The sequence below is a fragment of the Nocardia sp. NPDC051981 genome, assembly GCF_040680715.1.
Taxonomy (GTDB): Bacteria; Actinomycetota; Actinomycetes; order Mycobacteriales; family Mycobacteriaceae; genus Nocardia.
The window spans coordinates 228889-343154 of sequence record NZ_JBFAXK010000002.1 but is presented as its reverse complement, the minus strand read 5'-3'; the positions used below and the strand labels follow the sequence as shown (position 1 = coordinate 343154).

Here is a 114266-nt window from a genome sequence, read left to right as displayed (position 1 = left end):
ATTGCCGGACGCGGTCCGCCCGCTGCTGGCCGGGTTCCTCGCGCACCTGCGCACCGGCGATGCGATCGCGCTGGCCCAGGAGTATGTCGAGACCTTCGACATGCGCCGCCGGGCCAGCCTGCACCTGACCTTCTACGCCAACGGGGACACCCGCAAGCGCGGGATGGCGCTGTTGCGTTTCAAGCACGCCTACCGGCACGCCGGGGTCGAGCTCGGCGACGAGGAACTGCCCGACCACCTGCCCGTGCTGCTCGAATTCGCCGCCACCGTCGATCCCGTCGGCGGCGAACGACTGCTGGGCGAACACGTCCCGGTGCTGGAACTGCTGCGGTTGTCGCTTTCCGACAGCGGATCTCCTTACGCCGGGGTGCTGGCGTCGGTGGCGGCGACCCTGCCACCGGTCACCACCGCCGACCGCCGGCGTATCGCCGAACTCGCCGCCCAGGGCCCACCCGAGGAAGAAGTCGGATTGGAGCCCTTCGCCATGGACCCGCTCGCCTTCACCGGATCGGAGGCCCGCCGATGAGCTCCGCGCTCTGGCTGATGCTGCCCTACATCGCGTTCACGTCGTTCGTGCTCGGGCACCTGTGGCGCTATCGCACCGACCAATTCGGCTGGACCACACGGTCTTCGCAGGTCTACGAGTCGCGGCTGCTGCGCCTGGGCAGCCCGCTGTTCCACTTCGGCATGCTCGGGGTGATCGGTGGGCACGTGCTCGGCGTGCTCATCCCGCAGTCCTGGACCGACGCCGTCGGCATCTCCGAGGAGACCTATCACGTGGTCGCCGTCTCCGCGGGATCCGTTGCGGGCGTGGCGGTCATCGCCGGGATCGGCATCCTGCTCTACCGCCGGGTCACCGTCCCCGCGGTCCGTCAGGCCACCACCACCAATGACAAGGTGATGTACATCCTGCTGGCCGCCGCCCTGATCACCGGTCTGCTCAATACCGTCGGCAGCAACCTGCTCTGGGGCACCTACAACTACCGCGAGACCGTCTCCCCCTGGTTCCGCAGCCTGTTCACCCTGCACCCGCACCCCGACCTCATGGTCGGCACCCCCTGGACCTTCCAGGCGCACGGCCTGATCGTGTTGTCCCTCATCGCCTTCTGGCCCTACACCCGCCTGGTCCACATGTTCTCCGCGCCCATCGGTTACCTGGTCCGCCCGTACGTGGTGTACCGCGCCAAGCCGAACAAGTCCGCGGACAAGACCCGCTACGCCCGCGCCTGGGATACCCCCGCCATTCCCCGGCGCTGAGACACCGGGCGTGCATCGATTTATCGATGGCGCCCTGCCCCGGCCGGTGTTATGGTTCGGCGCGGCCGAGCCGAACGGTTGGGCTCGAATTGTCTTCGGGGGAAACGATGTTCAATTGGTATGTGGGCCTGCTCGCGCTCAGTGGCGTGATCATGCTGGCGCTGGCGGTGGTGCGACAGGGGCAGAGCAGCGCCTCACGCGCGATCAACGGTATTTTCGGCGCGGTCTATCTCGGCTACGCCTTCTATCTCGCCTTCCTTTTCGACGGCGGCTCCTACCTCATCTTCTTCCAGGCGTTCATTCTGCCGGTCGTGATGCTGGTCAATTTCTTCCGCAATCGCACACCGAAGCCGAAACTCACCGAAACACAGAAGGCCTGGCGCGAATACCAGCGCTCCGCCGGGCAGCAGTAGGCTCGCCGGGCGACAATTGCGCGGTGTTCTCCAAGAAGACCGAGCCCGAGCGGGTTACGCCACCGGCCACGCCCTGCCCCGACTGCGGGGAACGCCGCGTGACCCTGAGCGGCAATATGGATACATATCTGATCCAGCGCAATGGCGGGCGGGCCCTGACGGACCTGCTCGCCCTGCTGCCTGGGTTGCGGACGGGTGTTCTTCTACGCCGAGCGGCTCGACAAAGTACGGGCCGCGATGAAATCGACGACGTCCTGAGTGCGCGAGTCGGGCTGCTCCCGTGCCGCGCGCGTCAGGCGGTCCAGAGCGTCGTCGAGGCGGGAGCTCGGGCCCTGCTCGGCGAGCAGCACGGCGATGGCCTCCCAGGTGGCGACGGTCGGATTCGGCTGCGCCAGCAATTCTTCGAGATAGCTGTCCGGGTCGAGCAGGCGCAGCACGCGGCGGGCGTGGGCGTGGACGCGCCGGGGCAGCTCTGCGCGAATCAGGTCGATATCGCCGGGCTGGACGTGACCCGGCTGGTCGGGGTCGAGGCGTACCGACCACAGCTGGTCCGGGTCCTCGGGCAGGCCCTCGCCCGGGAGCAGGCCGGGCCCCGCCGCGGTCTCGATCGCGAGAGGTGCGAGGCCCAGGCGTTCGTTGCGCCAGTTGCGGAATTCCCACCACGCGGTCGGGGTCGCCCAGGCGCCCAGCCCGAATCGGAGCAGCTGCTGTCCCCCGGTGAACGTCCGGAAGGTCCGCGTCCGCGCCACGGTGGCCGTACCGCCGGGCATCCCCCGCACCCAGGTCGGCTCGGCCCCCTCAAACCCATACGGCTGCAGCAATTTTCCCGTATCACGCATCAAGCGGCGCAGCGCCGACTCCGGTTTGACCATCCCCGCAGACTAGCCGCGCGAACCGACAGGATCCCGCACCTCGCGATCCGCCCAGCATGCCGCGCGTCGCCCGGACACGCCGCGCAGCAACACCGAACACGCCGCGCAGGCACACCGGGTGTGCCTGCGCGGTCAGATCGTCCGGACGAGCGACGTTACCGTCAGTGGCCGGACCAGATGTCGTTCACCGTGGCCGCGTAACCGTCGTTGTTGGTCAGGGGCTGCAGGCCGAGGGCGGTGTCGATGGTGCGGAGCAAGCCGTACTGGTCGGTGCGCTGGGAGCTGGTGTAGCCGGGCTTCACGGAGTTCTGCGAGCCGAGCACGATGGTCGGGACCCGGTTCGGGAACAGCGGGCCGAACGCCTTGGTGGCGCCCTCGTCCCAGGTCAGGATGAGCAGCGAGCGCTGCTGCTTCCAGGCCGGGGAGTTGAGGATCGCGGGCAGGGTGGCGCCCAGCCAGCTGTCACCGGAGGCGACGCCGCAGCCCTCCATGTTGTGGCATTCGTTGGCGGCGAACCACACGAAGTTCGGGGTGGTGGCGGCGGATTGCAGGTCGGTCGTCATCTGCGTGAGCGGCTGCAGGTGCGCCGCGCAGTAGGACTGGTTGGACTTCATGTTCTGGAAGTACAAGAACGGCAGGTCATCCGGGTAGTACTGATCGTGCGAGGACTGGTCGCAATTGCCGTTGGCGTCCTCGGCGTAGCCCTTCCAGGTCTTGTGCGCGGCGTCCACGCTGTTGCCGATGTGACGCGCATCGAGGGTCGTCGTGCCCACGCTGTTGTCGACCAGCCCGTACAGTCCGCCCGCCGCCAGCGCGACATAGTTCGGATCGCTCGGATGCGTCGTGGCGTAGGACTGGCTCAGCGTCGCGCCCTGCGACCGCAGGCCGTTGATGTAGGGGGCCTGAGGATTGCCGATGATGCCGGTGAGGCCGTCGTAATCCTGGTTCTCCAGGTAGACCACGAAGACGTGGTCGTAACCAGGCACCGTCGAGGCGGGTGCGGTCAGCTTCGGCGCGGGCAGTGCGGCGCCGATGGTGAACGACAGGTTGTCGGCGTAGCCGTCGTTGGTGTCGCCGTAGGTCCAACTGAAGTTCAGCTGGATCTTCACCGCGCGCGTGCCCTTCGGCAAGGTGCCCGTCGTATCACGCTGCAGCAGACCGGTTTTCAGGCCACGATCGATGCTGCTCACGTCGTCGCACTCGGCGGAGCCGAGCTCGGACCCCGATGCGTTGAGGAACGTCGCCGTCATGTTGACCCGATCGTCCTGGGCACCGAAACCGCCCAGCCAGCCATTGAGATCGAAGCTCACGCCACCCTGGTCAATGGCCGCACCCGCGGCCGAGACGCTGATGGTCTGATCCATCTCGGCATTACCGGTGCCGCCGCCGGCGAAGAACTTCGAACCGCGGTTCGACGGACCCGGCGAGGACGCGTCCGGCCATCCGGACTGTCCGTAGCACACCGCATTCGGCTCACCCTTGCCGATGTTCCAGCCCGGCAGCGTCATGCCGTCCAGCCCCTTCGGTGCGCACTGCGCCACTGCCTCGGCATCGCCATCCACGATCAGGTTCGGGCTCGTGACCGCGGCGTGTGCCACGGTCGGTATGACGGCCGCGCCCCCGAGCACGGCCAGTGCGGCCGCCGCCGCAATAGCGAATGGTTTGCTGTAGTAGTTCCCAACGCCGTTGTGGCGCATACATGTTCCTTTGCGGGTCGTTACCGAAGTGCGCCCCGAATAGAACAGGTTCTAGGTTTCTGATCACCGCTCCGCCCATGGCCGGGTGGTGAACACCACCCGGCTTTTGGACGGACGACCAGCAATGAGGAAGGTTGTGTCGCAAGGAACGTCGGTCAGCAAGTACAGCTATCGACAAGCAACAGGACGAGCGTGGACTAGACCTTCGCGCGGGTGTCCCGCTTCGAGCGGGCGAAGTTGCGCATGATGGGCAGGTCGACCCAGTGGTAGAGCAGTGCGGCGAGGGCGGTGGACACGATCAGGCACAGCAGCGAGAAGCCGGCCCAGCCGAGAATGCCGAACTCCCTGCCGCCGATCAGGTATCGGGTGACCACGACCATGACCGGGAACTGGATGAGGTAGAAGGCGAAGGAGACATTGCCGAGCCACACCATGCGCGGGTGGGAGTTGAGGCCGCGGATGCCGGCCAGGTCCCGGGCTGCCATGGTGGCCACCACCGCCGTCATCGGGGGCAGCAGCAGCACCGACATCTTGTAGTTCACCGGCACCACCCAGGTCGCCGCGTAGGCGACGGTCAGCGCGACCAGCGGCCAGGCGAGATTGGTGTTGCGCCAACGACCTTCGAGCACCATGCGGGCCGCCAGCACACCGAGGAAGAACTCCGGCAGGCGCGACAGCGGGAAGGTGTAGCTGAGCCAGTACGACGGAGACACCGGGATGTCGGGCTGCTGGAACCAGGCCGGGGAGGCGTGCAGTTCGTAGTGCGGCGACGCGTTGCCCGGAACCAGCCGCGGCGCAAAGGCATTCGCGATGCCCTTCGGACCGTCCACCCACAGGAAGTACGAGGTGTGCAGCAGGGCGATGCCCAGCATCAGCAGGCCCGCGGCCAGCAGCAGACGGCGGGTCGGGATCCGCATGACCAGCGGCAGCAGCAGCGGAAAGCTCAGGTAGAAAAGCACTTCCGCGGCCAGCGACCAGGACGGGACGTTCAGCCCGCCGACCGTGGTCCACTTCGGCACCCAGGTGTGCACCAGCAGCAGGTTCGGCACCCACACCACCGCACGGTGCAGGGGTACGCTCGCCGCCACGATGAAGGCGGCGGCCGCCAACAGGTGCGTCGGATAGATCTTGAGCACCCGCCGCCGGTAGAAGGCGCGCACCGACATGCCCGGCCGGAACGACCAGTAGATGATGAAGCCGGACAGCACGAAGAAGAACGTGACGCCCGCGGCCCCGAGCTGCATCGGGATCCACTCGTGGATGTGGCGGAACAGCGCCGACTTCTGGAACGGGTAGACCGGCAGGAACACCAAGGCGTGCAAGACGAATACCGCGAATGCCGCCCACCACCGCGCGCCGGTCAGCGAGGGCAGCGCGGGCCGCTCCCGCCGGGCGCGCTCGGCGACGGACTCGGTGAGACCCTTCGTCCGGACCGGCTCGGCGGCCCGGACCGGTTCGGCGGCCCGCGTGGCCTCGGCGGGCTGGAGGAGCTGGGTGGTGTACTGCTCCACGGCGAGCGCGGCTGAGGCCTCGCGCGGGGCGACTTCGGGTGGGCGGGTCATCGTGCGTACCTCTCGTACAGTGCGTTCGCTACCACGGCGTCGCCCTGCGGAGCGGGGTGGAACGGCAGCCCGGCGATATTGACTTTCGGGTCGAACACTCCGTTGACCCACTGCTGCGGCGTACACAGCCCGTGCCCGGCGGTGAGCGCGCGGGCGTCGAGGTATTCCAGGTTCAGCTGGGTGGCGGCTTCACGCCCGGCCTGGTCGAGGCGATTGAGGTACTCGACGACGGTGCGGCCGCGCGGCTGGGTGGCCGGGATGCCCGCGATGTCGTAGCAGATCGAATCCTGGTCGGGCCGGAACAGTTCCGGGTAGCCGACGATCACGATGTGCGAGTTGGGAGCGTAGTACCGGATGTAGGTGATGATCTTGCCGATGCGGGCGGCGTACTCGGTGCCGGTCACGTTCTGCGGGTCGGTCATCCGGCCGGCGGCCACCGCGTCGGGACCGCAGCCGCCGAGGACGTCGTAGAAGCAGTGCTCGATCGAATTCCACGGGGACTGCTTCGCGCCGCCCCAGAAGTCGTTGAGCCCGAACTGCAATGTCACCAGTTTGGTGTTCGGCCCGAACGCGCCCGCCTTGTCGGCATTGGCCGCCTGGACCTTCAGGGTGTACCCGTCCCCGGTGTCGAACGACGCGCCCGGACACGACTGGTTCCACATCTGATCGGTGCCCTGCACGCCCATCAGCGCGCCCAGCTGCACCGGCCACGCGGTGTCGCCGTGATCGCACTTCTTCTCCTGGGACAGCGGGTTCCAGCCGTTGGCCGTGAACGAGTCGCCCAGGATGACGAGTTCCTTACCCTGCGGAACCGAATCCGCTTGCGCCCCCGATGTTCCCGTCATGGCCGCGGCGAACGCGACCACCGCGGCACACAGCCACCGACCGTTGATTCCCGACACGTGTGTACTCCGGTTTCGTCAGTAGCCTGCGCGGGGCTCGAACCCGGGGGCATCCAGGGTCGGCGGCGCGGGCTTGGGCGCCTGCTGGGTCTGCGGCGCGGGCTTGGGCGCAACCGGTTGTGCCGCAGGCGCTTCGGGCGCTGCGGGGGCCGCCGGCTGCGGGGCGGGCGCTTCGGTCGCGACCTCCGGGGCCGCGGCGGGCGCGGGGGCCGCGCTCGGCGCCGGGGCGGCGCTGCTCGCGGGAGCGGCCGAACTGCTCACGACGGCAGCGGTGGTGCTCGCCGGGGCGGGCGTGTCGGCGGCCTTGTCGCTTCCACACGCCGCCAGCGCGCCGATCAGCACGACCCCGCCGATGGCGGCCACCGCGGTGCGTGCGCCTGGGATACGGAACTTCATGAAACCCTCGAATCGCAAATTGAACGGTGAACTTTTCACTTTTGCGCGGAGTGTACAAGAGGCCCCGAGAGCCGGGGTGCGGCATTCAGCGAACCGCAAAAACCCTGGGCAATCGGGAAACCCGACGAGGAGGCTATCGGTGGTCAACGGTCCGATCGACGGAATCTCGATGGCATCAGTGCCCGTATCGGTCGTAGATGGCATTGGCGACCACGGCGTCACCCTGGCTCGACGGATGGAAGAACAGGCCGTCGAGATCGGTCCGTGGATCGAACACGCCATTCAGCCAGGGCTGCGACGAGCAGAGCCCATGACCGGTGGTGAGCGCGCGGGAATCCAGGAACTCGATGCCCAGCAGCTGGGCGGCTTCCCGCTGCGCCTGGTCGATGCGGTCGAAGTACTCCACCACCGCGCGACCGCGCGACTGGATGAACGGCGCGATGCCGCCGATGCTGAGACAGACCGTGCTGCTGCCCGGGGTGAACAACTCCGGATAGCCGACGAACACGATGCGGGCGTTCGGTGCGTAGTACTTGATGTAGGTCACCGCATTGCTCATGCGCTTGGCCATCAACGCCCCGGACACACCGTTGTAGTCGGGCATCCGGCCCTGGTCGATCGACTCCGGATCGCAGCCGTCGACGAGGTTGAATACGCAGCCCTGCAACGACTTCCAGAGCGTCTGGTCGTTCTTGCCCCACTTGTCGTTGAGCCCGAACTGCAGCGTGACGACCTTGGTATTCGGCCCGAAAGCGCCTGCCTTGTCCGCTTTCTGGGCCTCCTGGGCCAGGCTCCACCCCGGGCCGCTGTCGATCGACGCGCCCGGGCAGGAGGGATCGGCCATCTCGTCGGTCCCGTACACGCCCATGAGCCGGCCCAGCTGCACCGGCCAGGCCGTCCGGCCGTGGCGCAGGCAGCTGTTGTCCTGGTCGAAGAAGTCCCAGGCATTCGCGGAGAACGAATCACCCAGCACCACCAGCTCTTTGCCCGCGGGGGCGGCATCCGGCGAGGCCGGATCCGCGTTCGCCGCGGCCACGGTGGATACCGAGGCCGCGAGCGCTACCGCGGCGGCACACAGCCGCCGCCCGCCATTACCCAGCACGAACCTGTCCAGCCTTCTCAGTAACCCGCACGCGGCTCGAATCCGGGCGCGTCCAGGGTCGGCGGCGCGGGCTTCTGCTGCTGCTGTGTCTGCGGCGCAGGTTTGGGCGCGGCCGGCTGCGGCGCGACCGGTTGCGGCGCGACGACCTCCGGCGCGACAGGCTGCGGCGCGGCCGGTTCCGTGGCCGCCGGTTGCGGCGCCGGCGCCTCGGTGGTCGGCGCGGGGGCGACGGTCGTCGGTGCGGGAGCGGCCGTGGAGCTCGCCGATGTGGCGGCGGTGCTGGTGGCACCGCCCGGCGAGCTGTCGGACGACTTGTCGCTGCCGCACCCGGCAACGCCCGCGATCAGCAGCCCCCCGCCGATCACGGCCGCGGCGACACGGACGGCAAACACCCCCACCGGTGTTGAAGACTTCATGGGTACCTCGAATTCAGGATCTGAAGTGACGTCTATTCACTTCAGCGGGGAGTGTACAAAACGCGTCCACCCCGCCCACCCCGATTCGGGAAACTGCCCCCAAGTTTCGGGGCATCGAATCCGATAATCCCTGGTCAAGCCCATCTCACCCAGTGAAACAGGTTCCAACTGACGGTCACATCGGACCACCTCGCCAGGCCGTCCAGGTTCGCGTATCCAAGCACAGATTCCAGACGGAGGGGCCGCTATCGGCTTCCCCGGCCGAGCGTCCGGCATCACCCGCGCAACCCCACCCGATTTGAAGCAATACCACTTCATACCGAATCTTCACGAACTACAGTGTTCGCAAATACCAGCTACCGGCAACCAGGACAGCACGACACCGTCGAAAGCCTTTGACAACCGAGGCTGTTCGCGGATCTCGACAGTTGCGGCTAGCGGCAGCAGTTCGGGTCGAGGACGACGCACAGGGCGGCGAGGGAGTCGCGCTGGGCGCGGTGGTAGGTGTTCATGCCGCGGCGTTCGGACTCGATCAGGCCGGCCTTCTTCAGCTGGCCGAGGTGGTGGCTGACGGTGGATTCGGCGAGGGTGACGGCTGCGGCCAGGTCGCCGGTGTTCTCCTCGCCGAGGGGGCTGGCGAGGAGGAGGGACAGGAGTTTCACGCGGGCCGGGTCGGCAATGGCCTTGAGGCGCAGGGCGATTTCCAGGGCGGCGGCGTCGCCGACGGGACCGGCGGCGACGGGGGCGCAGCAGACCGGGGCGGACATGTCGATCACGGGTAGCGCCTTGGGCATGCGAACCAGGTTACCCACCTTCTTGACATATGTCGAAATAGTGCGCAGACTCGGTCACACCAGTTCTTCGACATATGTCTCACAAGTGGAGGTAGGGCCTCATGTCTCGTGTTCAGCTCGCTCTCAACGTCGACAACATCGACCAGGCGGTGGCGTTCTACTCGACTCTGTTCCGGGCCGAGCCCGCCAAGCGCAAGGCCGGTTACGCCAATTTCGCCATCGCCGAGCCGCCGCTCAAGCTGGTACTGATCGAGAATCCGGGGCACGGTGGCAGCCTCAACCACCTCGGGGTCGAGGTCGAGTCCAGTGACCAGGTGCACGCCGAGATCGCTCGACTCTCCGAGGCCGGGATGTTCACCGAGGAGCAGATCGCGACCACCTGTTGCTTCGCCACCCAGGACAAGGTGTGGGTCACCGCGCCCGACGCCGAGCGCTGGGAGGTCTACACGGTGCTGGCCGATAGCGAAACCTTCGGCACCGCACCGGTACCGGCCTCGGGAACGGTCGCGGACGACGCGCAGGCCATGGCGGTCTGCTGCGGCACCACGGAGGAAGCCGCCGCCGAAGGGGCCTGCTGCGGCAGCGCGGCCAAGGCGGAGGCCGTGGCCTCCGGGGCATCCTGCTGCGGCTGAGCCCGCACCGGGTCGTTCACCAGGTATTCGCTTGCTCACTGATTCGATATCCATCAATATCGACGGATGTCGAATCGAGTGCTTCCACTGGCCGTGACCTCACCCGCGTGTGAGGTCACGCCCCTGATCCGCGAACCGTTGACAGCACAGGCCGCGACGGAACTGGCGGCAGTGTTCAAGGCGTTGTCGGACCCGGTCCGTTTGCGGCTGCTGTCGGTGATCGCCAGCCACACCGGGCAGGAAGCCTGCGTGTGCGATATCTCCGACGGTTTCGACGTCTCCCAGCCGACCATCTCCCATCACCTGCGGGTATTGCGCGAGGCAGGGCTGCTCTCGAGCGAGCGGCGCGGGTCGTGGGTGTACTACCGGGTCGAACCCGCTGCACTGCATCAGCTTTCGGCATTACTGGACATCGCGCTCCCCGAGGCGGCGGTCCGATGAACACGCTGAGACGACGACTGCTGGCCGAGTTCGTCGGCACCGGTCTGCTGGTGTGCGTGGTGGTCGGCTCCGGGATCGCGGCCCAGCAACTATCCGCACACGATGGTGGTCTCCAACTACTGGAGAACTCAACCGCCACGGTGTTCGGGCTGGGCATCCTGATCCTGATGCTCGGCCCGGTTTCCGGGGCGCATTTCAATCCCGTTGTCTCGGCGGCGGATTGGTGGGCCGGACGCCGCCGAGGCACCGGGCTGAGCGCCACCGACCTGGTGGCCTACACCGGTGCGCAGATCCTCGGCGGGATCGCGGGGGCGATGCTGGCCAACACCATGTTCGACCAGCCCGCCGTCCAGATCGCCACCCATCACCGCGTCACCCCGGGCCACCTGGTCGGCGAGGTGGTCGCCACGGCCGGACTGATCGCGGTCATCTTCGCGCTCGCCCGCACCGGCCGCGCGGCACTCTCGGCCGCAGCCGTCGCCGCCTACATCGGCTCGGCCTACTGGTTCACCAGCTCCACCAGCTTCGCCAACCCGGCCGTCACCGTCGGGCGCGTCTTCTCCGACACCTTCGCCGGAATCGCCCCCGCGTCGGTGCCCGCATTCGTCGCCGCCCAAATTCTGGGTGCCGCACTCGGTTTCGGCCTGATCGGACTGCTCTACCCCGATCCCGTACCGGCGGACGACATCGTCACGCCCCGCAACGTCCAGACCTCCTGAAAGGCCCGACCAGCCGATGACCGCCACACCCAGCGTGCTGTTCGTCTGCGTCCACAATGCCGGACGCTCCCAGATGGCCCAGGGCTTCCTCACCCACCTGGCCGGCGACGCGATCGAGGTCCGGTCGGCCGGGACCGCGCCCGCCGAGACCATCAACCCCGCCGCGGTCGAGGCGATGGCCGAACTCGGCATCGACATCACCGCTCAGACACCGAAGATCCTCACGCCCGACACCGTGCAGACCTCCACCGTCGTCATCACCATGGGCTGCGGGGATACCTGCCCGTACTTCCCCGGCGTCGACTACCGCGACTGGCAGCTCGACGACCCCGCGGGCAAGGGTGTCGCCGCCGTACGGCCCATTCGTGATGAAATCCGGACGCGTGTAGAACAACTCATCGGCGAACTGCTGCCGGCCGGTCGGACGGACACCGCCGTCCAGTCCTGAACCGGCCCCGACCACCACCTCTGGACCAGGAGCACCCACATGACGGCCGCCCCCTACCAACCTGTGGAATCACCCGCCGTGTGGCACGGCGGATCTCGGCGATCCCGCCGAGTGGGCGGCAGTGCTCACCGATGCCCAGCGCCGGGAGATCGCCGATGCCGCGCGCGCCGCCATTGCCGCGGGCCTGACCGCCGCGACCGTGCGACGCGAGGACTTCCCGCTCCCGGGGCTGGCCGAACCGCTGCGGGAATGGAGCGCCACCCTCGCCCACGGGCGCGCGTTCGTGCTCATCCGGCGCTTCCCGCAGGATCTGCTCACACCGGCCGAAACCGAGCTCGCCTATGTGGGTCTCGGGCTGCATCTGGGCACCCCGGTCAGCCAGAACGCCGCGGGCGATCGGCTCGGCCATGTTCGAGACGAGCGCATCGCCCGCGACAGCCCAGCGGTGCGGCTCTACACCACCAGCCAGCGTCAGGACTTCCACACCGACGGCTCCGACCTGGTCGGGCTGCTCTGCCTCAATGCCGCGAAATCCGGTGGGGAGAGCCGCATCGCCAGCTCCCTGGCGGTCTACAACCACATCCTCGACGAGCGACCGGACCTCATCGAGGTCCTGCGGCAGCCCTTCCACTGGGACCGCAACGACGAGCAATCACCCGGCGAGACACCGTATTTCACGCTGCCCGCGATCCACGACATCAACGGCACGCCGCGGATCTTCTACGTCGGCTGGTACATCCGCGACGCCCAGCGTCACCCGGACGTCCCGCCCCTGACCGACCCGCAGCTCGAAGCCATGCGAATGCTCGAGGACACCGCCAACGACCCGCGCTTCTACCTCCCGATGGAGTTCGCGCCCGGCGACGTGCAGATCCTCAGCAACGCCAAGATCCTGCACTGCCGGGAGGCGTACACCGACGACGAGGACCTCGACCGGCGGCGGCACCTGCTGCGCCTCTGGCTCACCGCACACACCTTCGCCACCGTCGAGGATCTCCTGCGCGACGGCATCCCGCCGCGCCGCGACTGACCCGAAACCACCAGCACGCCTCGCGAATTCACCGCCCGCCCGCTATTGCCGCGAGGTCCACAGATTCCACCCGGACGAGGCCGCCCGGCGGCGAGCGAGCATATCCAGATGCGGAACGAGCGCGGCGAAATAGCGTTTCGCCTCACACCGCCCATCACACGACTCGTGCGATTCCAGCCCGCGCCGCGCGACCTCCAGATTCTGGACGGGATAGTCGGGGACCTCATGTGAGATTGGTTGAGGCACTGCTCATCTCCTGTTCCGACGATGACGACCGGGCTGGCGATCACACGGCACCGGCACCTCGACGTAGCCGCCGCCGATCCGTCGTAGCCGGATCGACCTCGCACGTTGACGGGCGGTGCTGGCCTCGTCCAGCGCACTGGCCACCGTGGCCACCACGCTGAATACGGTCATAAGAGACAAAAGCCAAGGTTCCCAAGACATTACGGCTCCAGACATTGGCCGAATGGGCAGAAAAGGCCGAAATTCGATGGCCTGCCTCGAGTAGACTCCTAGCGAGCCGAATTCGGAATACCGAAACGCCCGAATGTGGCTGAAATATAAAGGAATTCAGATACGGCGATGCCCGTGACGGAGACGTCTGTGGCGGAGCCTTCCATATTTCGGCGCGTCCGATAGTGAGGGTAACGAGATGGTGACCGGATCGACGATGGCGCGGCGGGCACTGGGCCGGGAACTCAAGCGTTTACGGGAAGCGAAGCGGATGCGGCAGTCCGAGGCCGCGCGGGCCATAGGGGTGTCGCCGCAGACCATCGGGCGCATGGAGGACGGGCTGCCCACCAAGGTCTCCGACCTCTATATCAACGTCCTGTGCAATACCTACGAAGCAACCGCCGGACAACGCGCGATGCTCTTGGAGCTCGCACTCGAGGTGCGGACCACGCACAAGTCGGGCGGCGGGTGGTGGCGGGCGTATGCCGATGAGATGCGCGAAGGTTTCGACCACTACATGGGGCTCGAGGAAGCGGCGCGCAGGATTTCCGTCTGGAAGGTCACCATCATCCCCGGACTGCTCCAGACACCTGAATATCGGCGCGCGCTCGCCTGGACCGAAACACCGGGAGTCCAAACAGGACCGGTCGAGAAGCGCGTCGCAATGGTCGTCCGTCGACAGGCCCGGCTCGACGACCCCGACTTCGTCGTCGATGTCGTGCTGTCGGAAATGACGCTCCGCGATCGCATCGGAGGGGCCGGAGTCATGGCCGCCCAACTCCGGCACCTCGCCGAGGTCGGAGAGTTCCCGAACGTCTCGGTCCGGGTGGTTCCCTTCGACACCTCGGGGCATCTCGGTTCTGTGACGGGATCGTTTGTGCTGCTGGAGTTTCCGAAGATGTCGGCGACTGGATTGATCGAACCCCCCGTGGTGTTCGTGGAAGAATACGCAGGAGACCTCTATCTGGAGCGAGAAGCCGAAGTGAAGCCCTACCGCAACGCCTTCGCCGAGATCAGCCGGGTAGCGTTGGATCACGACACGTCTCGGCAGTTCATCCTGTCGATAGCGAAGGAGTACGGCGAGTGAGCATCGACCTGTCCCGCGCCCAGTGGTTCAAATCGACCCGAAGCACCTCGCAGGGCGAATGCGTGGAGGCGGCCCACCTCGACGAAGGACGGGTCGCCGTTCGGGACTCCAAGAATCCTGGCCCCGCGCTGGTTTTCGGACCGGTTGAGTGGGACGTTTTCACTCGGGCTGTGCAGGGCGGGCAGTTCGATCCTATGAGCTGAACCGCCCTGGGCTGGAACGTGTTTCGGGGCCCAGGGCGGGTTCTCGGCTCAGCCCGCGAGCTTCGCCAAGTTCGGGAAGTTGCTCAGCTCCCAGCCGCCGTCCACCACCATGTCGATGCCGGTGATGTAGGAGGCGTCGTCGGAGGCGAGGAACAGGCTGGGTGCGGCGATCTGTTCCGGGGTGGCGGGCGCGCCCATCGGGATCCGGTCCAGGAACATCTGTTTGGCGGGCTCGTAGCCCATGACGGCCGCGACCAGCGGGGTGTCCACCAGGCCGGGGAGGATGGCGTTCACTCGGATGCGGAACTGGGCCAGCTCCAGGGCCGCGTTCTTGGTGAACATGACCACGCCCGCCTTGCCCGTGGAGTAGGGGCTGCCACCGGGCATGGGCACGCGGGCGTCGAGCGATGAGATATTCACGATCGCGCCGCCACCGGTCGACTTCATCAGGCGTGCCTCATGTTTGGTGCACAGGAAGACGCTCTTCTGAATCAGGTCGATGGTGAAATCCCAGTCGGCCTCGGTGAGGTCGGTGACCGCGCCGATACGGGACGCGCCCGCCACATTGAAGGCCGCGTCGAGACGACCGAAACGGGATGCGGCGGTGGCGATCCCGGCCTCCACCTGAGCCTCGTCGGTGACGTCGGTGGCCACGGGGACGAAGGCGTCGCCGAGTTCGGCGGCCTTCTTCCCGAGACCCGCCTCGTCGATGTCGAGGCCGACGACGTTCGCGCCCTCGGCGATCAGCGCGGCGGCGATGGCCGCGCCGATACCGGAGGCCGCACCGGTGACGACCGCGGCGCGGCCGTCGAATCGACGGGCGTTCATCGGGCACCTGCCCGCAGGAATTCGCCGGTGCGTTCCTTGCCCAGGGTGTCGGCCTTCTCCCCCAGCCCGAAGACGAACTCGCCGTTCACCAGCACCGCGGTGACGGTGTCGTCATTGCGGTTGACCATGCGGGAGAGGTTGTCGAACTCCGGAATCGGGCTCTCGGCATAGGCTTCCAGGCTGTCGTCCAGCTTCGCCGGATCGATGATCAGCACATCGGCCCGATCGCCCTCGCGCAGGTGACCGGCATCCAGGTCGTACCAGTCGGCCAGCTCGCCGGACACCCGGTGCACGGCGTGCTCGACCGTCATGAACGGCCGGCCCGCCTGCTGCGCCTTGTGCACGCGCTCGAGCAGCCGCAGCCCGAAGTTGTAGAAGGCCATGTTCCGCAGATGCGCGCCGGCGTCCGAGAAGCCCAGCTGCACACTGGGATCCGCGGCCAGCACATCCAGCACCTCGGGCCGGTGATTGGAGATGGTGGTGCGCCAGCGCACCTTGGGCCCGTACTCCACCACCAGATCCAGGAAGGCGTCCACCGGGTGCACACCGCCGCGATCCACGCCAACCTGACCGAAGGTCTTGCCGATCACGCTCGCATCCGGGCACTCGGTGATCTCGGCGTCGAAGAAGTCGCGATGCCAGACCCGCGGACCCCACTTCTTGTCGTAGTCCTTGCGGAACCAGCGGCGGTAGTTCTCGTCGGCCAGCAGTTCCCGCCGCTCCTCCAGCTGGTTGGACAGGTGCAGAGCCGCCGCGCCGGAACCGAATTCCTCGAACACCGGCAGATCGATGCCGTCGGAGTACACCTCGAACGGCACCGGCAGATGCTGCCAGCGGAAGTCGCCGCCGAGCCCATTGATGATCCGGCCCAGCAGCGGAAAGACCTTCACCACACCGGGAATCGCCTTGATGTCGGCCGCCGACAGCAAGCTCACCTTCAGTTTGGGCCGGAAGAAGCCCAGGCTGCTGGCCGCCATGCCGAGCATGCTCTGCGGCTTGGCGACGTCGGGACCACCCTGCAACGCCCGCTTGCGGTCGCGCAGAATGCGATTCAGCCGCCGCCGCTCCTTGCCGGTGGCATAGGTCGACGGCAGCGTCCGCGACCGGCACACCTCGCCGTCCAGCTTGTCGAACAGCAGCTGCTGCGAGGACATGCCGACGAATCCGGCGTCCAGCGCCTCGGTCAGCTTGTGCTCCATGGCCGTCAGCTCGGACTCGGTCGGCTGCACATCCGGATCGGTGGCCCGCTGTAGGCCCAGCTGGGACGCCCGGATATCCGAATGACCGATGAAGGCAGCGACATTCGGGCCCAGCGGCAGCGACTCCAGCGCCGCCACATAGCCGTGCGCGCTGTTCCAGGTCTTCAGCGCGTCCACCGCCTCGACCACGTGCTTACGCGGAATCGCCTCCACCCGGCCGAACAGGTCACCCGCGTCCGAGCCGCCGACATGCACGGTGGACAGCGAGCACGACCCGAGCAGCAGCGTGGTGACGCCGTGCCGCAGCGACTCCGACAGCGTCGGATCCAGCAGCACCTCCACGTCGTAGTGGGTGTGAATATCGATCATGCCCGGCATGACCCAGCGGCCGGTCGCGTTGATCACTCGGCCGCACCCGGTCTCGTCCAGCGGGGCGGACGACACGGTCGCGACCCGGCCGTCCCGGATGCCGAGATTACGGATGGCCGAAGGTGCGCCGGTGCCGTCGAACCAGCGCCCGTTCTTGATGATGGTGTCGTACACAGGAATTCACTTTCCCAGGGAGAGATCGCGGCGCAGCACCTTGCCGGTTGCGTTGCGCGGCAACGGATCTGCGGTGACCAACCAGCGGGCGGGCACCTTGAAGTAGGCCAGCTGCCTGGCCACGTGATCGCGCAACTCGTCCTCGGACAGCTGCTCGGGGTCGTCGACCACGACGATGGCGGCGACCTCCTGGCCGAGATCCTCGTGCGGGACACCGATCACTGCGGACTCTCGCACCAGCGGGTGCTCGTCGAGGACGTTCTCGATCTCCTGCGGGTAGACGTTCTCGCCACCGCGCAGGATGAGATCCGAACGGCGGCCGGAGATGTAGAGCTTGCCCGCCCGCAGGGTGCCGTAATCGCCCGTGCGCAGCCAGCGGTTCTCGTCGATGGACGCCTTGGTGGCGGCCTCGTTGTTCCAATAGCCGAGCATCACGTACGGGCTGCGGATGCAGATCTCACCCTCTTCACCGTCGGGCACGGGGTTGCCGTCGGGGTCGCGGACCTCGAGGGAGACACCGACCACCGCGCGGCCCACGGTCTCGTTGTCGGCGGCCAGCTCCGGCGGGGTTGCCACCGTCGCGGCGGTGCCGGACTCGGTGCAGCCGTAGCTGGTGGTCAAGCCCTGCAGCGCGACCGGGAACCGCTCACGCAGCCGCTGCACCAGAATCGGCGAGGACGGCGCGGAGTTGAGCGAGAACGCGGTCAGCGAGGACAGGTCGTACTTCGAGATGTCCACGGCCAGAATGCGACTCGCCAACGTCGGCACGGCCGCCCAGTTGGTGACCTTCTCGGTCTCGACCAGCTTCAGCAGTGATTCGGCGTCGAACTCGCCCGAGGTCGGGAAGATGACGGCGTCACCGGTGGTCAGGCGCGGGATCGACAGGTTGTGCAGGCTCGCGATGTGGAACAGCGGCATCGTGGCCAGGTAACGGCGGCCCGCCGGGGAACCGTCCCAGGCCTGGCCGCGGAAACCGGCGGCCAGGGCGTCCATGAACCGGTGGTAGTCGGCCACGGCGACCATGTTCTGCTGGGTGTGGACCACACCCTTCGGGCGGCCGGTCGTGCCGGAGGTGTAGAGGATGATCGCCGGATCGTCCTCGCTCACCTCGGCACTCGGGTTACCGCCGGCGAACTCCTGAATGAGGGCGGGCAGGTCGGATTCCATGGTCAGCACCGGGATCTCGGTGCCGGTCTCCACGGCCAGCGCGGCGCGTTTGGCGTCGGCGATCACGACCTTGGGTGCGGAGTGATCGAGGCCGTAGGCGATCTCGCGCGGCACCCACCAGGCGTTGTAGCCGACCGGGATCGCGCCCAATCGCTGTGCGGCCCAGAACGTCAGCACCCACTCCGGAGTGTTGGCGGCCAGGATGCCGATGCGGTCCCCCTTGCCCACGCCGTACCGTTCGGCCAGCGCGGCGGCCAGTGCGCCGGCGGCCGCGTAGTGCTCGGCGAAGGTGTAGCGGGTGCGCGCGGACACCAGATAGTCGAGATCACCTAGCTCACGGGACGCTTCCAGCAACTCCAGCAGCGAACCACGGCGATGCTTGAACACCGGCAGCGGCACACCCAGCACCTGCTCGACCGTCATCTCGAACGGCCCGCCCGGCCCGGTCAGCTTCCCGGCCACCTGGGCGGCCAGAGCCTGCAGATCAACGGCATTGGTCATGAATCAAATCCTCGAATCCGATTGCGCGAATCTTCGCAGCTTGCCCGAGTGAAGCCCGTCACGCACGCCCCCTGACTGTGTCGAAGGTCGCTTTCAGGTAGGCGTCGGCACGATCGGAGCCGATCAGGCCGGGCGCCATCCGGTTCATGGCGTAGGCGAAGGTCACGCGATGGTCCAGGTCGTTGACCACCATCGCGCCGCCCAGTCCGGCCCACCAGCACACCCGGCCGTCCGGCACGTGCGGCGCGGTCTGCGGCTGCGGCAGGCCGTAACCGAGGCCGAAGCGCAGCGGCAGCATGATTGCCAGGTCCAAGCCGTCGGACTGCTGCTCGAAGATGAGGTCGATGGTCTTGTCCGACAGGTACTTCCGGCCGCTCAGCTCGCCGCCATTGCTGATCAGCGACTGCAGGCGCGCGATGGAGCGGGCATTGCCGTGGCCGCCCATACCACCCAGCTCCGCCTGCTGCCAGGCGGGCGTGCCGCACTCGGCGAAGTCCAGCAGCGGCTGGAACAGCGTCTTGAACATGACGCTGTCCTGCGGCAGCAGCGACTGGTCGAACTCCGGCAGCTCCGGCGGAACCAGCGTGGCGATGCGGCCGAGATCCGCGGCGGCGGTGCCGATGTGGAAGTCCGCGCCCAGCGGCTGCGCTAGCTCCTCGGCGAAGAACCGGCCCAGCGGACGGCCGGTGATTCGCTTGATCACCGAGCCCAGCAGGTGACCGTAGTTCAAGGCGTGATAGCCCGACGCGGTGCCCGGCTCCCACCAAGGCTCCTGTGCCGCAAGTCGATCCGATGCCGCATCGGCGTCGTAGATATCCGACAGCACGATCGGGGCCTCCCAACCGGAGACGCCGGAGGTGTGCGAAAGCAGGTGTCGTACTTCGATATCGGCCTTGCCGTTGGCGGCGAACTCCGGCCAGTAGTGCGAAACCTTCTGCCGCACATCCAGTTCACCGCGATCGACCAGCAGCAACGCGGACAGCGCCACCATGGTCTTGGTGATGGAGAAGGTGTTCACCAGGGTGTCGGCGCCCCACCGCCTGGTCTGTTCGAGGTCGGACCAGCCACCCCACAGATCGACCACGGGTTCGCCGTCGACGACCACGCACACGGAGGCCCCGAGCTCCGCGCCCGACTCCACGTGCTCGGTGAAAGCCGCGCGCAGCGAGGCGTATTCGTCGGAACAGAAACCAGCGACAGTGCACCCACCCGTCGCGTCACCGCTGTGGGAATCACTTTGTGATGCTGTGGTCATTTCTACCCCTCTACACCCGCACCAGGGCACGGGCCCGCACCGGCAGCGTGTTTCCCGCTGCGGCCGCACGACGCGCGCCCTCGGCGAGTTCCTTCTTCTGCTCGCGGACATAGACGTCGAAATCGGCCTGGATGGTGTGCCGCGGCGAGTTGTAGTAGCGCGCGGCGCGTTCCGCCTCGACCCGCGCCGCCTGCGTGGTCATCTCCGCGTGCGACGGCAGCCGGTAGTTACCGGTCAGGTAGGCCGCTACCAGTTTGGACTGCTGCTCGGCGAAGTTCACCAGGGTCGGCATCGCCTGTGCCAGACCGAGATAGAAGAGGTTGTCGATGCCGGGCTTCACCATCTGACGCCACAGCGGCAGCTTATGGTCGGTATCGGGCCGCAGCGCCGGATCGGTGAAGAACGGGAAGCTGATGTGATAGCCGGTGGCACACAACACCACATCCACCTCCTCCGACGAACCGTCCGCGAAATGCACGGTCTTGCCGTCGAGACGGGTGATCGCCGGCTTGAAATCGATATCGCCGCACCCGACCCGATGCAGGAATTCCTCGCTCGCGGACGGATGCGCCTCGAACGGAAGGTGATCGGGCTTGGGCAGGCCGTAGTCCTCCATCCGGCCACGGTTCTTGACCACGAAGCGCTGCTTGAGCTTGAGCGCCACCTTCGGAGGCATCCACGGCGGAACCACCTGGGTGTCGCCGACCTTGCCGTTGACGTACTTGGGCAGCACCCAGACACCACGGCGGGCCGACACCCACAGCTTCGAGGCGATGAACTTCTGCGACAGCTCCGAGGCGATGTCCAGGCCCGAATTGCCCATGCCCACCACGACGACTCGCTTGCCCCGCATGTCGATCGGGTCGAACGGGTCGTTGTAGGCGTGCGAGTGCATGAGCACACCGTCGAACTCGCCAGGGTAATCGGGCAGGCGCGGGTCCCAGTGGTGGCCGTTGGCCACGATCAGCGCGTCGTAGATCTTGTCGTGGCCCTTGTCGGTGATGATCCGCCACAGCCCCTCGGCGTCGCGGTCGGCCGAAATCACCTTGGTATCGAAAATGATTCGGTCGCGGATGCCGAAGTGGTCGACATAATCCTTCAGGTATTGGTGCAACTGGCTGTGGTGGGGGAAGTCCGGCCACTCCTCCGGCGCGGGGAAGTCCTCGAACTGTAGCCGGAACTTCGAGGTATCGATGTGCAGGCTCTGGTAGCAGGCCGACATACCGTTCGGGTTCTTGTAGTACCAGTTGCCGCCCACCTCGTCGGAGGCTTCGTAGCAGTCGAAGGGGATGCCGTATTCGGCGAGCCGCTTCGCGGCGGTGATGCCCGACGGGCCGGCGCCGATGATGGCGACCCGGGGCAGCTCACGATTTTGTGCAGATAGCGCAGCCAATTCACTCTCCTGGTTCGGCGACGGGTCTCGGAGCCCTGCCGGACGTGATGTGCCACACACGCTAACACTCGCTAGACAGAGTGTCTAGTGAGTGAACTTGCGTCTATTATTCAAGCGTGACCCGATCCGACGTAGACCACCCCGATGCACCCCGGCGCACTTCGCTGCGTGACGAACAGAAGCGGCTGACCCGCAGCCGGCTCATCGACGCGGCCAAGCAGCTGTTCACCACGCAGGGGTACGCGCCCGTCCGCGTCGACGACATCGCCGCCGCCGTCGGCTGCAGCCGCGCCACCTTCTACCTGCACTTCACCGGCAAACCGGATGTGCTGCGCGCGATCGCCGAACAGGGCACGCTGCCCAGCGTCCAGCACTTCTACGAGGACCTCGACCACGTGCTCGACACCGGCTCGCGGGAGGAATTCGCCGCCTGGATGCGGCGCGCCATCGACTGGTTCCAGGAGTACAAGGACCTACTGCCCGCCTGGGACGAGGCGACGACGCTGGAACCCGAATTCCGGGAGGTGGCACGAGAGGGCATCATGGCCCTCCCCAATGTCATGAGCTCCTACCTGTCCCGCTGGCCCGCCGACCGCCAGGACGAAGCCCGCCTGCGCGTGGAACTCCTTGTCGCCCAACTGGAACGGTTCTTCACCCGCTGGGCCATGCAGGGCACCATCGACGTCTCCGCCGAGGAGGCCGCGAGTGTCCTCACCGACATCTGGTTCCCGGCCCTGCAGACCCCGAAGGGCTGATCCGGCCCGATGGGCTACTTGGAAATAGGCGTGACGCGGGCGCGGTCCAGTTCCCAGAACGCACGCAGGGCAACGATTTTCCCGTCCGCATCCACCCGATAGACGGCGACGAGATCAACCTCGACGACCACCTCGGGGCGTGCGCTGCGAATGGTCCCGGTGAAGGCCGCTTCATCGGCGCACGCGAACGAATCGGCCCACTCGAATTCGATTCGGCTGGGCTCGATCGCTTTGTCCCAGAAGGCCGCAATGGCCTCGCGACCTGAATGCCCCTCGCCCACCGGGTCATACGGGGAGATGCCGACCGGATCCTCGACGCGCGCGTCGGCCGCGAAGAGGGCGAGCCACTCGGCCTTGCACTTGGCGCGCACCGCCGCCTGCGAGGCGAGTCCGGCGCGGCGGGCGGGATGTTCGAGCGACATCCCGCCATCCTGATCGCCGTCGAGCCGAAGGGAACCGGCGAATACCGGTGAGCGAGACAGGTCAGGCCGCAGGACGGCACATAAGCGGAGTGCCTTAACCACTGCTGAGGAGTCGCTACTGTGATGTGGATCACGCGGACGCGACTCGGGCCGACGCCATTCGGCGTCGGCCCGGAATCTGAAATTAAATTGTTTTGGAATTCAGTGGGCGGCGGCGGAACCGGTCCAGCCGAAACCCGCGCCCTGATCCGTCGGCTGGGTGTTGTTGACCAGCGCCTGGCACTGGTCGTAGGTCTGGCCCGACCGGATGCACGCCGTCCACGGGTCGTAGATCGTGGGGAAATCGGCGGCGGCGGTGGCGGCCGGGCCGGCGATACCGCCCGCGATCACAGCGGCGACGACAAACTTCTTCACGTGGGGATCCTCCAGGGTCTTTACCGAATTGCGGTAAAGGTTGCCATGCGAATCGAAAATCACCAAGTGATAGGGGAATTGGGCGATTCGTTTCGGGCCGGCCCCCTAACGGATCGGGGGCGAGCCCCTAATCCGACCAAGGCCCGGACCGTGCCGATCAGGCGACCCGGACGGCCGTCACCGAATCTATTGCCGCGACGTAGCGATCGATCAGCAGGCGCACCACGGCCGGGTGCACACCGATCGGCTCGGCGACACCGTCCGCGCCCGCCTCGTGCAGACGCTGGTGGAACAGCCCGTGGGCGAGCAGATAGGAGGCCACGAAGACCCGTCGCGCGCCCGAAGCCCGCACCGCCGCAACCACTTCCGGAACCTTGGGCTCACCGGTCGCGATATAGGCCAGGTGCGCGGTCGTACCGACGCGCTCCGAGAGCAGGCGCGCCGCGCGCTGCACATCCCGGCGCGCCCGCGCATCCGAGGAACCCGCGGCGGCGAACACCACCGCGTCCCCCGGCCGCCAGCCCGCCGCACACAGCCGCAGGTGCGTCACCTCGGCCAGCGCCGGGTCCGGGCCCATCGCCTGGGTGACCGCGACCGCGTCATGAGCACTCGCGGCCACCTCTCGCGGCACATCCTGATACACGTGGTAGCCCGAGGCCAGGAAGGCCGGAACCACCACGGCGGGAACCGGATCCAGATCCCGCAACACCTCGGCCGGGGAGGGCCCCAGCACATCCACGAACGCGGTGCGCACCCGCGGCGTACCGGCGATCGCGATCTCACGCAACGATGCCGATGCGGCCCCGAAATCGGCACCGGCACCTGTCTCGGCGATCCCGCCGGGGACACCGTGCGCGAGCGCCGACGCACCCAGCTCCCGCGCAACAGCTCCCGCCAGTTCGGCGATCATCTCCACACCCCGGGCGCTCCGGGTGCCGTGCGCGACGAGCACCAGCGCCGGCACGCTCACCACGCACTCCCGGCCGGACGGCCGGGGCGCCCAGCCACCGCGGGGCGGGCGGCGGAGACGGACTGCGCCGGGAAGCCCACCGGGCGGGCCGTCCCGTTCACCGGGGTGATCGGGCGGCGGGCCGCGGCGGCGGGCGGCGGGATCTCCGCGTGCGGCGCGCGGGTACCAGGGATGCGCGGCGGCATCTCGCGGCGCGCGCCCAGACCCTGGGTGTGCGCCGGAACCGGGTGGCGCGCAGCCTGATTCGGAACCTCCGGGTGCGGATTGTCGGTGCACTCGGCGGGATCGAGAGCCAGCCGGTAGCCGCGCTTGACGACGGTCTGGATGGCCTTGGGGGTGCCGAGGCCCGCACGGAGACGGGCGATGGCGGTCTCCACGGCGTGGGTGTCGTCGCCACCGCCGGGCAGGGCGGCGAGCAGGTCCTCACGGGAGACGACCCGGCCCGGCTGGCGGGCCAGGGAACGCATGAGCGCCATGGGCGCGGGGGCCAGCTGGCGCACCTGACCGTCCACGACGACGCAACCGCCGCGGACGCTGAGCAGGTGCCCGGCGGCCTGAATCCGGTTGGCGCGCCGGGGAAGTTCCTCGGCGACGTGGCGGGCCAGCGCGCCCAGACGGGCGCGGCCGGGCATGGACGTCGTGACGCCCAGCTCCTCCAGCGGCGCGGCCGTGATGGGGCCGACGCAGGCCGGCAGCACCCGGGTGCGGAAGGCGTGCAGGACGGCCTCCAGCAGCCCGGTCTCCTTGGCGCGCATGAGAAGTGACGCCACGGCCGGAGCGCTGGTGAAGGTCACGCAATCCAGTCCGGCGGTGACGATGCCCTCGATGAGGCGGTCCATGGGAGTACGGTCGTCCGGCGGAATCCACCGGTAGACCGGGACCGGAACCACATCGGCTCCGGCGCAGCGCAATACCTCGCAGAAGTCCGGCACCGGCTCCCACTCGGTGGTGGCGCCGTGCAGCTGCACCGCGATCCGGACCCGCTCGACCCCCTGGGCCAGCAGGTGATCCAGCACCTCGGCGCTGGATTCCGAAGCGGGAGACCATTCTTCGCGCAGCTCGGCAGCGCGGATGGCGCCCTTGGCCTTGGGACCGCGGGCCAGCATGCGGGTCGAGCCCAGGGTGGCACGCAGCTCCTCGGCCAGGCCCCAGCCCTCCGCGGCCTCCATCCAGCCGCGGAAGCCGATGCCGGTGGTCGCCACGGTGATCTGCGGCGGAGCCGCGACCAGCTGCCGCGTCACCCGCTCCAGCTCGGTGTCGTCGGCCAGCGGAATGATCCGGATGGCCGGGGCGGAAACAACATTCGCGCCCCGGCGGGCCAGCAGGGTGCCGAGTTCCTCGGCGCGCCGGGCGGCCGTGATGCCGACCGTGAAGCCGGCCAGCGGGGTACCGCTGTCCACCTCGGTCACACCGTACCGCCGATGAATTGGACCGGGTCGTTGGACACCGAGACCACACCGTCCGCGACGCGGACCGCGTACACCGGCAGGGAAATCGAGTCATCATCCAGGCAGCGCCCGTCGATCAGCGAGAAGGCCTGCTTGAGCAGCGGCGACGCCACCACCGGCACACCGCCGCGGTCGCCCACCAGACCGCGCGACATGACCGCCGCGCGCCCGAAGGGATCGATATTGCCGACGGCGAACAGCGTCCCGTCGGCGGTGAGGAACAGCGCCGCCTGGCGGCCGCCCTTCAGCAGGACCGCCACGCCGCGGCCGGGAATCAGATAGTCCTGCCGGCAGGCCTGTGTCCAACCTGAAACGGTCGTGACTGCGGTGCCGGGTGTGTCGATCACGGTCATCGGTACTCTCCTCCGAACGCCCTACCTATTGGTACCGGCGCCCTGTTTCCTCGCGGTTAAGCGGTCATTTCCCGTGCGTGGCGGTCTCTGGCGCGGGTCGCATTGACCGGGATGTCCGGGATTCCGAGCAGGACCGGCACCTTGCGCTCACCGGTCTCGTCGAAGCCGATGGTCGGGTCCGACTCCTCCGGAGCGTTCACGAAGGACACGAAGCGCGACAGCTTGCCCTCGTCCTCGAGCACCGCGGCCCACTCGTCCTTGTAGCCCTCGACGTGCTTGGCCATGGCCGCTTCCAGATCCGCGGCGATGCCCAGGCTGTCCTCGCAGACGACCTGCTCGAGGTAGTCGATGCCGCCCTCGAGGGCCTCCTGCCACGGCGCGGTGCGCTGCAGCCGGTCGGCGGTGCGGATGTAAAACATCAGGTAGCGGTCGATGTACTTGATCAGCGTCTCGTCGTCGAGCTCGCCGGCCAGCAGCACCGCGTGCTTCGGGGTCAGACCGCCGTTGCCGCCGACGTACAGGTTCCAGCCGTGCTCGGTGGCGATGACGCCGACGTCCTTGCCGCGCGCCTCCGCGCACTCGCGGGCGCAACCCGACACCGCCAGCTTCAGCTTGTGCGGGGAACGCAAACCGCGGTAACGCTTTTCGAGCAGCACGGCCATGCCGACCGAGTCCTGCTGGCCGTAGCGGCACCAGGTCGAACCCACGCAGGATTTCACCGTGCGCAGCGACTTCCCGTACGCGTGGCCGGATTCCATGCCCGCGTCCACCAGACGCTTCCAGATCAGCGGCAGCTGCTCGACGCGGGCGCCGAACAGGTCGATGCGCTGACCACCGGTGACCTTCACGTACAGGTCGAACTCCTTGGCCACCTCACCGATGGTGATGAGCTGCTCGGCGGTCACCTCACCGCCGGGCATGCGCGGCACCACCGAGTAGGTGCCGTTCTTCTGCAGGTTGGCCAGGAAGTGGTCGTTGGTGTCCTGCAGCGAGGCCTGCTCGCCGTCGAGGATGTGATCGCTCGAGGTGGACGCCAGGATGGAGGCGACGGTCGGCTTGCAGATGTCGCAGCCGGTTCCGGTGCCGTACTTGGCGATCAGACCCGAGAAGGTGCGGATGCCGGTCGACTGGATGATGTGGAACAGCTCCGCGCGCGACTGCGTGAAGTGCTCGCACAGCGACCTGGAGACCTCCACGCCCGACTGCTCCAGCAGCTTCTTGAGCATGGGAACGCAACCGCCGCAGGAGGTTCCGGCATTGGTGCAGCTCTTGATGGCCGGCACGTCGCAGGCGCCGTCGGCGATGGCGCCGCAGATCGTGCCCTTGGAGACGTTGTTGCAGGAGCAGATCTGGGCGTCGCCGGGCAGCGCGTCCGCGCCCAGTTCCGCACCCGCCGGGGAGATCAGCGCGGCCGGATCGGCCGGCAGCGGGCGGCCGACCAGCGGGCGCAGCGCCGAGTACTGGGTGGCGTCACCGACCAGGACGCCGCCGAGCAGGGTCTGGGCGTCATCGGAGACAACGAGTTTCGCGTAGGTGCCCTTGGCGGCGTCGTGCAGCACCACCGAGAGCGCGCCAGCGGTCCGGCCGTGCGCGTCACCGAAGCTGGCCACGTCCACACCCAACAGCTTGAGCTTGGTGGACATATCCGCGCCGGGGAACTCGCCTGCACCGCCGAGGAGACGGTCGGCCACTACCTCGGCAGTGCTGTAGCCGGGGGCGACCAGGCCATAGCAGACGCCCTCGACCGCGGCGACCTCGCCGATGGCGTAGATGTTCGGGTCCGAGGTCTGCAGGCTCAGATCGGTGATGACACCGCCGCGCTCGCCGACCTCCAGCCCGGCGCTGCGGGCGATCTCGTCACGCGGACGCACACCGGCGGCGAAAACCACCAGCGCCGAACGCAATTCGCTACCGTCGGAGAAGGTGACCTTGAGCCGCTCGGCGACCGGTGCGCCCTCGACGGTCTCGATGGTGGAGGTGCCGACACCGGTGTGCACGGCCAGGCCCAGCTCGGTCACCAGCTTCTCGAGGATGGCGCCGCCGCCCTCGTCGATCTGGGCCGGCATCAGCCATTTGTTGAACTCGACCACATGCGGGGTCATGCCCAGCAGCCGCAGCGCGTTGGCCGCCTCCAGGCCGAGCAGACCGCCGCCGACCACGATGCCGACCGCGCCCGGACCGGCCGCCTCGGCCGCGGCCCGGATGCCGTCCAGGTCCTCGAGCGTGCGGTAGACGAGGCAGCCCTCGGCGTCGTGGCCCGGCACCGGCGGCACGAAGGCGTAGGAGCCGGTCGCGAGAACCAGTGCGTCGTAACCGATCACCTCACCCGTGGAGGTGGTGACCTTGCGGGCGATGCGGTCGACGGCGTCGGCCTTCACGCCGAGCCGGACGTCGACCAGGGTGTCGCCCTCGTAGTCGTTGCCGGGCAGTGCCAGCGCGGACGCCTCCCAGCTGCCGACGTAGGAGGACAGGCCGACGCGGTCGTAGGCGGCCAGCTTCTCCTCGCTGAGGACGATGACCTGCCAGGTTCCGGCCTCGTCACGGGAGCGCAGCGCCTCCACGAAGCGGTGTCCGACCATGCCGTGGCCGACCACCACAACGGTTTTGCGTTCGATGCTGTGGGTCATGACAGTCCCTTTCGCGAATGGACGTCAGGCGCGAGCCGACGAGGTGGACGAGGAATCGGTTGCGGCGGAGCCGGCTTCGGCTTCGAGGACCAGAGCCTCGGCCTCGACGACGACATCGGCGTCGGTGGTTTCGGAGGTCAGCGAGCGCAGGCTCGGGCGGCGCATGAAGACCGCCCGGCAGACGGCGGCGCAGACCACGTAGAAGGCCATGAAGACCCAGAACGCGGTGGTCGCGGACTTGGTGGAGGCGTAGGAGGAGCGCAGCACCAGGTTGATGCCGACACCGCCCAGCGCGCCGATGGCGCCGACGAAGCCGATGAGCGCGCCCGAGGTGTTGCGGGCCCAGGCCGCCCGGGTGGCCGAATCACCGTCCAGGGAGCGGGATTTGGCCTCGAACACCGACGGGATGATCTTGGTGACCGCCCCGTTGCCGAAGCCCGAGATGACGAACAGCGCGGTGAAGCCGACGATCATGGCCACCAGCACGCCGCCCTGCGGGTGTCCGGCGCGATCACCCAGGGTCGAGGCCACCGTGACCACCAAGGCCGCCACCGTCATGGCGGCGAAGGTGAGCAGCGTGACCTTGCTGCCGCCGATACGGTCGGCCCACTTGCCGCCGTAGGGACGGGCCAGCGAACCCAGCAGCGGGCCGATGAACGCGATCTGCGCGGCGTGCAGGGTGGCCGCGGCGACGCTCGCGCCGCCGGCCTTGAAGCTGATCTGCAGCACCTGGCCGAAGGCGAAGCTGTAGCCGATGAAGGAACCGAAGGTGCCGATGTAGAGGAAAGCGATAGCCCAGGACTGCGGCACCCGCAGCGCCTTCAGCATGTAGGACAGGTCGGCCTTCTGGTTCTTGACGTTGTCCATATAGAGGGCCGCGCCCAGCGCCGCCACCACGATCAGGACCAGGTAGACCGCGCACACCACCGAGGCATTGCCGTAGTGGTTGCCCAGGGTGGCGATCACCGCCAGGCCGACCAGCTGCACCACCGGCACGCCGATATTGCCGCCGCCCGCATTGACGCCCAGCGCCCAGCCCTTGAGCCGCTGCGGGAAGAAGACGTTGATATTGGACATCGACGACGAGAAGTTGCCGCCGCCGACACCCGCGAAGGCCGCCACGACCAGGAAGGTCGTGTAGGAGGTGCCCGGCTGGTTGACGAAGTACAGCGTCAGCAGCGTCGGGATCAGCAGCAGCAGCGCGCTCACGATGGTCCAGTTACGACCGCCGAACTTGGCGGTGGCCACGGTGTACGGGATCCGCATGAAGCCGCCGACCAGGGTCGGCATCGCGCCCAGAAAGAACTTGCCGGCCGGGTCGATGCCGAACTTGTCGGCCGGCATGAACAGCACCATGACCGACCAGATCGACCACACCGAGAACCCGACGTGCTCGGCGAACACCGACCAGATCAGGTTGCGGCGAGCGATGTTCTTACCACCGGCTTCCCAGGCCACGACATCCTCGGCATCCCAATGCTCGATGTCGCGCTTGCGGGTCAGCGTCGTCAACAAGAGGCCCTCCTGAAATCTGGATGGCCCCAAGGTAGGAAATCGGTATTGCGTCGATGCTGCGCGAAATGACCGGCAAATCAACGGTTGCTCACGAATATTGGGCAACCGGCGTGAGCAGTGACCTCATGTTTCAACCATGTGACACAAGGGTTTCCGGCGGCCACAAATCGCCAGGAACGCTAAGAAACGCGTAACCGAGCCGGAAGTTGAGAGCCTTGCCACGAAATCATGGCCCCAACCTCACGGCTCGGCAACTCGAACAGTGAATTTATTTCCAGGTGTCTTCCAGCATCTGCGGCTTGCACGCCACCCAGGCGCCCGCCATCAGGATCAGGACCGCCACCATCAGGAACCCGAACGGCGCCAGCCAACCCCCGGTCATCGTGTGCAGCGCGCCGAACAGCAGCGGGCCCACGCATGCCACCGAGTAGCCGACACCCTGGGTGAAGCCGGACAGCGCGGCCGAACCGGCGCCGGTGCGGGTCCGCAGGTTGATCAGGGTCAGCGCCATCGGGAAGGTCGACGGGCCCAGGCCCACCGCCAGCACCCACAGCAGCGGGGCGCTCATCGGCGCGAGCAGCAGACCGGCGAAGCCGATGAAGAAGAACACCGCGCAGCCGATGACGACCGGGAACGGATTGGCCATGCGGCCCACCACGATCGGCGCGCTCAATGCCGCCACCAGGCCGATGAGGGCGAAGATGCCGACCATGCTGCCGCCGAAGGAGGCGCTGGCGCCGGCGTCGCTGAAGATCGTCGGCATCCAGGTGAACAGCGAATAGGTGATCAGCGAGGTCATGCCGAACATGAAGGCCATGCCCCACGCCACCGGCGAGCGCCACACCTTGCCGGTGGATTCGACCGCGTCCGAAGGCAATTCGGTGGTGTCGACGCGGGCGCGGTCACCCCGCACCCGCAGCACCGCGATCCACGGCAGCGCGGCGGCGAAGGCCAGCGCGGCCCACATGCCCAGCGACAGCCGCCAGCCGTGCGCGTCCGCGACCGGCACCGCGATCAGGGCCGGGAACACGGTGCCCAGCTGCACCATCACTATGTAGACCGAGCTGAGCGTGGCCAAGCGATCCGAGAAGTACCGCTTGACCAGCGGCGGGATCACCACATTGCCGATGCCCATGCCGGCCAGCGCCAGCGCGGAGAAGGCCAGCAGCTCCCAGGTGGCGGGCACCAGCGCGCGGATCACCGAGCCGACACCGGTCATGAGCATGGCCACCAGGGCGGTTGTCTCCAGGCCCAGACGACGCGACAGCACCGGGGTCAGCAGCCCGCCGAGGGCGAACATGGCGGTCGGCAGCATGCCGAACACGCCGACCACCGCGGTGGAGTAGCCGATGTCCTGCCCGATGCGGGCGGCGAGCGGGGTGAATGCGGTGACGGCGACGCGGAGGGTGAGAGCGGACATGACGATGGCGACGAGCACGAGCAGGCGGCCCTCGAACGGGGCGCGCTTCGACATCTCGGGGCGGAACCCGGTCGTCTCGCTCGGGGCATTGGAAAGGCCCCGCAGCGGGGCCTTTGTCTCATCCATCGTCGCAGTCACCCGGAAATCATAGGATGACCCGATGATGTGATGCAACGAATGTGAGGCAGGGTACGCTGTCACCCGTGCAACCAGTCCGGCGCACGAGCCTCATCGCCCAGGTGACCGAGCAGCTTCGTGCCGAAATCCGTTCCGGCCGTTGGGCCGTCGGCTCGCGTATCCCCACCGAACCCGAGCTCACCGAACTCACCGGCACCGGCCGCAATACCGTGCGCGAGGCCGTCCAGGCCCTCGTGCACGCCGGCATGCTCGAGCGCAGACAGGGCTCGGGCACCTACGTCATCTCCACCTCCACCCTCGGCGGCACCCTCACCGAGTACCTGGCCGACGCGCAGCAGCGCGATGTCCTGGAACTGCGACGGGCCCTCGACACCACCGCCGCCCGGTTGGCCGCCGAGCGCCGCGACGACACCGACATCGCGACCCTGCGACGCGTGCTCGAAGAACGGAACCGCTACTGGGACACCGACTTCGACGCCGCTATCGAGGCCGACGTGCAACTGCACCGCGCCATCGTGGTCGCCAGCCACAATGCGGTATACCTGGAGTTCTACGACTCGCTGCTGCCCGTCATCGCGGCCGGCATCCGCTTCCGGTCCGAGCGCGAGGGCGAGACGTACCACGACGAGCACGCCGAACTGGTGCAGGCGGTCATCGACGGCGATCCGGACCGGGCGGCCCGCACCGCCAATTGCTTCCTCGACTCGCTCATGGCCGAATACCGGACGCTTGATACGAAATTCGAGTAACCGAAAGGTCACCACGCGACACGCCGCCGGGTGAGGTCGAATTACCGTCTCCGTCACGGAAAAACACTCGGATGTAAAAAGCGCTTCCTACGGTTGGACGCGACCGCAGCGGTTCCCCGACGACCGGGAACCCATGATGAGGGCGGTCGCGACAGCCGAGAGGACAGCTGCTCATGGCAACCGTAGTAGAGGCACCGGAAACGACCTTCGCCTTCCAAAGACGCGGACGGTGGATCGACCGCTGGGAACCGGACAACAGTGAATTCTGGGAAAACGGGGGTAAACAAACCGCCCGGAAAAATCTGATCTTCTCCGTTTTCGCGGAGAACCTCGGATTCAGCGTCTGGGTGCTGTGGGCCAGCGTGGTCACCGCCATGGGCTCGGCCGGATTCGCCTTCCTGAGCGCGAAGAATCCCGACTCGGTCAACAACGCGCTGCTGCTCACCTCCACCCCGACCCTGGTCGGCGCGGCCCTGCGCGTGCCCTACACCTTCGCCATCCCGCGCTTCGGCGGCCGCGCCTTCACCGCCTTCAGCGCGGCCATGCTGCTGATCCCCACGCTGGGTCTGGCGTATTTCATCAACCAGCCGAGCACACCCATGTGGGTGTTCATGGTGCTGGCCGCACTCGCGGGTGTCGGCGGCGGCAACTTCTCGTCGTCGATGGCCAATATCAACTTCTTCTTCCCCGAGGGCAAGAAGGGCGCGGCGCTGGGCATCAATGCCGCGGGCGGCAATCTCGGTGTGGCACAGACACAATTGTTCGTGCCGCTCATCATCACGCTCGGCACCCACATCATGGCCAAGAACCCGGGCGGCTACCGGTTCGGCATCACTCTCGCTGTGCTGGTGTGGATTCCGTTCATCCTCGTCGCCCTGTTCGGAGCGCTGCGCTACATGGACTCGCTGTCCGGCGCGAAATCCGATGGCAAGTCCTACGAACTGGCCCTGAAGAACCGCCACACCTGGGTGATGGCCATCCTCTACATCGGCACCTTCGGGTCCTTCATCGGCTTCTCCTTCGCCTTCCCCACCCTGCTCAAGGCCAACTTCCCGAGCCTGGCCAAGATCGGCTGGATGGGCACCCTGGGCAACCTGGCCTTCCTCGGCGCGCTCGTGGGTTCCATGAGCCGGCCCTTCGGCGGCTGGATCGCCGACAAGCTCAGCGGCGCGAAGATCACGCTGTACGTCTTCGGTGGCATGGCGGTCGCCGCCGCGCTCATCGTGGCGTCGTTGTCGGCCAAGAACTTTCCGCTGTACCTGATCTCGTTCCTGCTGCTGTTCGTGTTCAGCGGCATCGGCAACGGGTCGACCTACCGGATGATCCCGATGATCTTCACCGCCGAAGCACGGCGGCACGCCTCGGAGACCGGTCAGGGCATCGGGGCGGCCCTGATCTCCGCGAAACGGCAGGCGGGTGCGGCCATCGGCGTCATCGGCGCGATCGGCGCGGCGGGCGGCTGGATCCTGCAGCAGGCCCTGCGACTGTCGAACACCCACTACCACAGCATGAATCCGGCCTTCTGGGGCTACGTGGTGGCCTACCTCGCCATGGGCGCGATCTGCTGGTGGTTCTACCTGCGCTCGTCCTTCGCGGTCGGACGCGCACCCTCCCTGGCCCACGCCAACGTCTGACGGACCCAACTCTCAGGCAATGACTTTGGAAGCGCCCCCTTCCAGAGATCCCCATCCTCAGGGGAACAGAAAGGCCGCGCCGGATTCGTCGCCCGGCGCGGCCTTTCCGGCTGTTCATCCCCCTAGAGCAGCAGGCGGATCATGTCGGCGGTGCGGGCCAGGCCCGGGAACGCCTCGGGGGTGGATCGCGGGTGCAGGGCGTGCACGGCGAGGCGGAACATGACCGCGCGCACCAGCATCTGCGGCCATTCGGGAAGATCGCCCCAGCGTTCCAGCAGGCCGTCGTCCGCACCGCCCCAGGACAGGGCGTCGACCACGATGACCGCCGCCGCCCAGGGAGCCGGCCGCCAGTACGGGGTGATATCGGTGAGACCGGGCGCGAAACCTCCCGAGAACAGGACGGTTCCGAACAGATCGCCGTGCACCAGCTGCGCGGGAGTGGTCACCGGTTTGCGCAGCGTGGACAGCTGAGTGATCAGGATCTGGCTGCGGTCACCGTCCGGGGAGGTGGCCTGCAGCATGCCGCCCAGCTTGAGACTGCGCAGCGGAACCGCTTCCCACGCAGCGCGATCCGCGGCCGCGAAGACATCCACATCCACCCACGGCGCGACCGGCTGCGCGGCCAGGAAACGCGGACGCTCCAGCCGCGCGGTCACCTGGTGCAGGCGCAGGGACAACGACACCACTTCGTCGTGCCGCGGCTCCGGCATGCCCTCGAGGAAGGTGTCAGCGCGCCAACCGGATACGACATATCGTCCATCGGTGGCGCGCACCGGCCGCGCCAGGCGGAGCCCGTCCACCCGCAGGGTCTCGCGTACCTTGGCCGACCACGCCGCTCGCGCGTGATCGGTCACCGGGCTCAGGACCACATCGCCACAACGCCAGCCGCCGTCCCAGTTCCCCAGCGGAACCGGCACTTCCTCGCGCAACCCGAAGGTCGAGCGCACATGCTCGGGAGGTTCCACAGCAGTCATGGTCACGCCGCGTACGGTACCGCTGTACCGCCTCCCCGCGACTTAAGGCCAGACTGGGAGCCATCGGAGTGTCGTCGGCGACCGGCGGTCGGGCGCGTCACCAATTTCGGACGTACCCGGGGAGTTACCCGGATCCTTCCGAAATCAGTTGTCACGTCCCGATCGATCAACGTTCTCGGTCAGTAGACCGGTAGCGACGGGTCGACCTGGTTGGCCCAGGCGACGATTCCGCCTTGGAGGTGGGTGGCATCGGAGAAGCCCGCGTTCTTGAGCGCCGCGAGCGCCTCCGCCGACCGGATTCCGGTCTTGCAGTGCAGGACGATCGGGGTGTTCTGGGGCAGTTCGGACAGGGCCTCGCCGGAGAGGATGCGGTCCTTGGGGATCAGGGTCGCGCCCTCGATGCGGACGATGTCCCATTCGACGGGCTCGCGCACATCGATGATGGCGATGTCCTTGCCGGCGTCGAGCATCTCCTTGAGGTCCCGGGCGGTGATGGTGGAGCCGATGGCCGCGGCCTGGCCCTCCTCCGACACCACGCCGCAGAACGCGTCGTAGTCGATGAGCTCGGTGATGGGCTGACGCTCCGGATCGCGGCGCAGCTTGATGGTGCGGTAGCTCATGTCCAGTGCGTCGTACACCATGAGCCGGCCCAGCAGCGGGTCGCCGATACCGGTGATCAGCTTGATCGCCTCGGTCACCATGATCGAGCCGATGGAGGCGCACAGCACGCCCAGCACGCCGCCCTCGGCGCAGGACGGAACCATGCCCGGCGGCGGAGCCTCCGGGTAGAGGTCGCGGTAGTTGATGCCGCGGCCATCGGGGGCGTCCTCCCAGAACACCGAGACCTGGCCCTCGAACCGGTAGATCGAGCCCCACACGTAGGGCTTGCCGGCCAGGACCGCGGCGTCGTTGACGAGGTAGCGGGTGGCGAAGTTGTCGGTACCGTCGACGATCAGGTCGTAACGACTGAACAGCTCGACCGCATTGTCGGGTTCGAGGCGAATCTTGTGCAGCTCCACGGTGATTCCGGAGTTGATCTCCAGAATCGAATCGCGGGCGCTGTCCGCCTTGGAACGGCCGATATCGGACTCGCCGTGAATGATCTGACGCTGCAGGTTGGAGGCATCGACCTCGTCGAACTCCACGATGCCGAGCGTGCCGACACCGGCGGCCGCCAGGTACAGCAGTGCCGGGGAGCCCAGCCCGCCGGCGCCGATCACCAGCACCTTGGCGTTCTTCAAGCGTTTCTGACCGTCCACCCCGAGGTCCGGGATGATCAGGTGGCGGCTGTAGCGGGCGACCTCGTCCCTGGTCAGCTCCGCCGCCGGCTCCACCAGGGGCGGCAGGGAGGGATGCGATGACACGTCTTCGGACTCCTCAATCGAATTCGCCGGATACTCGCGGCCATTGATGCAACACCGCGGGGCGGGTCGTTCTTCCCCAAGCCTACGGATGTCACGTCACAGCCGGGCGGGGAGGTCGAACAGCCCGAAGAGGTCCGGGGAGTGGAACAGATCCAGGCGGGCGAAGCCGTCGCGATCGAGGGTGAGGACGTGGAGGTTGGCGGCCTCGAGGACATCGCCGCGCTCGACGTAGGCGGCCATGGCCGGGCGGTTGTTGGCTCGCCGCTGGCGGGCACGCGCATGAGCCGGATCGGCGAACGCTGATTGATCGCGGCCGGACTGCTGCTGGCGGGGATCGGCCTGCTCTGGATCGCCCTGGCCGCCGGGGCCGGGGGCCGGTTACCCGGCGCTGATCGGGCCGATGCTGCTGACCGGTATCGGCATCTCGGCCGCCATGCCCGCGGTGCAGAACGCGGCGATCAGTTCGGTCGGACCGGAGTCCATCGGTACCGCGTCGGGGATCTACAACGCGCTGCGCCAGCTCGGCGGCAGCTTCGGAATCGCGGTCACCTCAGCGGTTTTCACCGTCGCCGGCGGCTACACCTCGACGACGGCGGTTCAGCACGGCTTCCGCGCGGCGCTGCTCACCGCCGCGGCGGCGACCCTGGGCGCCCCGGCGGGTCTGGGCGTCGCCCGGCACCGGCCTTCGGCCGCAACGGAATCGGTGCCCGCCGTCGCGGTGGAGGGCGCTCAGGCCCGCGGGTAGGGCCACGGGTTGAAGCGGCAGGTCTTGCCGTCCATCGGCACCACGCCTTCGGGATCGAGCTTCGCGATGTCGTTGTTCCTGGTCCCGAAGGTCTGCTGCATCATGACCGGCGCCAGCCCGCCGTCGACCTCGCACGGCTGGTGCTCGTGGTAGCCGATGGCATGTCCCACTTCGTGATTGATCTGGTACTGCCGGTAGGAGCCGACATCGCCCTCGAAGGCCAGCGCCCCGCGCACCCAGCGCACCTCCGAGAGCACCACACGGCCCAGATCGGCGTTGTAGCAGGAGGAGTCGACCGGGATCTCGAAACCGCAGGACTTGCGGGTGGTGTCGCGGGAGGTCAGCGAGATGCGGAAATCCGGAGTGCCGGTGTCCACGCGCCGGAAGCCGAAACGCGGATCATGGGTCCAGGACTTGGGATTCGCGAGCGTGGCGTCGACCATCTGGCCGATGGCCGGATCACCGCCGAGGCTGGCGGTGTCCACGCCGTCCTCGATCTCCACGGTGTAGGTGAACACGTGCTGGGAGCTGGTGCCGACCTGCGCGGTATTGCCGGGCACCACGTGCCAGTTGCCGGTGCCGGTATCGGTGTAGGGACCGCCGGGCGGGACCGCGCCGGTGGGCAGATCGGCCGCGTACTTGCCGTCGCCCTTGGGGGCGCCGCCGATGATGCCGCTGGGCTTGTCGGTGTGCTCGCTGAGGCGGCCGAAGCCGGGAAGTCCGGTGCTGGCGTCGTCGGTGTGGCGCAGGGCGTCCACGACGACCAGGACGGTGATGACCAGCAGCACGGGCAGGGCGTAGGCGCGCCAGCCGTAGGTGCTCACGAAGCGGCCCAGCGGACTCTGCTTCTTGGTCTCGCGATCGGGACGCTGCCGGTTGCGGGCGTCGGCGGGCGGGGCGGTCGGATCCCAGCGGGCGCGCAGCGGCTGGTGCGGCAGCGGCAGGTGATCACCGGCGGGCTGACTCGGATCAGGTGCGGGTTCGGGCGGTGTGATGAGCCCGGAAGATACCGCGGGGCCGGTCTGCGATGCGCTGGCGTCGGTGTACAAACCCAGCGGATCGTGGATCGGCCCGCCGGGTCTTCCTCGGCGCTCGTTACCGGCGGTGTTCGGCACATCTGCCCCCACGGGGCGGCGCGAATCAGGCCCGCCGGAACTACTGCCCCCATGGTCGGTCACGACTGACAGACTCTCATAGCCCGCCCCCACGCACGGCAGGGCCGTCGCCACGCGCTGCTATTGCTGCGAGATATCTCACGCCAATGCGGCAGAGCTCACAAATCAGAACATGTGCTACACAGTTGTGATCGGCCTCGCATAATCGACTGCGAGTCCCACTCGACCATCACAGGTGCTGATCGACAACAACCAGCACACCAAAATTCGGAACCTGGATCGGCACGGGCCCCATGAGCGAGTATCGTTCGTGGGATACCGGTGACATCCTTCCCACCGGGAATCAACTGGGAGAAAAGGCAATGACTGACCTCGTGGACCGGATGACGTCGCACCGCATGTCATCCGAGGCCATGGCGGCGAGCAAGCGCGGAACCCGCCTGCCCCGTGAGGCGCGCCGGGCGCAGCTACTCGCGGCCGCCAGCGAGGTCTTCGTGCTACGCGGCTATCACGCCTCGGGCATGGATGAGATCTCGCAGTGCGCCGGCGTCAGCAAACCGGTGCTCTACCAGCACTTCTCGAGCAAGCTCGAACTGTATCTGGCGGTCCTGCAGAACTACGTCGACGCCCTGGTGTCGAGCGTGCGCCAGGCACTGCGCTCCACCACTGACAACAAGCAGCGCGTGCGCGCCGCCGTGCAGGCCTACTTCGACTTCGTCGATCACGAAACCCAGGGCTTCCGACTGGTTTTCGAATCCGATCTGACCAATGAGCCGCAGGTGCAGCGCCGCGTCGAGCAGGCCACCGAGGCCTGTGTGGACGCGGTCTTCGACCTGGTGGCCCACGACTCCGGCCTGGAGCCGTACCGCGCCCGTGTGCTCGCCGTCGGCCTGGTCGGCGCCAGCCAGCTGAGCGCGCGCTACTGGCTCGAGGCTGACCGGCCGATCAGCAAGGACGACGCGGTCGACACCACCGTCGCATTGTGCTGGGGCGGCCTGAAGCATGTGCCGTTGCACCCGATGGATTGAGAAATTTCCTTAATCCCCGGCAACAACAAAAGAATTGCCCCGCCGAGCGGCTCGGCGGGGCAATTCTTTTATGTCACTAGGGGTTTCAGGAAGTCCCCGAGAGTTCGGCTAGACGGCCGCGAAGCCGACGCGACCCGAGGAAGGGGTGCCGATCTCGACGTAGGCGACCTTCGCGGCCTGGATCAGGAACTTGCGGCCCTTCTCGTCGGTCAGCGTGACGACGCCGCCCTCACCCTGGAGCGCGCCGGTGACGGCCGCCTCGACCTCGGCGGGGGTCTGCGAGCTGTTGATGACGAGCTCACGCGGGCTATCCGAAATGCCGATCTTGACCTCCACGGCCAACCTCCGAACCTAGAGTCCTTGTGCTGTCCTGATCACGCTAGCGCAGCCGGGACAGCGTCCGGCCGCGACCGCCTGCGCTGTCAGCGAACAGCACCCACGGCACTGTCGGGGAACAGCCACCTCGGCACTGTCGGGGAACAGCGCAGACGGCAGGAAGAACGAGAGCGTCAGCTCAGGCCGAGGACGCGCATGCGCTCGGCGTGACTGTTCTGCATGTGCTCGAACAGCGTGGCGACGCCGTTCAGATCGCCGGTGGCGGTGAGCACCAGCTCGGTGAGCCCGTCGCGCTGCGCCATCACGTACTGCGCCTGGGTGATGGCCTCGCCCAGCAGGCGGCGGCCCCACAGCGCCAGCCGGTCCCGCTCGGACCGGTTCTGGGCGACCGCGGTGCGCACCTCCTCGATGACGAATTCGGAGTGGCTGGTCTCGGCCAGCACGTCCCGCACCACGTCGGCGACCTCGGGAGCCAGGGCGCCGGCGATCTCGGTGTAGAAGTCGGCGGCGATGCCATCGCCGACGTAGAACTTGACCATCGACTCCAGCCAGGTGGAGGGGTCGGTGGAGGCGTGATAAGCGTCCAGGGCGCGCACGAACGGGGCCATGGCGTCGAAGATGTCGACGCCACGGTCGGCCAGCGCCTGCTCCAGGGTCTTGAAGTGTTCCATCTCGTTGCCGGCCATCTTGGCGACGGCCACCCGGCCGCGCAGCGTGGGCGACAGCTTGGCCTCTTCGGCGAGACGGTAGAAGGCGGAGATCTCACCGTAGGCGAGGACCGCGAAGAGGTCGGTGGCTCCAGGATGTTCGGCGGAGATGCGGCCGTCGGAAGACTCCGAGGCAGCGCCGAGCGCAGTGGACGAGTTTGCTCCCATGGGACCCCACCCTAGCGGCCGGAAACGACGCGCATTCACCCATCGGCGGCGACACCCGGGGCGCACCCTCGATACGTTCGTAAGCCCTTGCAACACAACGCAATTCAGGGCTGGTCGCGCAGGAACTTGTCCAGATGGGTCCACGTGGTGTCGCGGGCGATGAGAATGCCGAGGTGGGAGCCGGGTGCGGTCTCGTACCGCACCTGCGGCGAGCCGGTCAGCGTCGTCGTCCCGTGCTCCACGGCGGCGGCCGGGGTGATCACGTCGTTCGGTCCGCCGACGAGCAGCACCGGCCGGGTGATGTCGGCCAGCGCGATCCGCCGCTCGCCAAGGTGCACCACGCCCTTGCCGATGTCGTTGTTGAGGATGAAGCGGCCCCACAGCTGGTTGTAGAAACGCCCCGGATAGCCGGGCAGCGAATTCTGGAACCGGTCGATGGTCTCCATCCGGGCCAGGGTCGCGGTGTCCGCGAGATTGCTCGCAATGAAGAACGGCCGCCTGAGTTCCCGATCCCAGGCGGTGGCGCGGTAGGCGATCCGGGTCAGCTGCGCCGAGACCCCGCCGGCGGCGCGAATGGCCGCGGTGGCGGTGCGGCCGCCGTCGATGCGCGCCAGGGTGCGCAATTCGCGCGCACCGATCATGTGGTCGTAGCTCAGCGGCGCACCAACGGCCGTGATGGACCGGATGGGCAGCGCCTGATCGGCCGCGGCGGTCAGCAGGGCCAGGACGCCGCCGATGGACCAGCCCACCAGATCAACCGGACGGCCGCCGCGATCGGCCGAGACCTCGCGGATGGCCTCGGGCAGGATGTCGTCGATCCAGGTCTCGAAGCCCATGCGCCGGTCCTCGAAGGTGATGTCGCCGTAGTCGACCAGGTAGGGCGCGCGGCCGGTCTCCAGCAGGAAGCGGGCCAGGCTCTGATCGGGGCGCAGGTCGAAGCAGAAGGCGGGCGCGGCCAGCGGCGGGACCAGCAGCACGGCCGGATCGTCGGGGCCCGCGCCGTCGTAGCGGCGCAGTTCGCGATGCGGCGCGTCGGACAGCACCGTCGACGGGGTGGATTCGGGGGCCTCGATGCCGTCGCCGAAGGTCAGCGACCACATGTTGCGGGCGGCGGTGGTCACGGTGTCTGCCAAGCTCACCGCACCACCTTCGCAGATAGTGCTACACGGCGTATCACCTATGTGAGCAACTCAACTGTCCCCGCGGTGGCCGACATGGTTGCCCCCGGGCGAATTATGGTGCGCCACAATCATTAACGACAATGCGAAACCCCGGATCAGACCCTCTTTCGCTACCGATAAGCGCGCCGAACAGCGCAATAACGCCGCACATTAGCGGTGGCGGAAATCAGGGCGAAGGCCGTATCACGCTACAATCTCCGCGGACGGCGGAATTTACGCCCGTAGTCCACGGAAAATGTGCGCGCACTCCGATCCGCAGCACTGCACCGCCGCGCCAGGTCGACGCCCATCCACCGGAGAGGCATCCCGCAGCGGCGAGAAACACGGATCAAGTGGTCGTCGCGGACCGACCGGGTCCGCCCCACGCCTCGTGCGCGCGAGACGCGATAAACGAGGAAAGGCAAGAACCTGAGCAAGATCACCGTAGAGCAGGAACCAGGTGTGGCGGACACGCTGCTGACCGCGGAACTCGACGACACCCACCTCGCTCCCACTTTCGCCGAATTGGGCGTGCGGCCGGAAATCGTCCGGGCCCTCGCCGAGATCGGCATCGAACGCACTTTCGCCATTCAGGAACTCACCCTGCCGCTCGCGCTGGCCGGTGAGGATCTCATCGGCCAGGCCCGCACCGGTATGGGTAAGACCTTCGGCTTCGGTGTGCCGCTGCTGCACCGCATCGCCACCGGCGGCTCCGGCACCAAGGCCCTCGACGGCACCCCGCGTGCACTCGTCATCGTGCCGACCCGCGAGCTGTGCATCCAGGTCACCCAGGATCTGGAGAACGCCGCCAAGTATCTCGACGACAGCACCGGAACCAAGGTGCGCATCACGTCGATCTACGGCGGCCGCCCCTACGAGTCGCAGATCGAGGCGCTGCGCGCCGGTGTCGACGTGGTCGTCGGCACACCGGGTCGCCTGCTGGATCTGGCCGAGCAGCAGCATCTGATCCTGGGCAAGGTGCAGGTGCTGGTCCTCGACGAGGCCGACGAAATGCTCGACCTGGGCTTCCTGCCCGATATCGAGCGCATCCTGAATATGGTTCCCGAGCAGCGCCAGACCATGCTGTTCTCGGCCACCATGCCGGGTCCGATCATCACCCTGGCCCGCACCTTCCTGAACCGGCCGACGCACATCCGCGCCGAGGAGCACCACGAGTCCGCGGTGCACGACCGGATCACCCAGCTGGTCTACCGCGCCCACGCGCTGGACAAGAGCGAGCTGGTGGCTCGGATCCTGCAGGCCGAAACCCGCGGCGCGACAATGATTTTCGCGCGCACTAAGCGGACCGCGCAGAAGGTCGCCGACGATCTGGCCGAGCGCGGCTTCGCCGTCGGCGCGGTGCACGGCGACCTGGGGCAGATCGCGCGCGAGAAGGCGCTCAAGAAGTTCCGCGAGGGCAAGATCGACGTGCTGGTCGCCACCGATGTGGCCGCCCGCGGCATCGACATCGACGACGTCACCCACGTCGTCAACTACCAGTGCCCGGAGGACGAGAAGACCTACGTGCACCGCATCGGCCGCACCGGCCGCGCGGGCAAGACCGGTGTCGCGGTCACCCTGGTGGACTGGGACGAGCTGAACCGCTGGAGCCTCATCGACAAGGCCCTCGACCTCGGCATCCCGGAACCGGTCGAAACGTATTCCCGCTCCCCCCACCTGTACGAGGAGCTCGGCATCCCGGAGGGCGTCACCGGCGTCATCCGCAAGCGCAAGCCCGAGCGCGACGAGGACGCCGTCGTGGTGGAGCGCGAACGCCGCAGCACCCGCAGCCGCAGCCGCCGTCGTACCCGCGGCGGTCGGCCGGTCGAAGGCGACGCGGCCGTGGTGACCACCGAAACCCCTGCCACCGAGGCCGATTCGGCCGCCGGTGATCCGGAGAAGTCCGGCCGCCGTCGCCGCCGTCGCCGCCGCGGCAAGGGCGGCGACACCCCGGCCGACGCCATCGTCGCGACTACGGTCGAGACCGGACTCGACGCCGACGGCCCCGCCGAGGTCGCCGATGTCGTCTCCGAGGATGCCGGGGACGGCGCCCGCCGGGGACGCAAGCGCACCCGCCGCGGAGGCAAGGGTTCCGGCGAGGGCACCGGCGTGACCGAGGCCGCCGTCGACGTCGTCTCCGAGGCCGCGGCCGCCGAGACGCCCGCGCCGGTCGAGGCGAGCGTGGCCACCACGACGGCCGAGCCGGTCGCCGACGCGGTCGTGACCGACGCGCCCCGCAAGCGCACCCGCCGGACCAAGGCGGCCGCCAAGGCCACCGTCGCTGCCGCCGAGGCTCCGATCGCTGCCGCCGAGGGTCCGGTCACCGCCGCCGAGGCCCCGGTCGACACGGAGTCGACGGTCGTCGCCGAGACCGAAGCCGCGGCAGCGGCTCCCGTGACCGCCGAAGCGGACGCGCCCCGCAAGCGCACTCGCCGCACCAAGGCCGCCGTGGCCGAATCCGGCACCGGCGCAGAGGGTTCCGCCGTCGCGGTGGAATCGGCTGCCACCGGTGGCGACTCGGCCGAGCCCGCCCTGCGGGCGCCGCGCAAGCGCACCAGCCGCGCCGCGAGCACCGCACCGACCGCCGCGAGCACCACGCCGACCGCCGACGAGACCGCCACCGGCGCCGCCGACGAGGTCGCCGCGGAGGCTCCGAAGAGCGCGCCGCGCAAGCGGACTCGCAAGGCCGCGGCTGCGACCGTCGAGGCCAACGGCGCCGCCGAGGCCAACGCCGAAGCGGCGGACGGTGCGGAAGCGCCGAAGGCCGCGCCCCGCAAGCGGACTCGCAAGGCCGCCGCGGCGACCGTGGATGCCAACGGCGCGGCCGAGGCGGTCGCGGAGGCGGCTAACGGTGCCGAGGCGGTCGCGGAGACGCCGAAGGCCGCGCCGCGCAAGCGGGTCCGCAAGGCCGTCAAGGCGGAGGTCGAAGCGGTCGAGTCGGGTACTGCCGCAAGCGGTTCCGACGAGCCCGCGGCGGCGGCTCCGGTGCGGCGGACGCGGCGGAAGAAGGCCGACGTGGACGCCGAGGCCGCCGTGGTGGTGCCCGATACCGCGGTCGCGGCCTCGGCCTAGCCGCGCGGATCGGTTACTCTCGCTGTCGTGCTCGCACCCGAGCGGCGGACGCGCGCCGATATTCTCACCGCTGTCGCGATCGCCGCTCTGGTGGCGATCGCGGCAGCGGTCGTGGCGCTGACCAGCGATGTGCGCGGCACCCACGCGCAGTCCGCGAACCACACCCTCACCCCGCCACCGGCAGCCGACTCGGTGCCTGCGCAGGTCAAGGAGCTGTGGCACGCGCCGGACGGCGCGGCCATGCGCTCGCTGACGGTGGGCGCGGTGGCCGTCACCGCCGACGACGGCACCGTCATCGGGCGGGATGCCCGCACCGGCGACGAGGTCTGGAAGTATCAGCGGGACATGCCCTTGTGCGCGGTGGAGGTCCAGTTCGGGACGGTCATCGCCACCTACCGGGATCAGCGCGGCTGCAGTCAGACCACCCTGCTCAACGCCGAGACCGGGACCCGGGTGGCGGCGCGGTCCAGCTACATGGACAAGCGGATCACCCTGGCCCCGGACGGCACCTATGTGCTCGCGCTGGGCGACGACCGCCTGGAGATGTGGCGCTCGGATCTGGTCCGCACCCTCGAATACGGCTATGTGGACGCCCCGGTGAATCCGCACACCCAGCCGCGCACCGACTGCCGCCTGCTCTCGGCGGGCTCGGCCCCCAGCCGGGTGGCGGTGCTGGAACGCTGCCCCAAGGACCCCGCCGACCGGCTATCCATCCTCAATCCCGCGCCCAAGGACGGCACGGTGCCGGAGGAGTACAGCACGCACGTGCTCAACGAGCCCGGCGGCGCGGTGGACGGGGCGCGCGTGATCGCGGTGTCCGACACCCGGACCGCGCTCTACCTCCCCGCCACCCCGACCACGCCTCCGGTGCTGACCATCTATGACGTCAGCGGCAATCTGCTTGCCACCCACCAGGTTCCGGCCTTCACGGACACCGCCATGGTGGCGCGCCTGTCCACCGGTTTCTTCGTCTTCACCGGCGACAGCCTGATCGCCCTGAACCCCACCACCCTCGACCCCCAGTGGGGCGCCCAGCACGTGCTCGGCACCCCGGCGCTGATGGCCGGCCAGCTGGTGGCCCCGGTCCCGGACGGCCTGGCCGTCCTGGATCCCGGCACCGGCGCGCAGGTCTCGCGAATCCCGCTGCAGCGCAGCGACTATCACAACGAGCCCATCGCTCTGAGCGTCTCGGGCAGCGTCTTCCTGGAGCGCCGGGGCACCCAGGTGTACGGCGTCGGCGCGACCGCTTGACCCGGCCGCCCTCGGGTGCCGGAATCCGACGGGTCTCTGCCGCCCGCTAGGTATTCGGGGAGGCGGTGGAGCATGATCGAATTCATGAGTGGTGGCGAATTCCGGTTGGTAGTGCTGCGACACGGGGAGACGGCCTGGTCGGCCGCGCGCCGCCACACCGGCCGCACCGATGTGCCGCTCACCGAGATCGGCGAGGCGCAGGCCCGGGCCGCTGGAAAACTGCTGTACGACATGGAATTGCGGAATCCGCTGGTGCTGTGCAGCCCCCGGCAGCGCGCGCTGCGCACCGCGGCGCTGGCCGGGCTCCCCGGCGTCGTCGTCGACGACGATCTGGTGGAGTGGGACTACGGCGAATACGAGGGCCTCACCACACCCGAGATCCAGCAGATGTCCCCCGGCTGGACCATCTGGACCGGCGAGACACCCGAGGGCGAGACCGCCGAGCACGTCCACAAGCGCGCCGACCACGTGCTGGCCACCGTCATCCCCGAACTCGCCACCCGCGATGTGGTGCTGGTCGGCCACGGCCACTTCTCGCGCGCGCTCATCGCCCGCTGGGCCGAGCTCGAGGTGATCGAAGGCCGCCGATTCTTCCTGTCCACCGCCGCGGTTACGGTGCTGGGACACGACCACCAGGCTCGAACCGTGCTCGCGCACAATCTGGTTCCGCCGCTCAACCCGTAGGAAGGGGCCGCCGAATGATTCGCCGCGCCACCCCCGCCGACATCCCGGCGCTCGTCCAGCTCGTCCACGACCTGGCCGAGTACGAGAAGGCCGCTGACGAGTGCACCCTCACCGCGGCCCAGCTCGAGACGGCCCTGTTCGGGCCGCAGCCCGCGCTGTACGCCCATGTGGCCGAGACCGATCACGGCGTGGTGGGCTGCGCCATCTGGTTCCTGAACTTCTCCACCTGGAAGGGCGTGCACGGGGTCTATCTGGAGGACCTCTACGTCAAGCCGGAGGTCCGCGGCCGCGGGCTGGGCAAGAGCCTGCTCGCGACGCTGGCCCGCGAAGCCGTCGAGCAGGGGTACGCCCGCGTCGACTGGTCGGTGCTCACCTGGAACACCCCGAGCATCGACTTCTACGAATCCATCGGGGCCGAGCACCAGCACGAGTGGACCGGCTACCGCCTGCGCGGCGCGGCCCTGGCCCGCCTGGCGACGCACGCCGACGACTGAATCGCCGCGGCATCCGAATTCGCCGCAGCATCGCCGGAAAGCGCTCGCTCACCCGAGTGGTGGGCGAGCGTCCAAAAACTCGCTCACGGGCCACTGAGCGACGATTACGGCGACTCTGCGCAAACCGCTGCGGCTACTCCTCAACGGAACCGTAGCCCGCGGCCATCCACCGATTCGAGGCCGGAGCGAACAGCGCACCCAGCGCACCCAGCGCCAGCAATCCCAGCGGCGCCCCGAACTCGGGCCGGTCCGAGGTGAACATGTAGTACGCGACACCCAGCAGCAGCAGCTGGGTCAGCGTGGCGATGGCCCGCCCCCACCGCTTCCCGCGCATCAGCCCGATCCCCGCGGCCAGCACCGCGCCGCCCAGGATGGCCGCGTACCCGGCGGTGAGATAGCTGTTCTTGGGGCTCTGCGCCGACCCGTTCACGCCGACGACGATCAGCACGACCATCGCGACCAGGCCCAGCGCGCCCTCCAGGGCGACCAGCGCGCCCGCCACGCGCACCGTCGCGGGCACCACGTCGCTCTCGCCCGCTGGCTTGTTCTCGCCGTTGTTCTGCTCAGCCACCCGCCCAGCCTACGACCGAGCGTCGTTGCGCAGTGCACCCGTCCGGCCGAAATCAGTTCGGAACTGGCACTTCAAGGTTCGCGGCCGTCTCGTTCTGGACTGACGGAGCGGGGGAGCGAAGCGGAGGAGCGGAGGAGGGAAGAACGAGACTTCGGGGCCGCGAACCCGCCGGAGCGAAGCGGAGGCAAAATAGGCACCGTGCGGACCCTGCTTATCGTGAACCCGAATGCCACTTCGACCACTCGGTCCACTCGCGATCTGCTCGCTCACGCACTGGAAAGCCGCACTCAGCTGACCGTTCGCCACACCGAGCACCGGGGGCACGCCGCCGAGCTGGCGCGCTGGGCCGCCGACACCCGGATGGACCTGATCGTGGTGCACGGCGGGGACGGCACGGTGAACGAGACCGTCAACGGTTTCCTCCCGCTGCCGGGTGAGCCGCAGCGGGAGTGGCTGCCGCGGCTCGGCGTCATCCCGGGCGGTTCGGCGAATGTGTTCGCGCGCTCGCTGGGCATCGAACCGGATCCGGTGACCGCCACCAATCAGCTCATCGATCTGGTGGCCGACGACGCGGACCGCCGGATCGGGCTCGGCGTCGCCGACGATCGCTGGTTCCTCTTCAGCGCCGGTGTCGGGCTCGACGCGGATGTGTGCGAGGCCATCGACGCCAAGCGCGCGGCTGGCAAAACCGCGACGCCCGCTCGTTATCTGCGCACCACGGTCCGGCAGTTCTTTCGCGCAAAACGGCATGCCCCGCAAGTGCGTCTCGACATTCCAGGTAACGAACCGGTCACGGACGTGCATTACGCATTCGTGACGAATGCCAGTCCCTGGACTTATCTCGACAACACGCCCGTGGTCACCAACCCGGGGACCACATTCGAATCGGGCCTCGGAGTGTTTGCCATGCGCACCATGGGCGTTCTGCCCACCCTGCTGGTGGCCCGGCAGTTGCTGGCAGCCCATGGAGATCCCAAGAGCCGCACCTTGTTTCGCGATGACGACGTGGCGGCCGTGACCGTCACCGCGGCCGAACCGATCGGCTTGCAAATCGACGGCGACTTCATCGGACGCCGCAACATGGTGAATTTCACAGCCGTCCCGGATATCCTCGATGTGGTCGCGCCGAAGCCCTAGCCGGTTCGACACGCCCTAGAAACATCGCGGTTGCGCTGCGAAAACTGGCTCAACCGAGTACAAATGACACGGCGGATCCCCATGTAGGGGTCTTACAGCGTGAGCTTCCCCACGGTGCACCGGGTATCTATTGACATCTACGGTGTTCGTGAAAGCATTCACAAGCAACCGTGCGGAAACATTCGAGTCGCACAAGTGAACGGACCACAAACCCGAGGGGCAGCGCCGTGCGCGCCCTAGCAAAGGAGCAGAGGAATGGACTGGCGCCACAAGGCCATCTGTCGCGACGAGGACCCCGAGCTGTTCTTCCCGGTGGGAAACAGTGGTCCGGCGCTCGCGCAGATTGCCGATGCCAAGCTGGTCTGCGCTCGCTGCCCCGTCACCGCTGACTGCCTTTCCTGGGCCCTGAAGTCGGGCCAGGATGCCGGCGTGTGGGGTGGTATGAGTGAAGACGAGCGTCGCGCGCTGAAGCGCCGCAACGCGCGTACGCGTACCCGCACCGTCGTCTAACCAGCTAGGCGACAGGCGTTACGGCCGACCCCAGCCTCGCGGCCGCAACGCAATTCGGCCCGGCACCAAATTCAGGTGCCGGGCTTCAGTGTGTTCAGGGCCCCGAACAGATCGGAGGCTGTCCTGCACAACTGATTTCGTAAGGCCGGGGTAACTCGTCGGGGACGTCCAGAAAGTGAGCGGGCACCCGGCCGCCGGTCCGCGACGCGAATGGTTGGGCGCCCACTCATCGGCAAAAGGCGCGGAGAGGCGGATAAGCCGCAGATTTTCCCTACGCCCGGACTCGCGCGCCGCGCAATATGTTTCAGCGGGCGGAGCGACGGCCGAGGGGAACTCGCAGCACCGCGTCCGTGCCGACATCGGCGCCGGGATGAAGTCCGATGGACCCGCCCAATTCCGCCGTCACGAGAGTGCGGACGATTTGGAGACCCAACCGGTCGGAAGCTTCCAGGCTGAATCCGTCGGGCAGGCCGCGGCCGTCGTCGCTGATGATGACATCGAGCCAGCGCGCCGAACGCTCGGAACGGATTGTGACAGTACCGTTCTCACCGGCATCGAAGGCATGCTCGATGGCGTTCTGCACCAGCTCGGTCAACACCATGACCAGCGGCGTCGCCCGTTCTGCGGAGAAGACGCCGAGCGATCCGGCCCGGCGCACCTTGATGCGGGCGGTGTGCACGGTCGCCACATCGGCCATGATCGGCAGCAGGCGATCCACCACCTCGTCCAGATCGACCTCTTCGTCAACCGACATGGACAGCATTTCGTGCACCGAGGCGATCGAGGTGACCCGGCGGACCGATTCGGTCAGGGCCAGGCGGGCCTCCTCGTTCTCGGTGCGGCGGGCCTGCAGCCGCAACAGCGCGGCCACCGTCTGGAGGTTGTTCTTCACCCGGTGGTGGATCTCGCGAATCGTCGCGTCCTTGGACAGCAGCGCGCGGTCGCGCCGCTTCACCTCGGTGACATCGCGGACCAGCACCGCGGCCCCGGCGAGTTCCCCGTGCGGGCGCAGCACCAGGGTGCGCAGCAGCACGGTCGCCCCGCGCGCCTCGACTTCCATTCGGCGCCCGGCCTTTCCGGCCAGGGCCGCCTGGATGTCGCCGACGACTTCCTGCGCGTCGAACGGATCGGTGATCAGCGAGCGGGTGGTCAGCGCCAGATCCTGGCCGACCAGGTCGTTCTGCAAACCCATGCGGTGATAGGCCGACAGGGCATTGGGGCTGGCGTAGACGACGGTGCCCTCGGTGTCGAGGCGGATGAAACCGTCGCCCGCGCGGGGGCTGGAGTGCGCGCCGGTGCGGTCCTCGAGCGCGGGCCAGGTGCCGTCGGCGACCATCTGGCACAGGTCGTCCGCGCAGGACATGTAGGCGATCTCGAGGCTGGAGCGCATCTTGCGACGCTGGGTATCGGTGTCGCGGCCGAGCACGGCGATGATGTCGTCACCGACCCGGACCGGAATCGCCTCGCGCATGGCGTGCACGGGATGCGGGTGATAGACGCCGGTGAGGGCGGTATCGGTTTCGGTACGAGCGATGTCGGCGGTCAGCAGGGCCTCGAACACCTGCGGATTCGCCTCCTTGGTGGCGAGGGTGCCGACCAGATCCTCGAGGTGCACGGTGGGCGCGGTGGTGGGGCGGCACTGAGCGACGCACACCACCTCCGCGCCGGCACTGACCGGGCCCGTGCCCACCCAGAGCAGCAGATCCGCGAAGGACAGATCCGCCAGCAACTGCCAGTCCCCCACCACCCGCTGCAAATGGTCGACGGCCGCACCCGGTAGATCGGTGTGCTCGGCCAGTAGCTCACTCAGTGTCGACATTCACCCACGCTCCTCTGTTCCCACGTCGCGTGTATGTTCCCACGGGACACGGCAAGGGCGCGTCAGGAGCAGGTCGGGAGCTCGTCGCTCAGGAGATGACGGCGATCAGGTCACCCTGCTGCAGCACCTGGCCGGGGCTGACGTGGATGGAGGCGACGGTGCCCTCGATCTCGGAGATGACCGGGATCTCCATCTTCATCGACTCCAGCAGGACCAGGGTCTGGTCGACGCCGACCTTGTCGCCGACAGCGACCTCGATGTTCAGCACAGTCGATACCATCTCGGCCTTCACTTCCTCAGCCATGTACACCTCTCGCGTTCGCGTTGACCCGTAGCCCCTGAAGGTACAGCCAACCACACATGACAGAATGGCGGCCGACTGAAGGGAGATTACCTATGGGTAAGCGTGGACGTAAGAAGCGTGGCCGCAAGAAGAGTGCCGCCAACCACGGCAAGCGGCCGAACGCCTGAGCCGTAGCGAAAAGCTCGAAAACTGCTGAGCGGCACCACTTCCCATCGGGAAGGGTGCCGCTCAGTTCCGCCTCTCCGGGACTTCAGCGGACAGCCGGTTGCCGTTCCGACTCTCGCACCCGTGCCGGCGGTCAAGTGCCGAACCTATTTTGGACGTACCCGGTGAGTTACCCGGGTCGCCACCAAATCAGTTCTCCGGCTCCGTAACGACACGCGTTTCAACATGCGTGTAGCTGGTCCGGATCTCCATCGTCAGGCGCTGGCGCAGGGAATCCGGTGCGCGGTCGCCGCCGCATTTGCGATTCAGCAGCGACTTCAGCTTCTCCTCCAGGCCATAGGCCTCGATGCACGGCGAGCAACGGTCGATGTGCTCACGCAACCGTGCCTTCACGGTGTCGTCGCACTCGTTGTCCAGGAGCAGCCAGACATCGGCGAGCACCGCCGAGCAGTCCAGTTCTTCCATCTCGTCGCTCACTGGGTTACCTCCTCACGCGCCGCATCGCTGCCCGACCGATTGAATCCACGTTCCCGCGCCACGTCGGCGAGCAGGCCCTTGAGCTGCTTGCGGCCACGGTGCAGACGGGACATGACGGTACCGATGGGAGTTCCCATGATCTCGGCGATTTCCTTGTAAGGGAAGCCCTCCACGTCGGCGTAGTACACCGCCATCCGGAACTCCTCGGGAAGCGACTGCAGAGCGGCCTTGATGTCGTCGTCCGGCAGCGCCTCGAGGGCTTCCATCTCCGCGGAGCGCAGACCGGTGGAGGTGTGCTCGGCGGTGGAGGCCAGCTGCCAGTCGGTGATCTCGTCGGTCGGATACTGCGCGGGCTGGCGCTGCTTCTTCCGATACGAGTTGATGTAGGTATTGGTGAGGATGCGGTACAGCCACGCCCGCAGGTTGGTGCCCTCGCGGAACGAGCGGAACCCCTGGTAGGCCTTGGCGAAGGTCTCCTGCACCAGATCCTCGGCATCGGCCGGGTTGCGAGTCATGCGCAACGCCGCCCCGTAGAGCTGGTCCAGCAGCGGGAGCGCGTCACGCTCGAATCGCGCGGCCAGTTCCGCCGCGGATTCGGTACTCCTGGCACCGGATTCGCTCACCTCGTCATAGTCGACCGCTTGATCGTCGCCGGCGTCGATGCGCTCGCTGTCCGCGTCGTCATCACGCTGGCGATCGACCATGTCGTCGTCGCTCGTCACGCTAATCCCTTCGATCGCCGTAGCAATTGAATCTACCGCGAACAGGGATTCGGCCAGGAAACCGGCCGGGGGCGCGACGTCGGCGGCTCCCCTGCGGAACAGCAGCGGCCCGGTCCGCACCGGGGGCTCTTCGACCAAAACGGTCACCGACTCCTCCTTGGATGAATGGGATGCGTGCGCCCGCGAACCGTGGGCCCTGCGGTTGCTGCGAAGCGCGTACCGCGTGCAACAGGTGTGGCGCTCACCCTGTTCCCAGCACCGGAAATCCGGTTGCGTCCGCTGGATAGGGTGAGCCCATGGCTGCAGCTCCGACCCCGGCGATCAAGGCTCTGATGCAGGCGAAGGTGGACCACCGGGTGCACGCGTATACCCATGACCCGCGCAGTGATTCGTACGGGGCGGAGGCGGTGGAGGCGCTCGCGGGCGAGCTCGGGGTTACCGCCGGGCAGATCTTCAAGACGCTGGTGATCGAGCTGGGGTCGGGCGGGCTGGCGGTGGCGGTACTGCCGGTGCCGACCACGCTGTCGCTGAAGGCGGCGGCCGCGGCGCTGGGCGGCGGCAAGGCCGCCATGGCCGACAAGGCCAAGGCGGAGCGGACGACCGGGTATGTGCTGGGCGGGATTTCGCCGCTGGGGCAGAAGAAGCGGCTGCCGACCGTCATCGAAGAGTCGGCGCTGGAGTGGGATCGGGTGCTGTGCAGCGCGGGTAAGCGCGGGCTGGAGATCGAGCTCGCCCCGGCGGATCTGGTCCGGCTCACGGGAGCGGTGACGGCCGCGGTCGCGGTGGCCTGACCTGCCCCATAGGGGCGAATTGTCCGATTCTCCCGTGAGCGGAGACACAACCTCCGGAAAAAGCTTGCCAAGGGACAACTACGTCGGAATACTTGCGCCGTACAACTAGTTGACTCATACAAGCAGTTGACCGACGCAAGGAGGTGAGACCGACCGTGACCGACGATGACCCGGCGATTACCCCCACCGACATCGACGACGGCCTTGTCGACGCCATCGCCTACGAGATCGCCCGGCTCACCAAATTGCGTGACCGCACCAATGCGCAGGTCGCGTCCATGACCCAGGGCGAGATCGAACCGGCCGCGTTCAGCATCCTGTTCCAGCTGATCCACGACGGCCCGAAACGCTCGGGTGCGCTGGCCGAGGCCCTCTATTCCGACGCCTCGACCATCAGCCGGCAGGTCGCGAGCCTGGTCAAGCGCGGACTCATCGAGCGCCGCGCGGATCCGGCCGACGGCCGGGTCAGCGTCCTCGACGTGACCGACACCGGCCGCACCGTGGCCGCCCAGATCCGGGCCCGCCGCAACGACTCGCTGCGCCAGATGCTGGTCGGCTGGGATCCCGATGAACGGGAGACCTTCGCCGCCCTGCTGCGGCGCTTCGTCGACGGCTACGAGGAGACCCGGCAGCGCATGCTGGCCGATATCGCGGCCCACAAAGACCTTCAGTCCTATTACGCACCCGCGGAGAGCAATTCGTGACTACCCAAACGGAAGCGGCGGAGCCGGAGATCAATTCGGCCGGCTTCACCCACAAGCAGATCCTGGTCATCATGAGCGGCCTGATCATGGGCATGCTGCTGGCGGCCCTGGATCAGACCATCGTGTCGACCTCCATCCGCACCATCGCCGATGAGCTGCACGGCTATTCGGCGCAGGCGTGGGTGACCACCGCCTACCTGATCACCTCGACCCTGGCGACGCCGCTCTACGGCAAGCTCTCGGACATGTACGGCCGCAAGCCGTTCTACCTGGCCGCCATCTCCATCTTCGTGGTCGGCTCACTGGCCTGTTCCATGGCGACCTCCATGTACGAGCTGGCCGCCTTCCGGGCCTTCCAGGGACTGGGCGCGGGCGGTCTGATGTCGCTGGCGCTGACCATCATGGGCGACATCGTGTCCCCGCGGGAGCGCGCCCGCTACCAGGGCTACTTCCTGGCCGTGTTCGGCACCTCCAGCGTGGTCGGCCCGGTCGTCGGCGGCATCCTGTCGGGCACCGACCAGATCCTGGGTGTCACCGGCTGGCGCTGGGTGTTCCTGGTGAACGTGCCGGTCGGCATCATCGCGCTGGCCGTGGTGACCCGCGTGCTCAAGCTGCCCAAGCGCCCCGTCACCAAGGTGCCGATCGACTGGATGGGCATCTCGGCGCTGATCGTCGGCCTGGTGCCACTGCTGGTGGTCGCCGAGCAGGGCCGCGAATGGGGCTGGACCAGCAGTCATGCCATCCTCTGCTACGCGCTGGGCGCGATCGGCGTGCTGTCGTTCATCGCGGTCGAGGCCAAGCAGGGCGACGCGGCGCTGATCCCGCTGCGCATGTTCAAGAACTCCACCTTCGCCCTCGGCGTGGTCATCTCGGTGGTGGTGGGTGCGGCCATGTTCGGCGGCATCACCCTGCTGCCGCAGTACCTGCAGGTGGTGCAGGGCGCGAGCCCGACCAAGGCGGGCCTGCTGATGCTGCCGCTGGTGGCGGGCATGATGACCGGCTCCATCCTGGCCGGCCAGCTGATCGCGAAGACCGGACGGTACAAGTACTTCCCGCCGGTGGGCGCGGCGCTGCTGACCTCGGGCCTGTTCCTGCTGCACCTGGTGTCGGCCGACACCGAGCTGTGGGTCGTCATGATCTTCATGGCCATCACCGGCTTCGGCCTCGGCAACCTGATGCAGCCGCTGACCCTGGCGCTGCAGAACGCGCTGCCGCCCAAGGACATGGGCGTGTCCACCGCGGCCGCGACCTTCTTCCGGCAGATCGGCGGCACGCTGGGCGTGGCGGTGTTCCTGTCGGTGCTGTTCACCCAGCTGGCTCCGAACATCACCACCTCGCTGGAGAGTGTCCGGGGCGACCATGCCTACACGCAGGCCGCCACGAACGCGGTGAAGGGCCCCGACTCGGTCGACAAGAAGGTCGTCCTCGGCCTGTCGAACCAGGAGACCGCGCCCGCGGTCGTGGGCCAGGTGCTCAACGACAGCTCGGTGATCCAGCAGCTGAACCCGACGCTGGCGCACCCCTTCAAGGAGGGCTTCGCCAAGTCCATGGACCGGGTGTTCCTGTCGGCCACCTTCGTGGCGCTGCTCGGATTCATCCTGGTGCTGTTCTGGAAGGAGGTGCCGCTGCGCAGCGCGGGTGGCATCCAGGCCGGAAAGGAAGCCGTCGAGGCGGCGGACGCCGCGGCGGTCTGATCGGCCGGACGACGATCGAATCGGCAATGCCCCCGACGCGGAGACGCGGCGGGGGCATTGCCCTTTCACAATTCGCCCGAATTTCTGTGAGTTACTTGGGAGCGCGCAGTGAGCTTGTTGTGAACCTTTTGTCCGCAAGGTCCTATACGAACCCGAGGATGTGATGCGGTCTATGTCTCACCATCGGCGAATTCGCACGGCCGTCGCCGCCGGAGCGCTGGTACTGGCACTGGGATCCGCCCCGCTGACGATCGCGCTCGCGACGGCCGCGCCAGTGCACGCCGCTCCGGTCAATCCGAGCTTCCCCGACCCGGGCGGCGGACAGCAGCCGCAGCCGAAGAAGGACGAGCGCATCGACAAGGCGGAGAAGCTCGGCGGCAACATCATCACCAGGATGATCGACTCGATGGCCGACACTCTGAAGTGCACGCTCAATATCGGGCTGCCGACCGTGAAGTGCGGTTGAGACGAACCCTCGGAGCTCCCGTGCCCCGCTGCGTTCCGCGGCGGGGCACGGTGTCGGAACAGGAAGGAAGAGTTCAGATCAGGCTGATCTGACCGGCCTGCTCGTCCACCTGCGCCAGCAGTTCGGGGCCGTTGTTCTTGACGCTGTTGACCAGCGACGGCACTTCGCGCACCAGAATGTCCGAAACCGCTGCGGGGTAAGGCGTTTCAAACAGCGATTCGGGCGCGGGGTGGTCGGGGTCCAGCCACGCGTCCCAGTGCTCGCGCGGCATCGGCAGGGGCATGCGGTCGTGGACCTCGGTCAGATCACCGACCGCATCGGTGGTCAGGATCGCGCAGGAGAGCAGGGGCTGCGCCTCGTCGCCCTGGCTGCGGTCACGCCACACCGACCAGAGACCCGCCATATAGAGGCGTCCCCCGTCGGCGCGGGACATGAAATACGGTCGCTTGACGGCCTTTCCGAGCGCATCGGCCTCGGTGACCCACTCGTACCAGCCGTCCATGGGCACCAGGCAGCGGCGCTTCTTCACCGCATCACGGAAGGAAGCGGTGGTGGCGGCCTTGTCGGCGCGGGCATTGAACAGCGGTTTGCCCTTCACCGGGATCCCGGGCTCGGCGGCCTTGGTCCAGGGCGGGATCAGGCCCCAGCGCATGGCCCGGATGCGCAGGGTGGCCGGGTCCTCCGGGTGGTCGCGGTCGTGGCGTTCGACAACCGTGAGCACCTGATTGGTGGGGGCCACGTTGTAATTCGGATCGAAGCCCTTGTCGCCGGTCTCGTCGATAGCGTCGAGCTCGACGGCCAGCTTCGCGGGATTCGTCGTGGTCGCGTATCTACCGCACATGACGACCATGCTGCCATCGGGTGCCGACAGTCACCAGAAGTGAATCGCCCGCGATGTGATGGCAATTGACATCACTTGGACGGTATGAGACGTTCGTCTCATCACACTCTCATCAAGGGACGCCGCCAATCATGACTGCAACCGAAACCGCCCCGCTCGATCAGGCCGACACGCTGACTTCGGTCAACCCTGCCACCGGCGAGGCCCTCGCCACCTACAAGATCGATGATGAGGCGGCGGTGCGCGCGGCCGTCGCCAAGGCCCGGACCGCCGCCGCCACCTGGGGCGCGCTGACCTACGCCGAACGCAAGAAGCACATTCTGCGCTGGGGCAGCAAGCTGGTCGAGAAGTCCGACGAGCTCAGCAAGCTCATCCACGCCGAGAACGGCAAGCCCCTCGACGACGCCTTCCTCGAGCTCATGCTGGCCCTCGAGCACATCAAGTGGGCCGCCTCCAATGCCGAGAAGGTGCTCAAGCCCAAGAAGGTCGCGCCCGGCGCGTTCATGGCCAATTTCGCCGCCCACCTGGAATACCGCCCGCTCGGCGTGGTCGGCGTGATCGGGCCGTGGAACTACCCGATCTACACCCCGAACGGCTCCATCGCCTACGCGCTGGCCGCCGGCAACTGCGTGGTCTTCAAGCCGAGCGAATTCTCCACCGGCATCGGCAATTTCGTGGCCGAGGCGTTCGCCGAGGCGAATCCGGAACTGCCGGACGGCGTCTTCATCACCATCAACGGCTACGGCTCGACCGGTGCGGCGCTGGTCAAGTCCGGCGTCGACAAGCTGGCCTTCACCGGGTCCACCGCGACCGGCAAGAAGATCATGGCCGCCGCCGCCGAGACCCTCACCCCGGTGCTGCTGGAGTGCGGCGGTAAGGACGCGGTGATCGTGGCCGCGGACGCCGACGTCAAGGCCGCCGCCGACGCGGTCGCCTGGGGCGCCACCGCCAACTCCGGCCAGACCTGCGCGGGCGTGGAGCGGGTGTACGTGGACAAGTCGGTCGCCGACGAGTTCGTCGCCGAGGTCAAGCGCATCCTCACCGACATCAAGCCGGGTTCGGACGCCAAGGCCTCCTACGGTCCGATGACCATGCCCAGCCAGGTCGACATCGTGCGCCGGCACATCGACGACGCGCTGAAGAACGGCGGCAAGGCCGTGCTGGGCGGGCCCGAATCAGTCAAGGGGCCCTTCATCGAACCGGTCGTGCTGGTCGACGTCGACGAGTCCTCGGATGCGGTGTGCGAGGAGACCTTCGGGCCGACCGTCACCATCCGCACCGTCAATGGCGTGGACGAGGCCGTGGAGCTGACCAACAAGAGCAAGTACGGGCTCGGGTCGGCGGTGTACTCGAAGAACCAGGGCATGGAGATCGCCCGGCGCCTCCAGGTCGGCTGCACCTCGGTGAACTCGGTGCTGTCCTACGCGGCGATCTCGGGGCTGCCGTTCGGTGGCGTGCGCGACTCCGGCATCGGCCGCATCCACGGTGCGCCGGGCCTGCTGGAATTCTCGCGTCCGCACTCGATCGCGGTGCAGCGCTTCGCGATTCCCGGCATGGCGCTGCTGTCCTACACCCGCACCGACCGGACGATGAAGCTGCTGCGCAAGATCGTGCCGCTGATTCACGGGCGCGCCAAGTAGGGAGAGCCGCCCCTCGCGTTCAAGGAGCCGGCGGCAAGGGCGTGGGGGCGAAGAACTCCTCGAGCGGGGTGGGACCGGTGTAGCGCTGACAGTTGCAGCGCGCCCAGGCCTTGATGCCGACGCCGGTCTTGCGGAAGGTCTCGGCGTGGCAATGACCCGCTTCGCGGTCGTGCAGGGCGAGGTCGTGGCCGCAGCCGCAGACGGCCGGGCCGGCCGCGGTGCCGGATTTGCCCCGGCGGGAGCCGAATCGGCCCGCGAGCCAGCCGCCGCCAACGAGCGCGCCACCGATTACGAGGCTGAGTGGATCGATCACCCGGCCAGTATACGTACTCATATACGTATACGTCCAGGCTCGTCCATGCCCGACGGAACAACTGATCTGGTGAGTCCGGGGTAACTCATCGGGTACGGGCCCAGTCGGGCACGGCACCCGACCGCCGGTCCGCACCGCAAGTCCCGCGAGAATTATCGGTCGGCGGAAAGGCTCGGGGAGGCGGGAGTGCGAAGATGGCCTTGTGACTTTCTGGCCCGCGCCCCACGTCCGAGTTCCCGTCCACGCGACCGTGACCCTGCCCGGGTCCAAATCCATTACCAATCGGGCACTGATCCTCGCCGCGCTGGCGGATCGGCCGTCCACCATCACCGGCGCGCTGCGCAGCCGGGATACCAACCTCATGATCGCGGCGTTGCGGGCCATGGGCACCGGCATCGAGGGCGAGGGCGACACGCTCACCGTCACCCCGCCCGCCGAATTCACCAGCGCCATGGTCGATTGCGGGCTCGCGGGTACCGTCATGCGCTTCCTGCCGCCGGTGGCGGCGCTGGCGCGCGGCGATGTCGCTTTCGACGGCGACGAGCAGGCGCGGGTGCGGCCGCTCGGCACGATCCTGGACGCGCTGCGCGCACTGGGCCTCGACATCGACGGCAACCAGCTGCCCTTCGTGGTGCACGGCACGGGCGCGCTGCGCGGCGGGCCGGTCACCATCGACGCCTCGGGCTCCTCGCAGTTCGTGTCCGGGCTGCTGCTGTCGGCGGCGCGGTTCGAGCAGGGCGTCACCGTGAACCATGACGGCGCGGCGCTGCCGTCCATGCCGCACATCGAGATGACCGTGGAGATGCTGCGGCGGGCCGACGTTCGCGTGGACGCGCCCAACGATCCGCGCAAGGCGCAGACCTGGACCGTGGCCCCCGGCCCGATCCGGGCGGTGGACTGGGAGGTCGAGCCGGACCTGTCCAATGCCACCCCGTTCCTGGCGGCGGCCGCCGTCACCGGCGGCGAGGTGAGCATTCCGCACTGGCCGCGGCTCACCACCCAGCCGGGCGATGTGATCCGGGAGATCCTGGTGCGCATGGGCGCCGAGGCGCGCTTCTTCGACAGCGTGCTCACCGTGCGCGGGCCCGAGCGCCTGGCCGGCATCGACATCGACCTGCACGACGTGGGCGAGCTGACCCCGACCGTGGCCGCCCTTGCGGCGCTGGCGGATTCGCCGTCCCGGCTGCGCGGCATCGCGCACCTGCGCGGGCACGAGACCGACCGGCTGGCCGCGCTCGCCACCGAGATCAACCGGCTGGGCGGCAAGGTCACCGAGACCGAGGACGGGCTGGCCATCGTGCCCAACCCGCTCACCGGCGGGCAGTGGCGCTCCTACGCTGACCACCGGATGGCCACCGCCGGCGCGATCATCGGCCTGGTGACACCGGGCGTGGAGATCGAGGACATCGGCACCACCGCCAAGACGCTGCCGAACTTCGTCGAACTCTGGGACAGCATGCTCGGCTCGTCGGGAGCAGACCACTGAGGCGCCGCGAGTACGACGAGTCCGATGTCCGGGTACGCCCGGGCAAGGGCTCGCGTCCGCGCACCAAGACCCGGCCGCAGCACCTGGATGCCGAAGCGGCCATGGTGGTTTCGGTGGACCGCGGACGCTGGGGGTGCGTGCTGGACGGGGATCCGGACCGGCCGCTGACGGCCATGCGGGCGCGCGAGCTCGGCCGCACGCCGATCGTGGTCGGCGACCAGGTGGACGTGGTCGGCGACCTGTCCGGCAAGCCCGACACCCTGGCCCGCATCGTGCGGGTGGTCGATCGGCGAACGGTGTTGCGCCGCACCGCCGATGACACCGATCCGTTCGAGCGCGTGGTGGTGGCCAATGCCGAGCAGCTGTTCATCGTGGTGGCGCTGGCCGATCCGCCACCGCGTACCGGATTCGTGGAACGGGCCATGGTGGCGGCGTATGTCGGTGGGCTGCAACCGATTCTGTGCCTGACCAAGCACGATCTGGCCGCCGACTCCGAATTCGCCTCAGCCTTCGAGGATTTGGATCTGACCATCGTCTACGCCGGCATCGAGGATCCGCTGGAGCCGGTACTGGACCTGCTGGACGACAGACTGACCGCGTTCATCGGGCACTCCGGGGTGGGCAAGTCGACCCTGGTGAACCGGCTGGTTCCGGAGGCCGAGCGCGCCGTCGGCGAGGTGTCCGGGGTCGGCAAGGGACGGCACACCTCGACCCAGTCGGTGGCGCTGCCGCTGCCCGACGGCGGCTGGGTCGTCGACACGCCCGGTGTGCGCTCGTTCGGCCTGGCGCACATCACCCCCGACGACGTCATCCAGGCGTTCTCCGATCTGGCCGACGCCATCGAGAACTGCCCGCGCGGCTGCACCCACCTGGGCCCGCCCGCCGACCCGGAGTGCGCGCTCGACGAACTGCCCGGCAAGGAGCTCCGGGTGGCGGCCATCCGCCGCCTGCTCACCGCCCTCAATTCGAACGATCCGTGGTTCCGGGGCAGCAGCGACGCCTGAAGCTAGCCCTGAGTTAGCTGAGAAATCGCCCATTCGATACCTTTTGTGCATAACCGGCACGAAGGGATGGTCATGAGCGAAGAACTTCCCGAGTTGCAGCACGCCAATGAGCGGCGGCACAGCAATGTCCGGCCCGCACCCGACAAGGCCGATAGATCGGGGCGGGGACAGGACGATTCCGGGCCGCGGGACCAGGACGAGCCCCTGCCGCCCGCGGATCCGGACGACCGGTCCCCGGCCGGCGCGCACGATTGGCAGGACGACTGGGATCGGGCGCGCTGGGCGCCCTAGCAACATAATCGGGGCATGGCATTCGCTGAATGGCGGCGCCGGCCCGAGGCGCCCGCCCGCTGGAACCCGCTCCCGCGGCTGGGCCGCGGCCTGGCCCGCCGCCGGACCGTCATGCGCATCGCACCGGCGGTGTTCGCGCTCGAACGCTTCACCCGGCGAGTAACGCACGGCCGCAACGGAATACTCGATGTCGCGGGCCTGCCCGCGCTGCAGCTCACGGTGGCCGGCCGCCGCACCGGCCTGCCGCGCACGGTCAGCCTGCTCTACGTCCCGGATCCGTACGACGAGAAGCGCTTCCTGGTCGTCTCGTCGAACTGGGGCCTGCCCGAACAGCCGTCGTGGTCGGCCAATCTGCGCGGCGCCGAACGGGCCGAACTGCTGGTCCGCGGGGAACGGTTCCCGGTCGAGGTGCGGCAGCTGACGGGCGCCGAGCGGGATCGCGCGTGGCGGCGGGCGCTGGAGTTCTGGCCGGGTTACGCCATGGAGCAGCGACGCGCGGGCACTCGCCGTTTCCGGCTGTTCGAGCTCACCCGGACCTGATCCGAAAATTGCTGCTGGACATTAGCTGTCAGCGTTCGCAGCGGCCGGAACCACGCCTCAGTGCGGGCGCGTCAGGCGCATGCCATTGTCGAAGTCGATGCCCCGCAGCTCGGAACGGCTGGTGAGGCCGAGCTTCTCGAGAATCCGGGACATGTGGTGCCCGACCGTGCGCGGGCTGACGAACAGTTCCGCGCCGATCTCCCGATTGGTGAGCCCCTGGGCGGCCAGCCGGGCCACCTGGGACTCCTGCCCGGTGAGCGGTGTCGAGCCGGCGCCGGGCTTGGCGCCGGTGCCGGTGAGGTCCAGCTCGGAGCGGGTGCGGGCGGCCCAGGCGGTGGCGCCGATGAGGTCGAAAGCGTCGGCGGCGGCGCGCAATTGCTCGGCGGCGTCGCGGCGGCGCCGGACCCGGCGCAGCCACTTGCCGTAGAGCAGCTGGGTACGGGCGCGGCCGAAGCTGGTATGCGGGGTGTCGCCGACCGCCAGGGCGCGGCGGTAGTAGTGCTCGGCGTGATCCTCGTCGGCCAGCAGTGCCCGGCAGGAGTAGGCGGTCGTCAGCGCCCAGCGGGCTCGGGTGCGCCGCGTCCAGACCGCGATCAGCTCCGCGTACTCGGCGGCCTCGTCGAAACGGCCCACGCGGCAGGCGGCCTCGACCGTGTCGAGGGTGGCCAGCCGGGCCAGCGTGGGATGCGCGGCCTCGTGGCCGGGCAGGTAGAGCGCGCGCAGGCGGCGATAGGCCGACTCGGCATCCCCGGCGGTCAGCGAGTGGAAGCCGTGATGCCAGTATGCGCCGCCGATCAGCGCCGACACCGCGTGCGGGCGGGCCAGGGCCAGCGCGCGATCCACGCTCTCGGCCACCGTGTCCGCGTCACCCCGCTGGGCGGCCAGCCGGGCCCGCAGGTTCCAGCACTGGGCGAGGATATTGGCCGCGCCCGCCCCCGCGGCCAGGTCGAACGCCTCGGCCAGGGTGCTCTCCCCCGCCTCCCAGTGTCCGGTGGCGAATTGCACCACGGCCAGTTGCGGCAGCACGCCGAGCGCGGCCGGCCGGCCGCCCGAATTGCGCAGGCCCCCGGCCACTCTGAGGTACGGCTCCAGCGCCCGCTCGGCCAGCCCCCACTCGAGCAACTGCCCCGCCGGCGGCAGCAGATATGCGGCCGCGATGGGTGAGGGCGCGGCCCCGGCCGCGTCGAGCTGACCGTCCGGCGGCAGGTCCGCGGCGCGGCCCACCGACCAGGCCGCCCGGTCGGCGAGCAGCCGCAGGTCGGCCGCGAGGTCGGCGCCGCGGCTCTGCCATGGCGAATCCGGGCCCGCGGCAGCGGTTTCCGGCCTCGCGGCGGATGCGCGGATCGTCTCGGCATCACGCAGCAGCAGGATGTGCGCCTCGGCCGGATCGCCGGTGACGAATTCCAGCAGGCCGGCCAGGCCGCCGCTGGCCGCGGCGATCGCGGCGGGCGTGGTGCGGGTCTCGGCGAGGGCGAGCAGGCGCTGGACCGACTCGATATCACCGCCCTCCCAGGCGAATCGGGCCGCACCGGCCAGCCGCACCCCGGCGGTGTCCGGGTCCGGGGTGATGGCCGCGGCACGGCGCAGCACCGCGGCCGCGGCCAGCGTTCCGGCGCGGGCCCGCACCCGCTCGGCACCGTCGGCGAGCGACTGTGCCAGCGTGGGATTCGAGCCGTCGAGGACGGCGGCCAGCTGCCAGGTCCGCAGGTCGCCGTTCTCGGGGCCGGGCAGGGCATCGGCCAGGGCCAGGTGGACGGTGCGGCGCTCGGCCGTCGACGCGGCGTCATAGGCCGCGCCGCAGAGCAGACGGTGCCGCATTTCGACGCGCCCGTCGGTGACCGTGAGCAGCCCGGCCGCCACCGCCGACTCCCAATCCGCCGCGGTGACACCGAGTTCGGTCGCGGCCGTCGCGACCGGGCACAGCGTGCCCCGATCCTCCGCGGCCACCACGGTCAGCAGGGTGCGCACCCGCGGCTCCAGGGCGGCCAGCCGATCGGCGAAGGCGGCACGCAGCCGCGGGCCGAAAGGCGCCGGTCCGCAGCCGATTCCGGCGCCCTCCTCGGAGTCGATGGGAAATTCCTGCAGCGCCAGCGGATTGCCGTCGGCCAGGCGCAGCATGCGCATCGCGCGCGGCTCGCCGATGCCGCCGGAGCGCAGGGCCAGCAGCCGTCGCGCCTGCGCCTCGGTCAGCGGTGCGACGGGCAGCACGGGCAGCGGCTCCCACATCGTGGTGGCCGGGCATTCGCGCATCGCGGCCAGCAGCGCCACCCGGTCGGCGCCCAGGCGGCGCAGCGCGAAGGTGAGCGCCTGCCCGGTCGCGGCGTCCACCCACTGGGCATCGTCGACGATGAGCAGCAACGGCCGTTCCCGGGCGACCGTCGCCAGCAGAGTCACCAGGGCCGCGCCCACCAGGAAGCGGTCGGCCGGCCCGGCGTCCCGGCCGAGGGCCGCGGCCAGGGCCCGCGCCTGCGGGACGGGCAGCGCGGCGACCCGATCGATCAGCGAGAGCAGCAGTTCGTGCAGCGCGCCGAAATCCAGCTCCGATTCGGCGGGAAATCCACGGCAGGTCACCACCCGAAAATCGGTGGCACGTAGCTCGGCATCGCGTAACAGTGCGGTTTTTCCGATTCCCGGTTCACCCCACAAGAGCAATCCCCCGCCGCGACCGGCGCGCGCCTCGCTCAATACACGAGAGAGTTCGGCCTGTTCTCGCTCCCTCCCCTGGAGCACCCGGATATCGCGCACATTGCAAGCTACCTCGACGCCCGAGAGCCGGACAAACTCGAAGTCGCCGCCGTCCCATCGGCTGAGATCACCTGGGAGATATGCGATTCCGAGTCTTTCATCGATGACCGATACGATGACCGATACAGCGACCGATTTTGATTCGCATACTGTCGGCTAAAATGCTGCGCGAATTCGATCCGAAATCGGGCGACTCACCCGATTCGATATCCATTGCATTCCCAGAAGATTGCGTGCTGAACATTCGTCATCAGCTGCATTTCCGCCGACCACCGGATCGGCGGATATCCTCACCGACGTCATCGAGGTGCTGACCACCGGTAGCACCTCCACCCCGGGCACCACCACGACCCCGGAAACCGATCCGGCCGGTTCCCATGCCGTCCCGGATCGACGCCGAAGGGGGTCGCCGATCCCGGCGGCCCGGGGTGCGGACACCGCCGGAAATAGTTAGCCTGCCGAGGTGGAAGACCGTGAGCGCAAGGAATTCTCGCCGCTCCTCGACGACGCCCTCGGGCCCGGCGCGCCCGTCACCCCGGAAGTCCGGATAGGGCGCAACGATCCGGACGGCGCGCTGCCGGAATGCGTGCGCTGTGGAAAGCCCGCCGCCCTGCACCTGCGGGCGGTGTGGCTTTCCACCCGCGCCGTGCTGGCCGGCGACACCGATGTGGACAACCTGATCCAGGTGCATGCCTGCGGTGGCTGTGCGGGCAGCGTGGCCGGGATGATCCTCATCAACTGGGACCCGCGCTACTGGGGCGAGTCGGTCCACCTGGAATGACGCCCGGGAGTGTCACTCCGATACGAGAACTTCAGCGCGGCCGCACAATTCGCATGCCATTGTCGAAATCCACGTCGACCAGATCGGTCCGGCCGCTGAGCCCGAGCTTGCCGAACACCCGCGACAGGTGATGGCCCACCGTGCGCGGGCTCAGGAACAGGTCGGTCCCGATCTCCCGATTGGTCAGGCCCTGCGCCGCCAGCCGCGCGACCCGCAGCTCCTGCGCCGTCAGCACCGAGGTCTCGCCGTGCGCGGTGACCGGTGCGGCCCGGCGGCCGGTCAGCTCGAGTTCCTGCCGGGCGCGCAGCACCCACGGGGCCGCGCCCATGCCCTCGAACGCCTCGGCGGCCGTGCGCAATTGCTCGGCCGCGTCGGCGCGCCGCCGGGCCCGGCGCAGCCACTTGCCGTAGAGCAGCTGGGTGCGGACGTGATTCAGATCGTGGCGGGTGCGCCGGACGGCCAGCGCACGCCGGAAGTAGTGGTCGGCCCGATCGCCGGAGCACAGCAGGGCCCGGCAGGTGTAGGCGGCCGAGAGCGCCCACTCCGCGCGGGACCGCACCGCCCAATCCCGGATCTCCCCGTAATATTCGAGCGCATCGGCCTGCCGGCCGACCCGGGTCGCGGCCTCCACCAGCTCCACCGCGGCCAGCCGCGCGTAGGTGGGATGCTGGGCGTCGTGCCCAGGCTGGGCCAGGGTCCGCAGCCGCAGGTACGCGGTCTCCGGATCACCGAGGCTCAGCGCGTGAAAGCCCAGATGCCAGTGCGCCGACGCGATGAGCGCATGCGACCGGCGCGGCCGCGCCAGCGCCAGCACCCGGTCCGCGCTGTCCAGCACCGTATCCGAATCACCGTGCAGCGCGGCGATCTTCGCGCGCAGGGCCCAGCACTGGGCGAGCACGTTCTCCACCCCGCCCGCCGCGGCCAGCTCGAACGCCTCGGCCAGGGTCTGCTCGGCGGCCGCGAACCGGCCATTGGCGAACTGGATGATCGCCAGCTGGGGTAGTAGCGACACCGCGGCGGGCGCCGAACTGCCCCGCAGGTACGCCGCCGCCTGGGTGAACGGCTCCAGGGCCGCGTCCGCCAGCCCCCACAGCAGCACCAGCGGTGCCGGCGGCAGCGGCCGGATCATAGTGTGGAAGCGCGAAATACCCTCCCGCACGGTCATTTCCGTGGGATCCAGGTCGAGCACGCCGTGCCCGGCCACCCAGCGCGCGCGTTCGGCGTCGATCCGCAGGTGCGCGGCCGTCTCGGAATCCACCAGCTCGGCATCGCGCAGCAGCAGCCGGCTCGCCCGCTCCGGTTCTCCCGCAACGAATTCCAGCAGCCCGGCCAGCCCACGCCCGGCCACCGCGGCCCGCTCCGGCCCGAGCCGGGCGGTGGCGCGATCGAGCAGGCCGCGCGCGGAGGCGATATCGCCGCCCGCCCAGGCGGATCGACCGGCCGCGGCCAGCCGCTCCCCCGCCCGCTCCGGATCCGGCGTGATGGCGGCTGCCTGCCGCAGCATGGCCGCGGCGGTCATGTGCCCGTGATCCGAGCCGGCGGACGCCGCGGTCAAGGCCGCGGCCAGCTCCTCGTCGGGGCACTCGGCGGCCATGGCCCGGTGCCAGATGCGCAGATCCGCCGTGCCCGGCCCGGTCAGCGCGTCCGCCACGGCCAGCTGCGCGACGCGGCGCTCGGCGGCCGTGGCGGCATCGTGAACGGCGGCGCACAGCAGGGCGTGGGTCCGTTCCACCCGGCCGTCGCCGACCGTGAGCAGGCCTGCGGCCGTGGCGAATTCCCACGCGGCGCCATCGGCGCCGAGGGCCGCCGCGGCGGCGGTCACGATACCCAGCACGCCGCGGGTCTCGGTGGCGGCGACGGTCAGCAGCACGCGCACCCCGGCGGGCAGCGCGGCGACGCGATCGCGGAAGGCCGCGCGCAGTCCGGGCCCCAGCGCCATCGGCTCGGGCGCGGTGCCCGCGAGATCACCGACGACATCCGGCAATTCGTGCAGGGCCAGCGGATTGCCACCGGCCACGGCGAGGATCCGGGCCAGCCGCAACGCGCCCAGCGGGCCGTGCCGCTCGTCGACGAGACGACGAGCGTCGGCCTCGAGCAGTCCGGTGACCGGCAGCGCGGGCAGTTCCCGCCAGAGCGTGTCGGCCGGATCGTCGCGCAGCGCCACCAGCAGCGTCACCGGCGCCGCGGCCAGCCGGCGGATGGCGAACACGAGCGCCTGCGCCGACTCCGGATCCACCAGCCGGGCCTGGTCCACGACCAGCAGCAGTGGGCCCTCGGCCGCGAGCGCCGCCAGCAGCCGCACCAGGGCGGCGCCGACCAGGAAGGCGTCGGCCGCACCGGCGTGCAGGCCGAGCACCACGCCCAGGGCCCGGGACTGGGCGGTGGGCAGCGTCGGCAGCCGGTCGGCCACCGGCAGCAGAAGTTCGTGCAGGGCAGCGAAATTCAGTTCGGATTCGGTGCTCATGCCCTGACAGCGCAGCACCCGGAAATCGGCGGCGCGATCGACGGCGGTGCGCAGCAGCGCGGTCTTGCCGATGGCCGGATCGCCGTACAGCACCAGCGCCGATCCCCGCCCCGCCCGGGCCGCCGCGAGAGCGCGATCCAACTGGCTCCGTTCGCGTTCCCGCCCGTAAAACTTCAGGTCCTCCCACACATTCGGGAATTTAGTCCAGCTAATAGAGCGCAACCAAGCTACCGCAGAGTAAATGGCACAAAATGTCCCGAATGACGCACATCACAAATTTGAGGGGAGTAATTCAATTAACGCGCAACCCGGTTCGCGCGATAAAAATGCCCTTGATTACGATCCCAGCGAAGTGAAAAGGGTACGAATGGGATTCGGATCGGCGGCAGGCCACAACGACCGTGCTCAGAGAGCTGAGTACCCCTCGCCGGGCCACCGAAACACCCGCGCGGCAGGAAATTTCACCGAACGCCGACCCGGGCGGCCCTGCGGTCGTCCGAATTGTCCGTTTCTTTCGGAATCCGCCCGCTGATTCATTCCCGAAAATGACAGTGCCCCCGGCGATTTCGCCGAGGGCACGGTTTCCGTTCGAGCCGGGGACCGGCCGTTCGATCAACGGAAGATGGTCATGTACCACAGACCGTCGGCGCCCTGATCGCACCGCCACTGCCAGCCGTCCTCGCCGCGCAGCTGCACGCCGCCCGCCTGGAACTGGCCGCCATTGCCGTCGGCGGCGCAGGCGTCGACGGTGGCGTAGTTACCGTCGACCGTCAGGGTCTCCGCGTGCGCGGTCGCGGCGCCCAGCCCGGCGATGCCCAGGGCCATGGCGGTGAGGGCAAAAGTCTTGCGCATGATCGTGATTCCTTCCTGCTCGGCCGCCCCACGGCGACCGGACTGGAACCCATTTCAGCGAACCGATCGTGACTGTTTCATGACCACGCGAAAACCGCTGGTCCAGACCGGAAAACACGACGCCCCGGGTGTGAACACCCGGGGCGCAGTGCGTTTCGATCCGCGCGGTGGCGACGCTGACTCAGTGGCGGCGCTTGGAGCGCGGGGCGCGGTCGGCCTTGCCCTGCGCGCGGGCCGCCTCACGGCGCTCGCGGCGGGTGCCGCCCTGACCGTCCTCGAGGCCGTACTCGTCACGGTCGCTGCGGATGGCGGCGTGACCGCCCTCGTCCGGACCGGAGTAGGACAGGCCGCGCGGACCGGACTCGTCGATGCCCTTGGCGCGCAGGGCCGCCGGAGCGCCATTGCCGTTGGCGGCCGCGTCCTCCTCGGTGGGGAGCGGGCGGTTGCCGACCGGCGACTGCAGGCCCGCGGCCACGTTCACGCCGACCGGCTGCGGCTGCTGCACCTCGACCTGGAGGTTGAACAGGAAGCCGACCGACTCCTCCTTGAGGCCGTCGAGCATGGCCGCGAACATGTCGAAGCCCTCGCGCTGGTACTCGACCAGCGGGTCGCGCTGCGCCATGGCGCGCAGGCCGATGCCCTCCTTGAGGTAGTCCATCTCGTAGAGGTGCTCACGCCACTTGCGGTCCAGGACGCTCAGCAGGATCTGGCGCTCCAGATTACGCATGCTGCCCTCGCCCGCGAGGCCGTCGATCTCCGACTCGCGGTTGTCGTAGGCGGCGTGCGCGTCCTCGAGCACCGCGTCCAGCAGCTCCTCGCGGGTCAGCTCGCCCACCTCGCCGCCGCCGCTCTCGCCGGTGAGGTCCTTGTAGTCGATGCCGATGGGGTACAGCGTCTTCAGCGCGCCCCACAGCTTCTCCAGATCCCAGTCCTCGACATAGCCCTCGGCCGTGGCGCCATTGACGTAGGCGGTGATCACGTCGGTGATCATCTCCTGCACCTGGCCCTCCATGTCCTCGCCCTCGAGGATGCGGGCACGCTCGGCGTAGATCACCTTGCGCTGCTGGTTCATGACCTCGTCGTACTTGAGGACGTTCTTGCGGATCTCGAAGTTCTGCTGCTCGACCTGGGTCTGCGCGGACTTGATGGCACGCGAGACCATCTTGGCCTCGATCGGCACATCGTCGGGCAGGTTCAGCCGGGTCATGATCGACTCGAGCGCGGCGCCGTTGAAGCGCCGCATCAGCTCGTCACCCAGCGACAGGTAGAACCGGGACTCGCCCGGGTCGCCCTGGCGGCCGGAACGACCGCGCAGCTGGTTGTCGATGCGCCGCGACTCGTGCCGCTCGGTGCCCAGCACGTAGAGGCCACCCGCGTCGCGGACCGCCTCGGCGTCCTCGTCCACCTGCTCCTTGACCCGCTCCAGGGTCGGGTGCCAGTGGGCCTCGTACTCGTCCGGGGTCTCCACCGGGTCCAGGCCCTGCCGGCGCAGCAGGATGTCGGCGATGATGTCCGGGTTGCCGCCCAGCACGATGTCGGTACCACGGCCGGCCATATTGGTGGCGACGGTGACCGCGCCCGGGCGACCCGCCTCGGCGACGATCTGCGCTTCCTGCTCGTGGAACTTGGCGTTCAGCACGTTGTGCGGGATACCACGCTTGGTCAGCAGCTTGGACAGGTACTCCGAGCGCTCGACCGAGGTGGTGCCGACCAGGACCGGCTGACCCAGCTCGTGCTTCTCCTGGATGTCGTCGGCGACCGCGGCGAACTTGGCCTCTTCGGTCTTGTAGATCAGGTCGGACTGGTCCTGGCGGACCATCGGCTTGTTGGTGGGGATCGGCACCACACCCAGGCCGTAGGTCTGGTGCAGTTCGGCCGCCTCGGTCTCGGCGGTACCGGTCATGCCCGAGAGCTTGTCGTAGAGCCGGAAGTAGTTCTGCAGCGTGATGGTGGCCAGCGTCTGGTTCTCGGGCTGGATCTCCACGCCCTCCTTGGCCTCGATGGCCTGGTGCATGCCCTCGTTGTAGCGGCGGCCCACCAGGATTCGGCCGGTGAACTCGTCGACGATGATGACCTCGCCGCTGCGGACGATGTAGTCCTTGTCCTTGGTGTAGAGCTCCTTCGCCTTGATGGCGTTGTTCAGGTAGCTCACCAGCGGCGAGTTGGCCGCCTCGTACAGGTTGTCGATGCCCAGCTGGTCCTCGACGAATTCCACGCCCGCCTCGTGCACACCGATGGTGCGCTTCTTGATGTCGACCTCGTAGTGCAGGTCCTTCTTCAGCAGCGGCGCGATGCGCGCGAACTCCGCGTACCACTTCGAGGAGGCGTCGGCCGGGCCCGAGATGATGAGCGGGGTGCGGGCCTCGTCGATGAGGATGGAGTCGACCTCGTCGACGATGGCGAAGTTGTGCCCGCGCTGGACCAGATCGTCCAGCGAGTGGGTCATGTTGTCGCGCAGGTAGTCGAAACCGAACTCGTTGTTGGTGCCGTAGGTGATGTCCGCGGCGTACGCCTCGCGGCGCTCGGCCGGGCTCATGCCGCCCAGGATCACGCCGACCTCGAGACCGAGGAAGCGGTGCACGCGGCCCATCCACTCGGCGTCGCGCTTGGCCAGGTAGTCGTTGACGGTGACGACGTGCACGCCCTCACCGGAGATGGCGTTGAGGTAGGCGGGCAGCACACAGGTCAGGGTCTTGCCCTCACCGGTCTTCATCTCCGCCACATTGCCGATGTGCAGGGCGCCGCCGCCCATGATCTGCACCTTGTAGTGCTTCTGGTTCAGCACTCGCCAGGACGCTTCCCGCGCGGTCGCGAAGGCTTCCAGCAGCAGCTCGTCGAGGCTTTCGCCGTCGGCGTAGCGCTGCTGGAACTCCGCGGTCTTGGCCTGCAACTCGGCGTCGGTGAGGGCCGTGTACTCCTCGTCGAGGGCGATGACCTCGTCCGCCAGACTTGCCAGCCGCTTGACCGTGCGACCTTCACCAATCCGTAGCAACCTTGAAAAACTCAGCGCAGGCACGGGTCTTGTAGTCCTCTGGTCGGTGTTGTCGGTAGCCCCCACCATGGCGGGAAGCCTGCGCGCGGGCGCGCAATCACTAGCCATGGTAATCCGGAGCCCATCGTAGGTGCTGAACTGCGCGGGCGAGGGCCTGCGTGCTGAGGGAAAGCTGTGAAATCGGGCCGCCCGCACGGTTGCCCGGGAGCCGATCGGGGGCGCCAGCGACCCTTCAGCGAATGATCTTGCGTCCGAGGCTGATTCGTTACCCCTGACGTAGGATGTAGGGGGTCCGGCGTGCGGAGGCCTGCGCCCGCGCACCCGGAGCTGGGGACACCGTTGGCGGTGTGTGATCTCGGGCAGTGCCGCCCATCCATCCCCCCAGGTGATCGGATTGCGATAGCTTGCCTTCGAAGAATGCCACGGCAACATTTGATGGAAGAACCGCCGGCGCCTAGGCAGGGGGACACTGCGGGCGCAGGCAGGGACTAGGGAGTAGCGGGCAGCGTGATCACCAGACTGACGCCGCAGGACGCGTCGTTCTACCGGCTGGAATCCAGCAGCAACCCCATGCATATCGGTTCCCTGGCCATCCTGCGCAATCCCGCGCCGGCCGGAAACTCGGGGCACGGGCCGCTGGATTATGACCGGCTGGCAACCCTGGTCGAGTCACGGCTGCCGCTGGTGCCGCTGTACCGCCGCAAGGTGCGGGAGATCCCGTTCACGCTGGGCCGCCCGGTGTGGGTGGACGACAGCCACTTCGACATCACCTATCACATCCGCCGCTCCGCCCTGCCCGAGCCGGGCACCGACGAGCAGCTGCTGGACCTGGTGGCGCGGCTGGCGTCACGCCCCCTCGACCCCTCCCGGCCCCTGTGGGAGATGTACCTGGTCGAGGGCCTGTCCGAGGGCCGCTGCGCCATCTTCACCAAGACCCATTCGGCCCTGGTCGACGGGGACGGTGCGCTCGAGATCGGGCATGTGATCCTGGACACCTCGACCGCGCCCCGCGAGGTCGCCGACGACGCCTGGATCGCCCATCGCGAACCCGCCGACCTCGAATTGCTGCTCGGCGCGGTGCTGCACCTGGCCACCCAGCCGCGCGAGGGCCTGGAGGTGGCCCGCCACCACGTGGCCGAGGCCTTCGCCATGGTCGACGCCACCGGCAAGGCGGTGCAGAAGCTGGTGTCCATGGTCCGGGCCGCGGCCATCGGCGCTCCCGACAGTCCCCTGAACACCCGCACCTCGCGCAATCGCCGGTTCGAGGTGGTGCGCACGGATCTCGAGGACTACCGCAAGATCCGCAAGCGGTTCGACTGCTCCATCAACGATGTGATCCTCGCGGTGGTGACGGGGGCGCTGCGCAATTGGCTGCTCTCGCGCGGGCAGGTGCTGACCGAGGCCGACGCGCTGCGGGCGGTCGTACCCATGTCGGTCTACGCCGACGGACCGAACGGTGAGCTCAAACCCGCGGGCGAGGTCACCTCGCTGCTGGTGGATCTGCCGGTGGGCGAACCGAATCCGGTGATCCGCATGGAGCACATCAAGCACGCGACCGAGCCCCATTCCCGGCATCAGCTCGGGGTCCGCGCCCGCACGCTTATGCACATGGCCGGATTCGCTCCGGCGAGCCTGCATGCCATGAGCGTGCGGTCGGCGAGTACTTTTGCAGAGCACACGTTCAATCTGGTGATCACCAACGCGCCGGGTCCGCAGCAGCCCATGTATATCGGGGGCGCACGGATGCTGGAGATGTACCCGGTGTCGCCGCTGCTGCGCTTTCAGGCTCTGAGCATCGGGCTCACGTCCTACGACGGACGGGTGTTCTACGGACTCACCGCCGATCGCGACGCCATGGCGGACATCGCGGTGCTGACCGCTTCGGTGCACGAGTCGATGGAGGAGATGCTCGGTGCCTGCGTCCAGTGAGTCGTCCCGCGTCTCGAAGAAACTACGGGTCTACGTCCCGGCCACGGTGCCGATGCTGCGGGAACTGGTCGCCGACCGCGAGATTCGCGCGCTCAACGACACCGCCTTCGCGGTGACGCCGGCGCTGCGCGAGGCCTATGCCTCCGGCGACGACGAGGAGCTGGCCGAGGTCGCCATGGCCGAGGCCGCGCGCGCCTCGCTGCGACTGCTCGCCGAGGAACAGGCGGCCGCGGAGGTGCGCGGCGATCGCGCGGGCGACGAATCCGGCGACGAATCCGATGCCGCCCCGGCCGGACCGGTCTTCCGCCGCGCGGTCATCGCCGCCGATGTGGACGGCGCGACCCTGCGCCCGGATCTGGACGACGCCGTGGTGCGGCTGTCCGGCCCGATCGCCTACGACCGCATCGCGTCCATCCACGTGGACCTGGCCGAGGCCGAGTCCGAGGTCGCCAAGGCCGTGGAGGTCATCGACGCCGCCGACATGGGCGACGCCGACGCCGAATTCGTGCTCGGCGACGCCGAGGACCACCAGCTCGCCTGGTACGCAGCGCAAGAACTCCCCTTCTTGCTCGATCTCCTGTAACCCCACAGGCAAGTTCGCGTAAAGCCGCCAGGTTCGCGGCCGTCTCGATTCTCTGGACTGCGGCTTGATAGACCTCCGCCTTGGAGCGGCGAGCGGCTCCATAGACCTGCGCCTTGGAGGAGCGGAGGAGGGAAGAATCGAGACCTCGGGGCCGCGAACCCGCCCCGGAGCGAAGCGGAGGGGCAATCCAACACAGCGCCCGTAACCTACGATGCCGTAACCTGGCTGTGATGGTTGCTCATCACATGGGCGACAGGCGTACGACGACGCGCTGACCAGCGCGCACGACGACAGGAAGCGTTCCGGGATATGGCATCGAAGAGTGGTGGGTTCTCCGTGCGAGGACTGCGGGACTGGCTGGAAGCCCCCGTAGCCGAAGGCGGCACCGGCGGACGGACTCCCCTCGACGCCCTGCGCGGCGCCGCGGCGCGCATCACCACTCCCCTGCTGCCCGACGACTACCTGCACCTGGTGAACCCGCTGTGGTCGGCGCGCGAGCTGCGCGGCCGCATCGTCGAGGTGCGCAAGGAGACCGCGGATTCGGCCACCCTGGTCATCAAGCCGGGCTGGGGTTTCGACTTCACATTCGAGCCGGGCCAGTACATCGGCATCGGCGTGCTGGTGGACGGCCGCTGGCACTGGCGCTCGTATTCGCTGACCTGCCCGCCGGATTGGACCGGCGACAGCGCGCACAAGGGCAGGCGGCTCATCTCCATCGCGGTGAAGGCGATGCCGGAGGGCTTCCTGTCCAGCCACATCGTCTCCGGGGTGCCGGCCGGGACCATCGTGCGGCTGGCCGCGCCGCAGGGCGGGTTCGTGCTGCCGGATCCGGCGCCGTCCAAGGTGCTGTTCCTGACCGCGGGCTCGGGCGTCACGCCCGTCATGGCCATGCTGCGCACCATGGATCGCCGCAATGCGGTCCCGGATGTCATGCACATCCACTCCGCCCGTACACCCGACGACGTGATGTTCGGTGACGAGCTGCGCGACATGCACAACCGGCACCCGGGTTTCACCGCGCACCTGCACCTCACCGGCGAGCAGGGCAAGTTCGCGCTCGCCGATCTGGACGAGGTGGTGCCGGACTGGCGCGAGCGCGAGGTCTGGGCCTGCGGCCCGCTGCCCATGCTGGACGAGATCGAGAAGCATTGGGCCGCCGCCGCTCTGGAGTCCAAGCTGCACGTGGAGCGCTTCGAGATCGAGCGCAACGCCACCGGTGAGGGCGGCACCGTCACCTTCGCCAAGGCCGGCCGCTCGGCCGAGGTGGACGGCGCGACCACGCTGCTGCAGGCCGGTGAGGGCGCGGGCGTGCAGATGCCGTTCGGCTGCCGCATGGGCATCTGCCAGACCTGCGTGGTCACGGTCACCGAGGGCCATGTGCGCGATCTGCGCAACGGCAAGGAGCACCGCGCCGGGGACAAGATCCAGACCTGCATCTCCGCCGCTGCGGGCGATTGCACCCTCGAAGTTTGACACCCACTGACTGACACCTGAACGCGCGGACACCGCTACTCTCGATACCAGCCCCCTCCTGGTTCGCGGCCCGTCTCGTTCTGGACTGAGCGGAGCGAAGCGGGGGAGCGGAGGGAGGGAAGAATGAGACCTCCAGGGCCGCGAACCCGCCCGTAGCGCAGCGGAGGGCAAATCAGACACGGAAGGACCGCCGGTGGCCATCACCGACATCAAGGCATTCGCTCATCTCACGGCGGCCGATATCGAGACCCTGGGTCAGGAGCTCGACACCGTTCGGCGCGATATCGAGCACTCGCTCGGTGAACGCGATGCCCGCTACATCCGGCGCACCATTGCGGCGCAACGGATTCTGGAGGCCGCCGGCCGCGCCACGCTCTTCGCGTCGAAGAAGCGCTGGGCGTGGCTGACCGGCACCGCACTGCTGTCGGTCGCCAAGATCATCGAGAACATGGAGCTCGGGCACAACATCAGCCACGGGCAATGGGATTGGATGAACGACCCGGAGATCCACTCCACCACCTGGGAGTGGGATATGACGGGTACCTCGGCGCAGTGGAAGGCCGCGCACAACTATTCGCACCACATGTACACCAACATCCTCGACATGGATGACGATCTGGGCTTCGGCATCCTGCGCATGACGCGCGACGAGGAATGGAAGCCGATCAATCTGGCGCAACCGGTGGCGAATCTGTTTCTGGCCGCGCTGTTCGAGTGGGGCATCGCGCTGCACGATCTGGCGGCCACCAAGGAACAGATGGGTGTGCCCCCGAGCCAGTTCTTCCCCCTGCGCCATGTCGTCAACGAACCGAACAAGGCATTCTGGCGCAAGGCCGGTAGACAGGTCGCCAAGGATTTCGTGATCTATCCGGCGCTCACCGGTCGTGCTTGGAAGTCGACACTGAAGGCGAATGCCACCGCGAACCTGATTCGCAATCTGTGGGCGTACGCGGTCATCTTCTGCGGCCATTTCCCGGACGGCGCCGAGAAGTTCACCGTGGACCAGTTCGAGAACGAGACGCAGGGCGAGTGGTACCTGCGCCAGATGCTGGGCAGCGCCAATTTCGATGCAGGCCCGGTGATGGCGTTCATGAGCGGCAATCTGAGCTACCAGATCGAGCACCACCTGTTCCCGGATATTCCGAGCAATCGGTATCCCGAGGTCTCGGTGAAGGTGCAGGAGCTGTGCGACAAGTACGACCTGCCGTACACCACCGGCTCGCTGGGCAAGCAATACCTGCTGGCGTTCCGCACGATCCACAAGCTGGCGCTGCCGGACCAGTGGCTCAAGCGGACCTCCGACGACGCGCCGGAGACCTCCTCGGAGCGCAAGTTCGCGGGCATCTCGCTGCCGTCCATGCCGACGTGGAACGGCAGTGAATGGCTGGCCGAGCACAGCGCGAGCGAGTGGCTGGCCGAGCACCAGCCGCGCTGGGGCCTGGACCCCGAGACCGGTGAGCGGCGCGGGCTGCGGTCGGCCATGCAGGAGGCCAAGGTGGCGCTCAAGGAGAAGGCCGCGCACGAGAAGCAGGTGTTGCGCGAGGCCAAGGCCGCACTGCAGGAAAAGGCGCGGACGGAAAAGGCCGCATTGGCCGATAAAGCCCAACGCGGAGGCTGGTTCTCGCGTAAACTCCGTCGCAATCGCTAGCAGAGTCGAGTCACGAAAACAATGCGGCATTCGACACGTTAGAGATTCGATCTTCACCAACCTACGGGACCGTAACCTACGGTAGTGTAACCGCCATGGCGATCTCGGATGTCAAGGAATACGCGCACCTCACCCCGGAGGACGTCGAAGCGATCGGGGCGGAGCTAGACGCCATCCGCCGTGAGGTCGAATCGTCCCTGGGCGAGCAGGATGCCCGTTACATCCGCAATGTGATCCGTCTCCAGCGCGGCCTCGAAATCAGTGGCCGCGCAGTGCTTTTCGCGAGTCTCTTCCCGCCTGCGTGGCTGGCCGGCGTGGCCCTGCTGGGTACCGCCAAGATCATCGAGAACATGGAGATCGGCCACAATGTGATGCACGGGCAGTGGGACTGGATGAACGATCCGGAAATCCACTCCACCAAATGGGAATGGGACAACGCGGGCCCGTCCGAACACTGGAAGATCACCCACAACTTCCTGCACCACAAGTACACCAATGTGCTGGGCATGGATGACGACATCGGCTACGGCCTGCTGCGCGTCACCCGCGATCAGCGCTGGTCGCCGTTCTATCTCGGACAGCCGGTCTACAACCTGCTGCTGCAGATGTTCTTCGAATACGGTGTCGCCATCCAGCATTTGGAGCTGGGCAAGGTCGCCAAGAAGAAGTGGGCCCCGGGCTCGCCCGAGCGCATCCAGTTCGAGGAGGATCGCAAGACCGTTCTGAAGAAGATCGGCAAGCAGGCCGCCAAGGACTACCTGATCTTCCCGCTGCTCACCGGCCCGGCCTTCCTGGGCACGCTGACCGCCAATCTGGCCGCGAACATCGTCCGCAATGTGTGGACCAATGCGGTCATCTTCTGCGGTCACTTCCCCGACGGCGCCGAGAAGTTCACCAAGTTCGACTGCGACAACGAGACGCAGGGCGAGTGGTACCTGCGGCAGATGCTGGGTTCGGCCAACATCTCCGGTGGCCCGCTCATGCACTTCATGACCGGCAACCTCTCGCACCAGATCGAGCACCACCTGTACCCGGACATTCCGTCCAACCACCTGTCGGCCATCGCGGTGCGGGTGCGGGCGCTGTGCGAGAAGTACGACCTGCCCTACACCACCGGTTCGCTGCCGGTGCAGTACGCCAAGTCGTGGCGCACCATCATGAAGCTGTCGCTGCCCAACAAGTACCTGCGCCGCTCGACCGACGACGCTCCGGAAACCAAGTCCGAGAAGATCTTCGGCGGCGAGTCCAGCATCGACCCGATGACCGGACGCCGCCGCGGCCTGCGCACCGCGCTGCGGGAGGGCCGCCGCAAGCTGTCCCGGCGCGAACCGGCCCTGGTCGGCTGAGCCACCCGGCATTCCGAAACGCCCCCCGCCGAGTTTCCGGCGGGGGGCGTTTTCGCGGGAATGGGCCGATGACCCCCGTCGACCTCCGCCCTGGTTCACTGGACGCCGTGTGTTCCGAAGGTCCTGTCAGCGCCACCGAATGTCTGAGCGTCTACGACGCCATCAAACTGCGTCGTGATGTCCGCGCCGAATTCACCGGCGAGGTGGTCGACGACACCACACTGCTCCGAATTCTCGAGGCGGCGCATCGGGCGCCCAGCGTCGGCAATTCGATGCCGTGGGATTTCGTGGTGCTGCGAGATCCGGCCACGCTGACCAAGTTCGCCGATCATGTGGCCGAGAAGCGGCAGCAGTTCCACGACTCGCTGCCGTCCGATCGCGCCGAGACCTTCAATCCGATCAAGATCGAAGGAATTGTGGAGAGCGGCACCGGCATCGTGGTGACCCACAATCAGGCGCGCGGCGGCACCCATGTGCTGGGTCGCGCGACCGTGCCGGAAACCGGTATCTACTCCACCATCCTGGCCATCCAGAACCTGTGGCTGGCCGCCACCGCCGAGGGCGTGGGCGTGGGCTGGGTGAGCTTCTACGACGAGCCGTTCCTCACCGACCTGCTCTCGCTGCCGCCGGGCGTGAAACCGGTCGCCTGGCTCTGTGTCGGCCCGGTCGACGAATTCCAGCAGGTACCGGACCTCGAGCGCTTCGGCTGGCGCCATCGGCGGCCCCTCGAATCGGCCGTGCACTGGGAACGATTCACGCCACGCACGGACGATTAGCCACGGACCGGCAGTCCCTGGACCAAGCCGGTCTGGTTACGCCCCCGCGACCGGACGACAGTCGAGGCCATGACGACGTCGACCGGTATCGCCCTCACCCCCGGCCTCTGGACCCTGGACGCCACGAACTCCACCGTCGGCTTCTCGCTGCGCAACTTCGGACTGCTGCGCGTGCGCGGTGAATTCCGGCGCTTCGACACCGGATTCGTAGTGGACGACACCGGGGCGGCGGCCATCGAGGCCACCATCCACCTGGATTCCTTCCACACCGGCAATGCCAAACGCGACGACCACGTCCGCCACGCCGACTTCCTGGATGTGGAGCGCCGGCCGACCATGACCTTCCGGACGCCCGGCTCGATCCGGATCGGCGAATCCTTCGACGTGAACGGCGAGGTCAGCTTCGGTGAGCTGACGCGGCCGCTGCCCCTGACCGTGTCCTGGAACGGACTGCGGCCGCATCCCGTGACCGGCCGCCCGTCCATCGGCTTCACCGCCACCGGCAGCCTGGACCGCGGCGACTTCGGTGTCGGCCCGTCCTTCGGCGGCATGATCGGCCGCATCCTCACCGTCGACCTCGGCATCCAGTTGAACGCACCGGCCTGATCCGTTCAGATTCCCAGTGACTCGATCACCATCTGAGCGACCTTCGCGCCGGAGTACTGCTGTTGACCGGTGATGAGGTTGCCGTCGCGGACGGCGAAGGCGCGGAACAGGCCACCGGTGACGAAGTTGGCGCCCAGCGCGCTGGCCTCGTCCTGGATTCGGAACGGCATCACGGTACGCCCCAAGGCTTGATCCGAGAAGTCCTCCTCGACATTGGCGAAGCCGGTCATGGTCTTGCCCGTGATGAACGGCGTGCCGTCGTCGGCGACAACGTCCAGCAGCGCGCAGGTGCCGTGACACAGCACCGCGGTAGGCTTCTCGGCGGCGTGGAATGCCCCGATCGTGGTGGCCAGATCCTTGCGGCCCCGGAAGGTGAACATCGGCGACTGACCGCCACAGACCACGATCGCGTCGAAGTCGTCGTGGTCCAGATCAGCCAATACGGCGGTATCGTCCAGCAGAACAGCCAATTCGGGGGTGTTGACGAAGCCCATGGTGATCAGATCATCTGCCGACCACCTGCTCGCGTCGCGCGGGTCGGACATGGCGTCCATCTCGACTCGCCCGCCGTCGGGGCTGGCTATGGTGATCTCATAACGGGCTCTGGTGAATTCGTAATAGGGATGCGTGAGTTCGGCGGCCCAGAAGCCCACCGGAATGTTCAGCGTCGTCGAGGTCGCCGGGTTGGCGACCACCATCAGTACTCGGGGACGCTGGGCACGGGTCACATCGATGATCTCGTGATGCTCGGTCGTCTGCGCGATGGCCATTGTCGGTCCTCGGATGGTAGGGAAGGACTTCTGACTGCGCACGCCATCCTGCTGGCGCGACGATCAGGTGACGGGTTCGCTCTCGGTGCGGGGGTTGAGGTAGCCGAGCTGGATCGGCCGCAGATCGCCGCGCATGAAGCCTGCGCTGGTGACAGGCTCATCGGCGATGATGCGCCGCGCGGCGGCCTCGTCATCGGCGGTGAAGATCCCGACGCCGGTATTGACACTGCCCAGGGTAGGCCCGGCCACCAGCAGCACACCGGCGGTGTCCAGGCGCGCCAGCCATTCCCTGTGCGCCGCGAACGCCGATCTTTCGTCTGCGGTCATGGTGGCGATGAAATTGTCGCGGGGCGGATGCATCAAAAAGATCCACTCGGCCATTTGCCGAGTATACGTTCGCCGTGGCAGTTGCCGGGTCGTTGCTTGCGCCGCAGATCCGACAACCCCAGACCCGCCCCGGACAGCAGCACGAGCGTGTCCAACGGCAGCCGCAGCTGCCAGAACGCGTCCGCGAACCCATCCGGGTCGGCGGTCGCCGCCCCGCGCAGCCCCGCGAGCCCGATCCAGGTCAGAGCCGAAGCGGCGAACCAGAATTGGCCGCGGGCGGCCGGGCGCGCCAGCGCCACCGTGATCAGCGGAGCGACGTTCACCGCGATCAGCAGGACCGACAGCACGATCCCGTAGACCGTTGCGGGACCGCTCAATTGACCGGTGTATCCGCGACGCGCGCCCGCGTGCTCGGCGATCGCGTGGACGACGACGAGCGCGAGACCCCCGGCGACCCCGATCACCAGCGCCGCCCGGCGGAGCCACTCGTTGTCCCAGACCCGCGCGACGTGCGCGCACAGCAGGCAGACCGCCACCAGCAGCACCACATCCGAGACGAGGCCCGCCAGACCACGGGTGACGAAGACGGAATCGACGCCGTCCCGCCACTGCGGTTCGACGAAGATCGCGCCGATCGCCAGCAGCGACAGCACCATGGTGATGGGCCGCGTCCGCGGCGCGTCACACCACAGGGCGAGCCGGGCCAGCGCCACGGCGGCCGTGATCGCGAGGGCGATCGCGAAGACACTCTCCATCCGCTCCTCCAGCCGCCGCGCGCGATTCGTCCAGCAATCCACGCCCGAGCCGTTCGCATCGTGTTGTCTTGGATTGGTATTCGTATCGCTGCTGGGCGCAGGGGCCGACCGCCGGGCCGCCTTCGGCACGGCGGGCTACACATCGGGCGGGTCGGAAATCGGGCCGCGATCAAACCGTCGGTCGGACTCACACCATAGGTGCGGCCGACGGCGATGACCCGTTTCCGCGATCGGCGAGTCGCTGCTCAGATGACGGGATACCCGCATACGGCCGCGGTCCGTCCGGGTGTCAGCGCAGCGCCTCGGCCGGGCGATGGCCGATGACCGCGACGTCGTCGAGGGCCACCACCGGATCCCCGGAGTCGCGCTTGCCGGTGATCGTGATGGTCCCGGTGAACACGTCACCCTGCGCCACAGTGCGGCCCGGCGGTGCGGCGAGCTCCACCCGGGCGCCGTCGATGGTGTAGTAGTCGGTCGGCCCGCCGCTCACGAACGCCAGAGTCCACACCGCCGCATCCGAATACACCAGCCCGTACACGGGATACCGCTCCCCCGCGTGCTGTTCGGCATTGCGCAGCCGCAGATACAGGTCGTGGTCCGCCACCGGTTGCCCGCCCTCGGACCCGGTCACCGGAAGTGGCAGCGCCCCAGCGCTTCCCGTGCCGCCCGCCGCGCCGCCCACGCCACAGCCGCCCGCCGCGACCACGAGTGCCGCGGCGCCGACCATCGTCCTAGCGACCATGACCTACCTCCGCTCATCTCGGTCACCCCGGGAATACCCACTCGACATCACCTCACCACCAGCCATTTCCGCGCAGCACGCAAAAGACCCCGGCCCGCATTCGCGAGCCGGGGTCTCACCTGCACGAAGTCGTGTTCGCGCCGATCCTCACCGCGGCGGCGCATTCGGGTAACCACCGACGGCACCGACGGCACCGCCCACACCCGCGCCGACCAGCACACTGCCCCGGAAGGCTCCACCCACGCGGTTCAGGGTGTCGATCGGAATTCCGGTCAACCGGCCGCGGGGCGCGTCCCTCCCGATGTCGATCGAGCTGGTTCGGATCCTCCGGGCCGGCGGGAATCGGCTGGGCGACCGCCGTCGAAACCGTTGGCACAGAGGCGCGTCGGCTAGACCCGCTCCAGCACCGCCGAGGCCCCGATGCCGCCGGCGGCGCAGATGCCGAGCAAGGCGGTGGACTTGCCGGTCAGGGCGAGTTCGTTGGCCATGGTGGTGACCATGCGCGCGCCGGTCGCGCCGAAGGGGTGGCCGAGGGAGACCGAGCCGCCGTGCACATTGAGCTTGGCCGGATCGATCTCGCCCACCGCGGCGTCGCGGTCGAGGCGGGTCTTGGACCATTCGTGGCTGGCCAGCGCCGAGACCACGGACAGGGTCTGGGCGGCGAAGGCCTCGTGGATATCGACGAAATCGATGTCTGCGAGCGACATTCCGGCCCGGTCGAGGGCTCGCGGCATGGAGACGGCCGGGCCGATCAGCACCTGGTCGCGCGGGTCGACGCTGACGAAGCTCCAGGAGCGGAAGGCGGCGAGGGGCTCGTAGCCGAGCACGCGCGCCTTCTCCTCGCTCATCAGCAGCACCGCCGAGGCGCCGTCGGTGAGCGGGCTGGAATTGCCGGCGGTGACGGTGCCGCTCTCGGCGAAAACCGGTGCCAGCTCGGAGAGTTTGGCCAGGCTGGTGTCCGGCCGCACCAGTCCGTCCCGCGACACCGCGGTCCCGTCGGGCGTGTGGACCGGCACCACCTCGCGGTCGAAGCGGCCGGAGGCGATGGCCGCGGCGGCCCGGTGATGGGAGGTGGCGGCGAAGTGGTCCTGTGCGCCGCGCGAAATGCCGTGGATGCGCGCCATTTTCTCGGCCGACTCGCCCATGACCTCACCGGTGGTGCGCTCGGCGATCTGGGGCCGGCGCGGCATCAGGTCGAAGAACGGGGCCAATTGGGTTGCGGCGGTGAGATAGTCCTTGGCCTTGGGCTTGCCCAGCGCCAGCGGCGCTGCGGCGTGCACCAGCTTCTGCGGCAGCTTGATCTCGGCATTGCTGGTGGAGTCGCTGCCGCCGGCGACCATGATGTCGTACTCGCCGCGTTCGATGGCGGCCGCCGCCGACACCACCGCCTGCAGCCCGGACGCGCAGGCGCGCGTCACGGTGTAGCCCTCGCAGCCCGCGTCCAGTTCCAGATCGAGCGCGATCTCCCGCGCGATGTTCGGCGCGCCGCTGGGCAGGATCACCCCACCCCAGACGATGGCCTGGACGTCCTGCTTCGGCAGCCCGGTACGTTCCAGCAGCCCGCGCACAGCGCTATCGGCGAGGTCGATGGAGTCCATCCGCGTGAATTCGCTGAATGCCCGCACGAACGGGGTCCGAGCCCCGGCGACGATGACAGCACGGCGAGCGACCTTGGTAGCCATGGCACAGTTTTAACTGATACACGCCGTAACAGCAAGAACCCCCCGGACACAACAGGCGACCGGGGTCCTGTTCGTGACCCCGGTCGAAAGGTGGATGTTCCCCAGCCGCTGGTTACGCGAGCCTGATGAGCCCGTAGTCGAAGGCGTGGCGGCGGTAGACGACCGACGGTCGGTCGGTCTCCTTGTCCTGGAACAGGAAGAAATCGTGGCCTACCAGCTCCATCTGGTAGAGGGCGTCGTCAACCGTCATGGGGATCGCGGAGTGCTGCTTGGTGCGCACCACATGGCCGGGGCCGGCGGCTTCGTCCATCTCGTCGGCCGCGTGCTCGTGCGCGATGGATCCATTGGCGGAGAACAGGGATTCGTCGATGAGATCGGCGGTCGCCTCCGACACCGAGATCGGTGTCTTGTCCCCGTGGTGGACGCGACGGCGGTCCTTGAGCCGGCGCAGTCGGCTCTCCAGCTTCTCGACCGCGAACTCGAGGGCCGCGTAGAAGCTGTCCGCGCGCGCTTCGGCCCGGACGACCGGGCCCTTGCCGCGGGCGGTGATCTCTATCCGCTGGCAGTTCTTGCGTTGACGACGGTTGCGTTCGTGGGTGAGTTCCACGTCGAAGAGGTAGATGGTGGGGTCGAACCGCTCGAGCCGAGAGAGCTTGTCCGCCACGTGAATTCGGAAATGGTCGGGCACTCCGCCCTCACCGAGGGTCCTGCCCTTGACCACGACATCCGCGATGGTGGCCCGAGTGGATGAATCGTCTGAGATGACCTCGTCATCGAGCAGCACCGTGGTGTCTGCGTTCTTCGCTGAGAGTCGTGAAGTAGTCGTCACGCGTACCTCCCGGATCTGGCCGCACAAGCCGCTCGTGCGGCGGGATTGAAACGTGCCGATCGATGAACTCGCTCGGCACATATGTCCGAGGCGCCACCTCCAAACTTGCGGTTCGGGTGTCTGATCGCCAACCTAGTGCGCCAGCGACCCGTCCGCCAGTGTTCACGCAAATTTCGGCGAATCAAGCCGCGCAAGTAACCAGCACGGCACGAACCGCCACTCTCGCAGCAGCCAGCGCACGCACCGATTCCCGCACCGTGACGCCCGTGGTCAACACGTCATCGATCACCACTACCTCGGCATTTGCCGGAAACAGGGCACCCGGCGGGCGGGTGGTGGCTACTATGATCCGCCCGTGCAGATTGTGCTGGCGATCGCGATGTCCCAGGCCCACCGAGTCGCGCACACCTGGCCGCATGCGCAACAGACGAACCATTCGGCAACCGGGTAGCAAACTCGCCGCGACGTTCGCGGCACGCGCCACCGGATCTCCCCCGCGCCGGCGGGCGGCGGATCCGCGACTGGGCGCCGGCACCAGCACCAGCGGGCGGGCGGTGTCCCGCAAATGATCCAGCCCCCTGGCCAATTCGGCGCCGAGCGGCCGCGCCAGGTCCCGGCGGCACTGTTCCTTGATCGCCAGCACGGCCCGCCGCGGCGCGCCCGCGTAACCGGCCAGCGCCCAGCACGGCACCCCGGGATCGGCGCGCGGACGGATCCGGATGGGCGGACCCGACAGCGCGGTGGCGCAGTCCGCGCACCACCCCGTCCCGGCCCGCCCGCACCCGCCGCAGGCGCGCGGCAGGATCAGATCCAGCAGTTCCCCCATGCCCCTCAGTGTGCGCCTAGCCGGGCAGCACCGGAACCGCGTTGGCCCCCAGACCCGGAACTTCGCGCCAGTAGTCCTCGCGCCCTTCGGGATTGCGGGTCAGCTCCAGCACCGCGCGGGAGTCGGCCACGTACTCCTGATCCGGTGAGGCGCTCAGCACGCGCACCGGCGGGGTGAGATTCTGGGAGGTCTGGGCGCGGAACTCCGAGCCGTCCACCAGCACCCCGGCCACCGGGTCCACATTGCCGTCGCGGCCCACCACGACCTTCTCGTCACTGAGCCAGTCGATGGACACCGCGGGCGTGCTCAGCCCGATGGCCAGCGGCAGCGGCGAGGACAGCGAGAACTTCCCGTTCGGCTGCGGCACCACCACCGCCACGTACACCTTGCCGTTGGCGATGAGGGCCGCCCGCGCCCCGGACGGCGAGATGCGCAGCTCGGTGATGGGCGCGCGCGGCGAGGTCGAATTGGCCGCCGCCGCGGTGAGTTCCGCGATGTCGACGTCCTGCACCGAGACATTGCCGGTGGTGCGATCGTGCACGGCCCGGATCACCCGGTCGCCGTCCACCACCGACCAGGCCGAGCTGCCGTCGGCGGGCCAGGTGGGCCGGGTGAAGGTGCCGCCGGTGGCGACCGGGAAGCCCTGGCCGTCATAGGTTCCGATGATCAGCGTGCGCTCGGGCTCGGGGTCCGGTCGGCCGGACTTGGCGACGGCGGCGACCAGCTGCCCGTCCGGCGACAGTCCCACCGACTGCAGGGTGTGGGTGGCGCCGAAGAAGCCCGGGGCAGCGGTGATTCCGTTGTCGGTGATCGCCACCAGCGACCCGTCGCGCACGGCGTGCATGCCGGCCCGGTTGCGGGCGATGGTGTCGGGGCTGCGGGCATCCACGTCGCCACGCTGCCAGCCGCCGGCGTACCTGTCGTCGAGCGGCTTGCCGTCGGCGTTGAGCAGGTAGGGGCCGAGCACGTCGGCGCCGGAGAGGGTGAGGACGATCTGGGCCGCCAGCACGTCGCGGGTGGGCGGGTCGAGGGCGGTGGCGCCGGAGAAGTCGACGCTCAGCCCGCCGCCGCCGATGCCGACATTATCGATATCGCCATTGGCCCTGGTGATCGGGCCGCGCAGGGTGACCGGCGCGCCCATGGGGTTGCGCACGGCGGGCGCGAGCGCGGACTGGGGTCCCTGGGCGAGCAGACCGAGCAACCGCTGCGCCAGCTGGTCCTTGCGAGCGGGGATCCAGCGCAGGTCGGGCACCATGGCCTGCCCGGTCAGGTTCGGGAAGAACAGCGAATACCGGTGGTAGGCCTTGGCGAAGGCGGCCTGTTCGACGATCACGCCGGGCGGCAGATCCCTGATCCGCCACTCGCCGTCGATCTTCTCCATGTCGACCTTGGTCTCCAGGGTGCCGTCACCGGGCCGGTAGGAGCCGTCGGAGGCCAGCTCGCCGATCTTGCGCGCCCGGATCACATAGGTGGCGGAGTCGCCGTTGCGGGATTCCCGCAGCGTATTGGGCTGCGAGTCCACGATGCTGGTGGACGCGGCGTCGTCCCATTGCGCATTCGCCGCGGGCGAGAGGAACTGCCGTGCCGCCTGATGCCGGTCGGACGGATCGGCCGTGGCGGCCATGAAGTCCAGCAGCAGCTGCTCGGGTTCCCGCCCGGCGACGGGCGGCAGCGGCGAGGCGCTGGTGGGCTGGTGGTCCAGGCTGCCCAGCGCCTGCGGTGCCGAGGAGTCCGGCAGGCTCGCGCACGCGCTGACACTGAGCAGGCAGCCGAGCACCACCAGGGCCCGGCGCAGGCCCGCGGACGGCCTCCTCATGATTGGCCGTCCCCCTGGGCGGCCGGCACCGAGCCGCCGGAAGTGTCGCGGCCGGAACCGCTTCCGCCGGAACCGGCGGAATCATTGTCGGCGGCATGGTTTTCCCCGTTGGCGGCGGCTTCGGCGGTGCCATTGTCCGGCCCACCGACAGTGCCGTTGTCGGATCCAGCGGCGGTGCCGTTGTCGAGCCCAGCGGCGGTGCCGTTTTCGGACCCTGCGGCAGTGCCGTTTTCGGCCCCTGCGGCAGTGCCGTTTTCGGTCCCGGTGGTGGTTCCGTCACCAGCCCCGGTGGTGGAGGGGAATTCCGGGGTGATGGCCTCGAATCCCGGTTCCTCGTCCCCGGTTTCCCCGGTCGGCGCTTCGGGGCCGGGTTCGGCCCCGACGTCGTCCGGGCCCGTAGCTCCCGGTTCCCCTGCGCCGGGCGCGGATTCGAGCACCGACGCGACGGAGGTGATGGCCGCCGGGCCGGCGTCCGCGCCCGCGATGTCGCGGGCCAGCTGCTCGGGCGAGACCGCGCCGCGAATCTTGGGCGGCTCCAACGAGAGTGGGCTGGTGCCGAGCTTGCGGCCGCGCACCAGTGGCAGGGTGAGCCGGAAGCTCGCGCCCACACCGATCTCGCCCCACGCCTCGAGCTTGCCCTCGTGCAGGTTGGCGTCCTCGACGCTGATGGACAGGCCCAGTCCGGTGCCGCCGGAGCGGCGCATGCGGGAGGGGTCCGAGCGCCAGAAGCGGTTGAACACCAGCTTCTCCTCGCCGGGCCGCAGGCCCACGCCCTGGTCGCGCACCACGATGGCGACGGCATTGGCGTCCACGTCGCCGCGCATGCGCATGAGCACGGGTTTGCCCTCGCTGTGGTCGATGGCATTGGCGAGCAGGTTGCGCAGCACGCGTTCGACGCGGCGCGGGTCCACCTCGGCCACCAGCGGTTCCTCGGGCATGTCCACCACCAGTTCGACGCCGGACTCCTTGGCCAGGTGCCGCACCGTGGAGACCGCGGCCCGCGCGCACATGCGCACGTCCAGCGATTCCACCTGCAGCTCGGCCACGCCCGCGTCGTGACGGCTGATCTCGAGCAGGTCGTTGAGCAGTCCCTCGAAGCGGTCGAGTTCGTTGACGAGCAGTTCGGCCGAGCGCGCCAGCGCCGGGTCCAGGTCGTCGCTGGATCCGTGGATGAGGTCGGCCGCCATGCGCACGGTGGTCAAGGGCGTGCGCAGTTCGTGGCTGACATCGGAGGTGAAGCGGCGCTGCAGATTTCCGAACTCCTCGAGTTGGGTGATCTGGTTGGACAGGCTCTCGGCCATCTCGTTGAACGACATGGCGAGCCGCGCCATGTCGTCCTCACCGCGCACCAGCATGCGCTCCTTGAGCCGTCCGTCGGCGAACCGACTCGCGATCCGCGCCGCGGATCTGATGGGCAGCACCACCTGACGCGTCACCAGCGCCGTGATCGCGGCCAGCAGTACCAGCAGCACGATGCCACCGATGAGCATGGTCCCTCGCATGAGCGACAGACTCCGTTGCTCATTGGTGAGCGGGAAGATCAGATAGATCTCCAGCGAGTCGATATCGGCCGAGGGGCTGCCGATGATCAGCGCCGAGCCCTTGTACCCGTCCGGGCTGGAGACCGTGGCGAACTGATAGGAGACCTGCCGCTGCTTGACGAATTGGCGTAGCTCGGCGGGGATCTCCTGGATGGCGCCGGAGGTGATCTCCTGCCCGCTGTCGCCCGTCATGGCCAGGGCCGCCTCGTAACTGCCTGCGGCGCCGCCGGTCTGGGTCCCGCCGGCGCTGCTGAACAGCGCGCGGCGGGCGTCGTCCAGGCGACTCTGCTGAGTACCCGAATCGTGCACACCGGTCAGTTGATTCTGAACGGTGTTGCGGGCGCGACCCATTTCCTCGACGGCCGCGTTGATCTTCGCGTCCAACAACCGGTCGGTGATCTGACTCGTGAGCACGACGCCCAGAATCGTGATGACGATCAGCGACAGGGTGAGCGTGGACACGACAACACGCAACTGCAGCGAACGCCGCCAGACGTGGCCCAGTTGCTCGCCCAGATTGCGGAACCAGGCCACCGCTACCGCCAGCCACCGCTGAACGCGGTTTCTGGAGCCAGCGATCACGGCGGTCCGGCCTTGTAGCCCACACCTCGAACGGTCAGCACGATCTCGGGGTTCTCCGGATCCTTCTCCACCTTGGCGCGCAACCGCTGGACGTGCACGTTGACCAGGCGGGTGTCGGCGGCGTGCCGATAGCCCCAGACCTGTTCCAGCAGCACCTCACGGGTGAACACCTGGCGCGGCTTGCGGGCCAGCGCCACCAGCAGATCGAACTCCAGTGGAGTCAGCGAGATCTGCGCCCCGCCGCGGGTCACCTTGTGCGCGGGCACATCGATGACGATGTCGGCGATGGACAGCAGCTCCTGCGGCTCCTCCTCGGTGCGGCGCAGGCGGGCCCGCACCCGGGCCACGAGTTCCTTCGGCTTGAACGGCTTGACGATGTAGTCGTCCGCGCCACTTTCCAAACCCAGGACGACGTCGACCGTGTCGGTCTTCGCCGTCAGCATCACGATGGGCACTCCCGAATCGGCTCGCAGCACCCGGCACACGTCGATGCCGTTCATGCCGGGCAGCATGAGATCCAGCAACACGAGATCCGGACGCAGCTCCCGGACCGCGGTCAGCGCCTGCGTGCCGTCACCGACGACGTGGGGGTCGAAACCCTCACCCCGCAAGACGATCGTGAGCATCTCCGCGAGAGCCATATCGTCGTCGACGACCAGAATCTTCGGCTTCATAACGTCTAGTTTGTCACCTCTCCGGCTCTGATTCGGCCGCCACGCCAACACTCGTGACCTGTCGGCGCACATCCAACCCTATCCAGCAATAATTTCCGCGAGGCGCGCGGCCAGTGTTGCCGGATCGTCACCGGTCCGATGCACCCACCACGATCCATGCCAGTTGATTTCGGCCAGCTCACGGTAGACAGTACCGGTGCGACGCTGCAGTCCCCCGTCTTTCTCGTAAGCGTCCAAAGCCCGTGCGGCATCGGCTTCGCCGCGCAGGCGCGCGCGTTCCTCGGCCACATCGACCGGAACATCCAGCAGAATCTGGACATCCGGGGCGGGCAATCCGAAGCGCTCGAACTCCAATTCCTCCACCCAGGCCACGATTTCGCCGTGCGCGTCCTGCTCCAGGCGGGCCGCGGAGTACGCGGCATTGGAGGCGACATAGCGGTCCAGTAGCACGATGTCGTTGTCCGCCAGCAGTTTCGAGAGCTCGTCGCGCGCGTCGGCGCGGTCGAGCGCGAACAGCAGCGCCATGGCATTCACAGACCGAGCGGTATCTCCATGACCGCCGCGCAGCGCCTCGGCGGCGAGGTCGGCATGCACGGAGACGCCGTAGCGCGGGAAGGCCAGGGTGGCGACCCGCAGCCCGCGGGCGCGCAGAACGGTGACAACGGCGTCGGTGAGCGTGCGTTTGCCCGCGCCGTCGAGCCCTTCCACCGGAACCAGTGCACCCATGCCGCGAGAGTACCGAATCGGCAGCGGTCCGACCCGGCGGGATCCCGTTTGTTCGAAAGGCCCAGATTTTTGTAGCCATTAGATTGCTATAGTCCGGCCATGACTGCTGGACACGCGAGGTCAACGCAGCTCAGTAGAGCTTTTGCGATCTTCGCGGTAGCGATTGCCGCCATCGGCCCAACGGCCTGCCGCAGCAACTCCAGCGACACGAACCCGGTCGCCGTGGCCGATCCCCACCGCCCCTTCGATCTACAGGCCCACCGCGGCGGCCGCGGCATGACCATCGAGGAGTCGCTGCCCGGCTTCGCCAAGGCCATCGAACTGGGCGTCACCACCCTGGAACTCGACATCGCGCTCACCGCCGACAAGAGACCGCTCATCTGGCACGACCCGATCATCCAGGCCGAGAAGTGCGCCGACACCGCCCCGGCCTTCCCCGGCGATCCGCGGTTCCCCTACGTCGGCAAGCTGGTCCACGACCTGACCTATGACCAGATCCACACCCTCGACTGCGGCAGGAAGCTCGCGGAATTCCCAGCGGCACAGGAGCTTCCGGGAAACAGGATCGCGACGCTGCCGGAACTGTTCGATCTGGTGAAGAGCCACCCGGGCGCGTTCGGCACCGTGCGCTACAACGTGGAGACCAAAATCGAGGCCGCCCACCCCGAACAGTCCGCCACCCCCAGGGAATTCGTCGACGTCATCCTGGGCGCCGTCGAACAGGCCGGGGCCATCGGCAAGGTCGAGATCCAGAGCTTCGACTGGAGCAGTCTGCCGCTGGTGAAGGCCCGGAACGCGAATATCCCCACGGTCGCGCTGTACGACGAGACCACCTTCGCGCCGAACAGCCCGTGGCTGGGCCCGATTCGGTACGAGGAACACGCCGGGGACCCGCTGGACGCGATCAAGGCCCTGGGCGCGGACATTTCCTCCCCCGCCTACGTCGACCCCTGGAACATCGACGCGAAGGTCGGCGACAAGTACTTCAAGCTCACCACGACCGCCGAGTACGTCCGCGAAGCGCACGGTTTCGGCATCCGGGTGATCCCCTGGACCGTGAACGACAAGGCCACCATCGGACTGGCGCTCGACCAGGGCGTGGACGGCCTGATCACCGATTATCCGAACCGCGCGCGCGACGTCATGCAGGAGAAGGGCTACCCCCTCCCGAGGTCCTTCCGCAAATAGGCCACGCAAATCCGAAACGCGCGCCCTTCAACTCTTGTAGGGTCCCGGGCAACACTCCCCCTGCAAGGAGCGCAACCTGATGAAGTCCCCTCTCGCACACCACGGTCCGCGTGCCGCCCTGGCCGCTGTAGCGATCACCGCCGCCGCTCTTTCCACGGCCGGTACCGCCACCGCCGCCCCCGTCACCCTCGAGCCCGCCACCGCCGACCAGGCCGCCCCCGTGGCCGACTCCGGCTCGGCGTCCTCCCTGTCGAGCAGCTCCGGCTCCAGCAATGTCGCCGGCACCGGCTCCAGCGCCAGTGAACTCCTCAGCGCCGCCGTCTGCACCATCCAGGGCGGCAAGTGGGTCCCCCTGCTCGACATCTGCCTCAAGTAGCGGACGCACGGCGCCAACGAGATCCGGCCGGTCACCCTCTCGGGTGACCGGCCGGATCTTCATGCGCTACAGGCGGTTTCCGCTCAGTAGCGGTAGTGGTCGGGCTTGTAGGGGCCCTCCACGTCCACGCCGATGTATTCGGCCTGGTCCTTGGTGAGCTTGGTCAGCGTGCCGCCCAGGGCCTCCACGTGGATGCGGGCGACCTTCTCGTCGAGGTGCTTGGGCAGGCGGTAGACCTCGTTGTCGTACTCCTCGGGCTTGGTCCACAGCTCGATCTGCGCGATGACCTGGTTGGAGAAGCTGTTCGACATCACGAACGACGGGTGCCCGGTCGCGTTGCCCAGGTTCAGCAGGCGGCCCTCCGACAGCACGATGATCGACTTGCCGGACTCCTTGAACGTCCACAGGTCGACCTGCGGCTTGATGTTCAGTCGCTCGGCGCCCGAACGCTCCAGAGCGGCCATGTCGATCTCGTTGTCGAAGTGACCGATGTTGCCCAGGATGGCCTGGTCCTTCATCGCCTTCATGTGGTCGAGCAGGATGATGTCCTTGTTGCCCGTGGAGGTGATGACGATGTCGGCCTCACCGATGGCCTGTTCCACGGTGACGACGTCGAAGCCGTCCATCAGCGCCTGCAGCGCGTTGATCGGGTCGATCTCGGTGACCTGCACGCGCGCGCCCTGCCCGGCCATCGACTCCGCGCAGCCCTTGCCGACATCGCCGTAGCCGCAGATCAGGACCTTCTTGCCACCGATCAGCACGTCGGTGCCGCGGTTGATGCCGTCGATGAGGGAGTGACGGGTGCCGTACTTGTTGTCGAACTTCGACTTGGTGACCGAGTCGTTGACATTGATCGCCGGGAACACCAGCTCACCCGCGGCCGCGAACTGGTACAGCCGCAGCACACCGGTGGTGGTCTCCTCGGTGACACCCTGCACGCTCTCGGCGATCCTGCCCCACTTGCCCTTGTCGGTCTCGATGCCGGCGCGCAGCAGGTTCAGGAAGACCTTGTATTCGGCGGAGTGGGTGTCGTCCTCGGGCGGGACCACGCCGGCCTTCTCGAACTGCGCGCCGCGCAGCACGAGCATGGTGGCGTCACCACCGTCGTCGAGGATCATGTTGGCGGGCTCGCCCGGCCAGGTCAGCATCTGATCGGCGGCCCACCAGTACTCCCCCAGGGTCTCGCCCTTCCAGGCGAAGACCGGAGTGCCCTTGGGCTCGTCGACGGTGCCGTGCGGACCGACCACGACCGCGGCGGCCGCGTGGTCCTGGGTGGAGAAGATGTTGCAGGAGGCCCAGCGGACCTCGGCGCCCAGGGCGACCAAGGTCTCGATCAGCACCGCGGTCTGCACGGTCATGTGCAGCGAGCCGGAGATGCGGGCGCCCTTGAGCGGCTGCACGTCGTGGTACTCGCGACGCAGCGCCATCAGGCCAGGCATCTCATGCTCGGCCAGGCGAATCTCCTTGCGGCCGAACTCGGCCAGCGACAGATCCGCCACCTTGTAGTCGATGCCATTGCGGACGTCAGGGGTCATGTTGCGGGACACAGCGGTCGTCATCTGCCTCTCCTGGTCGGCTGGTTCCCCCAAACCCTACGCGGCGGCCTGGTACTCGTACTCGGCGAGGATGCGCTCCCGCTTACGGGGTTGGATATTGGCCCGGCTCACATCCCCCGAGTAGTGGGCGAGCAGGCGCGGATCCATGACGTAGCGCCACAGCGGCGGGATCAATGCCAGCAGGATCATGGTGGCGTACCCCGCTGGAAGCTGCGGCGCCTCCGCGGAGGTGCGCAGTGTCTGGTACCGCCGCCCCGGATTGGCATGGTGGTCGCTGTGCCGCTGCAGGTGGAACATGAAGATATTGGTGACCAGCCGGTCACTGTTCCAGCTGTCGCTCGGCGAGCAGCGGGCCCAGCCGCCATTGGGCCGCTTGCGTCGCAGCAGGCCGTAATGCTCGACGTAGTTGACGGTTTCGAGCAGGCCCGCGCCGATCACCGCCTGCAGCAGCAGATACGGCAGCACCCGCCAGCCGTAGACCGCCAGCAACCCGCCGAACAGCACGAGGGTCATAGCCCAGGCCTGCAGGATGTGGTTGTGGACACTGAACCAGCGGTGTCCTTTACGGCGCAGGCGCTCACCCTCGAGGTGGATTGCCGACCGGAAGCCACCGATCACGCTGCGGGGCAGGAACTCCCACAGCGACTCGCCCATGCGGGCGCTGGCCGGATCGTCGGGCGTCGCGACGCGGGCGTGGTGGCCCTTGTTGTGCTCGACGAAGAAGTGCCCGTAGGCCGACTGCGCCAGCGCCATTTTCGACAGCCAGCGCTCCAATCGCTCGACGCGGTGGCCGAGTTCGTGGGCGGCGTTGATGCCGATGCCGCTGACGAATCCGAGAGTGGCCGCCAGCCCGAGCTTGTCGACGACGGAGAGATCGTCGCCGGCCCACATGTAGGCGGCGATGATCAGGCCGACCACCTGGATCGGCAGGAACATGTAGGTGCACCACCGGTAGTACCGGTCATTGGAGAGTAACTCGTAATCCTCGTCGCGCGGATTGGTGCCGTCTTCCCCGACGACCCAGTCCAGGAACGGGATGGCGATCAGAATGATGATCGGTCCTATCCACCAGAACACCTCCAGCTTGGTGTGCAACACCAGCTGCGAGGGCAGTAACGCACACCCGGGCGCGATCAACCCCAGCACCCACAGGTGTCGTTTCGGATCCGGCGAACCCAACCGTTTGCCGACCATTTGCACGTTTGCCCCGCTAATCAATGCCTCGAAGAACTTCGCAGCTACATATCTTGGAACCTAGTCCCTGTTACAGCACCCGGCCGGACCGAAAGGTGGCCACCGTTACATCATGAGCAGTCGGTTCTGCCGCAACCGACCGCGCGGTTCCCGCCACTGGGCCTCGAACGCAAACCAGGAGCGAAACCGGGCTCAGCGAAACCACACATATCGAACCTGCGGGCGCCCGGTCCGACCGTAGTCGGTGCGCCGTTCCACCACGCCGTCTTCGGCCATCCGCTCCAGATACCGCCACGCCGTCACCCGGGACACCCCCACCGCGCGCCCCGCCTCACCCGCGGACAGCCCGTCCGGCGCGGCCCGCACCGCCCGCGCCACCTCGTCCATCGTCTGCGGCGCAATGCCTTTCGGTGAGGTGGGTCGCTGATCCGGAGTGCGCAGCACACCGAAGGCGCGATCGATGTCCTGCTGCGACACCGCCGTCTCCCCGGCCGGCAGCGCCGCCCGGTATTCGACGTAGCGATCCAGCTTCTCGCGGAAGGCGGCAAAAGTGAAGGGCTTCAACAGATACAGCACCACGCCGTGCGAGACGGCCGAGCGCACCATGGCCAGATCGCGCGCCGAGGAGACGGCGATGACGTCCGGCCGCGGCCGCAGTCCCGCCAGCGCCGCGGCGACAGCGAGCCCGCTCATATCCGGCAACCCGATATCCATCAACACCAGATCAATGGGGACGCCGGAAGATTGTGACCTTTTCGCGATCGAGATGGCGTCGCGACCGGTGTGCGCCACCGCGACCACCGTGAAACCCGGCACCCGCTCTACGTAAGAACGATGTGCCGCAGCGATTTTCGGCTCGTCCTCGACGATCAGCACGCGGATCGCCGATGCCGGCGCGGCATTCATCGCGGAAACCTCACGATCACCGCGGATTCCGGTTCCCGCCGGGCCAGCAACTCGCCGGCATGCCTGGCGACCAGCCGGCGTACCAGCGCCAGGCCCAGCCCGTGGTGGTCGGTCTTGGTGGAATAGCCGCGTTCGGTGGCGCGGGTGAACAACTCCTCCGACATGCCCGGGCCGCTGTCGGCCACCCGGACGTACAGCTCCGGCTCGTCCCGCCGCACCGTCACCTCCACCCACGCGTCCTCGTCGTGCCCGACCGCGTCCAGGGCGTTGTCGATGAGATTGCCCAGCAGCGTGACTATCTCGTGCGGCGTCAGCGGATCGGTGGTGTCGAGCAGCGTGTCACCGGTGACGGTCAGCTCCACCCCGTTCTCGGCGGCCTGCTCCACCTTGCCCAGCAGCAGCGCCACCACCGCGGGTTCGGCCACCGCGCCGGTGAGCCGGTCGATGAGGGCCTGGGACAGTTCGAGTTCCGCGGTCGCGAAGTTCACCGCCTCGCGCGGGCGGCCCAGCTCCACCATGGTGACCACGGTGTGCAGCCGGTTGGCTGCCTCGTGCGCCTGGGCGCGCAGCGATTCGGCGAAGCCGCGCACCGAATCCAATTCGCCCAGCACATCCCGCAATTCGGTGTGGTCGCGCAGGGTGAGCACGGTGCCGATGCGGCGTCCCGCATGCTCCACCACGTCCTGGTTGACGACCAGCACCCGGTCCGGGGTCACGTGCATCTCGTCACGGACCACGCCGGTTCCCAAGCGCTGCAACGACACCGGCAGATCCGCGCGCGTGATCGGCCCGTCCGGCAGATCGAGCAGCAGCCGCGCCTGATCGTTGACCACCTCGGCGCGCTCATCGGATCTGTCGAACACCAGCAGCCCCTCGTGGATCGAGTGCAGCACCGCGTCGTGATGCTCGTACATGGCCCGCAGCTCGGCGGGCCCCAGGCCGTGCGTCTGCCGTAACAGCCTGCGCCGTAACAACAGCGAACTCATCATGGCCAGCGCCAGGCCGCCCGCCGCGGCGGCCAGGATGAGCGGCAGCTGGGCGCGCACCTGTTCGCCGATGTGGGTGCGGGTGACGCCCGCCGACACCAGCGCGACGATGCGGCCGTCGGCATCGCGTACCGGGGTGACCGCGCGAATCGACGGGCCCAGCGTACCGGTGAAGGTCTCGGTGAAGGTCTCCCCCGCCAGGGCGCGATCGATGTTGCCGCTGAAGGGCTTTCCGATCCGGTCGGTCTCGGTGTGGGTGTAGCGGGTCCGATCGGGGGCCATCACCACGATGAAGTCCATACCCGTCGCCTCGCGGATGGCCTCGGTCACCGGCTGCAGTGCGGCGGTCGGATTCGGGCTCCGCACGCCGGCCAGCGTCGAGGGCGACTGCGCCACCGCGATCGAGGTATCGATCACCTCCGCACGGGTGGCGTCGTCCTGCACCCGGCGGGTCTGCAGGAACGCCAGCATCGACGCGGCGGTGATCACCACCGCCAGTACCAGCACCTGTACCACGAACACCTGCCCGGCCAGCGTACGGCGGGCCCGGGTTCTTCGACCTCTCACGATTCCTCCGGGTACTTCATGAACATAATTTACGAAACAGTGACCCGCGTCACTCCCCGGATCATGATTCTCTCCGAACACCCGCGTGAAGCAAACGTCATGCGGGCACCGACCCGGAGGCACCAGCGAGATGAGCGACACGACAACCCGGCAGCGCCGAGACCGTACCCACTGGCTCTATCCGGCCGTCATCGTGGCCGTCGTCGCGGGCGTCCTGGTCGGCTGGCTGGCCCCGGGCGTCGGCAAGAGCGTCGGCGAACTCGGCACGATCTTCGTGAACCTCATCAAGATGATGATCGCCCCGGTCATCTTCTGCACCATCGTGCTCGGCATCGGCTCGGTGCGAGCGGCCGCCAAGGTCGGCAAGGTCGGCGGCCTGGCCATCGGCTACTTCCTGATCATGTCCACGGTGGCGCTGGCCATCGGCCTGCTGGTCGGCAATCTGCTGCACCCGGGCTCGGGTCTGAACGTGGCAGCCCACGCGAAGGAGATCACCAAGTACGCCACCGACGCCAAGGCGGCGGGCGGCACCTGGCAGTTCCTCGAGGACATCGTGCCGACCACCCTGCTGTCGTCGCTCACCTCGGGCAAGGTGCTGCAGGCGCTGTTCGTGGCGCTGCTGGTGGGCTTCGGCATCCAGGCCATGGGCGCCGCGGGCGAGCCGATCCTGCGCGGAGTCGCGTCGGTGCAGAAGCTGGTGTTCCGGATTCTCACCATGATCCTGTGGCTGGCCCCGATCGGCGCGTTCGGCGCCATGGCGAATGTGGTGGCGCGCACCGGACTCGACGCGGTCAAGCAGCTGGCGCTGCTGATGGTGGCCTTCTATCTCACCTGCGTCGTGTTCATCTTCGGCGTGCTGGGCCTGCTGCTGCGGCTGGTGGCCGGGAACTCCATCTTCAAGCTGGTGCGCTACCTGGCGCGGGAGTACCTGCTGATCTTCGCCACCTCGTCCTCGGAGTCGGCGCTGCCGCGGCTCATCGCCAAGATGGAGCACGTCGGCGTGGACCGCACCACCGTGGGTGTGGTTGTCCCGACCGGGTATTCGTTCAACCTGGACGGCACCGCCATCTACCTGACCATGGCCACCCTGTTCGTGGCCGATGCCATGGGCAAGCCGCTGGCCTGGCACGAGCAGATCGGCCTGTTGCTGTTCATGATCGTGGCCTCCAAGGGCGCGGCGGGTGTCACCGGCGCGGGCCTGGCCACGCTGGCCGGCGGCCTGCAGAGCCATCGACCCGAACTGCTGGACGGCGTCGGCCTGATCGTCGGCATCGACCGGTTCATGTCGGAAGCCCGTGCGCTGACCAACTTCTCGGGCAATGCGGTCGCCACACTGCTGATCGGCACCTGGACCCAGACCATCGACCCGGCCCGCGTCCGCGCGGTGCTGGATCGCGAGATCCCCTTCGACGAGCAGGCCATGGTGGAGGATCACCCGGCCCCCGCCGCCCCGGAAGCACCGGGCCCGCAAGAGAAAGACCTGGTTCCGGCCTGAACCCAACCCCCAGGCCGAACCCGGACCGTCGGCGCGTTCTCCCCCCGTACGCGCCGGCGGAACCCGCACCCTGCCCGCACGACCAGCCGCCTCCGGCTCGTGCGGGCAGGGTTTCCCTTTTGTCCGGGCGCGCCGGCCGCGTTGTCTAGGCGCCGACCGCGTCCAGGGCCAGGGTGGCGGCGATGGCATTGGCCAGCTCCGCGCCCTTCACCTCGAAATGCCGCGCGAAATAGGCCAGGTGCTCGCCGTGCTCGTGGAAGTGGTGCGGGGTCAGCACGGCCGAGAACACCGGCACATCGGTCTCGAGCTGCACCCGCATGAGCGCGTCGACGACCGTCGAGGCCACGAAGTCGTGCCGGTAGATGCCGCCGTCCACGACGAGCGCGCAGCCCGCGACCGCGGCGTAGGAGCCGCGGGTGGCCAAACGCTTGACCTGCAACGGGATTTCGAACGCACCGGGCACCTCGATCACGTCGACCTCGGTGTAGCCGCGCTCGAGCAGCCCGGCCCGGCAGGATGCGACGGCCTTGTCGACGATGTCGCTGTGCCAGCGCGCGGCGACGAGGGCGATGCGAGTGGAAGTGGGTGACACGGGGATTCCTCCTGTTCGCGATGTCACCCAGGGCAAGACGCGAACAGGCCCGTCCAGCGGTGCGGACGTGCCGGTGCCGCGTTCTCTTTCCTCCGGACTGTGACCGTCGGCTCCGGGATCACACCGGAATCTGCTCGACCCACACTGCCGATGAGAGACACTGTGGCGCTCGCGGGCTCGTGCACTCCGGATCGGCCCGGATGCCATTACCGCCGGTGGGGAATTCCACCCCGCCCTGAGAACGTGTACGTAGCGGACAGTAACACGGGGATTCCGGCATCCGGAACCCCGTGTACCGCACAACACGACAGCACGGCCGGGTGTCAGCGCACCAGCACGTCGGAATCGACCGGCAGCCCGTCCACCGGCCACCAGCGCAGGTCGGTCGACTCCGAACTGCGCACCGGCACAGCGCCTTCCGGCGCCTTGATCTTGAACAGCAGGTCCAGGTGCCGGGTCGGCACGCCCAGCGAGCAGGTGATGGGGTGCGCCTGCGCGCCGTAGAGGCCGGGCTCGAGCACCAGCCCGTCGATGCCGGACTCCTCGGTCGCCTCACGGAAGGCGGCCGCCGCGACCGAATCGTCGGATTCCTCACAGTGCCCGCCTAATTGGATCCAGCGGCCCACCCGCGGGTGCAGGGTCAGCAGCACCTCGCGCTCGTCGTGGGAGAACACGATGGCCGAGGCGGTGATGTGCCCGGCCGCATGCTCGCGCAGGCAGCCGCGCGGCGCGGAACCCAGGAAGGCCAGCATGGCTTCCCGGATGGAGCACTCCGGACCCGTTGCCGGGGACCAGGTCTCCAGCAGCTCGGTCGCCGATTTGTGCAGCGACTCCGCGCTCACAGCTCGACCAGCCCGAGGCCGGGCTCGCGCGCCTCGCGCGGGGCGATCTCGTCGAGCGGGTACCCGATGGCGATGGCGCCCAGCGGATTCCAGTCCGCTGCCAGGCCCAGCACGTCGCGGGTGACCTCGGGCGCGAAGATGGTCGACCCGATCCAGCAGCTGCCCACGCCCCGCACGGCCAGCGAGACCAGCAGGCCCTGCACGGCCGCGCCCACCGCGACGGTGAACATGGTCTGCTCGGCGGCGCGGCGGCGCTCGTCCGGATAGTCGTGCGCGCCGTCGGGCACGCAGAACGGGATGATCATCTCGGGGGCGTCGAAGAGGATGTGCCCGCGCGCGACCCGCTTCTGCACGCTCTCGGGAGTGCGGCCGTCACCGGTCAGGTCGGTGCGCCACTTCTCGGCCATGGCCTCGAGCAGCTGCTCGCGCAGGCCACGCTTGCGGACCCAGACGAAGCGGACCGGACGGGTGTGGTGCGGCGCGGGCGCGGTGAGCCCGGCGGCGACGGCCTCGCGAATGAGCTCCGGCGGCACCGGCGTCTCCGCGAACCGGCGCACCGAACGCCGCAGCGGCACCGCCTGTTTGCGGCCGAGCTCGACGGATTCCTCGGTGCCCAGCCAGAACAGATCGTCCTCGCCGCGCCGCAGCAGATCCCCGGCAGTGGATCCGTCGTCGGTGTAGTCGAGCCCGCGGACCACCGCGACCGGGACGCCGCCCAGCTTGCCCTTCACCAGGTCCGCGGCCGCGGCCAGCTCGTCGGCGACCGCGACCAGGGTGACGTGCAGTTCATTGCCCTGCCCGTCGACCGCGCCGTCGTAGTCGTGCAGCACCCGGATGCCCGCCGACCCGATGGCGGCGTCGATCTGGCCGTTGCGCCAGGCCCGGCCCATGGTGTCGGTGATGACCACGGCCACCTGCACGCCCAGGCGGTCGGCCAGCGCGGTGCGCAGCGCCTTGGCGCTGGCGTCCGGATCCTCCGGCAGCAGGACCAGTTCGCCCTGTTCCACATTGGAGCCGTCGACTCCGGAGGCGGCCTGCACGATGCCGAGCCGGTTCTCGGTGATGAGGGTGCGGTTCTTGCGCGCCAGCACCCGCACCGACTCGTCGAGCACCAGTTGCCGGCGTGCCGCGTCGCGTTCCTCGGGGTCGCTGGGCACGGTCACGATGCGGCCCTCGGCCTTGGCGACGATCTTGCTGGTCACCACCAGCACGTCACCGTCCTGGAGCCAGGGCGCCCGTGCCGCGATGGCTTCGGCGACATCGTCGCCCGGGCGGAATTCCGGCAGGCCCGGAACGGGCAGGATGCGCAGTTCGCCGCCCGACGCGTGATCGCCCAGCGCTTCGATGGAATCCGTTGTCACGGTTTGACTCCCGCGATGTCGAGGGCTTCGCGAACCATCTCGGCGGTCGCGGCCGGGTCGGTCATGAGCAGTGGCACGCTCCGGACTTCGACGCCCGGAATGTCGGCGGTGTCGCCGGTGTGCACGAGCCAGCCGTCGAGAATGCCGGTGCTCGAGCGCGCGCCGTAGTAGGTGCCGACGGCCTCGGCGGAGGTTTCGACGCCGATCACCGACAGGCATTCATCGGCCATGCCGCGCAACGGTTTTCCGCCGATCACCGGGGACAGTCCGATCACCTTGGCAGCGGTGGTGCGCAGTGCGCCCCGAATACCCGGAACCGAGAGGATGGCGCCCACGCTCACGACCGGGTTCGACGGAGCGAGCAGGATCACATCCGCTGCTTCTATGATTTCGATCACACCCGGGGCTGGTTTCGCAGCATCTGCCCCAATAGTCACGAATCCATGGGTCTCTACGTTCGCCCGGTATCGAACCCACCACTCCTGGAAATGGATCGCGCGGCGTTCGCCAGGGTTCTCCGGGTCACCGATTACGACATGTGTTTCGCATCGGTCGTCGGTTGCCGGAAGCAGTTTCACACCCGGTTGCCACCGATTGCAGAGCGCCTCGGTGACCGCCGAGAGCGGGTATCCCTGACGCAGCATTTCGGTGCGAATGAGATGCGTGGCGATATCGCGGTCGCCCAACCCGAACCAATCGGGCTGAGCCTTGTATTTCGCCAGCTCCTCCTTGGCGCTCCAGGTCTCGTTCGCGTGCCCCCAGCCCCGTTCGGGGTCGATGCCGCCACCCAGGGTGTACATGCAGGTGTCCAGGTCAGGACAGATGCGCAGCCCGTGCATCCACACGTCGTCGCCGACATTGACGATGGCCGTGGTGTCGGCTCCGGGCAGCAGTTCGCGCACCCCCGTCAGGAACCGCGCGCCGCCGACTCCGCCGACCAGGACGGCGATCCGCAGGCCGGTGCCGGGCGCGGTGTCCGCTTGTTCTCGAGTCACATCCGCACAGCCTATGCGTTCGAAGCGGAAAGTCGTCCCGCAGCTCATTTGCTGCGAATTTGCTATTTGAACTGCGGGAACGCCTCCCGACGGGGTCGCAGATGGTAACGGAATCGCTTCGGCAGCTTGACCATCGCCGCTCCCGGCGTGTCTAATCACAGGCATGTCATTCCGGGTCCGCGTGAGAGTGCAAGGCGCGGACGGGTTTTCGAACAGGCGTTCGCACCGGAGTGACGCCAAGCTCGGGGATGGCCGCGGGACTACGCCGCGGTGTTGGGCCGTCGGTGGGATCGGCTCCGACGGATTAATCATTCTGCGCTAACACACAGTGAGGAGGCGGAGCGATGGCCGAAGAGCTGGCCCCGTCGGGCATTCCGGGCGGTGTATCGCAAACCGATTCCACGACTGGCGCAGCACCTGACTTCTGCGCCGACGATCGGAACGGATACGAGGGGGGTGAACCGATGACGACTGCGCGACCGGGGGGCGGACAGTGGGCGCGAACCGCCTACCAGCCCGAACCGCCGCGGCTGAGCCTGATCGTCACCGGTGCCGAGGATATGTACGACACTTTCTCGCGCGGCGGTCGCATGATGACCGAGGCCGAACAGTGGCAGGAACGGGCGCTGTGCGCCCAGACCGACCCGGAGGCGTTCTTCCCGGAGAAGGGCGGCTCCACCCGCGAGGCCAAGCGCATCTGCATGGGCTGCGAGGTCCGCGACGAGTGCCTCGAATACGCCCTGGCCAACGACGAGCGCTTCGGCATCTGGGGCGGACTGTCCGAGCGGGAGCGCCGCCGCCTGAAGCGGGGCATCAGCTGACGCTCCCCCGCCTCTCCGAGCCTTCAGCGGGCGGCTTGGGAGCCGTTGAGCGCTGGCAACCCGTGCCGGCGGTTGGGTGCCGAGACCACCTTGGACGTACCCGGCGAGTTACCCCGAACTTACGAAATCAGTTGTTGCGAAACGTAGTTCGTGGTATGCGGTTGCATCCGGCTACTCCGGGTCGGGATCGATGATGTCGGGTTCCACACCCAGGTAGGTGGCGATCTGTTGCACGAGGACCTCGCGCAGCAGGTCGACCAGGTCGTCGGGGTCGCCGGCACGAAGCTCCAACGGTTTGCGGAACAAGACGACGCGGGCGCGGGTGGCCATGCCGTAGCGGTCCACACCGGCCGGGATCAGGCGGGACAGCGGCACCGGGCCGTCGGCCACCACCTCTTCCGGCCAGGTAACCGAATCCGGGTGCAGCGGACGGATTTTCGGCACGTCGTCGACGGCGATGTCGAGCTTGGTGAGCTGCTCGTGCCAGCGGGTCTCCAGCGGCGCGAAGGCCTCCAGCACCAGACGGTCGAACTCCTGGCCCCGGGTGCGCCGGGCGGGCACGGTCGGTGGCAGCATCGGCCCGCGCACACCCCGCCCGCGGCGGATGACCGACCGCGCGGTGGGCGGTCGCCTCTTACGTGAACGGGTCATACCTTGAATCTAACCCTTACCCCCGGCGGGTGTGAGCACCCGCCTCACCGGGCCGCCCGGCCGGTGCGGCGGCCCGCCGCGACAGGGTTCCGCAGACCGGGGGACCGCATTCCGGGGGCCGTCGCGACGCGCCCGCGGCACGAAAGCGCACAGCTACCCAAGGCCCTCGTGGCGCGAGTGAGACGGGCTTCATTGAGCGTGTCTGTGTCCACGAGGGCGTGAGGGGGGTTACCCTGCATGGCGTGATCCCCATGCGTCGTTGCTGCCGTCCAGGCTGCAAGAACCCGGCCGTCGCGACGCTGACCTATGTGTACTCCGACTCGATGGCAGTCGTGGGTCCGCTGGTCACGGTGGCGGAGCCACATTCCTGGGACCTGTGTGAAACGCATGCTTCCCGGATCACCGCGCCCAAGGGATGGGAGTTGGTCCGCCACGAGGGCGGGTTTTCCTCCTCGACCCCGGACGACGACGATCTCACCGCGCTCGCCGAAGCCGTCCGCGAGGCCGGATTGCGCCGCCGCACACCGGAACCCGATCCGCGCGGCTACCCCGACTACGCTCCCGCCCCGCAGCGCCCGACCCGCGCGGGCCGTACCGGCAGACGCGGCCATCTACGCGTGCTGCCGGACCCGCCGGGCTAGCCCGCCTCCCCGCGCCTTCAGCGGACGGTTGAGAGCCGTGAACCATCGACATCCCGTGCCGGCGGTTGAGTGCCGTCACCAATTTTTGGACGTACCCGGCGAGTTACCCTCGCCTCACGAAATCAGTTGTCCGGTTGGCAAGGGTCGGGGGAAGTCTCTCATTGTCGCGGTCAGCTACTAGGGTGGTGCGCATGACAGTCGCCCGGTCCGCCGAGTCCGTTCAAGCAGTCATCAAGGCATACGACGTTCGCGGAGTTGTCGGCGAACAGATCGACGCGGACTTCGTCCGGGATGTCGCAGGTTCCTTCGCCCGGCTGATGCGCGGCGAGGGCGGCGCCCGGCGCATCGTCATCGGTCACGATATGCGCGACTCCTCACCGGAATTGGCCGCCGCCTTCGCCGACGGCGTGCTCGCCCAGGGACTCGATGTGGTGCACATCGGCCTGGCCTCCACCGACGAGCTCTACTTCGCCTCCGGCCACCTGGACTGCCCCGGGGCCATGTTCACCGCCAGCCACAATCCCGCCAAGTACAACGGCATCAAGCTGTGCCGCGCCAAAGCACTGCCGGTCGGTCAGGACACCGGGCTGGCCACCATCACCGAGGAGGTCGTCGCGGGCGTCCCGGCCTTCGACGGACCGCGCGGCACCGAGACCCGGGAGGACCTGCTCTCGGCCTACGCCGACTTCCTGCACAAGCTGGTCGACCTGAGCGGTTCGCGCCCGCTGCGCATCGCGGTGGACGCCGGCAACGGCATGGGCGGCTACACGGTGCCCGCCGTGCTGGGCACGCTGCCGCAGTACACGGTCGAGCCGCTGTTCTTCGAACTCGACGGCAGCTTCCCCAATCACGAAGCCAATCCGCTGGATCCGAAGAACCTGGTGGATCTGCAGGACCACGTCCGCAAGACCGGCGCCGACCTCGGCCTGGCCTTCGACGGCGACGCCGACCGCTGCTTCGTGGTGGACGAGAAGGGCGACCCGGTCTCGCCGTCGGCCATCACCGGCCTGGTGGCCGAGCGCGAGCTGACCAAGGAACCGGGCGCGACCGTCATCCACAACCTGATCACCTCCCGGGCGGTGCCGGAGCTCGTGACCGAGCTCGGCGGCACCCCGGTGCGGACCCGGGTCGGCCACTCGTTCATCAAGCAGCAGATGGCGGCCACCGGCGCGATCTTCGGCGGCGAGCACTCGGCGCACTACTACTTCCGCGACTTCTGGGGCGCCGACTCCGGCATGCTCGCGGCACTGCACGTGCTGGCCGCGCTGGGCGAGAAGGACCGGCCGATGTCGGAACTGGCCGCCGCCTACGCGACGTACGCGGCCTCCGGGGAGATCAACTCGACGGTGGCGGATGCGCAGGAGCGGACCCTGGCCGTACTCGAGGCGTTCGGCAAGCGGGCGAAGTCGGTCGATCGGCTGGACGGCGTGACCGTGCAGCTGGCCGATGGCGCCTGGTTCAACCTCCGCGCCTCCAATACCGAACCGCTGCTGCGACTCAACGTCGAAGCGCGATCGCAGGATGAAGTAGACGCACTCGTAACCGAGATCCTGAGCATCGTCCGCGCCTGACTGGAATAGTGGAATCACAGAGCTTGGATTCACCGTCTGGTGACCCGATGAGGGGAGGTGGCAACGCCCGATGATCGCTGGGACACCGGTAATCGACCTCGATGACGTCGCCTCGCTGGAGGCGGCGGACGCCGGGGGTGTACTCCGCTCCGCCGCGTCGGGGGGAGCCCAGGTAAGGGCAACCGCCGCGGCACTTTCCGAAGATGCGCTGACCCGGCTGACCGATCTGCGGCCCCGCAGTCTGGTACTGGTATCGGGCAGCGGGCGCGCCGCACGCGCGGCGGCGCTGTTGATCGCTGCCCTCGGTGACCGCACGAGTATGCCGCTGGTACCGGCGACTTCGATCCCGCCGTGGGTCGGGCCGCTGGACGTGGTGCTGGTGGCGGGCGACGACGCGGGTGATCCGCGGCTGGCCGAAGCGGTGGACCGAGCACTTCGACGGGGTGCCGAAGTGGTCGTGGCCGCGCCGGACGAGGGTCCCATGCGGGCGGCCGCCGCCGGGCGCGCCACCATTCTCGCGCCGCGGGTGCGGGTCCTCGACCACAACCGCATGCTGCGCTATCTGGCCGCGGGCCTGGCCGTGCTGACCACCATCGACCCGCACCGCATCGGGCCGCTGGTGCCCGAATTGAACGCTCTCGCAGACCTGCTCGACGAGGAGGCGCTGCGCGACGGACCGCAGCACGAGGCCTTCCACAATCCCGCCAAGACCCTGGCCACCCGTATGCAGCAGCGCAAGCGCCTGGTGCTGGCCGGTGATTCCGGCGCCGCCACCGTGCTCGCCGAGCACGGCGCCGAGGTGCTGCTGGCCACGGCCGGGCAGACCGCCACCGCGGTCACGCTCTCGGAAGCCGTTGCGGCGCACGGCCGGTTGGTCGCCACCGCCGGGGTGGCCGCCCCCGGATTCGATCCGCTGTTCCACGATGAGCAGCTGGACGGGCCGGCGCCGGTGGAGCAGGTGCGGGTGTTCGTGGTGAGCGCCGATCCGGACGAGGTGACGGTGCGCCGGCGACTGGCCGTGTTCGGTTCCGACGCCGGGCTGGTCGACACCGACCTGATCACCATCGACACCGAGGTGGCCGCCGCAGCCACGGTTGCCGCCGAGGCGGCGGGGCAGACCGCGCCCGCTGTCCAAGGTGGTGAGCTGGAAAAGCTTGCGGTACTCGCACTTCGGCTGGAGATGGCGGCCGCCTATCTCCGACTACTCGGTTCCCGCCCGGCCAACGGACCGGGACGCTACGACGGGGGCAATTACTAGTGCACGAACTCGTTGGTGCGCTGCGTTCCTACGCTTGGGGTTCGCGCACCGCGCTCGCTCAGCTGTGCGGACGACCGGTCCCCTCCGCGCACCCGGAGGCCGAACTCTGGTTCGGCGCGCATCCCGCCGATCCGGCGCGGGTACAGATCAACGGGCACAGTGAATCCCTGCTGGAGCTGGTCAGCGCCGACCCGCAGCGCGAACTCGGGCCGGTGTCGGGCGAATTCGGCGGAAAGCTGCCGTTCCTGCTGAAGGTCCTGGCCGCCGAGGAGCCGCTCTCGCTGCAGGCGCACCCCAGCGTCGAACAGGCCCGGGCCGGGTTCGCGCGGGAGAACCACAACGGGGTCGCCATCGACTCCCCCATGCGCAACTACCGCGACGAGAACCACAAGCCCGAACTCGTGGTGGCGCTGCACCGTTTCGAGGCGCTGGCCGGATTCCGCGATCCGCGCCAGACCGTGCGACTGCTCAATGCCCTGGACGTCCCGGAGCTGAGCCAGTACGCCGAACTGCTTGCCGCCCAGCCCGACTCGGCGGGGCTGCGCACGCTGTTCACCACCTGGATCGCGCTGCCGCAGGGCAGTCTGAGCATGCTGCTGCCCAAGGTGCTCGACGGCTGCGTGCGGTATCTGTCGGAGGCCCGAAGCGGCGGCGCCGGCAAGGAATTCGTGGCCGAGGTGCGCACGGCGCTCGAGCTCGCCGAGGCGTATCCCGGCGACGCCGGGGTGCTGGCGGCGCTGCTGCTCAACCGCATCACCCTGGAGCCGGGCGAGGGCCTGTTCCTGGACGCCGGGAACCTGCACGCGTACCTGCGCGGAGTCGGTGTGGAGATCATGGCCAACTCCGACAATGTGCTGCGCGGCGGGCTCACGCCCAAGCACGTGGATGTGCCGGAGCTGCTGCGGGTGCTGGACTTCGAGCCGCTGGACCTGCCGGTCGTGACCGCGGAGCGGGTGTCGGACAGTGTGTTCCGCTACCACACGCCCGCGCCCGAATTCGCGCTCAGCCGTTTCGAACTGGCCGCGGGGGCCGAGCCGGTACCGGTGCTGCAGTCGGGGCCGGGGATCACGCTGGTCACGCACGGGCGGGTGAAGCTGTCCCAGGGCAATCACGAGCTGATCGTGGAACGCGGGCGCGCGGCGTGGATCTCGGCCACCGACGGCGGGATTCGCGCGCAGGCGATCGCGGTGGACGAGGATGGCGACGGGGATGCGGACGGCTCGGCGCAGCTGTTCTGCGCGGCCGTCGGCGAGGAGTGACCCCCGGGCTCTAGTAGGCTCTCCCGGTCAAAGGCGTTTTAGGACAAAACGGACATAGATTCGGGAAGGGGCGGTTCATTGTCTGCGGGCGGCGGTAAGAAGGCCATCCTGGCGGCGCTGAGCGCGAACGCCGGTATCGCGGTGGCCAAATTCGTGGGCGCGGCGATCACCGGATCGGCGTCCATGCTGGCCGAGGCCGTGCACTCGGTGGCCGACACCTCCAACCAGGGGCTGCTGCTGCTCGGCCAGCGCCGCGCGGAACAGGAGGCCGACCAGCTGCACCCGTTCGGTTACGGGCGCAACCGGTACTTCTATTCGTTCGTGGTCGCGCTGGTGATCTTCGCGCTCGGCTCGCTGTACGCGATCTGGGAGGGCATCCACAAGATCCAGCATCCCGAGGAACTGTCCAATCCGATCGTCGCGATCGTCATCCTCGGCCTCGCCATCTGCCTGGAGGGCTTCAGCTTCATCACGGCCATGCGGGAATCCAAGCCGCTCAAGGGCAATTCGAGCTGGTGGCGGTTCATCCGCAACTCGCGCAATCCGGAGCTGCCGGTGGTGCTGCTGGAGGACTCTGGCGCGCTGATCGGCCTGATCTTCGCCTTCGTGGCCATCGGCCTGACCATGATCACCGGCGATCCGGTGTGGGACGGCGTGGGCACCCTGGCCATCGGCCTGCTGCTCGGCGCCATCGCCGTCATCCTCATCATCGAGATGCAGAGCCTGCTCATCGGCGAGGGCGCGACGCCCGAGGAGGACGCCGCGATCCGCACCGCGCTGGTCGACGACCGGCGCATCGACCGGGTCATCCACCTGCGCACCCAGTACCTGGGTCCGGAGGAAATGCTGGTGGCCGCAAAGGTTTCCATCGTGCCCGGCCTGACGATCGCCGATATCGCCACCGCGATCGACGACGCCGAGGCGCGGGTGCGCGCCGAGGTCCCGGCCGCCCGGGTCATCTACCTGGAGCCGGACCTGTACAGGACACACTCCCCCGCCTCCCCAAGCTCCCCCGCCTCCCCGAGCTCCCCCGCCTCCCCGAGCTCCCCCGCCTCCCCGAGCCTTTAGCGGACGGCTCAGGCGCCGTTGACCGTTGGGAACCCGTGCCGGCGGCTGGGAGCCCAACCGATTTCGGGGGTACCCGACGAGTTACCCCGACCGGCACGAAATCAGTTGTCACCTATCGATCGATCAGTTGTCACCTATCGATCGGCGAGGCGAATGACGAACCGCAATCCCGACCAGGTTTCGTCGATGGCGGCGACCTTGTTGTCGACCAGTCCGTGAGCCAAACCGTATTCCCGAGCGGCGTTCTCACCGAGATCGGTGGGCACGCCGCTCGACTTCTTGGGCCAGGCCAGCCACAGGCCGCCGTCGACCGCCAGCCGCTGCCGCCACCCGGTGAACCGGCGCGTCAGGGTGGCGCGATCCGGACAGAACCCGAGGATCACGTCGTAGGGACCGGTGGCCGCCCGGCGATGCACCTCGACCCCGCCGGGCAGTTCACCCAGCTCGAAACCCGCCGGCGCACCGGCCAGCAGCACCCGGCTCTCGGCCTTGATGCCGAGCTTGCGGGGCAGGGGCGTGCCCGAATATCCGGCCATGCCCCGGAGCGTAGCAATCAGATGCGCCAATGGTCGGTGAGTAGTTCGAGGGGGTCGGTGCGGACGTCGAATTCAGTGCGCAGGGCGTGGCGCGCGGCGAAGTAGCCGTTCATGCCGTGCACGCCCGGGCCGGGCGGGGTGGCCGAGGAACACAGGTAGACCCCGGGCAGCGGGGTCGCGTACGGATTCCAACGGGGCGCGGGGCGGAAGACGGTCTGGCGCAAGGTCATCGCGCCCGCCGAGATGTCGCCGCCGATGTAGTTCGGGTTGTGGGCGGGCATGGTGGCGGCCGTGCGGACATGGGTGGCGAGAACGAGGTCGCGGAAGCCGGGGGCGAAGCGTTCGACCTGGGCGGTGACGGCCTCGGTGAGATCCTCGGCGGAACCGTTGGGGACGTGGGCGTAGGTGTAGAGGGTGTGCTTGCCCTCCGGGGCCCGGGTCGGATCGACGACGCCGGGCTGGATGGCCAGCACGTAGGGGCGGTCGGCGTGCCGCCCTGCGGCCACGGCCTTTTCGGCGGCGACGGCCTCGGCGCGGGTGCCGACCAGGTGCAGGGTGCCGGCGCGATCACAACCGGTCGCCTGCCACGGGACGGGTCCGGCGAGCGCGAAGTCCACCTTGCACGCCGCGCCGCCGTAGCGGAACCTGTTGAGCGCGAAGTTGTATCGGGCGGGCAGGGTCGCGATCCGCTGGAGTTCGGTGGGCGCGACATCCAGCAGCACGGCCCGGACCTCGTCGAATTCGTCGAGGGAATCCACGCGGTGGCCGGTGAAGATGCGGCCGCTATGGGTTTTCAGATCATCGGCGAGCGCGTCCACGATGGCCTGGCTGCCGCCGCGCGGGACCGGCCAGCCACTCACATGGGCCAGGGTGCCGAGCAGCATCGCGACGCCCGCGCCCGGCACACCGCGCGGGGGCCGGATGGCATGCGCGGCCACGCCGGTCAGCAGGGCGGGCGCAATGTCCTCGCGAAAACGCATGTTCCACAACGGCGTCGACTGTTCGAGCAGCCGGCGGGCGAAACGCAGTTCGATGCCAGGATCCAGGTGCAGCAGGCCGGCCGGGTCGATCGGCGGATGCCGCAGGTCCGACATGGCCAGCCCGACCAGGTCCTCCCACTTGCGCACCAGCGGGCCGAACAGCCGCCGCCAGGAACCGCCGTCGCGCCCCAGGCCGTCGGCGGTGCGGTCGAGATCGAGCCAGGCCAGACCGGCGTGCCCGCCGTCGAGCGGATGCGCGTAGGAAACCTGTGGGGTGAGCAGTTCGACGCCGTGCGTCTTCAGATCGAAGGCCCGGAAGACCGGGGACGCCACCGCCATGGGGTGCGCGCCCGCGCACAGGTCGTGGTGGAAGCCCGGCAGGGTCACCTCGCCGGTGCGGCAGCCGCCGCCGATGTGTTCGGAGGCCTCGTACACCTCCACCTCGAGCCCGGCCCGGGCCAGGATCACCGCCGCCACCAGCCCGTTGGGCCCGGATCCGACCACCACCGCGTCAGCCATGAATTCAGGGTAGGCCGGGCACGGCCGGTGGTGGCATAACCGTGCGGTCAGTCACCGCGAACCCATTGCGCGACCAGGATTTCCAGCCGCTGGTCCCGGAAGCCGGGCCGCAGACGGCCACTGCGATCCAGGGTGGCCAGCCCGTGCAGGCTGCTCCAGCCGACCTCGGTGAAGGTCTCGGGATCGTGCGGCGGGGCGAAGGGGGCGAAGGTCTGCAGCAGCTCGCCGAAGGCGTCCTTCAACGCCTGCGGCGCTTCGGGGCCGAACTTCAGGTCGGTGTGCAGCAGGAACATGGCGTCGTAGAGGGCGGCGCTGTCGCGGGCGAAGTCGAGGAAGCCCTGGGCGACCGCGCGCAGCGCCTCTTCCGGGGTGGCGGCGGACGCGCGCAGTTGCTTGACGACCGCGCCGAATTCGGCGCAGCCCGCCTCGGCGACGGCCGACACGATGGCGTCCTTCCCCGCGAAATGGCTGTACAGGACGGGCTGGCTGTATTCGATGCGCTCGGCGAGCTTGCGCACGGTGACCGCGTCCCAGCCGTCGGTCTCGGCGATCTCGCGGGCGGTGTCGACGATGCGCTGCCGGCGCTCGGCGCGCTCACGTTCCTTACGGGTTTGGATGACGCTCATGAGAAAACTCTAGCATCGCTAGACAAGCTACCGACGATTGGGTTAGCGTAGCTTCATCAGTTAGCGACGCTAGAATTTGGAGCACCGAACATGATCCCCTCGCGCCTCACCTCCCGCATCGCCACCGGCCTCGCCGTCGCCGGAGCGGGCTTCATCGGCTACATCGGCTTCCGCTACCTGGTCGATCCACAGGCCATGGCGCCCACCTTCGGCATGCGGGTTTCCCCCACCGGCGAAGCCGCCGACTTCCTGAACGTGAAGGGCGTCCGCGATGCGGCCTGCGCGCTGCTCATCGTGGCCCTGCTCGCCGCCCGCCAGCGGTACGCACTGGGCATCGTCCTGCTGGTCATGGCCACCATCCCGACCGGTGACATGCTCACCATCCTGCGCCACGACGGCTCGACGGCCACGGCCTTCGGCGTCCACGGCGTGACCGCCGCCCTCGTAGCCGCCACCGGCCTGCTCCTGGTCAACGAGCGCAC

Annotated in this window: 109 protein-coding genes, 1 pseudogene and 1 riboswitch (2 of these 111 only partly in view); of the genes and pseudogenes, 48 read left to right on the top strand and 62 right to left on the bottom strand. The window is 68.3% G+C overall.

The annotated features are described in order from the left end of the window. From narJ to AB0L60_RS05515, 3 genes are all read left to right on the top strand, one after another. Positions 1 to 526: the 3' portion of a nitrate reductase molybdenum cofactor assembly chaperone gene (gene narJ, locus AB0L60_RS05525; protein WP_364607684.1), read on the top strand. The gene continues 155 nt to the left of window position 1, outside the view; 526 of the gene's 681 nt are visible here — the last part of the coding sequence; its start codon lies beyond the left edge, outside the window; it ends in the stop codon at positions 524 to 526. Next, positions 523 to 1257 (top strand): respiratory nitrate reductase subunit gamma, encoded by a 735-nt coding sequence (gene narI / locus AB0L60_RS05520; protein ID WP_364607681.1) that lies wholly within the window; start codon positions 523 to 525, stop codon positions 1255 to 1257. The genes narJ and narI overlap by 4 nt, the downstream gene beginning before the upstream one ends. Positions 1258 to 1379: 122 nt before the next feature. Further along, positions 1380 to 1670 carry a hypothetical protein gene (locus tag AB0L60_RS05515; RefSeq protein ID WP_364607678.1) on the top strand — a complete coding sequence of 97 codons (291 nt, stop codon included), beginning with the start codon at positions 1380 to 1382 and terminating at the stop codon, positions 1668 to 1670. A gap of 203 nt (positions 1671 to 1873) precedes the next feature. Here the strand turns inward: AB0L60_RS05515 and AB0L60_RS05510 are convergent, their stop codons facing one another. The 8 genes from AB0L60_RS05510 to AB0L60_RS05475 all read right to left on the bottom strand — a co-directional run bounded on the left by AB0L60_RS05510 (position 1874) and on the right by AB0L60_RS05475 (position 9411). Beyond that, positions 1874 to 2542 (bottom strand): hypothetical protein, encoded by a 669-nt coding sequence (locus AB0L60_RS05510; protein ID WP_364607675.1) that lies wholly within the window; start codon positions 2540 to 2542, stop codon positions 1874 to 1876. A gap of 161 nt (positions 2543 to 2703) precedes the next feature. Further along, complete coding sequence (locus AB0L60_RS05505; RefSeq protein WP_364607672.1) at positions 2704 to 4239, bottom strand: alkaline phosphatase family protein; 1536 nt, start codon at positions 4237 to 4239, stop codon at positions 2704 to 2706. A gap of 197 nt (positions 4240 to 4436) precedes the next feature. Then, the gene (locus AB0L60_RS05500; protein ID WP_364607669.1) at positions 4437 to 5801 is read right to left on the bottom strand and encodes an acyltransferase; all 1365 of its coding nucleotides are present in this window, start codon (positions 5799 to 5801) and stop codon (positions 4437 to 4439) included. Further along, entirely contained in the window at positions 5798 to 6703 is a 906-nt protein-coding gene (locus AB0L60_RS05495; RefSeq protein WP_364607666.1) for an SGNH/GDSL hydrolase family protein, read from the bottom strand. Before AB0L60_RS05495 ends, AB0L60_RS05500 begins: the two co-directional genes overlap by 4 nt. 18 nt (positions 6704 to 6721) lie before the next feature. Beyond that, positions 6722 to 7099, bottom strand: coding sequence for a hypothetical protein (locus AB0L60_RS05490; RefSeq protein WP_364607663.1), 378 nt, complete (start codon positions 7097 to 7099; stop codon positions 6722 to 6724). 175 nt (positions 7100 to 7274) lie between these two features. Continuing rightward, positions 7275 to 8201 (bottom strand): SGNH/GDSL hydrolase family protein, encoded by a 927-nt coding sequence (locus AB0L60_RS05485; protein ID WP_364607659.1) that lies wholly within the window; start codon positions 8199 to 8201, stop codon positions 7275 to 7277. A 17-nt stretch (positions 8202 to 8218) separates the two neighbouring features. Beyond that, positions 8219 to 8617, bottom strand: a complete 399-nt coding sequence (locus tag AB0L60_RS05480; protein WP_354840336.1) for a hypothetical protein — start codon at positions 8615 to 8617, stop codon at positions 8219 to 8221. A gap of 434 nt (positions 8618 to 9051) precedes the next feature. Continuing rightward, complete coding sequence (locus tag AB0L60_RS05475) at positions 9052 to 9411, bottom strand: Rv2640c family ArsR-like transcriptional regulator (protein WP_364607655.1); 360 nt, start codon at positions 9409 to 9411, stop codon at positions 9052 to 9054. 101 nt (positions 9412 to 9512) lie between these two features. Here AB0L60_RS05475 and AB0L60_RS05470 point away from each other — a divergent pair, with 101 nt between their 5' ends. The 7 genes from AB0L60_RS05470 (at position 9513) to AB0L60_RS05440 (ending at position 14427) form a co-directional block, all read left to right on the top strand. Continuing rightward, positions 9513 to 10043 (top strand): ArsI/CadI family heavy metal resistance metalloenzyme, encoded by a 531-nt coding sequence (locus AB0L60_RS05470; protein WP_364607652.1) that lies wholly within the window; start codon positions 9513 to 9515, stop codon positions 10041 to 10043. A gap of 66 nt (positions 10044 to 10109) precedes the next feature. Continuing rightward, on the top strand, positions 10110 to 10484 hold the full coding sequence (locus tag AB0L60_RS05465; RefSeq protein WP_364607644.1) for a metalloregulator ArsR/SmtB family transcription factor: 375 nt from the start codon (positions 10110 to 10112) through the stop codon (positions 10482 to 10484). Next, on the top strand, positions 10481 to 11203 hold the full coding sequence (locus AB0L60_RS05460; RefSeq protein WP_364607641.1) for an MIP/aquaporin family protein: 723 nt from the start codon (positions 10481 to 10483) through the stop codon (positions 11201 to 11203). Before AB0L60_RS05465 ends, AB0L60_RS05460 begins: the two co-directional genes overlap by 4 nt. Before the next feature lie 16 nt (positions 11204 to 11219). Then, positions 11220 to 11651, top strand: coding sequence for an arsenate reductase ArsC (locus AB0L60_RS05455; RefSeq protein ID WP_364607638.1), 432 nt, complete (start codon positions 11220 to 11222; stop codon positions 11649 to 11651). A 121-nt stretch (positions 11652 to 11772) separates the two neighbouring features. Further along, positions 11773 to 12681, top strand: coding sequence for a TauD/TfdA family dioxygenase (locus AB0L60_RS05450; RefSeq protein WP_364607635.1), 909 nt, complete (start codon positions 11773 to 11775; stop codon positions 12679 to 12681). A 655-nt stretch (positions 12682 to 13336) separates the two neighbouring features. After that, positions 13337 to 14224 (top strand): helix-turn-helix transcriptional regulator, encoded by an 888-nt coding sequence (locus tag AB0L60_RS05445; protein ID WP_364607632.1) that lies wholly within the window; start codon positions 13337 to 13339, stop codon positions 14222 to 14224. Beyond that, complete coding sequence (locus AB0L60_RS05440) at positions 14221 to 14427, top strand: DUF397 domain-containing protein (protein ID WP_364607629.1); 207 nt, start codon at positions 14221 to 14223, stop codon at positions 14425 to 14427. The genes AB0L60_RS05445 and AB0L60_RS05440 overlap by 4 nt, the downstream gene beginning before the upstream one ends. 48 nt (positions 14428 to 14475) lie before the next feature. On the opposite strand, the gene AB0L60_RS05435 is transcribed toward AB0L60_RS05440, so the two are convergent. Genes AB0L60_RS05435 through AB0L60_RS05415 form a run of 5 tightly spaced genes read right to left on the bottom strand, consistent with a single transcriptional unit; the run spans position 14476 to position 21313 of the window. Continuing rightward, positions 14476 to 15255, bottom strand: coding sequence for an SDR family NAD(P)-dependent oxidoreductase (locus tag AB0L60_RS05435; RefSeq protein WP_364607626.1), 780 nt, complete (start codon positions 15253 to 15255; stop codon positions 14476 to 14478). Beyond that, positions 15252 to 16997 carry an amidohydrolase family protein gene (locus AB0L60_RS05430; protein ID WP_364607623.1) on the bottom strand — a complete coding sequence of 582 codons (1746 nt, stop codon included), beginning with the start codon at positions 16995 to 16997 and terminating at the stop codon, positions 15252 to 15254. Before AB0L60_RS05430 ends, AB0L60_RS05435 begins: the two co-directional genes overlap by 4 nt. 6 nt (positions 16998 to 17003) lie before the next feature. Beyond that, entirely contained in the window at positions 17004 to 18665 is a 1662-nt protein-coding gene (locus AB0L60_RS05425) for a class I adenylate-forming enzyme family protein (RefSeq protein WP_364607620.1), read from the bottom strand. 58 nt (positions 18666 to 18723) lie between these two features. Beyond that, entirely contained in the window at positions 18724 to 19920 is a 1197-nt protein-coding gene (locus AB0L60_RS05420; protein WP_364607617.1) for a serine hydrolase domain-containing protein, read from the bottom strand. Between the two features lie 10 nt (positions 19921 to 19930). After that, positions 19931 to 21313, bottom strand: coding sequence for an NAD(P)-binding domain-containing protein (locus AB0L60_RS05415; protein WP_364607614.1), 1383 nt, complete (start codon positions 21311 to 21313; stop codon positions 19931 to 19933). A 116-nt stretch (positions 21314 to 21429) separates the two neighbouring features. Between AB0L60_RS05415 and AB0L60_RS05410 the strand changes: the two genes are divergently transcribed. Beyond that, a complete protein-coding gene (locus AB0L60_RS05410) occupies positions 21430 to 22068 on the top strand; it encodes a TetR/AcrR family transcriptional regulator (protein ID WP_354834040.1) in 639 nt (212 codons plus the stop codon). Positions 22069 to 22082: 14 nt separating this feature from the next. Here AB0L60_RS05410 and AB0L60_RS05405 read toward each other — a convergent pair whose 3' ends face one another. The 8 genes from AB0L60_RS05405 to AB0L60_RS05370 all read right to left on the bottom strand — a co-directional run bounded on the left by AB0L60_RS05405 (position 22083) and on the right by AB0L60_RS05370 (position 31291). Then, positions 22083 to 22490, bottom strand: a complete 408-nt coding sequence (locus AB0L60_RS05405; RefSeq protein ID WP_364607610.1) for a nuclear transport factor 2 family protein — start codon at positions 22488 to 22490, stop codon at positions 22083 to 22085. Positions 22491 to 22691: 201 nt separating this feature from the next. Next, positions 22692 to 22904: a hypothetical protein gene (locus tag AB0L60_RS05400; protein WP_364607607.1), complete on the bottom strand. Its 213-nt coding sequence runs from the start codon at positions 22902 to 22904 to the stop codon at positions 22692 to 22694. 157 nt (positions 22905 to 23061) lie between these two features. Further along, positions 23062 to 23874 (bottom strand): CbiX/SirB N-terminal domain-containing protein, encoded by an 813-nt coding sequence (locus AB0L60_RS05395; protein ID WP_364607604.1) that lies wholly within the window; start codon positions 23872 to 23874, stop codon positions 23062 to 23064. Continuing rightward, positions 23871 to 25283 carry a uroporphyrinogen-III synthase gene (locus tag AB0L60_RS05390; protein ID WP_364607601.1) on the bottom strand — a complete coding sequence of 471 codons (1413 nt, stop codon included), beginning with the start codon at positions 25281 to 25283 and terminating at the stop codon, positions 23871 to 23873. The genes AB0L60_RS05395 and AB0L60_RS05390 overlap by 4 nt, the downstream gene beginning before the upstream one ends. After that, positions 25280 to 25675, bottom strand: a complete 396-nt coding sequence (nirD, locus tag AB0L60_RS05385) for a nitrite reductase small subunit NirD (RefSeq protein ID WP_364607598.1) — start codon at positions 25673 to 25675, stop codon at positions 25280 to 25282. Before nirD ends, AB0L60_RS05390 begins: the two co-directional genes overlap by 4 nt. Before the next feature lie 56 nt (positions 25676 to 25731). Then, complete coding sequence (nirB, locus tag AB0L60_RS05380; protein ID WP_364607595.1) at positions 25732 to 28302, bottom strand: nitrite reductase large subunit NirB; 2571 nt, start codon at positions 28300 to 28302, stop codon at positions 25732 to 25734. Between the two features lie 24 nt (positions 28303 to 28326). Beyond that, positions 28327 to 29814 (bottom strand): nitrate/nitrite transporter, encoded by a 1488-nt coding sequence (locus AB0L60_RS05375; RefSeq protein WP_364608545.1) that lies wholly within the window; start codon positions 29812 to 29814, stop codon positions 28327 to 28329. 271 nt (positions 29815 to 30085) lie between these two features. Further along, positions 30086 to 31291 carry an MFS transporter gene (locus AB0L60_RS05370; RefSeq protein ID WP_364608542.1) on the bottom strand — a complete coding sequence of 402 codons (1206 nt, stop codon included), beginning with the start codon at positions 31289 to 31291 and terminating at the stop codon, positions 30086 to 30088. 149 nt (positions 31292 to 31440) lie between these two features. Between AB0L60_RS05370 and AB0L60_RS05365 the strand changes: the two genes are divergently transcribed. Both AB0L60_RS05365 and AB0L60_RS05360 read left to right on the top strand, forming a co-directional pair. Beyond that, complete coding sequence (locus AB0L60_RS05365) at positions 31441 to 32124, top strand: FadR/GntR family transcriptional regulator (RefSeq protein ID WP_364607592.1); 684 nt, start codon at positions 31441 to 31443, stop codon at positions 32122 to 32124. A gap of 173 nt (positions 32125 to 32297) precedes the next feature. Then, entirely contained in the window at positions 32298 to 33758 is a 1461-nt protein-coding gene (locus AB0L60_RS05360) for a nitrate/nitrite transporter (RefSeq protein ID WP_364607589.1), read from the top strand. A gap of 122 nt (positions 33759 to 33880) precedes the next feature. On the opposite strand, the gene AB0L60_RS05355 is transcribed toward AB0L60_RS05360, so the two are convergent. The 3 genes from AB0L60_RS05355 to AB0L60_RS05345 form a co-directional block, all read right to left on the bottom strand. Then, on the bottom strand, positions 33881 to 34732 hold the full coding sequence (locus tag AB0L60_RS05355) for a TIGR02569 family protein (RefSeq protein ID WP_354834152.1): 852 nt from the start codon (positions 34730 to 34732) through the stop codon (positions 33881 to 33883). A 179-nt stretch (positions 34733 to 34911) separates the two neighbouring features. Further along, on the bottom strand, positions 34912 to 36096 hold the full coding sequence (gene moeZ / locus AB0L60_RS05350; RefSeq protein WP_364607586.1) for an adenylyltransferase/sulfurtransferase MoeZ: 1185 nt from the start codon (positions 36094 to 36096) through the stop codon (positions 34912 to 34914). A 96-nt stretch (positions 36097 to 36192) separates the two neighbouring features. Continuing rightward, positions 36193 to 36336 (bottom strand): hypothetical protein, encoded by a 144-nt coding sequence (locus tag AB0L60_RS05345; protein ID WP_364607583.1) that lies wholly within the window; start codon positions 36334 to 36336, stop codon positions 36193 to 36195. Between the two features lie 160 nt (positions 36337 to 36496). On the opposite strand from AB0L60_RS05345, the gene AB0L60_RS05340 reads away from it, so the two are divergent. After that, positions 36497 to 36841 (top strand): hypothetical protein, encoded by a 345-nt coding sequence (locus tag AB0L60_RS05340; protein WP_364607580.1) that lies wholly within the window; start codon positions 36497 to 36499, stop codon positions 36839 to 36841. Here the strand turns inward: AB0L60_RS05340 and AB0L60_RS05335 are convergent. Further along, on the bottom strand, positions 36826 to 37785 hold the full coding sequence (locus AB0L60_RS05335; RefSeq protein ID WP_364608538.1) for a DUF3152 domain-containing protein: 960 nt from the start codon (positions 37783 to 37785) through the stop codon (positions 36826 to 36828). The two genes, AB0L60_RS05340 and AB0L60_RS05335, sit on opposite strands and share 16 nt — an antisense overlap. Positions 37786 to 38318: 533 nt before the next feature. On the opposite strand from AB0L60_RS05335, the gene AB0L60_RS05330 reads away from it, so the two are divergent. Then, on the top strand, positions 38319 to 38984 hold the full coding sequence (locus AB0L60_RS05330) for a TetR/AcrR family transcriptional regulator (RefSeq protein WP_354834016.1): 666 nt from the start codon (positions 38319 to 38321) through the stop codon (positions 38982 to 38984). Between the two features lie 108 nt (positions 38985 to 39092). Here AB0L60_RS05330 and AB0L60_RS05325 read toward each other — a convergent pair whose 3' ends face one another. From AB0L60_RS05325 to AB0L60_RS05315, 3 genes are all read right to left on the bottom strand, one after another. Then, positions 39093 to 39320, bottom strand: a complete 228-nt coding sequence (locus AB0L60_RS05325; protein WP_354834015.1) for a DUF3107 domain-containing protein — start codon at positions 39318 to 39320, stop codon at positions 39093 to 39095. A 173-nt stretch (positions 39321 to 39493) separates the two neighbouring features. Next, positions 39494 to 40195 carry a ferritin-like fold-containing protein gene (locus AB0L60_RS05320; protein WP_364607575.1) on the bottom strand — a complete coding sequence of 234 codons (702 nt, stop codon included), beginning with the start codon at positions 40193 to 40195 and terminating at the stop codon, positions 39494 to 39496. A 104-nt stretch (positions 40196 to 40299) separates the two neighbouring features. Beyond that, positions 40300 to 41334 carry an alpha/beta fold hydrolase gene (locus AB0L60_RS05315; protein ID WP_364607572.1) on the bottom strand — a complete coding sequence of 345 codons (1035 nt, stop codon included), beginning with the start codon at positions 41332 to 41334 and terminating at the stop codon, positions 40300 to 40302. A gap of 483 nt (positions 41335 to 41817) precedes the next feature. On the opposite strand from AB0L60_RS05315, the pseudogene AB0L60_RS05310 reads away from it, so the two are divergent. From AB0L60_RS05310 to AB0L60_RS05295, 4 genes and pseudogenes are all read left to right on the top strand, one after another. Then, positions 41818 to 43284 (top strand): annotated as a pseudogene (locus AB0L60_RS05310) (DEAD/DEAH box helicase); the annotation flags it as partial. A 1170-nt stretch (positions 43285 to 44454) separates the two neighbouring features. After that, positions 44455 to 45678, top strand: coding sequence for a PQQ-binding-like beta-propeller repeat protein (locus AB0L60_RS05305; protein WP_364607569.1), 1224 nt, complete (start codon positions 44455 to 44457; stop codon positions 45676 to 45678). An 84-nt stretch (positions 45679 to 45762) separates the two neighbouring features. Beyond that, positions 45763 to 46362 (top strand): acid phosphatase, encoded by a 600-nt coding sequence (locus AB0L60_RS05300; RefSeq protein WP_364607566.1) that lies wholly within the window; start codon positions 45763 to 45765, stop codon positions 46360 to 46362. Positions 46363 to 46376: 14 nt separating this feature from the next. Next, positions 46377 to 46856, top strand: a complete 480-nt coding sequence (locus AB0L60_RS05295; protein WP_364607563.1) for a GNAT family N-acetyltransferase — start codon at positions 46377 to 46379, stop codon at positions 46854 to 46856. 133 nt (positions 46857 to 46989) lie between these two features. Here AB0L60_RS05295 and AB0L60_RS05290 read toward each other — a convergent pair whose 3' ends face one another. Continuing rightward, on the bottom strand, positions 46990 to 47427 hold the full coding sequence (locus tag AB0L60_RS05290; RefSeq protein ID WP_364607560.1) for a hypothetical protein: 438 nt from the start codon (positions 47425 to 47427) through the stop codon (positions 46990 to 46992). A 198-nt stretch (positions 47428 to 47625) separates the two neighbouring features. Here AB0L60_RS05290 and AB0L60_RS05285 point away from each other — a divergent pair, with 198 nt between their 5' ends. After that, the gene (locus AB0L60_RS05285; protein WP_364607557.1) at positions 47626 to 48564 is read left to right on the top strand and encodes a diacylglycerol kinase family protein; all 939 of its coding nucleotides are present in this window, start codon (positions 47626 to 47628) and stop codon (positions 48562 to 48564) included. Between the two features lie 255 nt (positions 48565 to 48819). Then, positions 48820 to 49074, top strand: coding sequence for a WhiB family transcriptional regulator (locus AB0L60_RS05280; protein WP_011211115.1), 255 nt, complete (start codon positions 48820 to 48822; stop codon positions 49072 to 49074). Between the two features lie 304 nt (positions 49075 to 49378). Here AB0L60_RS05280 and AB0L60_RS05275 read toward each other — a convergent pair whose 3' ends face one another. The 4 genes from AB0L60_RS05275 to AB0L60_RS05260 all read right to left on the bottom strand — a co-directional run bounded on the left by AB0L60_RS05275 (position 49379) and on the right by AB0L60_RS05260 (position 52567). Continuing rightward, positions 49379 to 50893 (bottom strand): histidine kinase N-terminal domain-containing protein, encoded by a 1515-nt coding sequence (locus AB0L60_RS05275; RefSeq protein ID WP_357002128.1) that lies wholly within the window; start codon positions 50891 to 50893, stop codon positions 49379 to 49381. Positions 50894 to 50981: 88 nt separating this feature from the next. Continuing rightward, a complete protein-coding gene (locus tag AB0L60_RS05270; RefSeq protein ID WP_364607552.1) occupies positions 50982 to 51197 on the bottom strand; it encodes a biotin/lipoyl-binding carrier protein in 216 nt (71 codons plus the stop codon). 354 nt (positions 51198 to 51551) lie between these two features. Then, positions 51552 to 51827, bottom strand: a complete 276-nt coding sequence (gene rsrA, locus AB0L60_RS05265; RefSeq protein ID WP_354834147.1) for a mycothiol system anti-sigma-R factor — start codon at positions 51825 to 51827, stop codon at positions 51552 to 51554. Between the two features lie 8 nt (positions 51828 to 51835). Then, complete coding sequence (locus AB0L60_RS05260) at positions 51836 to 52567, bottom strand: sigma-70 family RNA polymerase sigma factor (protein ID WP_354834144.1); 732 nt, start codon at positions 52565 to 52567, stop codon at positions 51836 to 51838. A 290-nt stretch (positions 52568 to 52857) separates the two neighbouring features. Here AB0L60_RS05260 and ybaK point away from each other — a divergent pair, with 290 nt between their 5' ends. From ybaK to AB0L60_RS05240, 4 genes are all read left to right on the top strand, one after another. Further along, positions 52858 to 53352, top strand: a complete 495-nt coding sequence (gene ybaK / locus AB0L60_RS05255) for a Cys-tRNA(Pro) deacylase (protein ID WP_364607547.1) — start codon at positions 52858 to 52860, stop codon at positions 53350 to 53352. 155 nt (positions 53353 to 53507) lie between these two features. Next, the gene (locus AB0L60_RS05250; RefSeq protein WP_364607544.1) at positions 53508 to 54056 is read left to right on the top strand and encodes a MarR family winged helix-turn-helix transcriptional regulator; all 549 of its coding nucleotides are present in this window, start codon (positions 53508 to 53510) and stop codon (positions 54054 to 54056) included. Further along, complete coding sequence (locus AB0L60_RS05245) at positions 54053 to 55750, top strand: MDR family MFS transporter (RefSeq protein ID WP_364607541.1); 1698 nt, start codon at positions 54053 to 54055, stop codon at positions 55748 to 55750. Before AB0L60_RS05250 ends, AB0L60_RS05245 begins: the two co-directional genes overlap by 4 nt. A gap of 172 nt (positions 55751 to 55922) precedes the next feature. After that, positions 55923 to 56216, top strand: coding sequence for a hypothetical protein (locus AB0L60_RS05240; protein WP_364607538.1), 294 nt, complete (start codon positions 55923 to 55925; stop codon positions 56214 to 56216). A 73-nt stretch (positions 56217 to 56289) separates the two neighbouring features. Here AB0L60_RS05240 and AB0L60_RS05235 read toward each other — a convergent pair whose 3' ends face one another. Then, positions 56290 to 57057, bottom strand: a complete 768-nt coding sequence (locus AB0L60_RS05235; RefSeq protein ID WP_364607535.1) for an SOS response-associated peptidase — start codon at positions 57055 to 57057, stop codon at positions 56290 to 56292. 131 nt (positions 57058 to 57188) lie between these two features. On the opposite strand from AB0L60_RS05235, the gene AB0L60_RS05230 reads away from it, so the two are divergent. Next, complete coding sequence (locus AB0L60_RS05230; protein WP_364607532.1) at positions 57189 to 58697, top strand: aldehyde dehydrogenase family protein; 1509 nt, start codon at positions 57189 to 57191, stop codon at positions 58695 to 58697. Between the two features lie 19 nt (positions 58698 to 58716). Here the strand turns inward: AB0L60_RS05230 and AB0L60_RS05225 are convergent, their stop codons facing one another. Then, positions 58717 to 59010: a hypothetical protein gene (locus tag AB0L60_RS05225; RefSeq protein ID WP_364607529.1), complete on the bottom strand. Its 294-nt coding sequence runs from the start codon at positions 59008 to 59010 to the stop codon at positions 58717 to 58719. A gap of 202 nt (positions 59011 to 59212) precedes the next feature. Here AB0L60_RS05225 and aroA point away from each other — a divergent pair, with 202 nt between their 5' ends. From aroA to AB0L60_RS05205, 4 genes are all read left to right on the top strand, one after another. Further along, on the top strand, positions 59213 to 60496 hold the full coding sequence (aroA, locus tag AB0L60_RS05220; protein ID WP_364607526.1) for a 3-phosphoshikimate 1-carboxyvinyltransferase: 1284 nt from the start codon (positions 59213 to 59215) through the stop codon (positions 60494 to 60496). Further along, on the top strand, positions 60457 to 61500 hold the full coding sequence (rsgA, locus tag AB0L60_RS05215) for a ribosome small subunit-dependent GTPase A (protein ID WP_364608533.1): 1044 nt from the start codon (positions 60457 to 60459) through the stop codon (positions 61498 to 61500). Before aroA ends, rsgA begins: the two co-directional genes overlap by 40 nt. Positions 61501 to 61572: 72 nt before the next feature. Beyond that, complete coding sequence (locus tag AB0L60_RS05210; RefSeq protein ID WP_364607523.1) at positions 61573 to 61791, top strand: hypothetical protein; 219 nt, start codon at positions 61573 to 61575, stop codon at positions 61789 to 61791. 15 nt (positions 61792 to 61806) lie between these two features. Continuing rightward, complete coding sequence (locus AB0L60_RS05205; protein WP_364607520.1) at positions 61807 to 62331, top strand: nitroreductase family deazaflavin-dependent oxidoreductase; 525 nt, start codon at positions 61807 to 61809, stop codon at positions 62329 to 62331. Positions 62332 to 62388: 57 nt separating this feature from the next. Here the strand turns inward: AB0L60_RS05205 and AB0L60_RS05200 are convergent, their stop codons facing one another. After that, positions 62389 to 65061 carry an AAA family ATPase gene (locus tag AB0L60_RS05200; RefSeq protein ID WP_364608530.1) on the bottom strand — a complete coding sequence of 891 codons (2673 nt, stop codon included), beginning with the start codon at positions 65059 to 65061 and terminating at the stop codon, positions 62389 to 62391. 478 nt (positions 65062 to 65539) lie between these two features. Between AB0L60_RS05200 and AB0L60_RS05195 the strand changes: the two genes are divergently transcribed. After that, positions 65540 to 65857 (top strand): hypothetical protein, encoded by a 318-nt coding sequence (locus tag AB0L60_RS05195; protein WP_364607517.1) that lies wholly within the window; start codon positions 65540 to 65542, stop codon positions 65855 to 65857. A 31-nt stretch (positions 65858 to 65888) separates the two neighbouring features. Here AB0L60_RS05195 and AB0L60_RS05190 read toward each other — a convergent pair whose 3' ends face one another. The 3 genes from AB0L60_RS05190 to secA form a co-directional block, all read right to left on the bottom strand. Continuing rightward, positions 65889 to 68510, bottom strand: a complete 2622-nt coding sequence (locus AB0L60_RS05190) for an AAA family ATPase (protein ID WP_364607514.1) — start codon at positions 68508 to 68510, stop codon at positions 65889 to 65891. A gap of 423 nt (positions 68511 to 68933) precedes the next feature. Beyond that, positions 68934 to 69173 carry a hypothetical protein gene (locus AB0L60_RS05185; protein ID WP_354833969.1) on the bottom strand — a complete coding sequence of 80 codons (240 nt, stop codon included), beginning with the start codon at positions 69171 to 69173 and terminating at the stop codon, positions 68934 to 68936. A 181-nt stretch (positions 69174 to 69354) separates the two neighbouring features. Next, positions 69355 to 72189 carry a preprotein translocase subunit SecA gene (secA, locus tag AB0L60_RS05180; RefSeq protein WP_364607510.1) on the bottom strand — a complete coding sequence of 945 codons (2835 nt, stop codon included), beginning with the start codon at positions 72187 to 72189 and terminating at the stop codon, positions 69355 to 69357. A gap of 483 nt (positions 72190 to 72672) precedes the next feature. Between secA and AB0L60_RS05175 the strand changes: the two genes are divergently transcribed. From AB0L60_RS05175 to AB0L60_RS05145, 7 genes are all read left to right on the top strand, one after another. Continuing rightward, positions 72673 to 74094, top strand: a complete 1422-nt coding sequence (locus tag AB0L60_RS05175; RefSeq protein WP_364607507.1) for a wax ester/triacylglycerol synthase family O-acyltransferase — start codon at positions 72673 to 72675, stop codon at positions 74092 to 74094. Positions 74095 to 74146: 52 nt separating this feature from the next. Further along, positions 74147 to 74677: a hypothetical protein gene (locus AB0L60_RS05170; RefSeq protein WP_364608528.1), complete on the top strand. Its 531-nt coding sequence runs from the start codon at positions 74147 to 74149 to the stop codon at positions 74675 to 74677. A 309-nt stretch (positions 74678 to 74986) separates the two neighbouring features. Next, the gene (locus tag AB0L60_RS05165) at positions 74987 to 76150 is read left to right on the top strand and encodes a ferredoxin reductase (RefSeq protein ID WP_364607504.1); all 1164 of its coding nucleotides are present in this window, start codon (positions 74987 to 74989) and stop codon (positions 76148 to 76150) included. A gap of 193 nt (positions 76151 to 76343) precedes the next feature. Then, positions 76344 to 77798 carry a fatty acid desaturase gene (locus AB0L60_RS05160; RefSeq protein WP_364607501.1) on the top strand — a complete coding sequence of 485 codons (1455 nt, stop codon included), beginning with the start codon at positions 76344 to 76346 and terminating at the stop codon, positions 77796 to 77798. A 95-nt stretch (positions 77799 to 77893) separates the two neighbouring features. Continuing rightward, positions 77894 to 79144, top strand: coding sequence for an acyl-CoA desaturase (locus tag AB0L60_RS05155; protein ID WP_364607498.1), 1251 nt, complete (start codon positions 77894 to 77896; stop codon positions 79142 to 79144). Positions 79145 to 79251: 107 nt separating this feature from the next. After that, complete coding sequence (gene bluB, locus AB0L60_RS05150) at positions 79252 to 79920, top strand: 5,6-dimethylbenzimidazole synthase (RefSeq protein ID WP_364607495.1); 669 nt, start codon at positions 79252 to 79254, stop codon at positions 79918 to 79920. Between the two features lie 69 nt (positions 79921 to 79989). Then, positions 79990 to 80526, top strand: a complete 537-nt coding sequence (locus tag AB0L60_RS05145) for a YceI family protein (RefSeq protein ID WP_364607492.1) — start codon at positions 79990 to 79992, stop codon at positions 80524 to 80526. Positions 80527 to 80531: 5 nt separating this feature from the next. On the opposite strand, the gene AB0L60_RS05140 is transcribed toward AB0L60_RS05145, so the two are convergent. From AB0L60_RS05140 to AB0L60_RS05090, 11 genes are all read right to left on the bottom strand, one after another. After that, positions 80532 to 81296, bottom strand: a complete 765-nt coding sequence (locus AB0L60_RS05140) for a type 1 glutamine amidotransferase domain-containing protein (protein ID WP_364607489.1) — start codon at positions 81294 to 81296, stop codon at positions 80532 to 80534. Between the two features lie 63 nt (positions 81297 to 81359). Next, positions 81360 to 81677, bottom strand: a complete 318-nt coding sequence (locus AB0L60_RS05135) for a YciI family protein (protein WP_364607486.1) — start codon at positions 81675 to 81677, stop codon at positions 81360 to 81362. After that, positions 81656 to 82378 (bottom strand): hypothetical protein, encoded by a 723-nt coding sequence (locus AB0L60_RS05130; RefSeq protein ID WP_364607483.1) that lies wholly within the window; start codon positions 82376 to 82378, stop codon positions 81656 to 81658. Before AB0L60_RS05130 ends, AB0L60_RS05135 begins: the two co-directional genes overlap by 22 nt. A 289-nt stretch (positions 82379 to 82667) precedes the next feature. Further along, positions 82668 to 83120 (bottom strand): hypothetical protein, encoded by a 453-nt coding sequence (locus AB0L60_RS05125; RefSeq protein WP_364607480.1) that lies wholly within the window; start codon positions 83118 to 83120, stop codon positions 82668 to 82670. A gap of 389 nt (positions 83121 to 83509) precedes the next feature. Then, the gene (locus AB0L60_RS05120) at positions 83510 to 84802 is read right to left on the bottom strand and encodes an acetyl-CoA C-acyltransferase (RefSeq protein WP_364607477.1); all 1293 of its coding nucleotides are present in this window, start codon (positions 84800 to 84802) and stop codon (positions 83510 to 83512) included. 112 nt (positions 84803 to 84914) lie between these two features. Next, positions 84915 to 85586, bottom strand: coding sequence for a ribosome-associated translation inhibitor RaiA (gene raiA / locus AB0L60_RS05115; RefSeq protein WP_354834132.1), 672 nt, complete (start codon positions 85584 to 85586; stop codon positions 84915 to 84917). A 226-nt stretch (positions 85587 to 85812) separates the two neighbouring features. Continuing rightward, entirely contained in the window at positions 85813 to 86457 is a 645-nt protein-coding gene (locus tag AB0L60_RS05110) for a ComF family protein (protein WP_364607474.1), read from the bottom strand. A gap of 16 nt (positions 86458 to 86473) precedes the next feature. Beyond that, positions 86474 to 88273: an MtrAB system accessory lipoprotein LpqB gene (lpqB, locus tag AB0L60_RS05105; RefSeq protein WP_364607471.1), complete on the bottom strand. Its 1800-nt coding sequence runs from the start codon at positions 88271 to 88273 to the stop codon at positions 86474 to 86476. Further along, positions 88270 to 90396 (bottom strand): MtrAB system histidine kinase MtrB, encoded by a 2127-nt coding sequence (mtrB, locus tag AB0L60_RS05100; protein WP_364607468.1) that lies wholly within the window; start codon positions 90394 to 90396, stop codon positions 88270 to 88272. Before mtrB ends, lpqB begins: the two co-directional genes overlap by 4 nt. Next, the gene (gene mtrA, locus AB0L60_RS05095) at positions 90393 to 91070 is read right to left on the bottom strand and encodes an MtrAB system response regulator MtrA (protein WP_033090495.1); all 678 of its coding nucleotides are present in this window, start codon (positions 91068 to 91070) and stop codon (positions 90393 to 90395) included. The genes mtrB and mtrA overlap by 4 nt, the downstream gene beginning before the upstream one ends. Positions 91071 to 91148: 78 nt before the next feature. Beyond that, positions 91149 to 91796, bottom strand: a complete 648-nt coding sequence (locus AB0L60_RS05090) for a dTMP kinase (RefSeq protein ID WP_364607463.1) — start codon at positions 91794 to 91796, stop codon at positions 91149 to 91151. 222 nt (positions 91797 to 92018) lie between these two features. On the opposite strand from AB0L60_RS05090, the gene AB0L60_RS05085 reads away from it, so the two are divergent. Together AB0L60_RS05085 and AB0L60_RS05080 are read left to right on the top strand one after the other, a co-directional pair. Next, entirely contained in the window at positions 92019 to 92984 is a 966-nt protein-coding gene (locus tag AB0L60_RS05085) for a glycerophosphodiester phosphodiesterase (protein ID WP_364607460.1), read from the top strand. A 79-nt stretch (positions 92985 to 93063) separates the two neighbouring features. Next, positions 93064 to 93360 (top strand): hypothetical protein, encoded by a 297-nt coding sequence (locus tag AB0L60_RS05080; protein WP_364607457.1) that lies wholly within the window; start codon positions 93064 to 93066, stop codon positions 93358 to 93360. Positions 93361 to 93443: 83 nt separating this feature from the next. Here AB0L60_RS05080 and ahcY read toward each other — a convergent pair whose 3' ends face one another. The 4 genes from ahcY to AB0L60_RS05060 all read right to left on the bottom strand — a co-directional run bounded on the left by ahcY (position 93444) and on the right by AB0L60_RS05060 (position 98473). Then, complete coding sequence (gene ahcY, locus AB0L60_RS05075; protein ID WP_364607454.1) at positions 93444 to 94919, bottom strand: adenosylhomocysteinase; 1476 nt, start codon at positions 94917 to 94919, stop codon at positions 93444 to 93446. Positions 94920 to 94952: 33 nt separating this feature from the next. Next, positions 94953 to 96110 carry an alkane 1-monooxygenase gene (locus AB0L60_RS05070; protein WP_364607451.1) on the bottom strand — a complete coding sequence of 386 codons (1158 nt, stop codon included), beginning with the start codon at positions 96108 to 96110 and terminating at the stop codon, positions 94953 to 94955. A 192-nt stretch (positions 96111 to 96302) separates the two neighbouring features. Next, a complete protein-coding gene (locus AB0L60_RS05065; protein WP_364607448.1) occupies positions 96303 to 97016 on the bottom strand; it encodes a response regulator in 714 nt (237 codons plus the stop codon). Further along, positions 97013 to 98473, bottom strand: a complete 1461-nt coding sequence (locus AB0L60_RS05060) for an ATP-binding protein (protein ID WP_364608524.1) — start codon at positions 98471 to 98473, stop codon at positions 97013 to 97015. The genes AB0L60_RS05065 and AB0L60_RS05060 overlap by 4 nt, the downstream gene beginning before the upstream one ends. Positions 98474 to 98699: 226 nt before the next feature. Between AB0L60_RS05060 and AB0L60_RS05055 the strand changes: the two genes are divergently transcribed. After that, positions 98700 to 100064 (top strand): cation:dicarboxylase symporter family transporter, encoded by a 1365-nt coding sequence (locus tag AB0L60_RS05055; protein ID WP_364607445.1) that lies wholly within the window; start codon positions 98700 to 98702, stop codon positions 100062 to 100064. 145 nt (positions 100065 to 100209) lie between these two features. Here the strand turns inward: AB0L60_RS05055 and AB0L60_RS05050 are convergent, their stop codons facing one another. The 4 genes from AB0L60_RS05050 to cofD all read right to left on the bottom strand — a co-directional run bounded on the left by AB0L60_RS05050 (position 100210) and on the right by cofD (position 103815). Beyond that, positions 100210 to 100656 (bottom strand): 6,7-dimethyl-8-ribityllumazine synthase, encoded by a 447-nt coding sequence (locus tag AB0L60_RS05050; protein ID WP_364607442.1) that lies wholly within the window; start codon positions 100654 to 100656, stop codon positions 100210 to 100212. 76 nt (positions 100657 to 100732) lie between these two features. Beyond that, positions 100733 to 100903, bottom strand: a riboswitch (FMN riboswitch). A gap of 76 nt (positions 100904 to 100979) precedes the next feature. Further along, positions 100980 to 101498 carry an NUDIX domain-containing protein gene (locus tag AB0L60_RS05045; RefSeq protein ID WP_364607439.1) on the bottom strand — a complete coding sequence of 173 codons (519 nt, stop codon included), beginning with the start codon at positions 101496 to 101498 and terminating at the stop codon, positions 100980 to 100982. Next, positions 101495 to 102859 carry a coenzyme F420-0:L-glutamate ligase gene (locus AB0L60_RS05040; protein WP_364607436.1) on the bottom strand — a complete coding sequence of 455 codons (1365 nt, stop codon included), beginning with the start codon at positions 102857 to 102859 and terminating at the stop codon, positions 101495 to 101497. The genes AB0L60_RS05045 and AB0L60_RS05040 overlap by 4 nt, the downstream gene beginning before the upstream one ends. Then, on the bottom strand, positions 102856 to 103815 hold the full coding sequence (cofD, locus tag AB0L60_RS05035; RefSeq protein WP_364608520.1) for a 2-phospho-L-lactate transferase: 960 nt from the start codon (positions 103813 to 103815) through the stop codon (positions 102856 to 102858). Before cofD ends, AB0L60_RS05040 begins: the two co-directional genes overlap by 4 nt. A 599-nt stretch (positions 103816 to 104414) precedes the next feature. On the opposite strand from cofD, the gene AB0L60_RS05030 reads away from it, so the two are divergent. Further along, on the top strand, positions 104415 to 104675 hold the full coding sequence (locus AB0L60_RS05030) for a WhiB family transcriptional regulator (protein WP_354834123.1): 261 nt from the start codon (positions 104415 to 104417) through the stop codon (positions 104673 to 104675). Positions 104676 to 104846: 171 nt separating this feature from the next. On the opposite strand, the gene AB0L60_RS05025 is transcribed toward AB0L60_RS05030, so the two are convergent. Next, entirely contained in the window at positions 104847 to 105326 is a 480-nt protein-coding gene (locus AB0L60_RS05025; protein ID WP_354833925.1) for a metallopeptidase family protein, read from the bottom strand. Positions 105327 to 105568: 242 nt separating this feature from the next. Here AB0L60_RS05025 and AB0L60_RS05020 point away from each other — a divergent pair, with 242 nt between their 5' ends. The 5 genes from AB0L60_RS05020 to AB0L60_RS05000 all read left to right on the top strand — a co-directional run bounded on the left by AB0L60_RS05020 (position 105569) and on the right by AB0L60_RS05000 (position 111123). Then, a complete protein-coding gene (locus AB0L60_RS05020) occupies positions 105569 to 105967 on the top strand; it encodes a DUF3499 domain-containing protein (protein WP_364607431.1) in 399 nt (132 codons plus the stop codon). 191 nt (positions 105968 to 106158) lie between these two features. Continuing rightward, the gene (locus AB0L60_RS05015) at positions 106159 to 107538 is read left to right on the top strand and encodes a phosphomannomutase/phosphoglucomutase (protein WP_364607428.1); all 1380 of its coding nucleotides are present in this window, start codon (positions 106159 to 106161) and stop codon (positions 107536 to 107538) included. A gap of 70 nt (positions 107539 to 107608) precedes the next feature. Further along, positions 107609 to 108796, top strand: a complete 1188-nt coding sequence (locus AB0L60_RS05010) for a tobH protein (protein ID WP_364607425.1) — start codon at positions 107609 to 107611, stop codon at positions 108794 to 108796. After that, positions 108796 to 110055, top strand: coding sequence for a mannose-6-phosphate isomerase, class I (gene manA, locus AB0L60_RS05005; RefSeq protein ID WP_364607422.1), 1260 nt, complete (start codon positions 108796 to 108798; stop codon positions 110053 to 110055). Before AB0L60_RS05010 ends, manA begins: the two co-directional genes overlap by 1 nt. 78 nt (positions 110056 to 110133) lie before the next feature. Further along, positions 110134 to 111123, top strand: coding sequence for a cation diffusion facilitator family transporter (locus AB0L60_RS05000; protein WP_364607419.1), 990 nt, complete (start codon positions 110134 to 110136; stop codon positions 111121 to 111123). Positions 111124 to 111257: 134 nt separating this feature from the next. Here AB0L60_RS05000 and AB0L60_RS04995 read toward each other — a convergent pair whose 3' ends face one another. From AB0L60_RS04995 to AB0L60_RS04985, 3 genes are read right to left on the bottom strand one after another with little or no spacing between them, the layout of a single operon-like run. Continuing rightward, the gene (locus AB0L60_RS04995; protein ID WP_364607416.1) at positions 111258 to 111659 is read right to left on the bottom strand and encodes a hypothetical protein; all 402 of its coding nucleotides are present in this window, start codon (positions 111657 to 111659) and stop codon (positions 111258 to 111260) included. Positions 111660 to 111676: 17 nt separating this feature from the next. Further along, positions 111677 to 113158: an NAD(P)/FAD-dependent oxidoreductase gene (locus AB0L60_RS04990; protein WP_364607413.1), complete on the bottom strand. Its 1482-nt coding sequence runs from the start codon at positions 113156 to 113158 to the stop codon at positions 111677 to 111679. A gap of 47 nt (positions 113159 to 113205) precedes the next feature. Beyond that, entirely contained in the window at positions 113206 to 113784 is a 579-nt protein-coding gene (locus AB0L60_RS04985; protein ID WP_364607410.1) for a TetR/AcrR family transcriptional regulator, read from the bottom strand. 90 nt (positions 113785 to 113874) lie between these two features. Here AB0L60_RS04985 and AB0L60_RS04980 point away from each other — a divergent pair, with 90 nt between their 5' ends. After that, on the top strand, positions 113875 to 114266 hold the 5' portion of the coding sequence (locus AB0L60_RS04980; protein ID WP_364607407.1) for a DUF4267 domain-containing protein. Its footprint extends 31 nt past the window's final position; only the first 392 of its 423 coding nucleotides appear in the window; it begins with the start codon at positions 113875 to 113877; its stop codon lies beyond the right edge, outside the window.

What these genes read in the sequence shown, in the direction of transcription:
- narI (WP_364607681.1), top strand. Translation starts at nt 523, where the DNA reads ATGAGCTCCGCGCTCTGGCTGATGCTGCCCTACATCGCGTTCACGTCG.
- AB0L60_RS05510 (WP_364607675.1), bottom strand. Translation starts at nt 2,542, where the DNA reads ATGGTCAAACCGGAGTCGGCGCTGCGCCGCTTGATGCGTGATACGGGA.
- AB0L60_RS05505 (WP_364607672.1), bottom strand. Translation starts at nt 4,239, where the DNA reads ATGCGCCACAACGGCGTTGGGAACTACTACAGCAAACCATTCGCTATT.
- AB0L60_RS05500 (WP_364607669.1), bottom strand. Translation starts at nt 5,801, where the DNA reads ATGACCCGCCCACCCGAAGTCGCCCCGCGCGAGGCCTCAGCCGCGCTC.
- AB0L60_RS05490 (WP_364607663.1), bottom strand. Translation starts at nt 7,099, where the DNA reads ATGAAGTTCCGTATCCCAGGCGCACGCACCGCGGTGGCCGCCATCGGC.
- AB0L60_RS05480 (WP_354840336.1), bottom strand. Translation starts at nt 8,617, where the DNA reads ATGAAGTCTTCAACACCGGTGGGGGTGTTTGCCGTCCGTGTCGCCGCG.
- AB0L60_RS05475 (WP_364607655.1), bottom strand. Translation starts at nt 9,411, where the DNA reads ATGCCCAAGGCGCTACCCGTGATCGACATGTCCGCCCCGGTCTGCTGC.
- AB0L60_RS05470 (WP_364607652.1), top strand. Translation starts at nt 9,513, where the DNA reads ATGTCTCGTGTTCAGCTCGCTCTCAACGTCGACAACATCGACCAGGCG.
- AB0L60_RS05465 (WP_364607644.1), top strand. Translation starts at nt 10,110, where the DNA reads ATGTCGAATCGAGTGCTTCCACTGGCCGTGACCTCACCCGCGTGTGAG.
- AB0L60_RS05460 (WP_364607641.1), top strand. Translation starts at nt 10,481, where the DNA reads ATGAACACGCTGAGACGACGACTGCTGGCCGAGTTCGTCGGCACCGGT.
- AB0L60_RS05455 (WP_364607638.1), top strand. Translation starts at nt 11,220, where the DNA reads ATGACCGCCACACCCAGCGTGCTGTTCGTCTGCGTCCACAATGCCGGA.
- AB0L60_RS05445 (WP_364607632.1), top strand. Translation starts at nt 13,337, where the DNA reads ATGGTGACCGGATCGACGATGGCGCGGCGGGCACTGGGCCGGGAACTC.
- AB0L60_RS05435 (WP_364607626.1), bottom strand. Translation starts at nt 15,255, where the DNA reads ATGAACGCCCGTCGATTCGACGGCCGCGCCGCGGTCGTCACCGGTGCG.
- AB0L60_RS05425 (WP_364607620.1), bottom strand. Translation starts at nt 18,665, where the DNA reads ATGACCAATGCCGTTGATCTGCAGGCTCTGGCCGCCCAGGTGGCCGGG.
- AB0L60_RS05420 (WP_364607617.1), bottom strand. Translation starts at nt 19,920, where the DNA reads ATGACCACAGCATCACAAAGTGATTCCCACAGCGGTGACGCGACGGGT.
- AB0L60_RS05405 (WP_364607610.1), bottom strand. Translation starts at nt 22,490, where the DNA reads ATGTCGCTCGAACATCCCGCCCGCCGCGCCGGACTCGCCTCGCAGGCG.
- nirD (WP_364607598.1), bottom strand. Translation starts at nt 25,675, where the DNA reads ATGACCGTGATCGACACACCCGGCACCGCAGTCACGACCGTTTCAGGT.
- nirB (WP_364607595.1), bottom strand. Translation starts at nt 28,302, where the DNA reads ATGACCCACAGCATCGAACGCAAAACCGTTGTGGTGGTCGGCCACGGC.
- AB0L60_RS05370 (WP_364608542.1), bottom strand. Translation starts at nt 31,291, where the DNA reads ATGTCGAAGCGCGCCCCGTTCGAGGGCCGCCTGCTCGTGCTCGTCGCC.
- AB0L60_RS05360 (WP_364607589.1), top strand. Translation starts at nt 32,298, where the DNA reads ATGGCAACCGTAGTAGAGGCACCGGAAACGACCTTCGCCTTCCAAAGA.
- AB0L60_RS05355 (WP_354834152.1), bottom strand. Translation starts at nt 34,732, where the DNA reads ATGACTGCTGTGGAACCTCCCGAGCATGTGCGCTCGACCTTCGGGTTG.
- AB0L60_RS05345 (WP_364607583.1), bottom strand. Translation starts at nt 36,336, where the DNA reads ATGGCCGCCTACGTCGAGCGCGGCGATGTCCTCGAGGCCGCCAACCTC.
- AB0L60_RS05340 (WP_364607580.1), top strand. Translation starts at nt 36,497, where the DNA reads ATGCTGCTGACCGGTATCGGCATCTCGGCCGCCATGCCCGCGGTGCAG.
- AB0L60_RS05330 (WP_354834016.1), top strand. Translation starts at nt 38,319, where the DNA reads ATGACTGACCTCGTGGACCGGATGACGTCGCACCGCATGTCATCCGAG.
- AB0L60_RS05320 (WP_364607575.1), bottom strand. Translation starts at nt 40,195, where the DNA reads ATGGGAGCAAACTCGTCCACTGCGCTCGGCGCTGCCTCGGAGTCTTCC.
- AB0L60_RS05300 (WP_364607566.1), top strand. Translation starts at nt 45,763, where the DNA reads ATGAGTGGTGGCGAATTCCGGTTGGTAGTGCTGCGACACGGGGAGACG.
- AB0L60_RS05295 (WP_364607563.1), top strand. Translation starts at nt 46,377, where the DNA reads ATGATTCGCCGCGCCACCCCCGCCGACATCCCGGCGCTCGTCCAGCTC.
- AB0L60_RS05280 (WP_011211115.1), top strand. Translation starts at nt 48,820, where the DNA reads ATGGACTGGCGCCACAAGGCCATCTGTCGCGACGAGGACCCCGAGCTG.
- AB0L60_RS05275 (WP_357002128.1), bottom strand. Translation starts at nt 50,893, where the DNA reads ATGTCGACACTGAGTGAGCTACTGGCCGAGCACACCGATCTACCGGGT.
- AB0L60_RS05270 (WP_364607552.1), bottom strand. Translation starts at nt 51,197, where the DNA reads ATGGCTGAGGAAGTGAAGGCCGAGATGGTATCGACTGTGCTGAACATC.
- rsrA (WP_354834147.1), bottom strand. Translation starts at nt 51,827, where the DNA reads ATGGAAGAACTGGACTGCTCGGCGGTGCTCGCCGATGTCTGGCTGCTC.
- ybaK (WP_364607547.1), top strand. Translation starts at nt 52,858, where the DNA reads ATGGCTGCAGCTCCGACCCCGGCGATCAAGGCTCTGATGCAGGCGAAG.
- AB0L60_RS05240 (WP_364607538.1), top strand. Translation starts at nt 55,923, where the DNA reads ATGTCTCACCATCGGCGAATTCGCACGGCCGTCGCCGCCGGAGCGCTG.
- AB0L60_RS05235 (WP_364607535.1), bottom strand. Translation starts at nt 57,057, where the DNA reads ATGTGCGGTAGATACGCGACCACGACGAATCCCGCGAAGCTGGCCGTC.
- AB0L60_RS05230 (WP_364607532.1), top strand. Translation starts at nt 57,189, where the DNA reads ATGACTGCAACCGAAACCGCCCCGCTCGATCAGGCCGACACGCTGACT.
- AB0L60_RS05210 (WP_364607523.1), top strand. Translation starts at nt 61,573, where the DNA reads ATGAGCGAAGAACTTCCCGAGTTGCAGCACGCCAATGAGCGGCGGCAC.
- AB0L60_RS05205 (WP_364607520.1), top strand. Translation starts at nt 61,807, where the DNA reads ATGGCATTCGCTGAATGGCGGCGCCGGCCCGAGGCGCCCGCCCGCTGG.
- AB0L60_RS05185 (WP_354833969.1), bottom strand. Translation starts at nt 69,173, where the DNA reads ATGCGCAAGACTTTTGCCCTCACCGCCATGGCCCTGGGCATCGCCGGG.
- AB0L60_RS05170 (WP_364608528.1), top strand. Translation starts at nt 74,147, where the DNA reads ATGCTGCGGGAACTGGTCGCCGACCGCGAGATTCGCGCGCTCAACGAC.
- AB0L60_RS05165 (WP_364607504.1), top strand. Translation starts at nt 74,987, where the DNA reads ATGGCATCGAAGAGTGGTGGGTTCTCCGTGCGAGGACTGCGGGACTGG.
- AB0L60_RS05155 (WP_364607498.1), top strand. Translation starts at nt 77,894, where the DNA reads ATGGCGATCTCGGATGTCAAGGAATACGCGCACCTCACCCCGGAGGAC.
- AB0L60_RS05145 (WP_364607492.1), top strand. Translation starts at nt 79,990, where the DNA reads ATGACGACGTCGACCGGTATCGCCCTCACCCCCGGCCTCTGGACCCTG.
- AB0L60_RS05140 (WP_364607489.1), bottom strand. Translation starts at nt 81,296, where the DNA reads ATGGCCATCGCGCAGACGACCGAGCATCACGAGATCATCGATGTGACC.
- AB0L60_RS05135 (WP_364607486.1), bottom strand. Translation starts at nt 81,677, where the DNA reads ATGGCCGAGTGGATCTTTTTGATGCATCCGCCCCGCGACAATTTCATC.
- AB0L60_RS05130 (WP_364607483.1), bottom strand. Translation starts at nt 82,378, where the DNA reads ATGGAGAGTGTCTTCGCGATCGCCCTCGCGATCACGGCCGCCGTGGCG.
- AB0L60_RS05125 (WP_364607480.1), bottom strand. Translation starts at nt 83,120, where the DNA reads ATGGTCGCTAGGACGATGGTCGGCGCCGCGGCACTCGTGGTCGCGGCG.
- AB0L60_RS05120 (WP_364607477.1), bottom strand. Translation starts at nt 84,802, where the DNA reads ATGGCTACCAAGGTCGCTCGCCGTGCTGTCATCGTCGCCGGGGCTCGG.
- AB0L60_RS05110 (WP_364607474.1), bottom strand. Translation starts at nt 86,457, where the DNA reads ATGGGGGAACTGCTGGATCTGATCCTGCCGCGCGCCTGCGGCGGGTGC.
- lpqB (WP_364607471.1), bottom strand. Translation starts at nt 88,273, where the DNA reads ATGAGGAGGCCGTCCGCGGGCCTGCGCCGGGCCCTGGTGGTGCTCGGC.
- mtrA (WP_033090495.1), bottom strand. Translation starts at nt 91,070, where the DNA reads ATGAAGCCGAAGATTCTGGTCGTCGACGACGATATGGCTCTCGCGGAG.
- AB0L60_RS05090 (WP_364607463.1), bottom strand. Translation starts at nt 91,796, where the DNA reads ATGGGTGCACTGGTTCCGGTGGAAGGGCTCGACGGCGCGGGCAAACGC.
- AB0L60_RS05080 (WP_364607457.1), top strand. Translation starts at nt 93,064, where the DNA reads ATGAAGTCCCCTCTCGCACACCACGGTCCGCGTGCCGCCCTGGCCGCT.
- ahcY (WP_364607454.1), bottom strand. Translation starts at nt 94,919, where the DNA reads ATGACGACCGCTGTGTCCCGCAACATGACCCCTGACGTCCGCAATGGC.
- AB0L60_RS05070 (WP_364607451.1), bottom strand. Translation starts at nt 96,110, where the DNA reads ATGGTCGGCAAACGGTTGGGTTCGCCGGATCCGAAACGACACCTGTGG.
- AB0L60_RS05065 (WP_364607448.1), bottom strand. Translation starts at nt 97,016, where the DNA reads ATGAATGCCGCGCCGGCATCGGCGATCCGCGTGCTGATCGTCGAGGAC.
- AB0L60_RS05060 (WP_364608524.1), bottom strand. Translation starts at nt 98,473, where the DNA reads ATGCTGGCGTTCCTGCAGACCCGCCGGGTGCAGGACGACGCCACCCGT.
- AB0L60_RS05055 (WP_364607445.1), top strand. Translation starts at nt 98,700, where the DNA reads ATGAGCGACACGACAACCCGGCAGCGCCGAGACCGTACCCACTGGCTC.
- AB0L60_RS05030 (WP_354834123.1), top strand. Translation starts at nt 104,415, where the DNA reads ATGTACGACACTTTCTCGCGCGGCGGTCGCATGATGACCGAGGCCGAA.
- AB0L60_RS05025 (WP_354833925.1), bottom strand. Translation starts at nt 105,326, where the DNA reads ATGACCCGTTCACGTAAGAGGCGACCGCCCACCGCGCGGTCGGTCATC.
- AB0L60_RS05015 (WP_364607428.1), top strand. Translation starts at nt 106,159, where the DNA reads ATGACAGTCGCCCGGTCCGCCGAGTCCGTTCAAGCAGTCATCAAGGCA.
- AB0L60_RS05010 (WP_364607425.1), top strand. Translation starts at nt 107,609, where the DNA reads ATGATCGCTGGGACACCGGTAATCGACCTCGATGACGTCGCCTCGCTG.
- AB0L60_RS04995 (WP_364607416.1), bottom strand. Translation starts at nt 111,659, where the DNA reads ATGGCCGGATATTCGGGCACGCCCCTGCCCCGCAAGCTCGGCATCAAG.
- AB0L60_RS04990 (WP_364607413.1), bottom strand. Translation starts at nt 113,158, where the DNA reads ATGGCTGACGCGGTGGTGGTCGGATCCGGGCCCAACGGGCTGGTGGCG.
- AB0L60_RS04985 (WP_364607410.1), bottom strand. Translation starts at nt 113,784, where the DNA reads ATGAGCGTCATCCAAACCCGTAAGGAACGTGAGCGCGCCGAGCGCCGG.